Here is a 113,537-nt window from a genome sequence, read left to right on the forward strand (position 1 = left end):
TATACACCGGAATCAGCACCGACAGGCCTTCGGTCATGGCAGGGGGAAGGGGAGATGAGCAGGAGCGTGGCGGCGAATGGGCGCGGGCCGGTCGATTACTGCGGCGGGCGGGCCGAATCCAGCAGTTCGCCGTCTTTGCAGGTCAGCACGCGGTGCGGATATTTTTCGAGCAGCTGGAAGTTGTGCGTAGCCATCAGAATGGCCGTGCCGGCATTATTAATCTCGGCAAACAGGCGCATGATGCTGTCCGATACGTCCGGGTCGAGGTTGCCGGTGGGCTCGTCGGCCAGCAACAGCACGGGCTCGTTCAGCATGGCGCGGGCAATGACCACGCGCTGCTGCTCGCCGCCCGAGAGGCGGTGCGGCATGCGGTTGGCCGCGGCGTTGAGGCCCACCTGGGTCAGCACGTCGCTCACGCGCTGCTGCTTTTTGGCCTTGCCCTTCCAGCCCGTGGCGTTGAGCACGAACAAGAGATTTTCGGCCACCGTGCGGTCCGACAGCAGCTGAAAGTCCTGAAACACAATGCCCAGCCGGCGGCGCAAATACGGCACCTTGCTGGCCGGCAGCTTCGCCAACGGAAAGCCCGCCACCGTGCCCATGCCGCTCTGCAGGGGCAGGTCGGCGTACAGCGTTTTCAGCAGCGACGACTTGCCCGAGCCGGTGCGACCCACCAAATAGGCAAAGGAGCCTTTTTCCAGCGCGAACGTCACGCCCTGCAGCACGGCCTGCTGCTCCTGCATGATGGTGGCGTCGTGCAGCTCAATCACGTTTTCAATCATACAGCTACAAGCTCAACGGCTGCAATTTGCCAAATTCGAGGCCCGAAATCACGGCGGCCAGCTCATTTTCTTTGCCTTCCAGGCCGTAGCGGTGCAGGTCCTTCAGCGGCCGGTCGGCCCGGAAATAGGCGATGAGCACAAACGCCTCATCCCGCAGCTGGATGTAGTCCGGAATTTTGGCCTTGCCCTTTACTTTGATGATGTACATGGTGGTGATGTGTTAATTGATTGATGTGCTGATGTGCTGCGTTTCATTGCCAGCAAAGGCAAGCGCATCAGCACATCAAAAAATCAGCACATTAAGAATTGACCTTCTTGTGGTCGGCCAGGAACGTGGCCAGGCCCTTGTCCGTCAGCGGGTGGTTGAGCAGGCCGGTGATGACGTTGAGCGGGCAGGTCACCACGTCGGCGCCAATCTCGGCGCACTGGATGAGGTGCGGCACGTGGCGCACGGAGGCGGCCAGCACTTCGGTGGGGTAGCCGTAGTTGCTGAAAATCTGCACAATCTGCTCGATGAGCTGCAGGCCGTCGTGGCCGATGTCGTCGAGGCGGCCCACGAAGGGCGACACGTACGTGGCGCCGGCTTTGGCTGCCAGCAGGGCCTGCCCGGCCGTAAAAATCAGGGTGCAGTTGGTCTTGATGCCCTTGTCGGCGAAATACTTAATGGCTTTGATGCCTTCCTTAATCATGGGCACCTTCACCACGATGTTGGGGTGCAAGTCGGCCAGCGCCTCGCCTTCGCGAATGATGCCGTCGAAATCGGTGGCAATGACCTCGGCCGACACGTCGCCGTCCACCAGCTCGCAGATTTGGCGGTAGTGCGCCATCAAGTTGTCGAGGCCGCGGATGCCTTCCTTGGCCATCAGCGAGGGGTTGGTGGTCACGCCGTCCAGCACGCCCAGCTCCACGGCTTCGCGGATGTCGTCGAGGTTGGCGGTGTCGATGAAGAATTTCATGATAAGGTCTTAGGAAACTGGGGCTTGGGGTGGCGGTCGAGGGAGGATTCCTGGCCAAAAGCCACGTTCCCACTGCCGCGAATCCCTCCGGCCCTGAAAAAAGAATCGGCCCCAAAGCTACTCATTGGCCCGCCAAATTGCGGAACAGAGCAGCGCCGGGGCCGACTGGAAAAGGCAAAAAAAAGCAAGCCAAAATCGCACCGCTACAACCACCTACCCTTGCTACCTTCCGGTCCTGGGGGAGTTCAGCAGGAGCTGGTCGTTCTGACTTGCCGCTGCAAAGATACGCAGCCAAGCGGTAAAATCGCAACTTTTCTCGCACAAAAGGGCCTTTCGCCGCCTGCGGCACTGGCAGTGAGGCGCCTGCGGTGCCGTGCCCCGGCGGCAGGCCTGCTTCTTTTTCCAGATTTCGTTGCCGGGCTGCCGGGCCCTAACCCTACCTTTGCGGCATGGAACGACTTATCATTCTGGATTTCGGCTCGCAGTACACGCAATTGATAGCCCGGCGCATTCGCGAATTGCACGTGTTCTGCGAAATTCACCCCTACACCCACGCCCCGAACCTCGTCATCAGCGACGATATTCGGGGCGTTATTCTTTCCGGCTCGCCCTGTTCGGTGCGGGAGGAAGGCGCCCCCAACCCCGACCTGAGCCACCTTCTCGGCCACGTGCCGGTGCTGGGTGTGTGCTACGGCGCGCAGCTGCTGGCCCAGCAGGGCGGGGGCGAGGTGCTGCCGGCCACCATTCGCGAGTACGGCCGCGCCCGGCTGGCCGAATTGAACGACGCCTCGCCGCTGCTCACCGGCATGCACGCCGGCTCGCAGGTGTGGATGTCGCACGGCGACACCATCAAGACCTTGCCGGCTGGCTACGACATCATTGCCAGCACGCCGGAAGTGGCCGTGGCCGCTTTCAAAATCGAAGGGCAGGACACCTACGGCATCCAGTTTCACCCCGAGGTGACGCACTCCACCGAAGGCAAGCAGCTGCTGGCCAACTTTGTGGTGAACATCTGCCAGTGCAGCCAAAGCTGGACCCCCGACCACTTCGTGGACTCGGCCGTGGCGGCCCTGCAACACACCATCGGCCCCGACGACCAGGTGATTCTGGGCCTCTCGGGCGGCGTGGACAGCAGCGTGGCGGCCCTGCTGCTGCACCGCGCCATCGGCCCGCGCCTGCACGGCATTTTCGTGGATAATGGCCTGCTGCGCAAAGACGAGTTCGAAACCGTGCTGAAGGCCTACGAAGGCCTGGGCCTGAACGTGACCGGCGTGAACGCCGCGCCCGAGTTCTACGCCGCCCTGGCCGGCATCAGCGACCCGGAAGGCAAGCGCAAGGCCATTGGCCGCACCTTTATTGAGGTGTTCGACCGCGAGGCGCACAAGGTGCAGGGCGCGGCGTGGCTGGCCCAGGGCACCATTTACCCCGACGTCATTGAGTCCGTGTCGGTGAAGGGCCCGGCCGTGACCATCAAAAGCCACCACAACGTGGGCGGCCTGCCCGAGAAGATGCACCTCAAAGTGGTGGAGCCGCTGCGCATGCTCTTCAAAGACGAGGTGCGCGAAGTGGGCGCCGCCCTGGGCCTGCCCGGCGAAATCCTGAACCGCCACCCCTTCCCCGGCCCCGGCCTGGGCATCCGCATTCTCGGCGACATCACGCCCGAAAAAGTGGACCTGCTGCAACGCGCCGACGCCGTGTTCATCAACCTGCTCAAGGAGCACGACCTGTACCAGCACGTGTGGCAGGCCGGCGCCATGCTGCTGCCCGTGCAAAGCGTGGGCGTGATGGGCGACGAGCGCACCTACGAGCGGGTGGTGGCCCTGCGCGCCGTGACCAGCGTGGACGGCATGACCGCCGACTGGGCCCACCTGCCCTACGATTTCCTGGCCGAGGTAAGCAACAAAATCATCAACCAGGTGCGCGGCATCAACCGCGTGGTGTACGACATTTCGAGCAAGCCGCCGGCGACGATTGAGTGGGAGTAACCCAATAGGTAAACCAGAAAAACCGAACGTCATGCTGCGCTTGTCGAAGCATCTCTACACCGAGAGTAAAATCAATTACTTCGGCGGTGTAGTAGATGCTTCGACAAGCGCAGCATGACGTTCTTCCTTATCATTAATAACGACAACCATGCGCTGGCACTGCCTCCAACACATGCCCGACGAAGGCCCCGGCCATGCGGCCAACTGGCTGGCTGCACACGGCCACACGCTCACGTGCACGAAGCTGTTTGAGCCCAACCCGGTATTTCCGGCGCTGCCTGATTTCGACGGCCTGCTGCTCCTAGGCGGCGCCATGAGCGTGCACGACGAAGACCGGCTGCCGTGGATGCTCGAGGAGAAAGCTTTCATCCGCGCAGCGCTGCAGGTTGGCAAAATCACGCTGGCCATTTGCCTGGGGGCGCAGCTGGTGGCCGAGGCGCTGGGGGCGGAGGTAAAACCCAACCACGCGCCAGAAATCGGCTTCTGGACGGTGCGGTTTTCGGCAAAGTCTTTGGCGCATCCGCTGCTGCAGGGGTGGCCGGAAAAGGCTGCGGTGCTGCATTGGCACCTCGATACATTCACGGTGCCGCCGGGCGCTATGCGGGTGGGCATGTCGGCGGGGTGCGCCACGCAGGGCTTCGTGTGGGGCGATGGCGTCATCGGCCTGCAGTTTCATCCCGAAATGACGGTGGCCATGGTGGAGCAGCTCATGGCCTTTGAGGGGCACGAGCAGGCCGAGGAGCAGGAGTTCGTGCAGACGGCGGAGCAGATTCGCGCCAAGCTCAAATCGGTCTGGAAGGGGCGCAAGCTACTGGAGTCGCTGCTCGCCAACTTGGTCGCCCTGCACGAAGGAGAAACGGTTGCCTCCGGCAGCTAGCTGATTTTAACGTGTTCGAAAGTAAAGGTCCATTGCGTGCCCGCCTGCCCATGGCCGGTGAGCAGCTGAAAGCGAATGGCGTGGGCCGCGCCTTTCGGCGTGATGGTGTGGGTGTCGATGTCAAGCTCGGTGAGGGCGCTGGCGGACAAGTCGAGCGGCCCCAGATTGAGCTCGCCGACGCCCTGAAACGCCAGCGTCAGCGTATCATAGCTGCGGGTGTCTTCGTTGTAAATGCCGAGTTGGAGGGTGAGGGCGCTGCGTTTGAAATCGACCGTCAGGGCATCAACGCCCATGTCGTGCAGCGAGGTTTGCTTTAGGTTTTCGAGGTCCGTCATAAGGCCAGCTTTCGGCAATTGCGTGCTTTAGAATCCCTTCGGCAGGTCAATTCCTTTGATGGTTTTGTATAAGCTCAGGGCGTTCTGGTCGGTCATGCCGGCCACAAAATCGGTGAGCAGCAGGATTTTCTCGTAGGCCGACACGTGGGCCTGGTGGCCTTCGGCGCGGAACTGCTCGGGCAGCAGCAGGAGCAGCTTGCGGCTGCGGTGGCCCTGGCTGGCATCAAAAACCGCGCAGAGGAACGCATCAAGCAAGCCGCCGAGCACCTCAAAGCCGGCGGCTTCGATTTCCAGCACCGGCCGGCTGCGGTAGAGTTGGTTGATGCTCAGGCGCTGCACTTCCTGCAAATCGACCCAGCAGCTCAGCTCCTTGATGAGCGACTGGTCGTACTCGCCGCGCAGGATGGCGGGGGCGTGCTCGGCAAAAAGCGCGGCCAGCTCCGCCACCAGCTTGCCAATGAGGCGGGCGCGGACGTAGCCCAGCTCCTCGCGCCAGTCGTGCCACTGCACGCTGCCCACGCGGCCGGCGGGGTCGTTGAGCATGCGTTTGAGTAGCGGCAAACCGGTTTCCGGGGCGATGAGGCCCAGCTTGAGGCCGTCCTCAAAGTCGATGATGCGGTAGCAGAGGTCGTCGGCGGCCTCGACCAGAAAGGCCAGCGGGTGGCGGTGGTAGAAGCCGTTGGCGGCGTCTTTGGGCAACAGGCCCAGCTCCGCGGCCACGTGCCGGAAGCGGGCGCTTTCGGTCTGGAAGTGGCCGTATTTCTTCTCGGAGGCGCCGCCCACGCGGGCATCGTCGGGCACGAGGCTGGGGCGCGGGTACTTGGTGAAGGCGCCCAGCGTGGCGTAGGTGAGGCCCAGCCCGGCGGTGCCGCTGCTGTGCGCCGCGTAGGTGTGCGTGAGGATGCGGAAGCCGGCCGCGTTGCCCTCAAAGTGCTGCAAATCGGCTACTTCTGCCGCCGTCAAATTGGCCAGGTATGGCGCGGCGGCCGCGCTCAGGAAGTAGCTGCTGATGGCGTCTTCGCCGGAGTGGCCGAAGGGCGGGTTGCCGATGTCGTGGGCCAGGCAGGCGGCGGCCACGATGTCGCCGCAGTCTTGGTCGAGGTTGGGCAGCTGGCGGGCCAGCTCGGCGTCGGCCTCCATGAGGTGGCGGGCGGCGAGGCGGCCCAGCGAGCGGCCCACCACGGCGGTTTCGAGCGAGTGGGTGAGGCGGGTGTGCACGAAGTCGGTTTCGGGCAGGGGCATCACCTGGGTTTTGCGCTGCAGCCGCCGAAAGGCCGAGCTGAACACCACCCGGTCGTAATCTTGCACGAAGGCGCCGCGAACGGGGGCGGCGCTGGCGGGCGGTAGCTGTTGGTCGGGGAAGCGGCGCTGCGAGAGCAGGCGCGGCCAGGACATCGGGGTTTCGGCGGGCATGGGGCAAAAGTAGCGGCCGCGTCGGGCGGGACACGGGTACGGTCGACTCGATTCAGTGGGAAGCGTTGGAAAGCATCGGCGAAGGCCGCGGCGGTTGCTGGGCTAAATTGCTGCGGTTATAAAACGCAGGTCACTCAATCAAGCCACTATGAACACCGCCCAACTTCTGGAAGACAGCTTGTTAATTATCTGGAACGACCGAAATGCCGACCGGCGCTTGGCCGCCATGCAAGGCGTTTACGCTGCCGATATTGCTTTTTTCGAACGGGACGGGACAGCGGCCATCACCGGGCATCGGGCGATAAATGAGCTTATTACCACGCTGCAGGCCGAATGGCCCGTCGAATTTCAGTTTGCATTGACCAAGCCCGCGCAGGCCAATCATCCGGTGCAGCTCGTCTCGTGGCGGCTGGGTGCCGCGGGGGCGCCACCGGTTGCAACCGGCTCGGATGTGGCGGTGGTCGAAAATGGCTTGATTAAGTCCTTGTACCTGTTTCTGGATGCTGCCGCCGACGCGTAAGCGCCCACATACTAGCGCGTCAAATTCTCGTCCAGCAAGCGGAAGGGGCTCAGCTTGTTCAGGTTCAGCACGAAGCGAATACCGTCGGTGAATTCCTGGCGGCTGCCGGGCAGGCCGCTGGCGAACTGCGAGCCGGCCACGGGCACGTACACCTCGAAGATGTTCCGGACAAACGGCAGCGTCACGCCGGCATCGTAGAACAGGCGCTGCGCCGTGGCACGGCCGCCCACAAACTGCTTTTCGCTAGTGGCGCCGAGGTCGGCAAACACGGCCAGGGGCAGCGCGGGCACGTCGACTTGCACGTTCAGGGAACTGAGCCACTTCTGGCTGGCCACGGGCACGAAGGCTTTGAAGGCGCCGTCGCGGTTGTCGGTCTGGTGCAGTTGGGCGGTGAGGGCGTGCGAAATCTGCTGGCGGTCGAGGAAGGCGGTTTGGCGGCGGTAGTCGGGGCTGCTGCTCAGGCCCAGCACAAAGTCGGTCTGGGCCGCGCTTTGCAGGAAACGGCCGCCGAACAGGCGCACCTGCACGCGCTTCTTGGGGGTGTAGAAACGCTGGTAGGCGGCCTCGGCCCGTAGCAGAACGGCACCTTTGTCGTTGCTTTCGGTGGCGCTGGCCAGCAGGTGGTTGAGTTCCACGTTGGCCGACCACGCCTGCAGGGCGTCTTCGTGGCGCACGCTGTAGGCGCCCGTCACGATGCTGCTGGTGCGGCTCAGGTCCTGGTCGGTGACGGAAGTGAAGGCCACCTGCACCTGCTGCTGGGGCACGTAGCCCACCCGGTGCGGCAAGATGAACGTGAAGCTGGGCTCGGTCTTGAAATAGCGCTCGAAGCGCTGCACGGTGAGGGCCGTGATGAACTGGCGCGAGCCGCGCTGGGGCAGGGCGTTGAGCTGGATGCGCCCAATGCCGTTCAACTCGTTGCGGTTGAAGCTGTACATGGGCATGAGCAGGTACTGCAGCTTCTTGGGCGCCAAGGGGTTGTTGTAGAACGCGGCCCCCAGCATGAGCTTGTCGGAAGTGTTGGCGCCGAGCACGGGCAGCCAGTTTACGGTGGCCTTGTCCCAACGCTCCACGCTGAAAAGCGGACGCAAGCGCAGCGGCTCGGAGCGGTCGAGGGGGCCGCTTTCAATCTTGAGGCGGTCGTTGCGGCGGTTGAGCTGCGGGGTGAGGTAGCCGGCGTCTACCACCACGGCGGCCACGTTTTCGCGCTTGAAGTTGAGCTGGCTCGTCACTTCTTCGTCGGCGTTGGGGTCGGTGTTGCCGAAGGGCGGCGTCCAGAGGGTTTCGAGCACGTTATTCTGGGCGTCGACCGTGGAGACGGGCACGGCCCACGGCACCGAAGAATCGGTGCGCACCAGCACCTTCACCACGTCGTTGAACACGGCCAGCGCGCTGATGTCGGCATCGTAGGGCTGCGCCGTGCCCAGAAAATCCCGGAAAAACCAGCCCAGCTTCTGCCCCGTGCTTTCCTCGAACACGGCCTGCATGTCTTCCGGATAGGGATGCTTGAACTGCCAGCGCGAATAGTAGAGCTGCATGGCGGCGTCGAATTTCTCCTGCCCCAGGTAGCCCGCCAGGTACTTCATCGACACGGCCGTTTTCTCGTACACCGTGGCCGCGTAGTTCACCTGCGTGTAGTCGGCCGAGGTGGGGCCGTGCACCGGCTGCGCCAGCCCGCGCGTGGCCAGCGCCTGGTAGGGCAGCAGGCTCAGGGCCGGGCCGGGCAGGTTTTCCAGCCCGAAGGTGTTGGCCACGGGCTTGGCCTTTTGCAGGGCGGCCAGCATGCCGGCCTGCGGGTTGGTGAGCGCCTCCACCCGGTACTGGTAGTAGGAGTTCATGCCCTCGTCCATCCACGGAAAGTCGCGCTCATTCGAGCCCAGAATGCCGTAGAACCAGTTGTGGCCCACCTCGTGCACAATGGCCTCGGGCTCGGTCACGGTCACCATGGGGTATTCCATGCCGCTGCCGGCCGAGAGGGCGCCGTCCACGGCCGTGGCGCTGGCGTAGGGGTAGTCGCCCACCCACTTCGAGTAGTTCCGCACGGCATCATTTACGTCCTGCAGGCCCTTTATCCACTTCACTGCCTGGCGGTTGGTGAACAGCACCCATGTCGAAACCACGCGCCCCGAAGGCAGCTGCACCGAGTCGCGCAGCACGTTGAAGCGCTTGTCGGCAAACCAGGCGAAATCGTGCACCCGGTCTTGCTTGTAGCGCAGGGTTTTGGTGGTGGGCGCCGAGGCCGGGAAGGCCACGTCCTTGCCGAAGTCATCGGCCGTTTTCTTCTGGGCCGAGGCGGCGGCCAAGGCAGCCATGCGGGCCTGCTCGTCGGGGTTTTGGAGCACGCCGGTGGCCCCCACCGTGTAGTTGCTGGGCAGGGTGATGCTTACGTCGAAGGAGCCGTATTCGGAGTAGAACTCGCCCTGGCTGAGGTAGGGGATGGGGTGCCAGCCGCGCCGGTCCAGCACCGCCGGCTTGGGGTACCACTGCGAAATCTGGTAGCTCTGCCCCACGTGCCCGAGGCGCGAAAACGACCCCGGCAGCTTCACCCGAAACGGCGTGGCAATGGTGGCCGACGCGCCCGGCGCCAGCGCCTGCGGCAGCACCAGCTTGGCAATGTCGGGGTTCTGGGGGTCGAATTCGAGCTTGGCCGCCTGCCCGTTCACCACGAAGCCGAGGCTGTCGATGAAGCCCCGGTCCTGGGCTTTGGCGAACAAAAACTTGCGGCTGCCGTGGCGCTGCTGCTCCTGGCCAAACGCCGTGTGGTTGTCGCGGTAGGCGTTGGGCCACAGATGGAACCAGATAAAGCTCAGCGCCTGGGGCGAGTTGTTGAGGTAGGTCAGCTCTTCGCGGCCGCGCAGGTAGTGGGCGCGGTCGTCGAGCTTCACGTCGATGGAATAAGTGACTTCCTGCTGGAAGTAAGGCACTGCGGCGGCTTTGGCCGGGGCGGCGGGCTTGGGTTTGGGGCGGCGCTGGGCCAGGGCCAGGCCCGGCAAGAGGGCCAACAGGCCGAAGAGGAAACGTTTTCTCATGCGAAACAGGAAGAGCCGGGAGTAGAGCCGCGCCCCGGGGCGAAGCTACGGCGCGCCGAAGAACAGCACGGCGAAAGGCGCCGCCGTAAGCGCCGGTTGTCCCCGGGAAATGGCATCGGTAAGCGGCAAACTTCCGTTCAACGGGGCTCACCAGCCTTTTGCTTCATGCCCAGCGAAAACTCCCTGCAACGCTTTCTCGACGCCCAGCAGGCATCTTACCCGACGGCCCTGGCCGAAATCAACAGCGGCCGCAAGCGCACGCATTGGATGTGGTACATCTTTCCGCAGATTCAGGGCCTGGGCCTGAGCGAAACCGCCCGGTTCTACGCGCTGCGCGACCGGGCCGAAGCCGCGGCGTTTTTGCAGCATCCGGTGTTGGGCGCGCGCCTGCTGGAAATCAGCCAGGCGCTGCTTGACTTGTCGTCGAACGACCCTTACCGCATCCTCGGCAGCCCCGATGACATGAAGCTCAAATCCTCGATGACGCTGTTTGCAAGCCTGCAAGTCCACCCGGTTTTTCAGCGGGTGCTCGACAAGTTTTACGCCGGCGAGCCAGACAATAAAACGTTGCGTATCATTGGCTGGTAACTTACTGACAGCCTGATGGAGCAAAAGGATAAAAACTTGATAATTGATGGGGGAGCCGTGTGGTTTGGACTCGTAATTGGCTGGATTACGGCTGTGACCTTTTATTCCACGCATAGCCATACCAGCAAAGAGCTAGCTGCCATCGTGGCCGTCATTACAGGGGCCGCCATCTCTAAACTTTTTTCGAAAACCGACACACAATTCTCGATGTATTGTGTAGGGCTTGCGCTAGGCTTTATTATCCAAGTCGTGCTTATCGCGTGCTACGGTAAAATTTGGCCCGTACTGGCAACACAACAGTAGCGCGGCTTCTTGCTACGCTTCCTCCTCGTGTGCCCGGCCCAGCAGCCGCACCGTGCCGTAGCCCACCAGCAAAAACAAGCCGAAAACCAGCGTCACACCCCAGGTGCCGGGAAAGGAGAAGGGGTGCAGAATGCGGTTCACAATGTCGTAAAACAGCGTGAGCGGGTTCGTGAGCACGTCCCAGGAGTTGAAGCGCAGGTAGCGGCCCAGGTAGATGCCAAAGCTGCTGAGCAGCAGCGCCAGCGTGGCAAACACCCAGCCCGTCCAGAAGCCCAGCCGCGCCTGCACCAGCCGCTGCATGTCCGACAGCGAAGCGTAGGCCAGCATCAGCCCGTTCCAGGCGCAGCTCAGGATGAGGGCCAGGTCGTACCAGAGCGGCACGCCGGGGCGGGCATCGAGGTGGAAAAGGTCGGTGAGGATGTAAGGGGCGTTGGGGAAAAACAGCAGCCAGGCCGCGCCCACCGGCACCAGCATGCGGGTGCGCAGCGGCGCCTGCGCAATGCCCAGCAAGGTGCTCAGGGCAAAAGGAATGACGGCCAGAAACAGGTTCCAGACCAGAAACAAAAACGTGAGGTGCCCCGTCAGCAGCACCCGTCCCATTATCAGCAACATGCTGAGCGTGAGCGAAGCGCCCAGCACGAACATCAGCGTGAGGCGGGCGCGGGAAACGGGGAGGCTGGAGAGGGACAGTGCTTGCATAAGACTAATATACGGCGGGGCCAATCGGCAGGTCTGCCAGCGGCGGCAGGCACAACTCCAAACCGACCGGGCGTATTGCCCGGCCGGGCGGTTTTCTGTGCGGCCTGCTTCCGCTGCTGCCCAAGGTCGCGTTTAGTCGCCACCGGCTGCATACCGCACCTGGGCCTGCGTCTGGGCGTATTTGGCTTGCAGCTCGGCCAGCTTCTGGCGGGCGGCCAGCAGGCTCGCCTCGCGGGAGTTGATGAAGAACACGGTGCTTTCGCCGCTCTCGAAGCGGATGAGCTCGCCGTCGCGCAAGCGTTGGTAGTTCACGGTGGCCTGCTGCTGCAGGCGCAGCTGCTCCAGCAGCGCCTGCCAGTCGTTGGCGGCAGTTTGCAAAGCGTTGGTTACCTGGCGCTGGTCGTTGCTGAGCTGGTAGCCGGCATCGCGCAGCTTGAGCTGCACCAGCTGGCGCTTAGCCCGCTCGGCCCGCAGCAAAATGGGTTGCGAGAAGCTGATGCCCAGCTTGTAGTTGTTGGTGGAATACGCGCCCGTGAACGGGCTGGGGGTGTTTTCCAGGGCAAAGGGCTGGCCGGGCAGCAGCAGGTTGTAGTCCACGCTGAGCTTGGGCAGCAGCTTGTTGAGCGCGAGGCGGTTTTCCAGGCCCAATTGCACCTGCTTGGCGCGGGTTTTGGCCAGGTCGGGGTGGCGCTGCAGGGCCTGCTCGGTGAGCTGGGCCAGCGAATCGGGCAGGAGCGGACGCCAGGCCGGCGCGGCCGGCAGGGGCTGCGGCTGCGCCGTGGGCGGCAGCTCGCGCGGGCGCCCCTCGGCGTCCCAGAGGTAGCTGGACGCCACCAAAGCGGCGTTTTGCCACTGCACGCGGGCGGCCACGCGCTGGGCCTGCCGGTTTTGCAGCTCCGTGAGGGCTTCCACCGAGTCGATGGCGGCCAGGTCGCCGGCCAGCACGCGCTGGCGCGTGGCGGCAAAGCGCGTGCCGGCCACCCGCTCGTTGGCCGAGAGCAGACGCAGGCGTTGCGTGGCCAGGGCCCATTCCCAGTAGTCCTTGCTGGCGCTCAGGCGCAGCTTGTTCAGCACCGCCCGGCGCTCGGCCTCGGCCAGGCCGACGAGGGCCTGGGCCACGCGCACGGCCGTGCGCCGCTCGTCGATGAGCAGGCCCTGGCTCAGGGGCACGCTCAGGCCCACGTAGCTCAGGCCGCTGCTGGCAGTGTACTCCTGCGGGTTCACGTAGGGGCCCACGCCCCGGTCCCAGCCGGCTTTCACGTCCACGCCAAACCAGGTGGGAATGCGCAAGGCCGTTTCCCAGTCGTGGTAATAGTCTTTGCCTTTCAGCTCTTTGCCGTAGTACTTGCCCGTGAGCGCGGGGTCGAAGGCGCCGCGGGCCTGGCGAATTTCCTGCTGGGCGCGCTCCGGGTTCAGGTTGGCCTGCCGGGCCATCGGGTGAAACTGGTCGAGCAGCGCCAGAAACTCGGCGTGGCTGATGACCACGGAATCGGCCGGGGGCGTGGGTTGGGCCTGAGATGCCCAAGGCAGCAGCAGGAGCAGAGCGGCCAGCAGGCGCCAGCCACGCACCGCCCGCAAGCCCTTATTCCTCGTTTCCATAATCTGCACTTTTGGCCTTCTTCCCATCCTTGCTGTCTTTGCCGCCCGCGTAGGCCGGCTCGGCGCCCACGTAGTTGGGCGGGAAGCCGTTGATTTGGCGCCACAGCTCATACCACACCGGCACATCGTCGAGCAGGGCCCAGCCGTACACGCCCGAGCCCACGCGCAGCGGGGCGGGCCAGGGCTCCGTGCCGGGCTCGTGCGTCACCAGAATGCGGTACTGGCCATTGGAGTCAATGTTGTCAATCACTTGCACAATGCCGCCGAAGGTGCCGAAGCTGCTGCCCGGCCAGCCCGTGAACACCAGCGCCGGCCAGCCGTCGAACTGCAGGCGCACCCGCCGGCCCACCCGCAGCAGCGGAATGTCCATGGGCTTCACGTAGAGCTCGGCGGCCAGGCGCGGGTTGGCGGGCATCAGCGTCACCAGGTCTTCGCCTTCTTTCACAATCTCGCCCTGGCCCTCCTTCAGGGCCCGCACCACGTAGCCGGTTTGGGGCGCCGTGATGAAGTAATAGCCCGCCCGGATGCTCAGGTTGGCCAGCTCGTTGCGCATCTTGGCAATCTGGCCCTCGGTGTCGAACTGGTAGCCCGTGGCCGAGCGCCGGTCGCTCTCGCTCTTGGCAATTTTGTCGGCGTACTCGGCGTCCAGCGACTGCAGCTCGATGCGCGCGCTCACCGAGTCCTGGCGCGAGGCCCCCAGCTTGTTTTGCACGGCCTGCAGCTTGGCAGTGCTTTCCTGAAATTTCAGGCGACGCTGTTCCAGCTCGGTCAGGCTCTTCAGGCCTTGCTTGTAGAGCAGCTCCTGGCGCTCCAGCTGGCGCTGGGCAATGGCAAAATCGGCGCGGGCCGCCACCAGCTCGGCGCGGTCGGAGCGCACTTTCAGGTCGGCCTGGCGCACCTTGTTGCGGGCCTTGGCCAGGCTGGCTTGCAGGGCCAGACGCAGAGCGTCCTGCTGGTTGCCCAAGGCAGCGGTTTTGGCCGTGTTTTCGCGCAGGCCGGCGATTTTGGCTTCCAACTGCTCGCGGGTGCGGGCCAGCAGCTCGGGGTCGAAATACTTGTCTTTGATTTCGACGATTTCGGCCAGCGTGTCGCCTTTTTGCACCAGCTGGCCTTCCTGCACGCGCCAGGTTTTGATGCGGCCCCCGATGGTGCTGGGCACGGTTTGGGGGCGGTCCTGCGGGCGCAGCGTGGTCAGCTTGCCGGTGGAGCGGATGTTCTGCGTCCAGGGCAGAAACCCGCACAGCAGCACCAGCAACCCCAGGCCGCCGGCCCACCGGGCCAGCGTGCGGCCGGCCCGGGGCGTGCGCGCCCGCCGAAACGCCGTGAAGCGCCCCGCGTCGGGGTGGGTTTCGGAAGTGGGATGTTCAGCGAATGGCATGATTCAGAAAAATGGGAAGGCGGAAACGCCTGTCAGTTGTGGAAGGAGGTTTTTTTAGAAGTTAAAAGGGGGGAGGCAAAATTCAAAAGCCGGAATAGGTGTATGTTGGGCTTAAGCGTTTACCCCTCAGCTTTTAGCTGAAACCTACGCGCTTAGCAGGGCGCGCATCTCGGGGGTTTGGCGCACCTCTTCCAGGGTGCCTTCGGCCACCAGGCGGCCTTCGTCCAGCACGGCCACGCGGGGCATGAGGGCCAGCAGCTCGGGCTGGGTGGTGCCCAGTATCACGGTCCAGGGCAGGCCGGGCGCCAGCAGGCGGCGCAGCACCCGCACCCGCTCGGCCAGCGAGGCGGCCGGCAGCAGGTGGTCGAGCAGGAGCAGGCGCGGGCGCCCCACCAGCGCGCGGGCCAGCAGCAGCTTCTGGGTGATGCCGGCCCCCAGCGGATGGCCCGGGCCCACCGGGGTTTGCAGGCCGCCGGGGCGGGCGTAGAGGTTGTCGCGCAGGCCCACCAGCTCCACGGCCCAGGCGGCGTCGGCGGCCGTGAGGTGGGGCTGGTTGAGGGTGATGTTTTCAAGCACCGTGCCCGAAAACAGGTGCTGGTGCGAGAGGTTGTCGCCCACGGCCGCGGCCAGCGCCTCGGGGCCGAGGTCGGCCAGGGGCAGGCCCGCGTACACTATCTGGCCGGAATACCCGTCGAGCAGGCCCGCCAGCAGCCGCAGCAAGGTGGTTTTGCCGGCGCCGTCGGCCCCGGCCAGGGCCAGGTGATTGTCTGGCCCCAGGGTCAGCGACACGTCGTCGAGGGTGGTGTGGGTGGCGTTGGGGTAGCTGTAGGAAAGGCCGCGCAGCTCCACCGCCAGGCCCGCGCCGGCCGCGCCCGCGGGCAGCAGCGCCGTGCCCGCCGGGGGCGTCACGGGTTCGAGGTCGAGCACGTGGCCGATTTTGTCGAGCGAGGTGAGGGCGTCGTACACCACGTCGAGCTTGAGCACCAGCTTTTCTACCGCCCCAATGGTGAGGATGATGACGATTTCGGCGGCCACGAACTGGCCGATGTTAATCTGCTTTTCAATCAGCAGCCAGCACCCAATGCCCAGCAGCGACGCGGTGACCAGCGTTTTGAACACTACAAACCCCCACGACTGCGTGAGCAGCACCCGGAAGTGCGCCGCGCGGGCCCCGAGGTAGCCGTTCAGCAGGTCGTCGGTGCGGCCCAGGGCCAGGCCCTGGCGGGGCGGCAGCCGGAAGCTGCTCACGGTGCGGGCCACGTCTTCGAGCCAGGCCACCACGCGGTATTTGTACTGGCTTTCGGCAATGCTGGTGCTCAGGCCTTTGGGGCCGGTGAGGGCTATCAGGCCGTACAGCACCAGCACCAGCGTGAGGCCAAAGGCGATGAAGATGGGGTGGTAGAACGAGAGCAGCAGCAGGCCAAACAATATCTGGAGGGCGGCGGCCGAGAACTCAATCAGCAGCGTGGCCAGGCCTTTCTGCAGCGTGGGCACGTCGAGCAGGCGGTTCATGAGCTCGGGCAGGTACTCGCCTTCCAGGGCCTCGGCGCGCACCTTGGGCAGGCGCACGGCAAAGTCGAGGGCCACGCGCGCCATCAGGCGCTGCTGCATGTACTCCACCAGCGTCACTTGCATGATTTGCAGGCCGCCCACCAGCAGCGTGCCCAGCACAATGAGCCCGATGAGCACCACCAGCGAGGTGCTCACGGCCCCGCTGCTCACGAAGCCAATCACCGATTGCACCCCCAGCGGCAGGCTCAGGCTGATGACCCCGGCCAGCGCCGCGTACACGTAGAGGTAGACAATGTCGGTGCGCTCGGCCGCGAAGAGGCGGAACAGGCGCTGCATTGGGGTGAGGGAATGAGAAGAAGCCATAGCAGTGCGTTAATATCGAATAAGTTAAGCCAGCGCCGCAAAGGCCAGCTGGGTCAGAAAAGCCGGCACCTGGTCGGCGCCGTCGCTAAGCGAGGGCAGGTGCTGGGCAAAAAAGTGCTGCTTGCGCGCCGATTCCAGCAGCGTGCTCACCAGGGCGTGCGGGTGGGCGTAGCGCGCGTTCACGGCCTGCACCAGGGCCACCAGCTCGGCCACCAGCTGCTTGTATTCCTGAAACAGCCCGGCCCGGTTGTCGGCGTCCACTTCCTTGGTGAGATAGGCCTTGCTGGCCTCGGCCACCACCACGCGGTAGAGGGCGGCCTCGTCGAAATCGGGCGTGGCGGGGTCGTCCACGCTGGCTTCGCACACGGCCGCCAGTGCTAGGCGCAGGCGCTGCTGCGGGTCGGTCACGTTGTGCAGGGCCACCCGCACCCGGAAGCGCAGCCAGGCCCAGTGCCAGCTCACGAGGTAGGTGAGCAGGCGATGCTTGTTTTCGAAGTAGCGGTAGAGCGAGGCCTCGGTCGAGCCCATGGCCGCGGCCAGCTTCTTAAAAGTGAAGGCCTCAAAGCCGATGTCGTCGAGCAGGCGCACGCTCTCAGCCAGCAGGCGGCGGCCCAAATCGGTGGCCTGCGGGTCGCGCAGGTACAGGTGCTGGTTGAGGTCGGGGCGAAGGGTGGGAAGCATTGGAAACAGCGTTTGTACTGCAAAATTCCGGCGCCCGGACAGCCGATGAAAGCAATACTATCATTTTTAATAGCGATTTAATCCTAGTTTAAGAGGGGTTTAATCTCGGCGGTAGCCAGCGGGGCGGGAGCGGGGCGGGGCACCGCCGCGCCGGGGTATTTATGGCTAATTTTGCCCGGCTTTCCGTAGTAGCGGAAGTCTGTTTTTTGCTTCCATGACCCCATTCCCTTCGCTGCGACCTCCGCTTCGGTGGCTGGTGGCTGGCGTGCTGCTCGCCCAGCCCGCCCTGGCCCAAACGCCCGCCAAGCCCAAGCCCCGGCCCGCTGCCCCGCCCGCCGCGGCCGACCCCGCCGCGCGCTACCGCAGCGGCAAGGCCCAGCTCGACCAGGGCAACTACGCCGCGGCCGTGGCCCTGCTGGAGCCGCTGGCCCAGCCCGGCGCCCGCTTCGCCCGCGCCGCCGACGCGGCGTACCTCGGCGCCGTGGCCTACGCCCGCCTCAAGCAGTGGCCCGAAACCGAGCAGCTGCTCAACCTGCTGCGCACCGAGTACCCCGCGTACCCCAACCTGCCCGACGCGCTGCTGCTGCAGGGCCAGGCCTCCTTCGAGCAGGAAGACTACGACACCGCCCTCAAAACCCTGGCCCAGCTGCCGGCCGATAAGTTTGTGCCCGAGCGCGAGGCCATGAAGGCCACTTATCTGCCCCGCATCAAGGAGCGCAGCACCTGGCAGCGCAACCTGCGCCGCTACCCCGACGATGCCGCCCTGGCCCGCGCCTACGCCGACAACCTCGTCGTCGGCGGCACCTTCACCGAGGCCGACCGCCCGCAGCTCGACGCCTTGATAGCGCGCTTCAACCTCGACCGCACCCGCTACACGCCGCGCCCCCGCGCCGTGGTGGCCAAAAAAGCCAGCTACAACGTAGCCGTGCTGCTGCCCTTCGAGCTGAGCGACCCCAGCTGGCAAACCGTCCGGAAAAACCAATTCGTGACCGACCTCTACGCCGGGCTGCGCCTGGCCCAGGACAGCCTGCAGCGGGCCGGGCACCCCATCCAGCTCTTCGCCTACGACACCGGCGCCGACACCCTCACGCTCAAGCAGGTGCTGGCCCTGCCCGAGCTGGCCGGCATGGACTTGCTCATCGGGCCGGTGTATAAGTCGGGCGCCAAGCTGCTGGGCCGCTATGCCCGCGAGCACCAGATTGTGTGCGTCAACCCGCTGTCGCAGGACGCGGATTTGGTGCTGAACAACCCCTGGCACTACCTGTTTGCGCCCAGCACGGCCACGCAGGGCCGGGTGGCGGCCCAGTTTGCGCTCAATGCCTTTGGCGCCGGGCGCCCCGGGGTGGTGCTGCACGAAGACAGCAAGGACGACGCCGCCTTCGCCAACGCCTACAAAGCCGCCTACGAAACCGACGGCGGCAAAATTGGTACGCTGCGCCGCTTCAACCCCGACGTGGACGAAAGCCTCAATGCCGCCTTTACCGGCCTCGACCTGGCCAACGCCAGCCACCTGGTGGTGTTTTCCGACAACCGCCGCGTGGGGCCCGCCGCGTTCAAGCAGTGGCAGCAGCTGCCCGCCGCCACGCGCCCGGCCCTGCTGTGCCCCGGCTCGTGGCTCGATAACGCCCGCCTCGACGTGTCGCAGCTGGCCGCCCCCGGTGTGTACATGCTGCAGCCTAAGTACTACGACGAGCAAGGGCCGGGCTTCCGGCGGTTTCGGCAGCTGTACCTGCAGCGCCAGCGCCTGCCGCCGTCGCTCTTCGCTAGCCAGGGCTTTGAGCTGATGCTGTACTTCGGCACGGCGCTGTTCCAGTACGGTCCCGCTTTCCAGACCAATCTCGCCAATGCCGGGGCCACGCCCGGGGCCATTTTTGAAGGCCAGAACTACACCGGCGGCGCCCACGACAACCAAACCGTGCCCATCGTCAAGCTCAGCAACCTGGAGCTGCAAGTGCTGCGGTAGAACCTTGAAATCGGCGTAATGTGAGAACGGTCATGCTGAGCGCAGTCGAAGCATCTCTGCCTCACAAGTAATGATTACTGCTGCACGCGAGGTGCTTCGGCTGCGCTCAGCATGACCGTAATTTTTAAACCTAAGACCTAATAATGCTCAACCTTACCACTTCCGCTGCCCTTTTCGAACGTGCCAAAACCCTTATTCCCGGTGGGGTCAATTCGCCGGTGCGCGCTTTCCGCTCGGTGGGGGGCTCGCCGGTGTTCATGCAAAGCGCCCACGGTGCCTGGCTGACGGACGTGGACGGCAACCGCTACGTGGATTTCATCAACTCCTGGGGCCCCATGATTTTGGGCCACGCCCCGCAGGTGGTGCTCGATGCCGTGGCCAAGGCGCTGCCGCACTCGCTCAGCTTCGGCGCGCCCACCCACCGCGAGGTAGACATGGCCGAACTGATTCGGCAGATGGTGCCCAGCATCGAGAAAGTGCGCCTCGTGAATTCCGGCACCGAGGCCTGCATGTCGGCCATTCGGGCGGCGCGCGGCTACACGGGCCGCGCCAAAATCATCAAGTTTGAAGGCTGCTACCACGGCCACGGCGACGCCTTTCTCATTGCGGCCGGTAGCGGCGCCCTCACCGCCGGCGAGCCCGACTCGGCCGGCGTGACCCGCGGCGTGGCCCAGGACACCCTCACCGCGCCCTACAACGACCTGCCCGCCGTGGAAGCCCTCATCGCCGCCAACCCCGGCGAGGTGGCCGCGCTCATTCTGGAGCCCGTGGTGGGCAACATGGGCCTCGTGGCCCCGGCCGAAGGCTTCCTGCAAGCCCTGCGTGCCCTGTGCACCGAGCACGGCATTGTGCTCATTTTCGATGAGGTGATGACCGGGTTCCGCCTCGCACAAGGTGGCGCGCAGGAGCTCTACGGCATCACGCCCGACATGACCACGCTGGGCAAAATCATCGGCGGCGGCCTGCCCGTGGGCGCCTACGGTGGCCGCGAAGACATCATGAACTGCGTAGCGCCCGCCGGCAAGGTGTACCAGGCCGGCACGCTTTCCGGCAACCCCATGGCTACGGCCGCGGGCATGGCCCAGCTTCGCTACCTGCACGAGCACCGCGAACTGTACACCGCCCTCGACGCCAGCAGCGCCCGCCTTGCCGATGGCACCCGCCAGATTGCCGCCGAACTGGGCCTGAACTACACCGTGAACCGCGTGGGCTCGATGTTCAGCCTGTTTTTCACTTCCGAGCCCGTCACCAACCTCGACGACGCCAAAAAGTGCGACACAGCTGCGTTCGGCCGCTATTTCCACGCCATGCTGGAGCGCGGCATCTACCTGGCGCCGTCGCAGTTCGAGGCCCTCTTCGTGTCCACGGCCATCACCGACGAACTGGTGGAAATGTACCTGAAGGCCTGCCGCGAGTCGTTGGTGGAAGCACACGGCTTGTAGGCCGGCGTTGGTTTTCGCGCAAAATAGGTGCCGGCCGGCCGACGTTGATGTGGCTGCCCGGCACCTATTTTCGCTTCGATTACCCGTGCGCTGAATTAATCAGCGACCTTTGCTCCATGGTAAAACAGCTTTTTCTAGCCCTGCTGCTACTTCTCGGGCCGCTGGCCCACGCCGAAACGCCGGCCCAGGCCAACAAGCGGCTTTTCGATAAAACCATCGACGAGCTAAACTTCCGGACCATGGAAACGGTGTACGACAAGTCGTTCACCCGCGGCAAGTTTCCGCTCACGCTGCGCACCGCCGCCGCCCGCCGTCAGTTCGACGGGTTTGGGACCAATACGGCGCTCAAGCAGCTGTTTATGAACTACAACGGGGTGGCTGAGCGGTACAAAAACCGTTTCGGCAACGGCCCCATGACGCTGGCCGAGTTTGAGAAACAGCTCAAGTCGGTGCTGCTGGACAAGAACTTTGAGTTCTTCATTCACAACCTGCCGCGCGACGAGCGGGTGGCCCTCATCCGGGCCGAGCAGCGCCTCATTCAGCAGGCCAGCGCCCAATTCAACGCCTCGGGCTCGGAAGAAACCGCCGCCGTGCCCCCCGCCGATACCGACGCTCAGCCCGAAGCGCCGGTGGCGGCCCCCCTCACCACCCATGACGCCGATGGCCAGGAGGCCGCCCCCGTTTCCTCCGACGAAGCCCCGCTCAGCAGCGTACCCGTTGGCGCGTCCGAAGCACCTGGCGCCGCCCCGCGCCACGATTGGGTCGACTATTTCACGCTGCTGCTCAGCCTCGGCAGCTTCCTGACCCTGCTGTACCTCACCACCAGCGTGCTGCCGGGCATGAGCCGCCGCATCAACAACCTAGCGGCCGACCCCGAGCCGGAGCCCGAGCCCCGCAGCTTCGTGAGCCGCCTGCGCCCCACCCAGTCGACGGGCCTGCGCGAAGACAGCTACGAAGACGATGACGACTTCGAGCCCACCGAGCCGGCCCGCCACCACGACGACGACTAGCGCCGTCCGGCCCCATTTTCTGCACCCCGTTTCTCAACCCCATGATTTTAACTGACCAGCAAATCCTCGCGGAAATCGAAAAAGGCACCATCGTCATCGAACCCTACGACCGCAGCTGCCTGGGCACCAATTCCTACGACGTGCACCTGGGCCCGTACCTGGCCACTTACCGCGACGAGGTGCTGGACGCGCGCAAGCACAACGAAATCGACACGTTTGAAATCCCGGAAGAAGGCTACGTATTGCAGCCTGGCAAGCTCTACCTAGGCGTGACGCAGGAATACACCGAAACCCACGCCACCGTGCCCTTCCTCGAAGGCAAGAGCAGCGTGGGACGCCTCGGCATCGACATTCACGCCACCGCCGGCAAGGGCGACGTGGGTTTCTGCAACTACTGGACCCTGGAAATCAGCGTGTCGATGCCGGTGCGCGTGTACCGCCACATGCCCATTGGCCAGCTGATTTATTTCACGGTGCAAGGCGACGTCAACAACTATTACAACCGCAAGCAGAACGCCAAATACAACGAGCGAACCGACAAACCGGTGGAGTCGATGATGTGGAAAAATAACTGGTAGCATATTCGGCGCGCGCTATGTGCGCCGGCCGATTCCGAACCGTTCGGGCTTTTCCTGCGTTTAAATGAGCAACTGAGCCGCCTTTCCTCTGGCCCGGTCCTTGCGTAAGTGTGTACCAAAACCCCACGACGATGACGACGAAATCAGCATTTGCTTCCCTGCTGCTGGCGCTGATGGCCGGCACCGCTTCTGCCCAGCAAGCCTCCCGCGCTACCACCGTGGAGCCCCAGGATAAAACCCAATCTTCGCCGCGCCTCAACCCGGTGCAGGTGCGGGCTGACCGCCTGAGCAACCAGATGGTGCGCGACCTGCGCCTCAACAACTACCAGGCCGCCAAGCTGCGCGCCGTCAATGCCGATAAAATCGCCAAAATGGCGGCCATCGAGCGTAAAAACGCCGGCAACCCCAGCCTCATCGATGCCGAGTGCAACGGCGTGTGCAAGGAGCGCGACAAGGAGTTGCAGGCTTTCCTCAGCAACGACCAATATAGCAGCTATTTCGGCTCGCGTGCCACGTACTACAAGTACGACAAGGACTACGCCGCCCAATCGGCCAGCATCCTCCTCACCAACTCGGTGCAGAACCCAGCCCCGGCCCGTGCTAACGACGCTACCATTGCGCCCGCCAGCACCAAGCCCGCCAACCGGCCGGCTGGCAACCTGGGCCGCAACGCCCGGTAGAAGGTACCCTATTTGACATACAAAAGCCCCGCCGGAATATTCCGACGGGGCTTTTTGGTGTCTGGGCGGGCCTGAAAGCTCTGGCTATTGGCCTTGTTCCTGCTTGTCGAGGTACTCCGACAGCTCTTTGCAAAGGGCACGCATCTTAGCAGCCATTTCCTTGTCGTCGGTAGCCGTCACGATATTCTCGGCCATGGAGCCGATGTTGTCGACCACGAAGCGCTTCATCTCGTCCACGGGCATGTCCTTGGTCCAGAGGTCGATTTTCATGGTGCCCACCTGCTCCCGGTCCCACAGCGCAATGTTGATGGCTTTGGCAAAGTGAATGTCCGGGCCCGCGTCGGTGGCCGACCAGCTGATGGCCTCGGGTACTTTATTGTCATCCAGCGCAATGCTGAAGCGGATTTCTGATTTTTTCATGTTTGGTAAAAATGTGTCATCCTGAGCGGAGCGAAGGACCTTACCCTTGCCGAACGATTGGCGTTCTGACTTGAGTAGGTCCTTCGCTGCGCTCAGGATGACAGTTTTAAGGGCAAGATTTAAACGTAGTTGTTCAGCATCACCGGCATTACCAGCATCAGGATGCTCTCGTTGTCGTCGGGGGTGGTGGGCATGAGCAGGCCGGCGCGGTTGGGTGTGCTCAGTTCCAGGGTGATTTCCTCCGAGTCGATGTTCGAGAGCATTTCGAGCAGGAAGCGGGCGTTGAAGCCGATTTCCATGTCCTCGCCGTCGTACTGGCAGGTGAGGGTTTCCTTGGCTTCGTTGCTGAAATCCAGGTCCTCGGCCGATACCACTAGCTCGGAGCCGGCCAGGCGCAGGCGCACCTGGTGGGTGGTTTTGTTGGAGTAGATGCTGATGCGGCGCACCGAATTCAGCAGCTCCTGGCGGTTGATGACCAGCTTGTTGGGGTTGCTCACCGGAATCACGTTCTCGTAGTCCGGGTACCGCTCGTCAATCAGGCGGCACACGAGGCGCATCTGGTTGAACGAGAAGAAGGCGTTGCTCTGGTTGAACTCCATCTTCACCGGCGTGGCCTCCGAGGGCAGCGTGCCTTTCAGCAGGTTGAAGGCTTTGCGCGGGATGATGAGGTTGGCGGTTTGGCCGGCGCCCACGTCCTGGCGGCGGTAGCGCAGCAGGCGGTGCCCGTCGGTGGCCACGAAGGTCACCTGCGAATCGGCCAGCTGCACCAGAATGCCGGTCATGGCCGGGCGCAGCTCGTCGGTGCTCACCGCAAAAATGGTTTTGTTGATGGCCCGGGCCAGCGACGAGGAGGGCATCTCAATCGGGGCCGAGCCCTTCACCACCGGCACGCGGGGGAAGTCGGCGGCGTTCTCGCCGGCCAGCTTGTAGCGGCCGTTGGCCGAGCTGATTTCGATGGTGTAAGTTTCCTCGTCCAGCGTGAAGGTCACGGGCTGGTCGGGCAGGTTCTTGAGGGTGTCGAGCAGGATGCGGGCGGGGGCGGCAATGCGGCCGGTGTCGCGGGCCTCCACGGGCAGCTCGGTTATCATGCTCGTCTCCAGGTCGGAGGCGGTGATGGTGAGCTTACCGGCCTCAATCTCAAAGAGAAAGTTCTCCAGAATGGGCACCACGGGGTTGTTCGTAACCACGCCGTTGATGCTTTGCAGCTGCTTGAGCAGCGCGGAGGAAGAGACGATGAATTTCATGGTGCGAGGCTAAGGCTAGGAGTAAGGGAGGGCAAAGATAGGGGGCGGGGTTGGGCTTTGGAAGGGCGGCTGGGATTTGCTGCCGGGATGCTTTGCACTGACGCTTAATAATAAGATGAGTTTACCCAATGCTCTTGTTTTACCTTAACTGTAGATGAAGAAACAAAGCCATCAGCGTTGGCTTTTTGCCCTTCTGAACTATAGCCCCAAGTTGTGGAAATTAGATAATTACCAGCAGACCTTAATACTCTAATCGTTTTCGTATTGCGGCCTTTTAAGATAGAATCACCTTTGGCTAGGTATTTACTGCAACCAGTAGGTACTTCCAGAGTTAAACGCTTGTTATTTAATGAAATAACTGGGAAGCTTTTGTCGTAATAGTAGATGCTGTCTATTGTGCCGGAAAATTCGGTTTGCCTATACGACAGGTGTTGAGTGTTTCTTCGAAATACAAAAAAGCCCAAGCATATAAACGACAATACAAGCAGAAAAGGAAAAGCCAAGCCGAGCAACACTGGTCTGTCTTTCATGGCGAACAATGTTCTTGCTCCTCAAATGCTATACTTTCTCTAGCATTTGAGCGAATTACTATGCACAAATAATCAAGCGCCGAACCCCGCATAACGCCGCTTGCGTCGCCACGCCCGCACGGCCCCAAACACACCCAGCAGCGCCAGCGGTGCCCCAATGTTGAGCAGTTGCCAGCGGCGGCGCTGCTCGGCCAGCTTCACCTTGTCCAAGGGGCGGAGGGTGATTTGCTTGCCGCGCACGGCGATGAGGCCGGTTTCGTCAAGCAGGTAGTCGGTGGCGTTGAGGACCAGCTCGCGGTTGGCGAATTCGGTGTTGGCGAGGCGGTCGAAGCCCAAGCGGTAGGGGTTGCCGGTTTTGGGGTCGATGTCGGAGCGGATAAAGTCGCCATCGGACACGACCAGAATTTTACTGGGCTTGGCGTTGGCCGGCTTTTCGGGCTGGAATTGCAGGGTGCCGGGCCGTGCACGGTTGGCAAAGAGCGAGGTGAACTGGCCTTCGAGCAAATACGCCACCGGCTGGAAACCCTTCTGGTAGAGCTTGGGGTTGGGCTCCAGGCGGGCGTCGTTGAAATTGATGGGCACCGGAGCGGGCAGCACGCGGGTGTAGCGCGAGGTGGTCATCAGGGCGGTTTTGCGGATGCCGGTGGCCTTCACCGTGTCCAGGTTGCCGACGAACTTCAGGTACACCGCGTCGAGGTTGCGGGTGATGGGGTGGGGGCTGAACTTGTTGATGAGCGGGTAAAGCTGCCAGGGCATGGGCTCGATTTTGGGCTTGTTGCCGTCCATGCCGGTCACGAGCGGAATCTGGCCGCTGTTCAGGTCGAGGAGCAGGTTCTGGTTCAGACGTAGGCCGTACTTGAAGAACAGGTCGTCGAGGTTGAGATTGTAGGGCGTGGCCAGGGCCACGCCGTTGCGGCTCACGCTATCGAGGTCCACCCGCAGCGCATCGACGAAAAACAGTGCCCGGCCGCCGTTGGTGATGAACTGGTCGAGCTTGAACTTTTCGTCCTCGGTGTAGGGCGTTTTGGGTTGGGCCACTACCACAGCATCGAGCGCGCTGAGGTCCTTCACCTTGCTCAGCGTCACGCGAAACACGTCGTACTGCTGCTGCCAGGTGCCAAGGATGTCGCCGGCCTGTGCGTTGGTGAGCTCGCCGTGGCCTTCCACCACGCCGATGCGCTTGCGCAGGGCCGGCACCAGCGTGCGGATGGTACTGGCCAACTCATATTCCAGCCCTTCAATGCTTTGGTTGAGGCGCACGTCGGCGGGAGCGGCCTGGTTGCCGCGCAGCAATAGCACGTTACGGTCTTTGCCGCCCACGCTCACCACCGCCCAGGGAAAGATGATTTTCTCGACGCGCTTGCCGTTTTCGGTGGCGCCGAGGTTGGTGGGTTTCAGGCCCTTTTTGAAGAGGGTGGTGTAAAAGGCATTACGCGCCGCCTCGGTGCCGCCCGCGCTGGGGTCGATGAAAATGTAGTTCAGATTGGCCCCGCCGTATACCTGAAACTCGTTCAGCGTTTCGCGCACGCCCTGCTCCAGGCGGCGGAATGCCGGCGGAAAATCGCCGGTGAGGTAGACCGTGATGGTGACCGGCTGCTTCAGGTCGCGCAGCAGCTTTTTGGTCGCGTCGGACATGGTGTAGCGCTTTTCCTCGGTCAAATCGACGCGGAAAAAGAAGCGCTGCGCGATGAAGTTAAACAGCAGCAGACCGCCCAGTACGGCGGCAAACGCCAACAGGTCGCGCTGTTTGCGCGAAGCAGGAACGGGGGCCGTGGCCGGCGAATTAGTCAACGTATTTTCCATTACCAATTGCGGCTCCGTAACACCAGCCGCGTGGCCTGCAACGCCACCGCAACCACACTGAAGAAATACACCACGTCGCGCGAGTCAATCAGGCCCTTGCTCAGGTCGCGGTAGTGGGCCGCAATGCCCAACTGGCCGATGTAATAAGCCGGGCTGCCCTCCAGCACCGAGGCCAGCGAGTCGAAGCCTGAGTAAATCAGAAAGCACCCCACCACCGCCACCAGAAACGCAATAATCTGGTCGCGGGTAAGGGCCGAAGCCAGGATGCCGATGGCCGCAAACACCGCCGCCAGCAGCGCCAGGCCCAGATACGAGCCCACCGTGGCGGCCGAGTCGATGTTGCCCTCGGGGCTGCCCAGCTTGTACACCGAGAAGTAGTAGAGCAGCGTCGGAATCAGGGCCAGCAACGCCAGTAGCAAACAGGCCAGGTATTTGCCGCCGATAATCTGGCCATCGGTGAGCGGGCGCGTCAGGAGCAGTTCAATGGTGCCGGCCTTTTTCTCCTCGGCGAAGGTGCGCATGGTGATGGCCGGGATGAGAAACAGGAAAATCCACGGGGCCAGATTAAACAGCGTCTGCAGGTCGGCGTAGCCGTAGTCGAGCACGCTGCTATCGGGAAAAACCCAGACGAACAGGCCTGTTGCCACCAAGAAAACCCCCAGCACCACGTAGGCCACGGGGGAGTTCAGGAAGGCGTTGAATTCTTTTTGAAGGATGGTAAGCATATGGCGTGAAAGCCGAAAGTTAAAACGTCATGCTGAGCGGAGCGCAGCGAAGTCGAAGCATCTCGCGTGTGGTAGTAATTCAGTCGTTACAACGTCATGGATTAGTGATGGCAAGCGAGATGCTTCGACTTCGCTGCGCTCCGCTCAGCATGACGTTCAATTCATCATTTCGTCAATTCCCCAAACACCTCTTCCAGGCTCTGGTGCTCCTGCCGCAGCCCGAGCAGTGTCCAGCCTTCCTGGCCCGCCAGGCGCGACACGGCCGCGCGCACGTCGGTGCCCGGGGCGGTGCGCAACAGCACCACCCCGCCCGGCGCCGCTTCCACGTTGCGCACGCCCGGTAGTTGCGCCAGCTTGGCAGAATCCACGGCGCCTTCGAATTCGGCGCGCACCACCGTTTCGCCGGCGGCGCGGGCGGCCAGCTCGGCCACCGGGCTGTCAGCCACCAGCTTGCCGCGGCTGATGATGAGCACGCGCGAGCACAGGGCCGTGACTTCGGGCAGGATGTGGGTGCTGAAAATGACGGTTTTGTCTTCGCCCACCTCGCGAATGAGCTGGCGGATTTCCAGAATCTGGTTGGGGTCGAGGCCGGTGGTGGGCTCGTCGAGGATGAGCACATCGGGGTCGTGAATGAGGGCTTGGGCCAGGCCCACGCGCTGCCGGTAGCCTTTGCTGAGCGCCCCAATCTGCTTGTTCTGCTCGCGGCTCAACCCCACGCGGCGCACCAGCTCACCCACGCGGGTTCGCAGGTTTTTGCCGCTGAGGCCGTGCACCGAGCCGATGAATTCGAGGTACTCGTGCACGTACATGTCGAGGTACAGCGGGTTGTGCTCGGGCAGGTAGCCCACGTGACGTCGCACGGCCAGGCTGTCGGTCAGCACGTCGTGGCCGGCCACGCGCACGGTGCCGGCGGTGGGGGGGAGGTAGCCGGTGGCAATTTTCATGGTGGTGCTTTTGCCGGCGCCGTTTGGCCCGAGGAAGCCCACAATTTCGCCCTTGCCCGCCGTGAAGCTGATGTTGTCCACGGCGTTTTGGGCGCCGTAGGTTTTGGTCAGGTTTTCAATTTCTACCATGCTGGAACTGTTTGACGCAAGAACGTCATGCTCATCTGGTCTACGCGCAGCCGAAGCATCTCCACTGCGCAAGTAATTAGGTTTGAGGTAGAGATGCTTCGGCTGCGCGTACGCCAGCTGAGCATGACGCGCTATGTTACTTCACCTGCGCCGGCCGCAGCTGGATTTCCGATATCATCGTCGTGTCCGGTGCCTCGATGGCGTGCACAATGGCGTCGGCAATGGCTTCGGGCTGCATCTTGTAAGGACTGGGCTCGGCGCCGGGTTCGTTGCCGTTGAAGTTGGTTTCCACCGAACCCGGCATCACGCACGTCACGCGGATGCCGGCCGGACGCACCTCTTTAAACAGGGCGTCCGAAAAGCCGCGCACCGCAAACTTGGTGGCGCAATAGCCGCTCATGCCGGCCGTGCCCGCCGTGGCGGCCAACGAAGCCACGTTGACAATGTGCCCTTGCTTCTGCCGCTTCATCTGCGGCAGCACGGCGCGGGTGCACAGAAACGTGCCCAGCACATTGGTGTCGAACATGGTTTTCCAGTCCTCGGTTTTGAAACCGTCGACTTCGCCCATGATGCCCAGGCCGGCGTTGTTTACCAGGATGTGGATGTCGGGCCCCTGTTCGCGCTGCGTGTTGGTGAAAGCTTCGGCCACGGAGTGCTCGTCCTGCACATCGCAGGCAAAAAACTGAAACCGGTCGTGCACCAGCCCGGTGGGGGCCGTGCGCGCCCAGCCGGCCACGGCGGCCCCGCGCGCCAGCAGGGCCTCCACGGTGGCGCGGCCTATTCCTTTGCTTGCGCCGGTAACGATGGCGACTTTGCCGGTGAGGTCCATTTATCTTTGGGAAAAGTAAGGATGCAAATGCGCTATACGAGTTTGCGGCCGCAAGTTAGCGGCCTGGGGTGGTTTGAAGGGATGCGTGCCGCCGTCCGCAGCGCGGTGGCCGTGGGGCTGGCCGTGGGGCTTAGCACCTGCAGCTCGGGGCCCGACTGCCTCAAGAGCACGGGCACCATCGTGACGCAGCAGCGGGCCGTGGATGCGGGCCTGACCACCGTCACGGTTTTCGACAACGTAGACTTGCGCCTCGTGCAGGACGCCAAAACCTACGCCGAAGTGCGCGCCGGTGAAAACCTGATTAGCGAAATCGTGCTCACGCGCAAAGGCAATTCCCTCGAAATCAACAACACCAGCACCTGCAACTGGACCCGCAGCTACGACTCGCCCCGCGAAGTCACGCTGCACCTGCCGCGCATCACCAACGTGTTTATGCGCGGCCAGGGCAACGGCAGCACCGTGGGCGAATTCGTGCAAGACACCGTTTTCTTCCACCTCATCGGGGCCGGCGACTACGACCTCACGGTGCGGGCCAAGCAGCTGTTCCTCGACCAGTACGAATTGGGCGACATCACCGTGCGCGGCACGACCGAATACATGAACTGCACGTTGGGGGGCGCGGGCCGGCTTTTTGCGCAGGGCATTACGCCGCAAAGCTGCGACGTGAAACTGACCCGCGACAGCGACGGCGATGCGCATGTGCGGGCGTCGCAACGCTTGGGCGGAATCGTGGCCGGCAACGGTACTCTGTACTATGGCGGGCCGCCTTCGTTCGTCGATATCCGAGTGACGGGCCGGGGCGGGCAGAAAGCCGAGTAAAGTTGGTGCGATGTAGGTACGCATAGCAGCATCTTGTCGTCAGCGCCGTTTGCAACAATTTTAATCGTTGTCGTTCAACGACGAGACGCAACTATGCGACTCTACAAATCGCCCAACTGCGGCCGAATCAGCAATTCCTCCACCACGGCGTGGGGCGAGAGCGAATAGGTGCCAAACACGGCCTCGGCCACGTCTTCGGCCTGCACGAACCGCTCGGCGGGTAGGTCCACGCCGGCCCAGCTGGCCGTGAGGGTGGGGCCGGGCAGCACGGCCGTGACGCGCACGCCGCTGGGCTTGAGCTCTTCGCGCAGGTTTTTGGTGAAGCCCAGCAGGGCGTGCTTGGCAATGCCGTAGGAGCCGCCGTTGGGGTAGGCCGTGATGCTGGCCGTGGAGCAGATGGTGAAAATGTGCCCCCGGCCCTGGGCAATGAAGCCCGGCAGTAGGGGCAGGGTCACGTCGTAGGCGCTGAGCAGGTTCACGGCCAGCATCTGGCGCAGCTGCGAGCCGTCGGCGGGCTCGTCCTGCAGGCGGCCGGGCACGAAGGCCCCGGCATTGTTCACCAGCACCTCCACGGGCAGACCCAGGCCCAGTACAAACGCGGCAAAGCGCGCGCAGTCGGCGGCGAGGCTGAGGTCGGCGGGAAAGGTGTGCAAGGTGGCGCCGGGAATAGCGGCGGTTAGCTCGGCGGTGAGGGCCGCTAAGTCGTCGGCCGAGCGCGCGCAGGTGGCCACCGGATACCCGGCCCGCAGAAAGCGCGACACGACGGCGCGGCCAATACCTTTGCTGCCGCCGGTCACGACAATTAATTTTTCGGTTGATTCCACTTTCTTCTCCTGATTTTACGTAAAGTCCCGCGGCGCTTCATACGTCTTGCTCCGCAACACCGGGCCCCAAACTTCGGTTTTAATTCTCACCCCACCTCATGCTAACAACTTTCGGCTCGTTCGTCCTCTTTCTGCGCGGCATGGTCACGCGCACCGAGCGGTTCCGCGTCCTCTGGAACCGCACCATCGACGAAGCCATCCTCATTGGGGTCGATTCCGTGGTCATCGTGTCCATCGTGTCGGCCTTCATCGGCGCCGTTACCTGCGTCCAGATTGCCTACAACCTTACCAACCCGCTCATCCCGCAGTCCACCATCGGCTACATGGTGCGCGAAATGACCATTCTGGAGCTCGCGCCCACCATCACCAGCATCGTGCTGGCCGGCAAGGTAGGCTCCAGCATCGCCGGCGGCCTGGGCACCATGCGCATCACCGAGCAGATTTCGGCCCTGGAGGTAATGGGCATCAATTCGACCTCGTACTTGGTGCTGCCGCGCATTCTGGCGGCCGTCCTTATGTTTCCGCTGCTGGTCATCATGGCCATGCTGCTGTCCATTCTGGGCGGCTACCTGGCCGGCACGCTCACCGGCGTGATGACGGCCCAGGATTACGTGGAAGGCATTCGCACCGATTTCATTCCCTACAACATCCTGTTTGCCCTCATCAAGGCCGTGGTGTTTGCCTTCCTGGTGTCGGGTATCTCGTCGTTCAAAGGCTACTACACCACCGGCGGCGCCCTCGAAGTGGGCGCGGCCAGCACCGGCGCCGTCACCAACTCCATCATCGCCATCCTGATTGCCGACTTCGCCCTAGCGGCCCTGCTGCTCTGATTGGTTGTCAGTTGCTGGTTGTCAGTTGTCAGCATTGGCAATGCGCAACCAGCACGAACTGCCAACTGACAACCAACAACTGACAACTATCATGATTGAAGTATCCAATATCGAAAAGTCCTTCAACGGCACGCCCGTGCTGAAAGGCATTTCGTGCGTGTTCGAATCGGGCAAGTGCAACCTGCTGCTCGGCGGCTCGGGCACCGGCAAAAGCGTGCTCCTGCAGTGCATCGTGGGCCTGATGAAGCCCGACATCGGCTCCATCACCTTCGACGGCACCGTGTACACCAACAGCAAGATTGACATCCGGCAGGAAATCCGGCGCAAAATCGGGATGCTGTTCCAGGGCTCGGCCCTGTTCGACTCCATGACCGTGGCCCAGAACGTGGAATTCCCGCTGCAGATGCTGACGCCCGAGATGAGCCCCGAAGAGCGCCGCGAGCGGGTCGAGTTCTGCCTCAAGCGCGTGGGCCTCGAAAACGCCGGCAACAAGATGCCCGCCGAGATTTCGGGCGGCATGAAAAAGCGCGTGGGCATTGCCCGCGCCATCGCGCCGCAGTGTACCTACCTGTTTTGCGACGAGCCCAACTCCGGCCTCGACCCCGCCACCAGCATCAAGATTGACGAGCTGATTCACGAAATCACGCACGAATACAACATCACCACCGTCATCGTGACCCACGACATGAACTCGGTGATTGAAATCGGCGAGCACATCATCTTCCTGCACCAGGGCAAAAAGCTCTGGGACGGCACCAAAGACGAAATCCTCAACGCCACCGTGCCCGAGCTCAAAGAGTTCATCTTCAGCAGCAGCCTGGTGCGCGCCGCCAAGCGCATCGACGAAGAAACGGAAGGCGGCATGGCTGCTTTCACCGAAGAAAGCGAAGCCGGCGGCGGCATCTAGCATTAAGCAAAACGCTACCCCGAAGCTGCGCTTCGGTCCGCAGGAGCAATACCCGCCGGGCCGAAGCGCAGCTTCGGGGTACACTTTTTATGCTCCTACGCCTGCAACAACTGCAGATGCCCCAGGTGGTGCCGCCCGTGCCAGGCGTAGAGCGCCAGCGTTTGGTCAAGCGTCGAAGTACGTTGGTTGCCGGGGTGGTAAAAAGTGCGCTGCCATTGCTCTTCGGTGAGGTGGTGCAGCAGCGTCACAAACCGCGAATGCAGCGCCTCCAGCAAGGTGAGCGACACGGTGATGGGCGTGGCCGCCACGTCTGGTAGCTCGGCCCAGGCTGCCTCCTCGTAAGGTTTAATGGTGGGATTGTCCTCGGTCAGCGCCAGCCGGAACCGCACGTAGGCGTTCAGGTGCGAGTCGGTCACGTGGTGTATCACCTGGCGGCCGTTCCAGCCGCCGGGGCGGTAGGGGCGCTCCAGGCCCACGCCGCCCACGGCCTTGGCGGCCGCCGTGAGCTGGGCCGGCAGGTCGGCAATTTGCTGAATGAGGGCCGTGTGCTCGGCAGCGGTCAGGGGGCCGTTGGGTAGCTGCGGCCGCCCAACGGGGTACTTCAGAGAGTCTTCGGATGCATTCATGTTGGCAAAGAAAGCAAAAGCGCCGCCTCTAGGTGAGGCGGCGCTTTTGCTTCTGATAAAATCGACGGCTTAAGACTTAGCCGTTGCGCTTGTTGAGTTCGTCGCGGATTTTGGCAGCCTTCTCGTAGTCTTCTTTTTCGAGGGCCTGGGCCAGCATTTTGGTCAGCTCGTCCAACGACACCTGGCCGCTGGGCTCGCGCGGCTCGGGCTGGGCCCGGCTGGGCCGCGGGGCGTCCGAATCGTCGTCCTCGTCGTCTTCGTCCTCGTCTTCCTCCACCTCGCTTTCGGCCTCGTCGAGGTCAGAAAGAATGATGCCGGCCTCGCTCAGCACGCTTTCCACGGTGTAGATGGGCACGCCAAAGCGCAAGCCGATGGCAATGGCGTCGGAGGGCCGGGCGTCGATGTCGAACGTGGTGGCGCCGTCGGAGCACACGATGCGCGAATAGAACACGCCTTCCTTCAAATCGGAAATCACCACTTCCAGAATCACCACGTGCACGTGCTCGGCAAAGGACTTGAACAAGTCGTGCGTGAGCGGGCGGTTGGGGCTGATTTTTTCGATTTGGATGGCAATGCTCTGGGCCTCGAACATGCCGATGATGATGGGCAGGCGGCGGTTGCCGCCCTTCTCGCCCAGAATCAGCGCGAAGGAGCCAGACTGCGACTGGCTGGACGACAGGCCCAGAATTTCAAGCTGGATTTTTTTCAAGGGAATGGGTACTGTGTGTCTTGGGTGGCTTGGGAAGGATGGGCAGGGCCCGGCCGCGGCCGGTGGGCAGGATGTACGTGCAAATAAAGAAAAGTCCCGGCATCTGCCGCCAAATCCTGCCCGGTAATACGGGATTACCGAAAAAAGATTGGGGGCTTAAGCCCCGGCATTCTTGCGAAAACCAGCTGCCTAAGCCCCCATTCCTTTGCAAACGAAATTAATTCAGCGCTTTAACGGCCGCCGTCAGTTTGGGCAATACGTCGAACACGTCGCCCACAATGCCGTAATCCGCCGCTTTGAAGAAGGGAGCTTCGGGGTCTTTGTTGATAACCACGATGACCTTGCTGCTGTTCACGCCGGCCAGGTGCTGGATGGCGCCCGAAATGCCGCAGGCAATGTAGAGGTTCGGCGACACGGTGATGCCCGTCTGGCCCACGTGCTCGTGGTGGGGGCGCCAGTCCACGTCGCTCACCGGCTTGGAGCAGGCCGTGGCCGCGCCCAGGGCCTTGGCCAGGTCCTCAATCAGGCCCCAGTTTTCGGGGCCTTTCATGCCGCGGCCGCCCGATACCACGCGCTCGGCCTCGGGCAGCAGCACGCCGCCGGCCTGGTCCTGCATGATGACCTGCTTGGGCGCATCGGCAAAGTCGGCGTCGCTCAGCTGGGCCGAGAAGCTGGTCACCTCGGCCGTTTTGCCGGCCTCGTGCTGGGCCTCGGTCGAGTTTTTCTTCACGGCAATGATTTTGCGGTCGCCGCTGAGCACCACGTCCGAAAACGCCTTGCCCGAAAACGCGCCGCGCTTCACCGTAAACTGGTCGCCGCTGATTTTGGGCAGCTCCACTACATTGGTGGCCAGGCTGGCCTTGAGGCGCACCGACAGGCGCGAACCCACGGCGGCGCCAATGTTGCTGTTGGCCAGCACAATGATTTTGGCCTGTTCCTGCTCAGCCGCCGTGGCGATGAGCTTGGTGTAGGCGTTGTTCACGAAGTCTTTCAGGCGCGGCTCGGCGTCGTAGAGCACTTTCGAGATGCCCTGCTCGCCCAGCTTGGCTAAGTTGGTCTCATTGGCTTCGCCCACGGCGATGGCCGTGGCGGTGGTGCCCAGCTGTGCGGCCACTTGCGCGCCATACGAGGCCACTTCCAGCGACGACTTCTTTACTTCGCCATCGGCGCATTCAACTACAACTAGTACAGACATGGTTTTATGTTTTTTGTCATCCTGAGCGCAGCGAAGGACCTTATCACGCTTGCGCCGTTGGGTTAGTTAAAGTAGACAAAGGCCGCCGTGATAAGATGCTTCCTTCGTCAGCATGACAGACGAATTAAATAACCTTTGCTTCGTTGCGGAGCAGCTTGATGAGCTCGCCGGCGTTTTCGGCGTCGATGAGCTTCACGCCCTGCTTCTTGGGCGGCAGCGCGTACTCGGCCACGGTGGTGCGGGCGGGCTCGCCCACGGCGGGCACCACTTTCAGGGGCTTGGTGCGGGCCGTCATGATGCCGCGCATGTTGGGAATGCGGGGCTCGCACATGGGCTGCTGGCACGAGGCCACGAAGGGCGTGTTGACGGTCACAATCTCCTTGCCGCCCTCAATTTCGCGCTCCAGCGTGGCGGTGTTGCCGCTCAGGTCCAGCTTCATGGCCGGGGCCACCGTGGGGATGCCCAGCATCTCGCCCACCATGCCGTGCACCTGGAAGCCGTTGTAGTCGATGCTTTCCTTGCCCATCAAAATCACGTCGTAGGCACCTTCCTTGGCGATGGCGGCAATCTGCTCGGCCACAAAGTAGGCGTCGGTGGGAGCAGCGTCGACGCGGATGGCGTCGTCGGCGCCAATGGCCAGGGCTTTGCGGATGTTGGGCTCGGTGTCGGCCTGGCCCACGTTCAGCACCGTGACGGTGCCGCTGCCGGCGGCTTCTTTCAGCTCAATGGCGCGGGTGAGGGCGTATTCGTCCCAGGGGTTAATCACGAACTGCACCCCGGCCTTGTTAAACTCCTTGTTATCGGGAGTGAAGGTGATTTTGGTGGTCGTGTCGGGCACGTTGGAAATGCAAACCAGAAACTTCATCTAAACGGGGCTTGAGTGGGCGAAAAAGCGAAAAAAAGGCTGCATGCATAACAACCTATGCGAGCTTACCGTTTCCGGAAGCCCATCTTTGTCAGGGCAAGTGCGGGGAAAAGCCGCAATTTCGCCCCAAAGGTAAACAAAACTTGCGCCCTATGAACACCCCGGCCACCCGTTTGCAGCAGCTGCTGGCTTTCTACGAAGACGACCCGACCGACGCCTTCACCATTTACGCCATCGCCACCGAATACCGGGCCCAGGAACCGGAGCGGGCCTGGGAGTTTTACGAAAAGCTGCTCACGGAGCATCCCGATTACGTGGGCACGTATTACCACGCCGGCAAGCTCCTGGAGCAGTTTGGTAAGAAAGACGAAGCCGAAAAGGTTTACCGCACCGGCTTAGCCACGGCCAAAAAAGCCGGCCAGCAGCACGCCGCCAGCGAATTGCTCCAAGCCCTGAACCAGTGCCTGGGCCTGGATTACGAAGATGATTAACGGCCTGCGCAGCACATCCGGAACGAGGCGCCAACCTGAGCCGCGCCAGTACCGTAAATTCTAATATCTGGATGTGGTAGTTTGTGCAATACCACCACGTTTTATTCCGGAATTGTATAGTAATTACGATACATAGCAGTAATAAATGTGCTTCTGCGTTCGGCGGGAAGTAAGTACGGTTTAGCGGGTAAAAAGTGCGGTTTATCGGCAAGCCCCTCGGTAGGGAAAATGTGATAAGCACCTTTGTTAACAGCTACGCTCAAAAATTTGCCCACAGGGAAATCACCTTCTTACTCTACCCGCATGAAGACGTTACCCACTACCGTAAAAGGTACTTTTTCCCCGGAATTGACCGGTCATCTGGCCGCCCGGCTGGGCGAAGGCGAAACCCGAATCCGAAAAGTGCTCGACGCCGCCGTGCCGCTGGTGCTGGGTGCAATTGTCCGGCGGGCACAGTCGGGCGCGGCCCTGCAGGTGCACACCCTGAGCCTGCAGGCCCTGCGCAAAGCTCCCGCCTGCGCCAACCCCGTGACCTGTGCCCTCGGCATGCTAGGCAGCGGCCCGGCAGCCGGCGGCGCCCTGCGGCAGGCGGAAGTGCTGCTGTTTGCGCTATTTGGTGCCGAAGCGACGCAGGTGGCCGGCCCGCTTGGTGCGTGTTCGGGAGTGCGGCCGGCTACAGCCGAGGCGTTGCTTAAACTCGTAGGAGCGGTGGCGGCAGCCACCCTCGGCCAGCATATTGCGGCGCAGCACGCCACGGCGGCCGAACTGGCCGTGGGCCTTGCAGGCCTCAAAGAACCCGTGGCGGAGTTGCTCGCTGCCACTCCTCCCGCCGTGCGTGCCATGCTGGAGCCCCTCGGCGACAAGCGCGCTCCTGGTTCAGGCCTGATGGGGGCAATGCAGCAGGAGGGAGGCTTGCGAAAACTGCACGTGCGGGTTGGTCAGTCGTTGCTGGCCTTGGTGGGCGCCGTGACGGGCGCCGCCTACTGCTGGAATGCCGTGTGCGGCGTGGCCGCGGCGACTTACTGGGCCGCCGATGCTTTGCCGGGGCTGAAGCCGGCTGTGCCGGTGGCGCTGCTACGGCTGGGCACGATGGGCATTTTCGCTTGGTAAATCGGGCCTTTCGCCGAGGCTGAGCGGCTGTTGACGGCCTAGCCGGAGGATTCATTTTATCCTCATGCGCCCCCCGTCACCTTTGTTGAGTAATCAACATTGGATATGTTTCGTGTAACCTTAGCGGCGCTTTTGGGTGCCTGGGCCCTGGCCGGGCCGGCGCCCGCCCTCGCCGCCCCCGCGGCCCCCGCCGATACCGTTCGCCTCACGCTGCCTGAAGCCGAGCAGCGGTTCTTCCAAAACAACCTGGCCGTGCTGGCCCAACAGTATAACGTGACGGTGGCCCAGGCCCAGGCTGTGCAGGCGCGCCTCATCGACAACCCGACCATTTACGTGGAGCAGGACGTGCTGCGCCGCCGCATCAGCCGGCCCACGGTGCCAGAGGGCACGGTGGGCAGCGAAGCCGTGGTGACGGTGCAGCAGCTGTTTTCGCTGGCCGGGCGCCGCAAGGCTGCCGGGCAAGCCGCTCGGCAGGGCGCGGTGGTGGAGCAGTACAACCTGCAGGACCTGCTGCGCAACCTGCGCTACCAGCTGCGCACCACCTACTACGACGTCTTCTTCAAGCAGCAGACGCTGAAGGCGTACGCCACGGAAATCAACTCGCTGACGCGCACCGTGGGCCTCTACCAAACGCAGTTCGAGAAAGGCAACATTGCGCTGAAAGAGGTGATTCGCCTGCGGGCCTTCCTCTTCACGCTGCAGAGCGAGCGCCAAAACCTGCTCAACGACGTGGCCACCGACCAAACCGACCTGCACGTGCTGCTGCACGACGCCACGGGGGCCCAGTACGTGCCCGTGGTGGACATCCGCCGCACCCGCGACCTGAGCCTGAACGGCTACTCGGAGCAGCAGCTGGTGGACACGGCCCTCGTGCGCCGCACCGACCTCAACGCCCGCCGGGCCACCCTGGAGCAGCAAAACCTGAACCTGCGCCTGCAGCAGAAGCTGGCCACGCCCGACCTGGCCGTGGGCTACACCTACGACAAGGCCGGTTCCTACATCAACAACTACCAAGCCCTCACGCTGGGCATTGCGGTGCCGCTCTTCAACCGCAACCAGGGCAACATCCAGGCGGCCAAGGCCCAGATTGCCGGCAGCAAGCTGCTCGTCGACCAGCAGCAGCTCATTGTGCAGAGCGAAGTGCACCAGGCCTACGAGCTGGCGGCCCGCAACGACGAGCTGTTTCAGAACACCGACCGCGACACGGCGCCGTTTACCCGCCTCATGGCCGGCATCGAGCAGAGCTACGCCAAGCGCATTCTGTCGGTGGTGGAATACATCGACTTCTTCGAGTCCTACAAAAACAACCTCGTGCAGCTCAATACTCTGCGGGCTAACCGTGTGCGGGCTTTCGAGCAGCTGAATTTCGCCGTGGGCAAGCCGGTGTTCCGCGCCGACCAATAACTGAATCCGAAAAGAACGTCGGGCTGAGCTGGCCGCAGCATCCCGCATAAAGTAGTAAATCAATCGATTGGATTAGTTGCGCGAGCCAGATGCTTCGGCCGGCTCAGCCCGACGTTCTACCCAAGCCATTACCACACCCCATGAACCGCACCTTTCTGGCCCTGCTGACCGCCGTAACCTTGGTTGGTTGCTCCAAAACCGAAGTCAAAGAAGAAAAGAAGGAGGGCTTCCGCCTGTCCGACACCATGATGCAGCAAATTGTGCTGGATACCGTGCGCCTGCGCCCGGTGCAGGACGAGCTGGTGCTGACCGGCGAAATTGCCACCGACGGCGACAAAACCGTGAAGGTGTACCCGCTGGTGGGCGGCGTGGTGGAGCAGCTGAAAGTGCAGCTCGGCGACAAGGTGACCAAGGGCCAGGTGTTGGCCGTCATCAAATCGGGCGAGATTGCCGACGTCCAGAACCAGACCACGGCCGCCAGCTCCGACCTGGATATTGCCCGCAAGAACCTGGCCGTGGCCGAGGATATGTTCAAGGCCGGCCTGAACTCGGAGCGCGACGTGGTGCTGGCCCGCGCCGAAGTGACCAAAGCCCGCGGCACCGTGGGCAAGAACGTGAAGCAGCTCAGCGTGTACGGCATCGGCAAGGATGGCATGTACGAGCTGCGGGCCCCAATTTCGGGCTTCATCACCGAGAAAAATGCCACCGACCACGAGCAGTTCAACAACGACAACGTGGGCAACCTGTTCACGGTGAGCAACCTCGACGATGTGTGGATTATGGCCAACGTGTTCGAGTCGGACATCTCGAAGGTGAAGGAAGGCTACTCGGCCGACGTGACCACGCTGAGCTACCCGGACAAGCATTTCCGGGGCAAGATTGACAAGGTGTTCAACGTGCTCGACCCCGACAGCAAGGTGATGAAGGTGCGCGTGCGCCTCGAAAACCCCGGCTACCTCCTCAAACCCGAGATGTACGCCCAGGTGCGCGTCGAGAACACGGAAGGGGCGAAGGCCCTGGCCGTGCCCGCCAAGTCGGTGGTGTTTGACAAGGACCGCAACTTCGTGATGGTGTACAAGGACCGCACCCACGTGGAAACCCGCCCCGTGACCATCAGCAAAACGGTGGGCGACTACAGCTATGTGAGCTCCGGCCTGAAGCCCGGCGACGTGGTGATTGCCAAAGACCAGCTGCTGGTGTACGACGAGCTGAACGACTGAATCGACAGGGCGGGAATTGACTCCGGGCAAGGGCTTTTGGGCCTTGCTCCGGGTCAATACTGCCGTTTAATTCTGCCTGAAACTCACCGTTTCTTCACTGTTAGAAACTGAAAATGAATAAGTTCATTCAAGGTATCATTGCCTTTTCGCTTAAAAACAAAGGCTTCATCTTCCTCATGACCCTGGTGGTGGTGGTGATGGGCGTGGTGAGCTACCGGAACACGCCCATCGAGGCGTTTCCGGACGTGACAAATACTGAAATCACCATCATCACGCAGTGGCCCGGCCGCTCGGCCGAGGAGATGGAGAAGTTCGTGACCGTGCCCATCGAAATTGCCCTGAACCCGGTGCAGAAAAAGGCCTCGGTGCGCAGCACCACGCTGTTTGGCCTGTCGGTGGTGAAGGTGATTTTTGACGACGGCGTGGACGACGCTTTCGCCCGTCCGCAGGTGAACAACCTGCTGCGCGAGGTGGATTTGCCTGACGGCATCACGCCCGACGTGCAGCCGCCATACGGCCCCACCGGCGAAATCTACCGCTACACGCTGGAGAGTAAAACCAAAACCGTGCGCGAGCTCAAGACCCTGCAGGACTGGGTAATTGAGCGTAACCTGAAAGCCGTGCCCGGCGTAGCCGACGTGAACAGCTTCGGCGGCGAGGTGAAGGACTACGAAATCAGCGTCAACCCCGGCAAGCTGCAGGATTTCGGCCTCACGCCACTCGACCTCTACAACGCTGTGCAGCGCTCCAACATCAACGTGGGCGGCGACGTGATAAACGAGGGCCAGCAGAACTACGTGGTGCGCGGCATCGGCCTGCTGAACAACATCTCGGACATCACCAACACGGTGATTAAGAACGTGAACGGGGTGCCGATTCTGGTGCGCGATGTGGCGAAAGTGACCGAAAGCGCCCTACCGCGCCTGGGCCAGGTCGGCCGTGGGTTTGAGGACGACAAGCTGGAAGGCATCGTGGTGATGCGCAAGGGCGAAAACCCGTCGGAAGTCATTGCCCGCCTGCACGATAAGGTGGCCGAGCTGAACTCGAAAATACTGCCGCCCGACGTGAAGATGAAAACCTTCTACGACCGGCAGCAACTCATCGATTTCTCCACGGAAACGGTGATTCACAACCTGATGGAAGGCATCGTGCTGGTCACGCTCATCGTGTTCCTGTTCATGGCCGACTGGCGCACCACGGTAATTGTGTCGGTGATTATCCCGCTGGCGCTGCTGTTTGCCTTCATCTGCCTGCGGTTGCGCGGCATGAGCGCCAACCTGCTGAGCATGGGTGCCATTGACTTCGGCATCATCATCGACGGGGCCGTGGTGATGGTGGAAGGGCTGTTCGTGGCCCTCGACCACAAGGCCCACCAAGTGGGCATGGAGCGGTTTAACAAGCTCTCCAAGCTGGGGCTGATTAAGAAGTCGGGCCGCGACATGGGCAAGTCCATCTTCTTCGCCAAAGCCATTATTATCACCGCGTTGCTGCCCATTTTCTCCTTCGAAAAAGTGGAAGGTAAGGTGTTCAGCCCGCTGGCATGGACGCTGGGCTTCGCCCTGTTGGGGGCCCTGATTTTCACCCTCACGTTGGTGCCGGTGCTGGTGAGCATCCTGCTGAAAAAGAACGTGAAGGAGAAGGACAACTTTTTCGTGCGCGGCGTGAACAACGGGGCCAACCGATTATTTCGCTTCACTTACGCCCGCAAAACGGCCACGCTCATCATCGCCTTCGTGGTGACGGCGCTGGGGCTGTACTCGTTCTCGTTCCTGGGCTCGGAGTTCCTGCCCGAATTGAACGAGGGCTCGATTTACGTGCGCGCCCAGCTGCCGCTCAGCATCAGCCTGGAGTCGAGCAACGAGCTGTGTAACCAGATGCGGCGCGACTTCCTGAGCTTCCCCGAAGTGAGCGACGTGGTGAGCCAGACCGGCCGCCCCAACGACGGCACCGACCCCACGGGCTTCTACAACAACGAGTTTCTGGTGCAGCTCAAGCACACGCCAGAGGTGGAAAAGAAGATGAAATCCAAAGCCTACCGCGAAGACCTGGTAGAGCGCATGAAGGCCAAGCTCGACAAGTTTACCGGCGTAGACTTCAACTTCTCGCAGCCCATCACCGACAACGTGGAGGAAGCCGCCTCGGGCGTGAAAGGCTCGATTGCCGTGAAGATTTACGGCACCGACCTGGCCACGCTGGAGGCCAAGGCCCGCGAGGTGTACGAGGTACTAAAAACCGTGAAAGGCATTGACGACCTCGGCGTGCTGCGCAACATCGGCCAGCCCGAATTCCACGTCGACCTCGACGAGCGCCGCATGGCCAGCTACGGCGTGAATAAGTCGGACGCCAACTCGGTGCTGGAAATGGCCGTGGGCGGCAAGGAAGCCACGCAACTCTACGAAGGCGAGCGTAAATTCCCCATCCGCGTGCGCTACGAGCCCCAGTTCCGCCAGACGCCGGCCGAAATAGCGGCCCTGATGGTGCCCACGCAATCGGGCAAAACCATTCCGCTCTCCGAAATTGCCAACATCGGCTCCGTGACGGGTCCGAGCCTGATTTACCGCGACGACAACCGCCGCTTTGCCGCCGTTAAGTTTTCGATTCGCGGCCGTGACATGGGTTCGACCATCAAGGAAGCGCAGGAAAAAGTGAACCGCCACGTGAAGCTGCCCGCCGGCTACGAGCAGAAATGGACCGGCGACTTCGAGAACCAGCGCCGCGCCCAGCAGCGCCTCACGCAGGTAGTGCCCATTTCGCTTGGCCTCATCTTCTTCATCCTGTTTGTCCTGTTCAGCAACCTGAAAGATGCCGGGCTGGTGCTGCTGAACGTGCCGTTTGCCATCATCGGCGGCATCGCAGCGCTGCTACTCACGCACACCAACTTCTCGATTTCGGCCGGCATCGGCTTTATCGCGCTGTTCGGCATCTGCATTCAGAACGGCGTGATTCTCATCTCCGTCTTCAAGCAGAACCTGGTGAAAAAGCACACGCTCGACCACAGCATCAACGAAGGCGTGATTTCGCGGGTGCGCCCGGTGGTGATGACGGCCCTCATGGCAACCATCGGCCTGATGCCGGCCGCCATCTCGACCGGCATCGGGTCGGAAACCTCGAAGCCGCTGGCCATCGTGGTAATTGGCGGCCTTATTACGGGTACCATTCTCACGCTCTTCGTGTTTCCGCTGGTGTTTGAGCGGTTTTACCGGAGCGAGCACACCAAGTACGTGCCGCTGCCCGGTGAGAAAGGCTACGTGGAGCCAGTGGCGGTGCACTAACTGCAGCGTGGACTCTGCGAGTCTGCGCCCGTTCGAACGACACCCGCCAGGCGCGGACTCGCAGAGTCCACGCTACACAAAAAAGCCCGCTGCCTCATCAGGCAGCGGGCTTTTTTGTGCTTGGCTCTTCATTCAACCCTCATTGTTTTCTCATCAACTTTTCACCAGATTCTCATTTTCCGGCCGGCAGGTAATCAAACAGACTGCCCGGGCCGCCCGCTGCTCTGTTGCTTCCCACCCCGCCCTGGCATGAATAAGTTTATTTCCGGCATCGTTGCCTTCTCGCTGAAGAACCGCTTTTTCGTCTTTTTCATGACGGCCCTGCTGGTGGCCGGGGGCACCTATAGCTACGTGCACACGCCCATCGAGGCGTTTCCCGACGTCACCAATACCCAGATGATTATCGTGAGCCTCTGGCCCGGCCGCTCGGCCGAGGAGGTGGAGCGGTTCGTGAGCACGCCTATCGAAGTGGCCATGAATTCGGTGCAGATGAAAAGCAACATGCGCTCTATCAGCATGTTTGGCCTGTCGGTGCTCAAGATAAACTTCGAGGACAACGTGGAGGATTTCTTCGCCCGGCAGCAGGTGAACAACCTGCTGAGCGGCGTGAACCTACCGGCCGGGTGCGACTCCCACGTGCAGCCGCCCTACGGCCCGACGGGCGAGATTTTCCGCTACACGGTGCAGAGCCGCGCCGGCCGCAGCACCAACGAGCTGCTGGCCATTCAGGACTGGACGGTGGAGCGGCAGCTGAAATCGGTGCCCGGCGTGGCCGACATTGCGGCCTTCGGCGGCACGCGTAAGGTGTACGAAATCAGCGTGAACCCTGCGATGCTGGCCAAGTACGACATGACGCCGCTGGAGGTGTACGACGCCGTGCAGAAGTCGAACATGAACGTGGGCGGCGACGTGATTGAGAAGAACTCGCAGAGCTACGTGGTGCGCGGCATCGGCCTGCTCACCAAGCCGGAGGACATCGGCAACATCATCGTCAAGGATATCAACAACGTGCCCGTGCTGGTGCGCAACGTGGCCAACGTGACCGAAAGCCACGCCCCCCGCGTGGGCCAGGCCGGGCTGGATGACCAGTCGGACGTGGTGGAGGGCATCGTTATCATGCGCAAGGGCGAAAACCCCGCCGAGGTGCTGGGCCGCGTGAAAGCCAAAATCGCGGAGCTCAACGAAAAGGTGCTGCCCAACGACGTGTACCTCAAAACGTTCTACGACCGCGACGTGCTGATGGACCACTGCACGCACACCGTCATTCACAACCTAATTGAGGGCATTGTACTGGTCACGCTCATCGTGCTGCTGTTCATGGCCGACTGGCGCACCACGCTCACGGTGGGCGTGGTGGTGCCGCTGGCGCTGCTGTTTGCCTTCGTGTGTTTGCGGCTGAAGGGCATGAGCGCTAATCTATTGAGCATGGGCGCCATCGACTTCGGCATCATCATCGACGGCGCGGTGGTGATGGTGGAAGGCATCTTCGTGGTGCTCGACCACAAGGCGGAAAAAGTGGGGATGGAGAAGTTCAACAAGCTGGCCAAGCTGGGGCTGATTCGGAAAACTGGGGGCGAGCTGGGCAAGGCCATTTTCTTCTCTAAGCTGATTATTCTGACCTGCCTGCTGCCCATTTTCGCCTTCGAGAAAGTGGAGGGCAAGATGTTCAGCCCGCTGGCCTACACGCTGGGCTTTGCCTTGGTGGGCGCGCTTATTCTGACGCTCACGCTGGTGCCGGTGCTGTGTTCGCTGCTGCTGAACAAGAACGTGAAGGAACGCCACAACCCCATCGTGACCTTCTTCGATACCATTGTGACCAAGGCGTTTGGCTTCACCTATCGGCACAAGCTGCTCAGCTTCGGGGTGACCATGGCCATTGTGGTGGCCGGGCTGTACTCGTTCAAATTCCTGGGCTCGGAGTTTCTGCCGGAGCTGAACGAGGGCGCGCTGTGGGTAGAAACCAAGCTGCCGATGTCGTCGTCGCTCACCGAAACCAACAAAATGGCGGCCAACTACCGCCGCATCCTGCGCTCGTTTCCGGAAGTGGTATCAGTGCTGAGCCAGACCGGCCGCTCCAACGACGGCACCGACCCCTCGGGCATCTACTACGTGCAGGCGCAGGTCAACCTCAAGCCCAAGGAGGAGTGGAAGCGCAACATCACCAAGGAGCAGCTGATTGACGAGATGGACAAGAAGCTGAAGGAGTACCCCGGCATTATTTTCAACTACTCGCAGCCCATCATCGACAACGTGGAAGAGGCCGTGGCCGGCATCAACGCCGCGCTGGCCGTGAAGATTTTCGGCAATGACCTGAAGGAGCTCGACGGCAAGGCCAACGAGGTGATGAAGGTGCTGGCCGGCGTGCGCGGCGTGAAGGACCTGGGCATCCTGCGCAACCTGGGCCAGCCCGAAATGAGCGTGCGCCTCGACCAAACCCGCATGGCCGCCTACGGCGCGCAAACCGCCGACGCCCAAACCGTAGTGGAAATGGCCGTGGGCGGCAAGGCCGCCACCCAGATTTACGAAGGCGAGCGCAAGTTCGACGTGACGGTGCGCTACCCCAAGCAGGACCGCGACACCGAAGCCAAAATCGGCGAGCTGCGCGTGCCCACCATCCGCGGCGGCAAGGTGGCCCTGAAGGAAATTGCCGACATCGGCACGGCCAACGGCCCGGCCTTCGTGTACCACGACAACGGCCAGCGCTTCATCGCCGTGAAGTTTTCCATCCGCGACCGCGACATGGGTTCCACCATTGCCGAGGCCCAGAAGAAAATGGACCAGACCATCAAACTTGGCAAGGGCTACCGCATCGAGTGGGCCGGCGAGTTTGAGAACCAGGTGCGCGCCACCAAGCGCCTGAGCCAGGTGGTGCCGGTGTCGCTGGTCATCATTTTCATCCTGCTGTTCATCACCTTCGGCAATGGCAAGGATGCCGCGCTGGTGCTGGCCAACGTGCCGTTTGCGCTCATTGGGGGCATCGCGGCGCTGCACATCACAGGTGTCAACTTCTCGATTTCGGCCGGCATCGGCTTCATCGCCCTGCTCGGAATATGTATTCAGAACGGCATCGTGCTCATCACCGTGTTTAAGGAAAATCTGCGCAAGAAGCTGAGCCTGGCCGAGAGCCTGCGCCTGGGCGTGGCCTCGCGCGTGCGCCCCGTGGTGATGACGGCCCTCATGGCCATGATTGGCCTGTTCCCGGCGGCCCTCAGCACCGGCATCGGCTCCGAAACGCAGAAGCCGCTGGCCATCGTCGTCATCGGCGGGCTGGTGACGGCCACGGTGCTCACGCTGCTCATTTTTCCGCTCATTTTCGCCTTTTTCTATCGCGAGATGAACCAGAACGGCCCGGCCCCGAAACGCCGGAAGCGGCAGCCGGAGCTGGTTGGGGCGTAGCGGCAGAACATTGTAGAGACGCAATATTTTGCGTCTCGTCGTTGCTGATGTCGTTATGGCTGCGCATCTCAGCGCGGTCTTGGTCGTTCAACGATAAGACGCAAGATGTTGCGTCTCTACTCCCTTCAACGGCGGCGCAGTTTGCGCAGCAGGGCCACGGCTTCGGGGGCGGTGCCCGTCAGGAGCACGCCCGCGCCGTAGAGCACCGTGAGCACGCTGCCGCGCATCAGCATGGTGAGCCACAGGTTGGGTAAGGTGGGCAGGGCCCAGGTGGCCAGCCCGGCCACGGCCGCCACCAGTAGCAGGCGCGGAATGTGGCCATCGAAGGGCTGCAGCCGGTAGAAATGCCACACAAACCACGTGCGCACGGTGTTGATGCTCACCAGCGCCACGCAGTACGCCAAGGCTGCGCCTACCAGTTCGTAGCGCGGGATGAGCAGCCAGTTCAGGCCCACCACGGCCGAGGCCAGGAGCACGTTGAACAGCAAATCGAAGCGGTAGCGGGGCGAGGTGACGACGATGGTGCCATTGACGCCCGTGATGCCGTCGAACAGCCGCCCAACCAGCAACAGCACCACGGCCCCTGCGCCGGCAGCGTATTCGGGCCGGTGAATGAGGCTGAAAATAAAGTCGAGGTTCAGCCCAATGCCGAGGGCCAGGTAACAGCCCACCAGGGTGTTGACACGCGTAACGCGCTGATAGAAAGCCCCCATTTTGCCCAGGTCTTGCTCCTTCCAATACTCGGCGATGAGCGAGAAGGCCGTTTTGTTGAGGGCCCGGAAGGGGAGCGTGAGGGCCGTGCTCACGTTGGTGGCCACCAAATAAATGCCGGCGGCTGCCAGGCTCACCTTGGCGCCCACCATGATGTTGTCGATGTTGAGCAGCACCGTGCCCGAGATGTTGCTCAGCAGCGCGAAGCCGCCGAACCCCAGCATTTCGCCCAGCGGCTTCACGCGCAAGGCCGCCCGGGTGGGCCGCAAATGCAGCTCGCCAATGGCCGCCGCATAGGCCACCAGCAGCACCGCCACCACCGCGTAGGCACTCGCGTAGGCCACCACAAAGCCCGCAAAGCTCAGGTAATGCGCGCTGTAGGCCAGGGCCGACCCCACGATGAGCAGGCGCAGCAGAATTTCCTGGCAGAACGACGCAAAGGAGGTGTGAAACAGCGACTTCAAGTACGCATCGAGCAGCCCACCCAGCATGATGGCGCCCGCCAGCCCCACGGCCACCCCGTAGTGCTGGCCCAGCAGGGCGGCATCGGCCGGCCCGTACCAGCGCAGCACCAGGGGCTGGCCGAGGCTCATGACCACCGTCATGGCCGCAAAGCCCAGCAGTGGCAGCCCCAGCAGCAGCGGCAGAAACCCGGCGTGGTTGCGCCCCTGGTTGCGGAAATACGGGAAATAGCGCAAGCCGGCGCTGGCAAAGCCAAACGCGCTGAGCTGGGCCCCGATGGTGGCAAACGACACCAGCAAACTCGTCAGGCCAATCTGGCCCGGCGTGAGCAGCCGCGGCAGCACGAAAATGGTGTTGGCGAAGCCAATGCCCATGCCGACGTAGGAAATCAGGGTGTTGCGGATGCCCTGGCGCAGAACGATGCCCAAAAGTGCGGGAATAAGGGAATGAGAAGGGTCGGTTTACGCTACAAAAGTGCACCCGTGGCCAGTTCTTTGCCCGTCACGAATGCTGCCCCGAGGCGCCGCAACTCCTGCATGAGGGCCGCAAACTCGCGCGGGCCGTTGAGCCGGTTGGCGGGGTCGAAGTTCTCGTTATGCCACAGCACCGACACCACCCCGCCAAACCGGGCCACCTGTTCGAGCATGGGCCGCAGCGCGGGCACCAATTCCTCGGGCGGCAACTGCAGGTAATTGGGGTGGTGCAGGGTGGCATCCATCACGTTCAGGGGGATTTCCAGAAAGCAGTGGGCCTCGCCGGTGGCGAAGTCGAACGGATAAAACGGGTGGCAGTAGGAGTGGCGAAAGCCAAAATGCTCGGCAAAGCCCAGCGTGGAGTCGAAATCAAAGCCCGCTTCCTCCACCAGCCGGGGCGTGCGGCGGGGCTCCCAGCGCAGGTAGTGAAAGCGCAGGCCGTGGGCCGGCAGCTTCAGCCGCTGCCATTCCCGCAGCAGCTGGTTGCCGTCTTTGGCCGTGCCAATGCTGCCGTGCAGGCCAATTTCGTGGCCCTGCTTCGCAAGCCGGAGCAGGCGCCGCCGCAGCGAAGTGCTCAGGGCGTAATCGGCGTTGGGCGTGCCATCGGCGCCCTTACAGTGCTCGGGCAGCAGGAAAAAAGTGGACTTTGCGCCGTACCCCGCGGTGGCCGCCGCCACGGCTTCCAAGTTGTCCCAAGCGTCGGGCCGGGCCAAGTGCTGCGCCAGCTGCCGGGCAAAAGACCAGAGCCGGCCCTGCGTGAGCGCGGCTTTGGCCGGCGCTTTCCAGGCACTGCGCAGGTTGTCGATATCGTGGGAAATGAAGGCGGCAAACGGCGCGGTCCCGGCCCAGCGGCGCGGCTGCAAGCGCTGGCCGCTGACGTGCTTCACGGCTGTTTTCAGCACGTCGAAGTAGTAGTTGACCACGGGCACGCCCACGAAACCGTATTGTTTCTGCACGCTGGCCGCGTAGGGGAAACGGCCGTGCCGGTCCCGCTCGTCCGAGAAATATTCCTGCCAGCCGCTCAGCAAGTAGAACGCGCCGGAGATGACATCGGCCCGAATGTGCGCCGTGCCTGGGCCCAGCGCGAGCAGGTCGGCGGGCGGGGCGGCGTCGAAGAAGAAGGGCACCGGCTGGCCCATCCATTCGCGCCAGTGCGGTGCGGTCGGGTAGGGCTGGCCTTCGGCGAAGAAGGTGCCGGCGCCATCGGCCACGGTGATGGCGGCCCCTGAACCGGCGTACCCAATCAAAACCGGCGCCGCTTCGGGAAAAGCCTGCCAAAAATGCCGCAGCACGTACGCTAGCCGCACCTCGGCCGTGATGGGCACGGCGGGCGCAGGCAAAGGCAGGGCAGAGGAGTGGGCCGGCATGGCCGCGAAGATAGGCCGCCGGCTCACGCCCTTAGCGCAACACTTCCACCCAGCCTTTGTAGACGTAGCCCGTGGCGGGCCGCCGCAACAGCACGAAATACAACCCCGGGGCTGCCTCGGCGCCCCAGTCGTTGCGGTAGTTCGCGGTTTGGAAAACGGCGCGGCCCCAGCGGTTGTACACGTCCAGCGCCCAGCCATCACCCTTCAGCCCCTTGATGGCGAAGAAGTCGTTTTTCTTATCGGCATCGGCCGTCACGACGTTGGGCACTTTCAGGCAGTTGTTCACGGCCACGGTGCGGCTGGCGCTCTGCTCGCCGCAGGCCGTGATGACGCGCAAGGTGTAGCGCCCCGACGTCTGCACAAGTAGCTGCCGATTGGCCGAACCGTCTGACCACTGGTAGCGGTACGACGCGCCCACGGGCCCCTGCAGCAGCACCTGGTCGCCCTCGCATAGCGTCGTGTCGGCGCCGAGCGTGAAAGCCGCCGGAACCCCCGCCGAATTAAGCCGCACCGTGCGCCGAGCCACAACCGTGCAGCCCGAGCCATAAGTTGCCGTCACGGTATAGATGCCCGGTTGCGTGATGGAAGCCGTCGCCGTGGTCGCGCCGGTCGACCACAAATAGGCGGTGGCTCCGCTGGCCGCTGCCGTGAGCGAAGTGCCCGTTCCGGGACACACCGCGGAATCGCCGCTGATGGCCAGGCTCGGCACTTGAAAAGCGCGCACCGTGCGGCGCAACACCCGCGAACAGCCCGTAGCAAAGCTGACGGTGGCCGTATAAACGCCGGGTGCCACGTTGGAAAGCGTGGGAGTAGTGGCTCCTGTGTTCCAGAGCACCGTAAAAGTAGCGGGCGAGGTTAGCGTTAGCTGCGTGCGGGCGCTGGCACATATGGTTGAGTCCCCGGTGATGTCGGCAGAAGTAATGACTCCCGGGCTCAGAATGTATTCGTTCCTGTAAACCGCATTGGGAAACAGGAGCGAGGTGCTGGACGTCGGCGGTTGGGCCACCGCATTCCAGCCCAGGTCGTTGCTGGAACGGCTGTAAGCGTTACGACAGTTTGGGCCGAGCTGAGGCCGTATGCGCAGAGCATAAGTGGTGGCAGTAGCCGGGGCCCCCACTGCGAAAACCCCAACATACGAAGGCGTAGCCACGCCCGGTGGCGCAATAGACGGCGCGCTGTTCACGGCATACACCTGAACGCCACGCGACTGGGCAGACACGCCGCTCACGATGGCCGAGTCGCCCGAGGCGGTGCCCAGTGCCACCCGACTGCCAGCCGGCCAGGCACTGGCGTAAAGGTTGGAACTCGCGTCGCCCAGCGGCGCTCCCGATAAGTGCCAATTCGTCGCCGCAATATTGACCAGGTTGCCAGTGGTTGGCACTGAGCCGTTGTCGAGGGCCGTTGAGCCGGAGGCTTGGTCCAGGCGATAATACGCGGCCAGGCTCGTGGGCGCTGCGGCAAACTTGCGGCACATGTTGTCGCGGATTTCGGCCTGCGTGCGGGCGGTGCGCCATACTCGTACCTCATCGATGTCGCCGTTAAAAAACTGGCCGCTCTGCACATCGTAGCACCCTATAACCATGGGCGTTGTGGTGGTGAGGTCCGATTGGGAAGCCGGGTAAACGCCGGTGTTTTCCAAGATGCCGTCCACGTAAATCTGCCAGGTGCTGAAGTTGCACACCCCCGCCAAGTGGTGCCATTTTCCGTCGTCAATTCGAGCCGCTGACGGGCCGGAACTCATGTAGACGCCAATCCCGATGCGGCCATTGAAATAGGCATTGCCTCCCGATACCACGAGGTGGTAGCCTTTTTCTTCAAACACGGAGTTGAAGTATTTGCCCAATATCCACTGGTAAGCGTTGCTCGAAGTCTTTATCCAGGCCTCCACCGTCACCTGCTGCGTGATGCCCCGATTGCCTGGGCCGCAATTGATGTAGCTGTTGACGCCGTTAAACGTCAAGGCATTGCCAGAGCCGGGCAAAGTTTGCGCGCGGGCGCTAAAGCCGATGACAATCAATGTCATCAATAAAAACAGGCTTGACGCCTGTTGGCGTAGCCGTAAACCAGTTAGTAGTGCGGAGAAGTGTTTCATTAACAGGTAGAAATTAGCCAAGCTAAAGGTAAGCCCAGAGCAACAACAGGGAATTTTAGTGTAGCCAATCGGCCAGTAGCGCCAACGCCAGCGCCTGGCTGCGTCCTTCGTTCGCGGTGCCTAGCGTGGCGTTGTAGTAAGCCGCCCGGCGGTAGTGGCCGGCCGGCTTCTGCGCCCGGTACCGCAACAACAGGTCCCGCAGCTCGGGCAGGTCGCGGGCCTCATCCACAAGGCCATGCGCCGCGTAGCCGTAATAGTCGTTGATAAGCGGGTTGGCGCTGAAGCGGTAGTAAATGCTGACCAGATTCAACAGCGTGGCTTCCAGGTGCGTGGAGGTGTCGGCGGCTATCAGCGCGTCGTGGTTTTGGAGAAAGGCAAACACGTTTTCCTGCCGCGCATCCGACCATCGCAGGCCGGGTAGGGCACGGCGCAGGGGCCCGAAGTCGCGCGGGTCGCTGGGGTGGGGGCGCAGCGTGAAAGAGAGGTCCGGAAATTCCTGCAGCAGAAAGCGCAGCGCCTCCGTCAGGGCCGGAAGGGGGTCGTGCACGTTGCTGGCCACGCCCACGCGCCGCACCGCCGGCGCGGTGTTTTTCAGGCCCAGGAAGGCATCGGCCTTGGGCATGCCCACCAGCTCTACGCGGCCGTGCACGGGGCCGCACTGCCGGTACTTGTCCAGCGCGTCCTGGCCTTCGAGCAGGCTCAGGTCGAAGCCCAGCGGCGGAAAGCTCGTGCTCACGCTGGCGTGCTGCACGTAGGCCGTGGGCACGCCCTCGGCGCGGCAGGCCAGCAGCAGGGAGCGGGTGTCGTCGTTGTGGTCGTTGGAGAATATTACCGCCCGCGGCCGGTAGTGGCGCAGGGCCCGCCGGTACACTTCGTAGTAGCCGATGGCGTAAAAGATGAAATCGAAAAACCGCCACGCCCGCCGGCCTTCCGTGCGCAGCAGCCCCAGCAATGCCACCGGAAATTGCCAGTAGTACAGCAGCTTGCGCCGGAGCGACAGCCGGTTCACGGCCCCGTTGTAGCGGCCGATGTTCTTGGCCTGCCCGGCGAGCAGCACGGCGTCGGGCCGCGCTTGGCGGATGAAGTCCAGGGCGTCGTAATTGTTGGCGCTCACCACGTAGAGCCACACTTTGCCGCGCAGGTCTTCCGGGTTTTTTATCGGCTTAAAGACGTTGCCCACCAGCCGCAGGCCCGCGTAGCCCAGCACCCGGGCCAGCCGCTTGAGCGGGTTGGCGGGCGAAATGCTGGCCATGGCCGCCGCCGGCAGCGTGGCAAACACGGCCGAAAAGCGCAGCTGCAGAATGTCGCGCAGCCGCGGCAGCAGGGGCAGCGTGGGGCCCGGCATTACAGCGAGTCCCAGGTGAGCGGAGTGCCCGGCTGGAGGGCGTGCGTGGCTTTGCGGCCCAGCACGGTTTCCCAGTGGCGGGGCCAGAGGCCGTCGCCGGGGCGGATGATTTTCAGGTTGTCGGTGGTGAAGGCCTCGCCCGCGGCAATGGGCTTGGCCACGTAGATGCTGCGCTTGTAGAGGCGGCTTTTCTCCTCCCCGGTCTGAATGCACAGCTGCACGGTGCCCAGCGCCTGGTGGGCGCGCTCGGTCTCAACGACCAAGGCTTTCAACTCGTGCGGCTCCAACGAAAACGCCGAGTCGACGCCGCCCTCGGCGCGGCTCAGGGTGAAGTGCTTTTCGATGACGCAGGCGCCCAGGGCCACGGCCGCCACGCTGGCGCCCACGCCCATGGTGTGGTCGCTCAGGCCAATGGGGCAGCCAAAGGTTTCGGCCAGCACGGGGATGGTGCGCAGGTTGGTGTTGGCGGGCGAGGCGGGGTAGGTGCTGGTGCATTTCAGCAGCACCAGCTCGCGGCAGCCCGCCTCGCGCAGCACCCGCACCGCGTCGTCGATTTCGGCCAGCGTGGCGGCGCCCGTGCTCACGATGACGGGCTTGCCGGTGGCGGCCACCTTGCGCAGCAGCGGCCAGTGAGCGTTTTCGAAGGAGGCAATTTTGTAGGCCGGCACGTCCAGCGTTTCCAGAAAGTCCACCGCCGTCTCGTCAAACGGCGAGCTGAAAGCCAGCATGCCGTGCTGCCGGGCGCGGGCAAACAGCTCGGCGTGCCATTCCCAGGGCGTGTGGGCCTCCTCGTAGAGCTTGTACAGGTTTTTGCCTTCCCACAGCGACTGCCCTTCCTCGTCGATAGCGAAGCCGGTGTCCATGGTGATGGTGTCGGCGGTGTAGGTCTGCAGCTTGAGGGCGTCCACGCCGGCTTCGGCGGCGGCATCCACGAGGGCCAGGGCGCGCTCCAGGCTCTGGTTGTGGTTGCCCGACATTTCGGCGATGATGAAGGGCTTGTGGGCGGGGCCCACCGGCCGGCCGCCAATTGATATTTCGGTCATTTCAGGACAAGTCAAATCGAGCCGTAAAGGTAGCGGCCGAAGGGAGCAAGCGCGGCGCCTGGGAAGGGCAGGGCCAGAGGTCGGCCCGGGCCCCGGCGGGGCGCGTTGCGGGCCGGTGCGTACTTTCGCCCCGCTTACGGGCGCATGCACCGCCTCTCCGGGTATGAAAATTCTGCTGGTCGAAGATGAGCCCCAGGTGGCGTCCTTTATCAAAAAAGGGTTTGAGCACGAAGGCTACGAACTGACCGTGGGCTACGACGGCAGCACGGGCTGGTCGCTGTACCAGCAGCAGCCCTACGACCTGGTCATTCTCGACGTGAACCTGCCGCACCTCAACGGCGTGGAGCTGTGCCGGCTCATCCGGGCGGGGCGGCACCGCGTGCCGGTGCTCATGCTCACGGCCCTCGACAGCCTGGCCGACAAGGAAGCCGGCTTCGAGGCCGGGGCCGACGACTACCTCGCCAAGCCCTTCGCGTTCAGGGAGCTGCTGCTGCGCGCCCGGGCCCTCACCAAGCGCTACGCCGAAACCGGCGCCCCCCAGCTGCTGCGCCTGGCCGACCTGGAGCTGAACCTCGACTCGAAAATCGTGACCCGCGCCGGGCGCCGCATCGACCTCACCACCCGCGAGTATTCGTTGCTCGAGCACCTGCTGCTGAACCAGGGCCGCATCGTGTCGCGCGTCGACATTGCCGAGCGGGTGTGGGAAGTCGATTTTGACACCACGACCAACATCATCGACGTGTACATCGGCTACCTGCGCAAAAAGATTGACAAAGGCTTCGAGCCCAAGCTCATTCATACCGTGGTAGGCATGGGCTATGTGATGCGGGAGCAATAACCGGTTGAGCCCATGTTGATTCGGAACAAGCTGATGCTGCGCTTTACCCTGCTCGTGCTCGGCATTCAGCTCAGCTTTTCCACGTTCATCTACCTGTTTCACGCCAACGCCCGCACCCAGCGCTTTGCCCACCGCCTGGCCAACAGCGCCACGCTGGCGGGCCGCCTGCTGGTGCGCACCCACAAGCTCGAAAACGGCATGATGGGCTCGCTTCGCCGCGACGACCTGCTCATCCTTTCCCGCGAACAAATCAGCATCTACGGCCCCGACAACACGCTACGCTACAGCAGCGACGACCACATCGACCAGGCCACCAACCGCAAGCGCCTGCGCGGGCTGGGCCCCGGCCAGCAGCGCACCTACCCGGCCGAAGGCCACCGCGAAACCATCGGCTTGTCCTTTGCGCACCCGCCGCACGGCTACTACCGCATTTTTGTGTCGGCCGAAGACCGGGTGGGGTGGACGCAGCACCGGCAGCTGGGCTGGCTGCTGCTGCTCGGCAACCTCGGGGCCCTGGCGGTTACGGTGGTGGCCGGCTGGTTTTTTGCCGGCTCGGCCCTGCGACCCATTGCCCGCATCATCCGGCAGGCCCGGCGCATCTCGGCGGCCAGCCTGGGGCGGCGCCTGTCGGAGGGCAACGGCCGCGACGAGCTGGCCCAGCTGAGCCGCGTGATAAACACCATGCTGGCCGGGCTCGAGCAAGCTTTTGAGGTGCAGCGCAGCTTTCTTTCGCATGCTTCGCACGAGCTGCGCACCCCCATCACCACGCTAGCTGGCACGCTCGAAACCGCCCTGGAGTACGACCGCACCCTGCCCGAAGCCCAGCAGAGCCTGGCCCAGGCCCTGAGCGCCGCCCGCCACCTCAGCGCCCTCACCAACGGCCTGCTCAACCTGGCCCGGGCCGATGGCGCCCTGCCGGCCTTCGCCCCCGTGCGCCTCGACGAGTGCCTCAACCAAGCCCTGGACTTTGCCCGCGCCAAGTACCCCGGCCGGGAGTGGCGGCTGTCCATCGGCGAGTTTCCGGCCGAAACCGAGGGCGACCTGTTCACGCTGCTGGGCAACGCCGAGCTGCTGACCACCGCCGTGCTGAATCTGCTCGACAACGCCGGCAAATATTCCTCGGGGCCGGTGCGCACGGAGCTGGCCTACAGCGACGCGCACACCCTGCGCGTGCGCGTGCAGGACGCGGGCCCCGGCCTTTCGCCCGAGGAGCTGCAGAAAATTTACGAGCCCCTGTACCGCGCCACGGGCGCCATGGGCCGCCCCGGGTACGGCCTGGGCCTGCCTCTGACGCAGCGCGTGGTGCAGCGCCACGGCGGCCATCTCGACATCGCCTCGGCGCCGGGGCAGGGCACCACGGCCACCATGTGGCTGCCGGCCCTGCCGCTGTAGCGGAGCCGTGGTAACGGATGCGGGGCCCGGAGCCGCCCGCACAAAGCAGGGGAGGCCGCAGCTAGCCGGCGCATGAGCGAGGCTCTCATGTTTTCTCATACGCTTCTCATCTCATTCTAATGCGGGGTCGGGTCCTTTGTGGCACGTTTCACCTGGCTTCGGCTGCCCGACCCTGATGACCCGCTCAGATGCCCGCTCTCTTAATTTCCTGACGCTGCTGCTCGGCGGCGTGCTCGCCCTGTCGCTGGGGCTGAACGCGCTGCTGATGGCGGGCTGGATTGAGGCCTGGCCCGACGACGTCAGCGCCGAACTGGCCGCCACCACCGCCGACCTGCACCAAACGCAGCGGCAGCTCGCCAGCTGCCAGCAGCACCAGCAGCAGCAAGACAGCCTGCTCACCCTCACCCGCCACCTCGCCCCCGGCCCGGCCCTGGTCACCCAGTAGCCGCCATTCTTTCACCATGATTCCAAACCCCTTGCCTAAGTTGGCGCGCCGCGTCCCCATTGCTCCCAAAAGCCGGCTGCGCACCTGCCTGCTGGGCGGCGCCCTATTCACGGCCCTGGCCGCCGGCCTGAGCAGCTGCTCGGCCGACGGCAAAACGGCCGAGCAGTCCGCCGCGCCCGAGGTGCTGCCCGTGGTGGCCCTCAAAACCACTGAGCAGGAGCTGTTTCAGGACTACGTGGCCGATGTGCAGGCCGTGCGTAACGTGGAAGTGCGGGCCCAGGTAGCGGGCTTTCTGGAGGAGATTTTTGTGGACGAGGGGCGGCCCGTGAAGAAGGGCCAGCCGCTGTTCCGCCTCAACGCCAGCGCCCACCAGAACCGGCTGAGCCAGGCCCGGGCGGCGCTGGCCGGCGCGCAGGCCCAAGCCAGCGCCGCCCGGCTGGAACGCGAGCGGGTGCGCCTGCTGGTGCAGGAAAACATCATCGCCAAAACCGAATTGGCCCTGACCACTAGCAAGGTGAAGGACGCCGAAGCCCGCGTGGCCGAGGCCCGCGCCGGCGAGGCCGCCGCCCGCCTCAGCCTGGGCTACACGCTGGTGCGGGCGCCGTTTGATGGCATCATCGACCGGATTCCGCTCAAGCGGGGCAGCGTGGTGGAGGAAGGCACGCTCCTCACCACCGTATCGGATTTGCACGAGGTATACGCTTATTTCAACGTGGGCGAGGGCGAGTACCTGCAGTACGTGAAGGCCCGGGAGCGCCACCCCGACCGCCACTCCGACTCGGTGCGCCTCACGCTGGCCGACGGCTCGGCTTACCCGCTGGCGGGCCGCATCGAAACCACCGAGAGCGAGTTCAACCCCAACACGGGCTCGCTGGCCTTCCGGGCGCGGTTTGCGAACCCGCAGCGCATGCTCAAGCACGGCGCGTCGGGCCGCGTGCGGCTGACTACCACGCTGCCAGCGGCGCTGCTGCTGCCGCAGAAGTCGGTGTTCGAGATTCAGGACAAAAACTACGTGTACGTGGTGGACCAGCAGGGCGTGGTGCACATGCGCAACTTCCACCCCCAGGCCCGCACCGGCGATTTCTACGTGGTGAAGGACGGCCTGAAGCCCGGCGAGCGGGTGGTGTACGAAGGCGCCGCCAGCCTGAAGGACGGTCAGCGCATCAGCCCGCGCCCGGTGACGCTGGACTCGCTGCTGGCGGCGCGGTAGGGATGTAGCGCGGACTTTGTAGTCCGCGTCCCCGGCGGAAACCCGAACGATACCCTGACGGCGCGGGGACGCGGACTGCAAAGTCCGCGCTACAGCGCACCGGACTCTTACACATTCATTTAGCCGCGGACTGAAAGTCGGCGCTACTGCCTATGTTCAATATCTTCATTCGCCGGCCGATACTCTCGCTGGTTATTTCAGTGTTTCTGGTGCTGCTGGGCGGGCTGGCGCTGTTCACGCTGCCCATCACGCAGTTTCCGGACATTGTGCCGCCCTCGGTGACGGTGACGGCCAAGTATACCGGCGCCAACGCCGAAGTGTGCGCCAAAGCCGTGGCCACGCCGCTGGAACGCGCCATCAACGGGGTGCCGGGCATGACCTACATGAACTCGGTGAGCTCCAACAACGGCGTGACGCTCATCACCGTGTTTTTCAAGGTGGGCACCGACCCGGACCTAGCCGCCGTGGGCGTGCAAAACCGCGTGACGACCATTCTGGACGAGCTGCCGGAGGAAGTCATCAAGGCCGGCGTGACTACGGAAAAGGAGGTAAACTCCATGCTGCTCTACCTCAACGTGACGAGCGACGACAAGGCGGCGGGCGAGAAGTTCATCTACAACTTCGCCGATATCAACGTGTTGCAGGAGCTCAAGCGCATTGATGGCGTGGGCTTTGCCGAAATCATGGGCTCGCGCGAGTACTCGATGCGGGTGTGGCTCAAGCCCGACCGGATGGCGGCCTATGACGTGGGCACCGATGAAGTGGTGGCGGCCATTCGGGCGCAGAACGTGGAGGCGGCGCCGGGCAAATCGGGCGAAAGCTCGGGGGCCGAGAAGGCGCAGGCCATGCAGTACGTGCTGCGCTACACGGGCAAGTTTTTCGAGCCCGAGCAGTACCGCAACATCGTGGTGCGGGCCAACGCCGACGGCTCGGTGCTGCGCCTGCGCGAAGTGGCCGACGTGGAATTCGGCTCGCTCACTTACAGCATGGCCTCCAAAACCGACGGCCGGCCCTCGGCGGCCATCATGCTCAAGCAGCGGCCCGGCTCCAACGCGTCGGACGTTATTGCCAACGTGAAAAAGCGCATGGCGGAGCTACAGGAAACCAGTTTTCCGCCGGGTATGAAGTACAGCATCGCCTACGACGTGTCGCGCTTCCTCGATGCCTCCATTCACGAGGTGCTGCGGACGCTGGTGGAGGCATTTTTGCTAGTGTTCGTGATTGTGTACCTGTTTTTGCAGGACTGGCGCTCGACGTTGATTCCGGCGCTGGCGGTGCCGGTGGCGCTGGTGGGCACGCTGGCCTTCATGCAGATGCTGGGCTTTTCGATTAACCTGCTCACGCTGTTTGCCTTAGTGCTGGCCATTGGCATTGTGGTCGATAACGCCATTGTGGTGGTGGAGGCCGTGCACGCCAAGATGCAGGAAAAACACCTGCCCGCCCGCGCCGCCACCTTCGAGGCCATGGGCGAAATCAGCTCCTCGCTCATTGCCATCACGCTGGTGATGTCGGCCGTGTTCATCCCGGTTTCCTTCATGGACGGGCCGGTGGGCGTGTTCTACCGGCAGTTTTCGCTCACGCTGGCCATTGCCATTGTCATTTCCGGCATCAACGCCGTGACCCTAACGCCAGCCTTGTGCGCGCTCATGCTCAAGCACACGCCGCTGGCGGAGGGCGAACAACCCAAGGGCTTGATGGGCCGGTTTTTTGCCGGCTTTAACAAGCGTTATGTCGCATTGGCGGGGCGCTACCAGGGCCTGCTGCGGGCCGTGGCCGGCCGGCGCCTAGTGACGCTGCTGGTGCTGGCAGGCTTCTGCGCGGCTACCTGGGGCGTGAACCGGATTCTGCCCTCGGGCTTTATTCCGACCGAAGACCAAGGCATGGTGTACGTGAACGTGACCACGCCCGCCGGCGCCACCGTGGAGCGCACCGAGGCCGTGCTCGACGAGGTGCAACGCATTGCCAGCCAGCTCGGGCCGGTGGAGTCGGTGTCGACTTTGGCAGGCTATAGTCTGGTGAACGAAGTGGCCGGTTCGAGCTATGGCATGGGCATGATTAACCTCAAGGCCTGGGACCAGCGCGAGCAGTCAGTGGCGCAGTTCATTGCTGAATTGGAGGAAAAAACCAAGAATATTGCCGACGCCGACATTCAGTTTCTGCCGCCGCCCACGGTGCCGGGCTTCGGCAACAGCAGCGGCTTCGAGCTGCGCTTGTTGGACAAGTCGGGCACCGGCGACCTGCAGAAAACGGCGGCCGTGTCGCAGACTTTTCTCACCGCTTTGCGGAAAGACCCGGCCATCGGCGGGGCCTTCACCTCCTTCGACCCCAACTTTCCGCAGTACCTCATTCACGTCGACCAGGACATGGCGGCCAAAAAGGGCGTGACCGTGGACGCGGCCATGAGCACGCTGCAAACACTGATGGGCAGCTACTACGCCTCGAACTTCATCCGCTTCGGGCAGATGTACAAGGTGATGGTGCAGGCCGGCCCCGAGTACCGCACGCGGCCCGACGACCTGCTGGCCCTGCACGTGAAAAACACCCGCGGCGAGATGGTGCCCTTCTCCACCTTCATCAAGCTGGAGCGCGTGTTCGGCCCCGACCAGCTCACGCGCTACAACATGTACACCTCGGCCATGCTCAACGGCGACTCGGCTCCCGGCTTCTCGTCGGGCGACGCCATTACGGCCATCGAAAAGGTGGCCGCCAAAGAGCTGCCGCGCGGCTACGCCTACGAGTGGAGCGGCATGACGCGCGAGCAAATCCTGAGCGGCGACCAGGCCCTGTACGTGTTCGGCGTGGTGCTCATTTTCGTGTACCTGCTGCTGGCGGCGCAGTACGAAAGCCTGCTGCTGCCGCTGCCCGTGCTGCTGAGCCTGCCCACCGGCATCTTCGGCGCCTTTCTCAGCCTCAAGCTTTTGGGACTGGAAAACAATATCTACGCCCAGGTGGCGCTGGTGATGCTGGTGGGTTTGCTGGGCAAAAACGCCATCCTCATCATCGAGTTTGCCGAGCAGCGGCGCCGGGCCGGGGCCAGCGTACTTACCGCCGCCGTGGAGGGCGCCGTCTCCCGCCTGCGCCCCATCCTCATGACCTCCTTCGCCTTCATCGCCGGCCTGATTCCGCTGGTGGTGGCCAGCGGCGCCGGGGCCCTGGGCAACCGCTCCATCGGCACGGCGGCGGCGGGCGGTATGCTCATCGGCACGCTGTTCGGCATGGTGCTCATTCCCGGGCTGTACGTGCTGTTTGCCTCGTTTGAAAAGGTGAAGAATCTGGAAGAGAACGAGGTAGAGGAAGTGCGCGAGTTGGTGGCGCATTGACGCCTCACCCCCGGCCCCTCTCCCCGGGGAGAGGGGAGCCAGCCGAATTGTAGCGCGGACTATCAGTTCGCGAATTGATTGACACATCACGCGCGGACTTTCAGTTCGCGCCGCGCCGCCCGCGCCGCCGTAGCTCCCCCTCTCCTTGAGGAGAGGGGGCCGGGGGGTGAGGCGCCACGCCAGAACGACCATCCCATGCGCTTACTCCCCGCCCTCCTCTCCGTCCTGCTCCTCGCTGCTGGCTGCCGCGTGGCCGCGCCCGACGCCCCCACCTGTGCCCCGGCCGTGCCCACCGCCTTCACCCAGCCCCCGGCCGACACCGCCAGCGCCGGCCGCCAGCCCTGGCGGCAGTTCTTCCAGGACCCCGCCCTGACGGCCCTCATCGACACGGCCCTGCGCCAGAACCTAGACCTGCAGGTGGCCCTGCAGCGCGTCGAAACCGCCCGCGCCAACTACCTGGCCCGGCGCGGCGCCCTGCTGCCCACCGTGGCCGCCGCCGCCTCGGCCGGCGCCGACCGCTACGGCCGCTACACCCTCAACGGCGTGGGCAATTTCGACACCAACCTCTCGCCCAACATCGACGGGCAGCAGCGCATCCCGGGCCCGGTGACGCCGGAGTTCTTTGTGGGGCTGCGCAGCTCCTGGGAAATTGACATCTGGGGCAAGCTGAAGCAGCGCCGCCAGGCCGCCTTCCTGCGCGTGCTGGCCTCGGAGCAGGGCCGCCGCCTCGTCACGACCAACGTGGTGGCTGAAGTGGCCCGCCTCTACTACGAGCTGCTGACGGCCGACAACCAGCTGGCCGTGCTCGACCGCAACATCAGCCTGCAGCGCGAGGCCCTGAAGCTGATGCGCATCCAGAAGCAGGCCGGCCGCGCCACCGAACTAGCCGTGCAGCAGTTTGCCGCCCAGGTGGCCCGTACCGAGAGCCTGGGGCACGAAGCCCGCCAGCGCGTGACCGAAGCCGAAACCGGCCTCAACCAACTGATGGGGCGCTACCAGCAGCCCATCACGCGCGGCCGGCCGCTGCCCGGGCAGGTGCTGCCCGAGCGCCTGAGTGCCGGCGTGCCGGCCTCGGCCCTGCTGCGCCGGCCCGACGTGCGCCAGGCCGAGTTGGAACTGCAGGCTACCCGCGCCGACGTGGCCGCCGCCCGCGCCGCCTTCCTGCCCGCCCTCACCCTCACGCCCTACGTGGGCTTCAACTCCTACCGCACCGGCACGCTGTTCGACCCCACCTCGCTGGCCTACGGCGCGCTGGCCGGCCTCACCGGCCCGCTGCTCAACCGGGCCCAGTTCCGGGCCGATTTCCGCCTGGCCACGGCCGGCAGCTATGAGGCCTACTACCGCTACCAGCAGAGCCTGCAAACCGGCTTTCGGGAGGTGGTGAACGGCCTGCAGGGGCTGGAAAATTACCGCGCCGCCTCGGCCGCCCGCCAGCAGGAAGTGGAGCTGCTCACCAAAGCCGTGACGACCTCTAACAAGCTATTCGTGGCCGGCTACGCTACTTACCTGGAAGTCATTACCGCCCAGCGCAGCGTGCTGGAGGCCGAGCTAAGCCTGGCCGAATCGCGCCAGCGGCAGCTGCTGCAAAGCGTGAGCCTGTACCGGGCGCTGGGGGGCGGCTGGCAGTGAGCGGCTAGCCCACCAACTCGGCCACGAATTCCGCAGTCAGTTCGTCCAGGGTGTAAATGCGGCGGTCGGCTTCGTGCGCCGCATCGGCTTCGAGGTGGGCGTAGTTGCCCCGCAGGATGCGTACTGTTTTGAAGCCCAGCGGCTTAATGCCCACGAAGTCCTTACGCGGGTTGTCGCCCACGTAAATCACCTGGCCGGGCGGTACGCCTTCGCGCCGGCAAATCAATTCAAACACGTGCGGGGCGGGCTTGGCCCGGTGGCGGCCGTAGCGGTTGGTGAGGTAGGCGTGGCGCACGTGCCGGGCTACGGCCAAGGCGGCCACTTTGCGGGCCTGCACCTCCTTGTGCCCGTCGGTGACGAGGTAGAGCGGCCATGCCGCAAACCGGGCCAGGCAGCGCTCAGCGTCGGGATAGAGCGCGAGCTGGGGGCGGTGCTGGCGGTAGTGGCGCAGGCAGGCCGCCACCAGGGTTTTGGTCCAGCGCCCGTGCCGGCGCAGCACGTTGTCGAACACCTGGCCGCGGCCCTGCTCGGCCTCTTCGGCAATCATGCCCGCGGCCAGGGTTTCGGCCGGCTGGTGCAGCAGCGGACTCAGAAACTCCGCCACGGCCCGGAAGCCGCTGTGCACGTAGCTCAGCTCGGGGTAAAGGGTATCGTCGAGGTCGAAAACGAGGACGGGCATGGCGGCTATTCGGGCGTGGGGGCCGGCATCACCACATCGGCGGCGGCGCGCACCTGGCGCAGCGGACCAGCCGCCGGACGGAAGGGGTATTGGCTCAAATCAGCCCCGGCGGCTTCCTGCAAAAACCAGAAAAACGAGTCAACGCCCGCCGCAATGCCCAGCGTGGAAGCCCCGCCAAACCGGCAATTGCACTCGATGAGGTGCAGGCCGCCATCGTCGGTGAGCAGGGCTTGCAGCACCAGCGGCCCGTAGAGGCCCAGTTTCTCCACCAGGGGCGTGAGGCGGGCCACTAAAGCGGGGTCGGTGAGCGTGGTGCTCACCTGCGATTCGCCGTGCACGATGATGTCGCGGGTGCGCGGCACCAGGCCGTGCACGCGGCCGGCGCGGTCCACGTAGGCGTCCACGCTGATTTCGCGTCCCTGGATAAAAGGCTGAAAAACTGGCTCCTGCAGCGCCTGGGCGTGAGTCAGGGCCGTGGCTTCGGGCAGGTTCAGGCCCAGGCTGAGCGAGCCGGCGCCGTGGCGCTCTTTCACCACAAAGCCGGTACTGCCCGGGGCGGCCGGCAGCGCATCGAGGCCCAGCGCGGTGGGAATGACCGGCAGGCCGTGTTCCTGCCCAAATACGGCAAATTCAATCTTGTCCAGGCAGCGGCTCACGGCCTCGGGCGGGCTCACCAGCACCGCGATGCCGGCTTCGGCCAGCGCGGCGCGGTGCCGGCTCCAAAACGCCAGCTCGCCGTCGCGCGTGGGAATGACGTGCCCGATGCCGCGGGCCTGGCATTGGGCAATGATGTCGGCCAGGTTCTGGTCGGCGGTGGCGGGCATTTGCCAAAAGTCGTCGGTGAAATGCTGGGCCAAGCAGGCGGGGTTCATATCGCCGCCAATGACATTCATTTCTGGGTGCAGGCGCTGGGCGGCGGCTTGCACGGCCCGCACCAGCGGCACCTTGGCCGCCACGCTGCTGATGAGCACGTGGCCGGGTGCCTTGGCGGCGGCCGTGGCCTGCAGGCGGGCGCGCTCGAAGGCAATGATTTCGGGAATGGCCTGCTCCAGCGTCGTGGGCGGCAGCCAGTCTATCTGGCTGCGCCACAGGTTCATGTCTGCCTGCGAGGCCTCGAAGGGAATATCCGAGGCTACGTAGGTGGCGCGCAGGTCGGGGAAGTTCTGCTTCAGCACGGCCACCACGTCGGCCACGCGCCGGGCCCGGCCGGTACCGAGGTTGATGATGCCGCTCACCGTTTCGGCCGCCGCCAGGCGCAGCAGGCCCTCGGCGGTGTCGGCGGCGTAGAGGTAGTCGAAAAACGACTCGGCGCCGTACACCGTGATTTCCTCGCCGGCCAGCAGCATGCGTACCCAGCGCGAGGTGATATCGCGGCCATTGCGCCCGTAGCCGCGGTAGATGCGCGGAATGGCCGTGCTGAACTGCGCGCCCCGGTAGGTTTGCAAAAAGCGCAGCTCAATTTCGTGGGCCAGCTTGGCCATGCCGGTCAGGTTGCGCGGCAGGATGGGGTCGGTTTCGCGCAGGCTGCGGGGCTGCGCCGGCACCTCCGCAAAGTTGTACAGCTCAGGGTCGTAGATGAGGTAGCTGCTGGCAAACACCACGCGCCGCAACGAGGGCAGGTCCTTCTGCACCGTCATGAGGTGGTGGCTGAGGCGTACGTTGTGCTGGAAATTCTCTTCCCAGAAGCCGTAGGTTTCGGTGGAGCGCTCGAAGGTGGCCGCCAGGTGGATGAACACCTCGGGCGCAAACACGCCAATTTCCTGCTCGGTGAGGAAGTTGAGGTCGCCCTGCCGGTATTGAAAGCGGGCCGGAAAGTTGGCGGGCCGGGGTTTGAGGTCGCCCACCAGCACGTCGATGTCGGCGGGCAGCGCGGCCAGCAGGCGCACCATTTCCTGGCCGATGACGCCGGCGCCGCCGCTGATGAAAATTCGTTTAAAGGGCAGAACCAAAGGCTGTGGCATAGTCGGCGGCCAGCTGGCCGTGCATCAGTGAGTCGGCAAAAGTACCCGGCGCAAGCTGCACATGCTGCCGCAAACGCCCTTCGAGCCGGAAGCCCGCTTCTTCGAGAATGGCCACGTGCGCCGGGCGGATGTCGTAGGTCTCGGTAAACAAGCGGTTGAATTGCAGGCCCTCAAACGCCACCCGCCCCAGCAGGCGCAGGTGGGCCAGAAAATCCTGCCGGTACGTGGCCGCATCGGCCGCCCGGACGGGGTCGACCAAAAACGACACCTCCGCCCGCAAATCCGGCCAGGAAATGTGCACCAGGCCGCCGTAGGCAATCAACTGGCCGGCGTGCAACAGCGAAAACAGCAGCTGCCCCGGCCGTTCCTGCGCAAACAGCGGCAGCACCACGCGCTGGAAATAGGCTTCCTGCTGCTCGGCCGTGAGGGGCTCGGCCTGGCGCAGCACCGGCAGCTGGGCATTGCGCCAGGCGCGAATAGGCTCCCGGTCCTCGTAGCGAATGGGAATGAGCTGGTAGTCGTTCCAGCGGTAGTCGGCGGCAGGGAGGGGGCGGTAGGTCATGGTTGGTTGTCAGTTGCTCGTTGTTAGTTGTCGGGTCACAAATCAACCAGCTGACATGGCTCTGACAACTGACAACGAGCAACTGACAACTAAACCCTACACCACCAGATACGAAATCAGCGGGTTGAGCGGGCTGCGGCGCAGCGCGTAGTTGGCCACGCCGAACACCTCGTCAAACGCCAGCGTCTCGCCGGGGAACTCGGGGCAGTTCAGCTCGTCGAAGGCCACGATGGCACCCTTGGTGAGGCGGGGCCGGATGGCTTCGAGGCAGGCCTTGGTGGGGGCGTAGATGTCGAAGTCGAAATAGGCGAAGGCGATGACGGTTTCGGGGTGGTCGCGCAGGTAGCGGGGCACGGTTTCGGAAGCGTCGCCGGCCACCAGCTCAAACTTGCGCTTGTGCGGAATGGGGCTGTCGGCCTCGTGCAGGGCCAGAATCTGGGTGAGGTAGTCCTGGTACTCGGGCGTCACGCCGTAGTCGCCTTCCTTCACCAGCTTGCCGTCCTTCTCGTCCACCGACGGAAAGCCGCCGAAGGTGTCGAACCCAATGATTTTGCGGTTGTAGTTGAACGGCTCGTAGATGCCGCGCAGCGCGTGCATCAGGGCCAGATTCTGGCCCCAGCGCACGCCAAACTCCATGGCCACGCCGTGCACCGGAATGATTTGCTGGTAGAGCTCGGTGAAAAACAGCAGGCGCGAGAACGTCTGCCGGTTCAGGTACAGGCCCAGGTTGTTGAGCAGCTCGGTGTTGGGAATGGGCGACTCGCGCAGGCTTTGGGCGAAATTCTCGCGGCGTGTTTGCTCGGCTACGGGCGCGCCGCTGAGGACGCTGATGGGGGAGGACATGGGGAGTAGTTGTCAGTTGTTCGTTGTCAGTTGCTAGGGTTCGTTCGTCAACTCAAATCAAAAAGACCTGACAACTGACAACGAACAACTGACAACTAAACCGGCTGCAAAAATGCCACGATATTTCGGCCCAGCCCCACGCCGGCCATGGCTTCGTAGTAGGCCGCCACGGCCGGCAGCGGCGCCGTGCGCAGCAGCAGGTTGTCTTGTTCGAGCCGGGCGCGGTGGGCGCCCGGGCCGGCGGCGCGGTTCATCACGTAGTTCGTGGCGGAGTTGAGCAAGTTGAGGTCAATGGGCTGGTCGGCAAGGGTTTTGGCCACGCGCCAGCCCGTGGCCTGGGCCACGTTGCGCAGGCCGGTCTGGTTAAAGTAGGCCAGGTGGTCGGGCAGCACCACCCAGAAAGGGCGGTCGATGTGGCCCTGCTCCAACAGGTAGTTTTGCAGGGCCGAAAAATCGTTGGGCACCTCCACCACCAGCGTGCCGCTGGGCGCCACCAGCGCCCGGCATTGCCGCAGCAGCGCGGCCGGGTCGGGCACGTGCTCCAGCACATTGTCGAGCCACAGCACATCGAACGAGCGGCCGTCGGCAATCAGCTGAGCCAGCTGCTCCACAATATCACCGGTGCGCAGGTACGCCCGCAGCTCGGGCTGAAACCGCTCCACGCTGAAGCTGCTGTAATCCAGCCCCAGCACGTCCCAGCCCTGGCGGTGGAAGTGGGCCAGCGCCCAGCCCTCGCCGCAGCCAATGTCCAGAAAAGACTTGGGCGCGGCGGCTCCCGTTTCGGGCCGCAGTTGCTCCAGCACCCAGCGCCGCAGCCGCAACTTGCCCTCTATGTGCTCCAGCTCTTCGGGCGGGTAGCTGGGCTGGTAGGTGGTGAGGCCTTCCTGGTAGTAGCGCCGGGCGTAGTAGTCGCTCAGCTCCGTCGGGCTGGGCTTGTCGATGACTTCGTAGAAACCGTATTCGTTGAGGCGCAGGGTGTTAGGTAGAGTCATGGGAAAGCCGGGCGTTAGGGCTGAACCTGGGTGTTTTGGTCGTTGATGCGCGCCAGCCAGGGGAACCGTGCCAGCAGCGTGGACAGGCCGTCGGGCTCGGTGAGCGAAAAAGTGGCGGGCAGTTGCGAGTACAGCAGGTGCAGCAGGGCGTAGTCGCTGGGGTAGTCCACGGTCAGGCGTAGGGCGGCCACGGCCGCAGGCACCGCGCAGGGCAATTCCTCCAAGCGAAAAAGCTCGGGGTGGCGGCGCAGGTAAGGCGTCACGTGCTCGCGCTCTTCGGGGCGGGTGGCTTCGGCCGCGGCGCGGCGCAGGGCCGCGGCCGCAATGACTTCCACGTTGGTGCCCAGCGGCAGGCCGGTGGTCAGGGTATAGTCGGCGCCGGTGGCGAGGTGATGGGCCACGGCCGCCCGCACAAACGTTGGGTCAATGGCCGGGTTGTCGGCCGTAATGCGCACCACGGCCTCGGCTTCCCTGCCGTCCAGTGCCCCCACGAACCGGCCGAGTACGTCGGCTTCATCGCCCCGAAATACCTCGGCTTGTAGTGCCTGTGCGGCGGCGGCCAAGGCATCGTCGGCGGTCAGGGTGGAAGTAGCCACTACCACCGGCTGGCCGGGCGCCACAAGCTTAGCCCGGGCTACCACGTGGCCCAAGATGCTGGTGGGGCCCTCCAGCGGCAGGGGCAGCAGCACCTTGCCCGGCAGCCGTGTGGAACTCATGCGGGCCTGAATGATGACGACGATACGGGCAGAATGGGTCGGGGACATGGAGCGTTAGCGAATGGTCCAGCCGCCGTCGACCACTAGATTATGGCCCGTGACAAAATCGGAAGCAGATGCACTCAGGTACACAAAAGCCCCCGCCAAATCCTCGGGCCGGCCGATGCGGCCCAGCGGGTTGCGCCGTTCCAACTCGGCCACGAAACCAGCCTGCTCCTGCACCCGCGCGCTCGGAAAAGCGCCCGGCGATACGCAGTTTACCTGAATGTTTTCGGGCCCCAGATACGAAGAAAAGTACTTGGTGAGTTGAATAACAGCGGCTTTGGCCGCGCCGTAGTGGGGCGGGTTCAGAAACTGCGGGTGCGCGTCGTAGGCGGCAAAGTCGGGCGCTACCATGCCGTACATGGAGGCCACGTTGATGATTTTGCCGCCGCCGTTTTCGCGCAGGTAGGGCAGCACCTCGCGCAGGCAGCGGTAGGCGCTGCCCGCCGAGCCGTCGAGGCCGTGGGCGAACTGCTCGTCGGTCAGGGCATCGGGCTGCTGGCCGGCGCTGTACACGGCGTTGTTGATGAGCACGTGCGGCGCGCCGTGCTGTTCGCGGATGGCACGGAACGCGGCTTGTACCGAGGGCGTGGACGCCACGTCGCAGACTTGAAAGTGCACGCGGCCGTCAGGGATTTCGGCGGCGAATTGCTCCGCAAAGCTGGCCTCATGGCGGGCCAGCACCACCACGCGGGCCCCATGCGCCAGCAGGCCCAGCACCATGGCCCGGCCCAGGTGGCCGTAGCCACCCGTCACGAGAATAAGTCGGTCTGTCAGGTCAAACAGCTTGGAATAATCGGCTAGGAGCGGGGCGGCCATGCGTAGGGCAGGATAAATTCGTCGGTGGTTTCGGCCAGCGCCAGCAGTTCGGGGCGCAGCTGCTCGGCGAGCCGCGAAAATGCGCCGGCCGCTACATTTTCCTGCAAATTAGCCGCCGAATCCACGCCCACCACCAAGCGCGCCACCCCCGGCGCGAAAGCCGCAAACTGCAGCAGCAAGGCCGGAAGCGACACGTTTGCATCCTGGGCCAAGCGGCGCAGCCGGGTCAGCTTGGGGGCCAGCGGCGCAAAGAAGGGAGGCAGGGCAGACGGGTCGCGCAACAGCAAGCCTTGCAAAAAAGCTGACCGCACGTGCACCTCCACCCCGCGCCGCGCCAGTTCCGGCAGCAGAGGTCCAAAGCGCTGGTCTAACACGTTGAAAGGCACCTGCACTAAGTCGGCATCGAGCCCAGTTTCCAGCAGCCACGCCGCCTCCTGCGGGTGGTAAAGCGACAGCCCGATGCGCTGCACCAGCCCCGCGTGGCGGGCTTCCTGCAACGCCTCCCAACCCACTGCCTGCTCCCGAAAAGCATTGAAGCTGTGAAACATGACCCCATAGACGGCAGGCTGCCGCAGCCGCGCCAGTGACTCCTGCAGCTGGTGCTGCACCTGGGCGGCCGAACCGGCGGCCAGCTTGGTCACAACTTGAAACGGCGCGGCGGCCGGGCTATGCTCGCTCAGCCAGTGGCCCAGCCGGACTTCGCTGTCGCCGTAGGCCGCGGCGGTGTCGAGCAGCGTGATGCCCGCGGTTTGGGCGGTGCGCAATACGGCGTGCACGGCCGCGTCGTAGGGGCGTCCGGCGGTGTTGTTGATGCCGTAGTCGAGCCCGAACTGGACCGTGCCCAGCGCGAGCCGGCTCAGAAAATCAGCGGAAGTCGCGGGGCTGCTAACCGGCATTATCAGCAGTCACAAACTCGGTGATGCACGCCACCACGTAGGCTTGTTCCTCGTCGGTGAGCGTGGGAAAAAGCGGGATGCTGAGGCAGTGGGCGTAGTATTCTTCCACCAGCGGGAAGTTGCCGGCCCGCCAGCCCAGGCCTTCGTAGTAGGGCATGCGGTGCACCGGAATGTAGTGCACCTGGGCAAAAATCTGCCGCGTTTTCAGGAAGTCGTACAGCCCTTTGCGGTTGGCAATTTCGATGACATAGAGGTGGTAGGCGTGGCCGGGGCGGCCGGGGGCCAGCACCGTCACGCCGGGCACCTGGGCAAAGGCGGCATCGTACTGCGCGGCCAGCTGGCGGCGGCGGGCCAGGCCTTCGTCGGCGCGGGCGAGCTGGCTCAGGCCCAGGGCGCAGTTGAAGTCGGGCAGGCGGTAGTTGTAGCCCAGCTCTTGCATTTCCATGTACCAGCCGCCGTCGGGCTCGCGCCGCAGGTCGGCCGGGTCGCGGGTAATGCCGTGGGTGCGCAGGCGCAGCAGGTGGTGGAACAGCTGCTCGGAATTGGTGGTAATCATGCCGCCCTCGCCGGTGGCAATGTGCTTCACGGGGTGGAAGCTGAAGATGGCCAAATCGGCAAACTGGCCATTGCCGCAGCGCTGCTCCCGACCCTGCGAATCGATGAAAAAGCCGCCCGGCGCGTGGCAGGAGTCCTCAATTATCCAGAGCCCAAACTCGTCGGCCAGCTGGCGGGCCTCCTCCAGGTTCACTGCCAGGCCGGCAAAATCCACCGGAATCAGGCCCGTGAAATGGCCTTTGGGGTGCGCTTTCAGTAAGGCGCGCACCTTGGCTAAGTCAATCAGCCCGGTTTCCGGGTCGATGTCGGCAAAGTGCACCTCGCCGCCGCAGTAGCGCACGCAGTTGGCCGAAGCCGCGAAGGTAAGCGGCGTGGTGATGACGCGCTGGCCGGGCTGCACGTGCAGGGCCAGGGCGCAGAGGTGCAGGGCGGCCGTGCCGTTGGCCACGGCCACGGCGTACGTTGCGCCCACGTAGGCGGCAAACTGCTTCTCAAACTCGGCCACGGTCGGGCCCTGGGTGAGGTAGTCGGCGTGCAGGGCGGCCGTTACCGCGGCCACGTCGGCCTCCGTGATGTGCTGGCGGCCGTAGGGCAGGGGGCGGGAGGGATAGAAGGACGATTCAGCCATGGAACCTGCTAAAATATTCAGACCCCAAATTCGGCGTCCACGTGCAGGCGAATTTCCTCGCGAATCTGCTCCGCGTCCAGCCATTCCTCGTTGTTGGCCGAGTCGTAGTAGAAGCCCAGCGGCACGCGGCGGCCGTTGAAATTCTGGATGAACTTCTCCACGTCCCAGGTCGGCATCGAGGGCAGGATGACGTAGTAGCGGTCCAGCTCCACGGTGCTCAGGGCGTCGGTTTCCGTAATCATGGCCTCGTGTAGCTTCTCGCCGGGGCGGATGCCCACGATTTTCTGCTCGCACTCCGGCCCGATGGCGCGGGCCACTTCCGTGATTTTGTAGCTCGGGATTTTGGGCACGAAAATCTCGCCGCCCCAGGCGTGCTCCAGCGCATAGAGCACCAGGTCCACGCCTTCTTCGAGCGAGATGTTGAAGCGCGTCATGTCGGGGTGGGTGATGGGCAGCACGCCCGTGTGGCGCTGTTGCAAAAAGAACGGCACCACCGAGCCGCGCGAGCCGATAACGTTGCCGTAGCGCACCACCGAGAAGCGCAGGTCGCGCGAGCCCTTCATGTTGTTGGCGGCCACAAACAGCTTGTCGGAACACAGCTTGGTGGCGCCGTAGAGGTTGATGGGCGCGGCGGCCTTGTCGGTGCTCAGGGCCACCACGTCCTTCACGCCGGAGTCGAGGGCGGCGTTGATGACATTTTCGGCGCCAAAAATGTTGGTTTTGATGCACTCCATCGGGTTGTACTCGGCGGCGGGCACCTGCTTGAGGGCGGCGGCGTGAATCACGATGTCGATGCCTTCGCAGGCGCGGTGCAGGCGCTGGGGGTCGCGCACGTCGCCGATGAAGTAGCGGATGGCCGGGTACTGGGCCGGGCTGAACTCCTGGCTCATTTCGTACTGCTTCAGCTCATCGCGCGAAAACACCACGAGGCGCTTCACCTGCGGGAATTTTTCGAAAACGGTACGCACGAACTGCTTGCCGAACGAGCCGGTGCCCCCCGTGACGAGGATGGATTTGTGGTTGAGGTCGAGAGCCATGAAAAAGAGTAAGCCGAAACAGGAGGACAAAAGTAGTTCAATTGGTGTTGCTAGAGAGATTGTACCCCGAAGCTGTGCTTCGGTTCGCGTCGGGAGTCGTTCAACGCGAGCCGAAGCGCAGCTTCGGGGTACACTGCCTCGCAAAACTGCCCGCCGCTCCCGACCTTCGCGCCGCAGAGCTTCTGCCGCGGCCCCGATGTTATTCAACTCCCTCCACTTTCTGGTCTTTTTCCCGCTGGTAGTCGGGCTGTATTTCGGCTTGCCGCCGCGGTGGCGGGGGGGGCTGCTGCTGCTGGCCAGCTATTATTTCTACATGAGCTGGCGGGCCGTGTATGCCCTGCTGCTGCTGGCCACCACGCTCGTGGACTACTACAGCGGCTACCGCATGAGCCAGCTGCCCACCAAGCAGGCGCGGCGGCCCTACCTCTACCTCAGCCTGGTGAGTAACCTGGGCACGCTGTTCGTTTTCAAGTACTTCAATTTCTTCCGCGACTCGGTGCTGCAGCTGGCCGAAGCCTTTCACCTGCCGCACGGCAGCGGGCCGGCGCTGGGGCTGCTGCTGCCGGTGGGCGTGTCGTTCTACACGTTTCAGTCGGTGGGCTACATCATTGATGTCTACCAAGGCCGGCTCGGGGCAGAACGGAATTTCGGGCGCTTCGCCTTATTCGTGGCGTTTTTTCCGCAGCTGGTGGCCGGGCCCATCGAGCGGGGCGGACACATGCTGCCGCAATTTCGGCGGGTGCACACCTTTGACTATGCCCGCGTGGTGAGCGGGCTGCGGCTCATGGCCTGGGGCCTGTTCAAAAAAGTGGTGGTGGCCGACCGCCTGGCCCTGCTGGTGAACCCCGTGTTCAACAACCCGCGCCAGCACCCCGAGGGCCCGCTGTTGCTGCTGGCCACGCTGGCCTTTACGTTCCAGATTTACGGCGACTTTTCGGGCTACACCGACATGGCCCGAGGCGCGGCGCGCGTGCTGGGGTTCGACTTCAACCTCAACTTCCGCCAGCCCTACCTGTCGGCTTCGGTGCCCGAATTCTGGCGGCGCTGGCACATTTCGCTGTCGAGCTGGTTTCGCGATTACGTGTACATTCCTCTGGGCGGCAGCCGGGTGCGGCCCGCCCGTGCCTATGCCAACCTGCTGGCTGTCTTCCTCATCAGCGGCCTGTGGCACGGCGCCAACTGGACCTTTCTGGTATGGGGTGGCCTGCATGGGTTCTACCTCGTGCTCAGCACCTGGGCGCGCCCGCTCAAGGAAAAGCTGGCGCACCTCACCGGCCTGGCCGGCCGCCCGCGGCTGCGGCGGGCCTGGGGTGTGCTGGTCACCTTCGGGTTGGTGGCCTACGCCTGGATTTTCTTTCGGGCCAACACTTTTGGCGATGCCGTTTTCATCAGCCGGCACCTGCTGAGCGGGTGGGACCAGCTGGGCGGGCGCGGCACGGCCACGCTGCTGCTCGAGTTCTCGCAGCACTACCGGCCCGAACTGGCCGTGGCGGCCGTCAGCGTATTGCTGATGCTGGGGCTGGAATACCTTGGGCGGGCGCGTAGCCTGCAGGCCTGGGTTTCGGCCCAAACGGCGGCCGTGCGTTGGTCGGGCTACGTGGGGCTGGCCTTGCTGATTCTGTATTTGGGCGTGTTCAACAGCACCTCGTTCATCTATTTCCAGTTTTGAAAACGCCTCAGACTTCCGCGGTTTTGAAGCTGCTGGGGCGGCTGGCGCTGCTGGCGGGCGCGGTGTTGCTGGGGGCCATGGCCCTTGGGCCGGTGGTGCTGCGCGGGCGGGTCGATGCCTTTTACGGGCGCTTCACCGGCCCACCGGCGGGCTCTCTTGTATTGGGCACCTCGCGGGCGGCGCAGGGCATCCGGCCGGCGGTGCTGGCCGGGCAGCTGGGCAGTCGCTTCGAAGGGCCGCTGCTCAATTATGCTTTCACGCTCACGCACTCGCCTTACGGGCCGGCCTACTTGCGCAGCATCCAGCGCAAGCTGCGGCCCGGGGTGAAGAACGGCCTCTTCATTGTGGCCGTCGACCCGTGGTCGCTGTCGCTCACCGGGCCCGAGGGCGTTTATCCCGAAGACAATTCCTTCATCGGCCAGCTCCACCAGGTCAGCCAAAACCCCAACCTGGCCTACCTCACCACCTACCAAACCAAGCCGCTCTACCGCCTGCTGCTCGACTACGCCACCGCCACCGAGCGCCTGCACCCCGACGGCTGGCTAGAAGTGAACATCGGCACCGACAGTGCCCAGGTGCGCGCCCGCACCGCCCGCAAGCTGCAGGACTACCGCCTGCTGGCTGCCAGCCAGCACCTGTCGTCGGGCCGCCTGCAGGCCTTGGGGCAGACCATTCGGTTGCTGCAGCAGCACGGCCGGGTGGTGCTCGTGCGCCTGCCCGTGGGCGCAGCGTTGCTGGCGCTGGAGCAGAAATACCAGCCCGGTTTCGACCAGCAAATGCGCCAGCTGGCGGCGCAAGCAGCGGCACCTTACCTCGATTACAGCAACGCCCCCTACGCCACCACCGACGGCAACCACTTGCAGCGCAACGCCAGCGGGCCGTTCAGTCAGCAGCTAGCCAGTGATTTACAAAAGGTATTACCTCGCTAACGGCTAGGGCGCAGGTTCCGCTACTTCGTACACGTATATGCGCCAGTAAGCGCGGGCATCGGCAAAGTCGGCCACGGGGCGCAGGCCGCTACGCGCCGGACTGGCCAGCCGGGCCGCGCTGAAAATGAAGCGACCTCCCATTTTGCGGAACGCCGCGGCATCCAGCGCCCAGTCCTGCACGGTGCGGACAGGCTTGGCCGGCACGAGGAAGTCACGGCCCAGCTCGTGCGAAAAAAAATAACAGCGGTTGCCCCAGGCATCGAAGTAGGTGGCCAGGGCCGGGTCTTTGGCCAGCTCGCCGGCGATGAGGGGGCGGAACTGGTGTTTGTAGCTGAGGGGGTAGCTGTTCTGGTTGCTGTCGAGGGTATAGAAGTCGTTGAGCTGCGCCACGGCCGGCGCGAAGCCGAGGCAGCCCACGCGGTAGCCGCTGGGGGCCATGCTGGTGCGTTGGGTCAGGTAGGTGTTGATTTTTTCAAACAACGGAGCAGCCACGTACTGTGCGTAAGTGGGCTGGGCCTTTTTCGGACACCCGGCCAGTTCGCGCAGGTTGTTGGTCCATTCGGCATTCATCAGCAGGCCAATGAAAAGCTGCGTGGCCACCAGCAGCGCCGCCACCGTGTGGCGCCGGCCCGGCAGCAGCCGCAGGCTCAGGGCCAGCACGCCGAAGCTGGCCAGCGGCAGCAGAAAGCCCAGCCGGGTCAGGTTGAAGGCGTGCAGCAGCGGCAGGCGGTGCTGCACCACCGCCACGGCCTGCAGCACAAACCCACAAAAAAGGGCCACCGCCACCATGCCCGCCACCCAGGGCGCCAAGCGCCGCGCCGCCACCCGCCAGCCACCCCGGCCCCAGGCCAGGGCCGCCAGCACGGCCAGCACCAGCGCCCCCCGAAAAAACTGGCTCGAATGGTACTGGCCCAGCAGCAAGAAGTTGGCCGCCGAGCGCAGGCCGGGCCCCAGGCCAAACGCCACCGTCCGCAGCAAATCGTGCTCGACGCGGTGCGACACGAATTGCTGCGTCACCAGCAGGGAATAGAACAGCGGCCACTCCACCACCACGTACATCAGCGCCAGTAGGGCCGCGGCGGCTCCCACCCGCAGCGCGGCTGCCCGCCGCCCGTAAAACGCGTCATACAAAGCCAATCCCGCCGCCGCGCCGGCCAGGAAGGGACCCACAAATACAAAAAAGGACCACACCGGAAAGGCCGCCACCAGCAGCCAGGGCCACCAGCCCCCGCGGCCCGCCCGCAGGCGCAGCACCGCCAGCAGCAGGGCGGGTTGGCCCAGCACGGTTAGTCCATACATGGAATAAATGGGCAGCGTGGCCCAGGCCACCGCCAGCCCCGCCGCCAGCCACCGCCGCCTCGGGCCCGGCAGCCAGCGCCGTCGCAGCAGCGCCCACATGCCCAGCAGCCCCAACAGCCGCACCAGCGCCTGATTGACCAGATACGCCGCCCACGGCGGAAACATCCCAAACAGCCACACCGTCGGGTTCAGCCCCGAGCGCAGGGCGTTGCGCGGCAGCCCGTTCATGATGCTGGGCATCACCGCCGTGGGCCGGTAGTCGAACACCACCCGAAACTTATTCAGCAGGTAGGGGCTGCCGATTTCGGTGTCCAGGTTGTCGTGGATGGTGATAAAGCTGTGGCTGCCCAGCAGCAGAAACGGCAGCAGAAACAGCACCAGCCCCGCCAGCGCGAGGGGCAGCGGCTGTAAGAAAGTGCGCCTGCTTCTCATCGTCTTTTGGGCCGCATGGTTAGCTGGCGGCAATTTCGGCCAGGCGCGCCGTGAGGGCGCGGCGCGAGTAGCGGTGGTGGCTCACGGCCGGCAGGTCGAGGTTGGGGTTGTGGCGCCACTGGGCTACCAAAGCTTCCAGCGTTTCCAGCATCAGGGCCGAGTTGCGGTAGGGCAGGGCCTGGCCGGCGTCGCACTCCTGCAGCAGGTTGTCGGCGTCGGACCCGGCCGGGCCCACGCACAGAATAGGTTTGTTCGCCGCCAGGTACTCAAAAATCTTCCCCGGCAGGATACCAAAATTGCGCGGCACATCCGGAATGGCCATCAGCAGCACCGAGGCGCTGAGCAGGTATTCCACCGACTTATCGTGCGGCACAAACGGAATAAACTCGGTGGCTGCCAGCAGCCCCGCCTGTTCTATTTGCCCGCGCAGCTGCGCCGATACCTGCCCCACGAACCGCAGCCGCAGCGGCACGTCCGGGTGGCGCTTGGCGCAAGTCGCCACAGCTTCCAGCAGGCAATCGATATGATACAGCTCCGTGATGGTGCCGGTGTGGGTGATGCGCAGGCAGTCCGTGGGCGGCTGCGAAGACTTCTGAAAATCCGACTCGTCGTAGCCATTGGGCAGCACCTGAAACTTGGCCGACGGCAGCTCCGGCAGCTTGGCCATAAACAGGCGCTTGGTTTCGGGCGAGGTCACCAGCACGGTATCGGCCTGCGTTAGCACCTGCCGCTCGTAGCGCGCATCGAGCCAGGACGCCAATGGCGTGTGATGCAGGTCTTTGTAGTAGTAAATGTCCGTCCAGGGGTCGCGCAGGTCGGCCAGCCAGCGCAAGCCGTGGCGCTTTTTCAGCGCCAGGCCGATGAGCTGGGTGGAATGGGGCGGCGAGGACGTGAGCACGGCATCAAACTGCTCGCCCGCGGCCAGCAGCTTTTCCACCGCGGCCAGCGCGTGGCGGTTCCAGCCGCGGCGCGGGTCCGGAATGAACAGGTTGCCGCGCACGAAGCGCAGCGCCTTTTGCATCAGGCCAGGCTTGCCCTCGTTAGCAAAGCCGCCGTAAGGCACGGCGCGGCCCGTCAGCTTCTTGTAGCTCTCGAAGGGCTCCGACGTTTTAGTTCTGATGACGCGCACGTCGGCCGGCACTTCGGCCAGCAGGCTTTCGTCGCGCACGGGATAGGTGGCCTGGGCCGGGTCCACGGTTATCACGGTGGCTTCCACGCCAAACTGGCCCAGGTGCTTCACCCACTTGAGGCAGCGCTGCACGCCGGCCCCGCCCGAGGGCGGCCAATAATAGGTGATGACGAGCAGGCGCAGCGGACGGGTGGCGGGCACGGGAGCAGGGGAGAGCAAGCGGGGCGCGAAGGTACACGCTTTGCCGGTTTTCGGCCTTTTTTGGTTACTTTTGGGGTTCAATAACTGCCTGATTTCGCGCGGCTCGTCCGCGCCCGGTCGGCTTCTTCCGTACCTCCCGCTCAACTCAGCGATTCATGTTTGATAATCTCTCCAATAAGCTCGACCGGGCCATCAAAACCCTCAAAGGTCAGGGCAGCATCTCGGAAATCAACGTCGCGGCCACCATCAAGGAAATTCGCCGCGCCCTGGTCGATGCCGACGTTAACTACAAGGTTGCCAAAGAAGTAACTGACAAAATCAAGGACGCCGCCATGGGCCGCGACGTGCTCACGGCCGTGTCGCCGGGCCAGCTCATGGTGAAAATCGTCTACGATGAGCTCACCGAGCTCATGGGCGGCGAGAAAAAGGACATCGTCATCAAAGGCGACCCGGCCGTGATTCTGCTCTCGGGCCTGCAGGGCTCGGGCAAAACCACCTTCGCCGGCAAGCTGGCCAGCTACGTCAAGAAGCAGGGCCGCAACACGTTGCTGGTGGCCTGCGACGTGTACCGCCCGGCCGCTATCGACCAGCTCAAGGTGCTCGGCGAGCAAATCGGCGTGGAAGTGTACTCGGAAGTTGGGAACAAAAACCCCGTCGAAATCTCGCGCAACGCCATCGACTACGCCCGCAAAAACGGCAAGAAGGTGGTGATTATCGACACCGCCGGCCGCCTGGCCGTGGATGAGCAGATGATGCGCGAGATTGAGGCCGTGAAGTCGGCCATCAACCCCAGCGAAACGCTGTTCGTGGTGGACTCCATGACCGGCCAGGACGCCGTGAACACCGCCAAAACCTTCAACGACCGCCTAAATTTCGACGGCGTGGTGCTCACTAAGCTTGACGGCGACTCGCGCGGTGGCGCGGCCCTCTCCATTCGGGCCGTGGTCGAAAAGCCCATCAAGTTCATCTCGACGGGCGAGAAGATGGACGCGCTCGACCTGTTCTACCCCGACCGCATGGCCCAGCGCATCCTGGGCATGGGCGACGTGATTTCGCTGGTCGAACGTGCTCAGCAGCAGTTCGATGAGGACGAAGCCAAGCGCATTGAGAAGAAAATCCGTAAAAACCAGTTCGACTTCAACGACTTCCTCGGCCAGCTCGAGCAAATCAAGAAGATGGGCAACATTAAGGATTTGATGGGCATGATTCCGGGCATGAGCAAGGCGATGAAGGACGTGGAAATCGACGACGACGCCTTCAAGCCCGTCGAGGCCATCATCCGGAGCATGACCAAGCAGGAACGCGCCAACCCCGACCTGCTCAACGCCTCACGCAAGCGCCGCCTGGCCAAAGGCTCGGGCACGGAGCTGCAGCAGGTGAACGACCTGATGAAGCAGTTTGACCAGATGCGCCAGATGATGCGCAAAATGAACAAGCTCAGCCAGACCAAAGGCGGCCTGGCCCAAATGCAGAAAATGATGGGCGGCATGCGCGGCGGTGGCGGCGGCATGATGGGGCGCTAAGCCCGCCGGCCCACGGCCACAACACAGCAAAGCCCGGGCGAAAGACCGGGCTTTTTTGCGCCGCTGCTTGTTCCAAAAGCGGAATAGGAGGGCGCTAAAGGGCAATCGTGAAACGACTTGTGGAAAAATTAAGTCGACCCGGAATCTTTTGGTGCAATTCTTGTTAGTCTCATCGTGAAAGAATAGTTTTTTAAGGTGTTTTGGTATGGAAAAGGACGCCCCCTTGGGACGTCCTTTTTTTATTTACTTACTATCAAGCACTTGCGACGAATAAATATTAGCCCAACTGAATGTTGTCCACAAAAAAGGCCGTTTTGTGGACAAATATTGTCCACACGTGGACACCCGTTGACAGACGACAATTCGAGGTAGCAAATGTGATAATGGCGGGAAAACGGCCCAAGGCCACAAGCCTTACTCGGGTTTAGCTCCGAGGTGTGGAACCAATAGCTCCTTGGCTACCGATAGGCAGCCTAATACCAAGCAAGCGTTGGCCACGAAGTACAAGACTTGATAGACGTTCGGTTCTATGCGGAAACCGAAAACAATGAACTCCACCACTTCATAAGATTGCTCACGAATCTCAAATTCTTGGAAGCTCACTTCTCCCTCCGTTGTATCAACAGCTCGTGTTAGATAGAAGAAGAGGGGGAAAGCTAATAGCCACCATAAGCGAGGCCGGAAGATTTTGCGGAGCATTATTGATTCTTGATTTTGTTCTTAAAGGCGCCGAATTGATTCTGGGTCTCCATGCCCCTTCCAAACACAAATTCTGTGAAGAAGCTCTGGCCACTGACGTTTTCGTATTCAAGGCGCATGTTATTAGGAACCCACTTCTTCAGTGCAACTTCAGCTTCTTCTTGAGTGCCGTAAAAGGGCTTCCGAAGTTGGTGTCTGTAAATAAACTCTTCGTGGACTAGAAGCGGTTGATGGTACTCACGAGGAGGATTGATGCTGTGTACGCCTACTTCCTTGGGTGCCCTAATCATGATGAGGTAGGCGTTATGCTCCGAATTGTTGCGAACGGTCACCTCGTATTCTCGGTACAATGTGTAGTCACAAGGCGGATTATAGTACTTGGATTCGGCTTTGATATACTTCTCCTTGAACACGACCTTCATGTACAACTTGGGTTGGTTGTACCGCTTCATGAAGAGCTTCATAAGCGGGTCTACGATTCTTCCAAAGAAGCCCAAGAAGGCCGATGACGTCAACATGAGTAGAATGCTAAGGGGGTAATCCTAGCGGTAAACTTACAGTCACGCTGGTCATTATCGATTGACATGAGGATGTGGATAACTAAGGGAATTTGGGTTTGGGTATGGTTCTCGCCCGGGCTTACCTTAGCTAAACATTCAAGCTATTCCACATGGACCGCCCCCAAATTCTGACTGAACTCATGCCAGTTCGCATCATTAGCTATAAACTCACGGAAGGAGGGATGCGGCTTGTGGTGGAAGCTCCTAATGAGGACCTAGCTGACACGTTTGCTTCTCTGTTTACGCATAACGTTCGCTACAGTACAATTGGGAATGGCAAAGCTGAAACCTATTTCGAGTGGGACGATGTAGAAGTTTACTCCGATACTACATGGGGGTATCTGATTTTGCCAGACCCCAACATACAGCCTAAGGTTAGCCATTTTCTGGAAAGCGATTTACGATGGTTAGAAGAGCTAACCAGCTCGTTTATCAATCTAGGGGATTCGTGGTCGGCTACCCAGATGAAGCTCGCTCAACATGCCATTAACTACCGTGACCACATCATCTTTGAAATGGAACAACGGTGGCAAGAAGTCGAAGATGAGAAGTACCCCAAAGGCAAAATTGCCCGTTTAGCGGCAGAGGAAGCCCGGAAGGAGAGACTGGAGATAGCAAACCAAGAGCGCCTAGCCAAGATGACTCCGAAGGCAAGAGAGGCGGAAAAAGAGGCGGAAAACGACCTCCCCTTCTAAGTCAGATAATTCCCAGCGCCTTCCATCGTCAACATGTCCACTTTCATCAAACTCACCAACGGCACTACCGTCAATACCTCCATCATCGGGAGTGTCCAGAAATACGAACGGTTTACTGCGCGCATGTTATCCGCGTCCTTAAACCGTCAACGAGACCCTACTGTGGAAACGGAAAAGGCAAAGGGTATACCCTCTATCCAGATGTTGGAAATCCAAGGGAAGGAGACCATACTTGAGTTCGAAACCGACGAAGCTCGGGACGCTGAGCTGAGCCGAATGGAAGCCATTCTTCTAGGTAAGCCAGAGTCAGCATTCGAGAGCTTGAGCTTGAACAAGTCTATCGTCCAGTCGGTACATGCCGCTTGGGGGTATCAGTCGTTAAAGCTTTCCATCAAGCTTGGCACTGAGGAACCCCTTGTCATCGGCATTGCGGAAGACGACGAAGTGGAAATGGAGAAGGCCAAGGCGTTTCTGGCTCATTTCGGTCTTGAGTTGCCCGTAAGCTTTGGAGACTACATGAAGGGCAAGTACGATGAAAAGGGAATGCGCAAGGACAAGGAAGCCTTCTAGTCTACTTGGTGATGGTAATCCAGCACTCGTCCCCGGCGTCCAGTTGAGCCTTCAACATGTCGGTGGTCTTGCCCGTGCCAACTAACAAGCAGCCTTCCGAATCGGTGGCGTAATTGCTCGTGTGGATACGGCTACGCGCCATAACCTGAGTGACCAACCGACATGATACTGATTGAGCTGCTGCCACGCCAGCGCCAATGTTCGTCTTAGGGAAATGAGAGAAGGCTTCAAGCAGAAATTCACTAGAATTCTTCTATCTCAACCCGACGATGTTATAGGTAAAACATGATTGAACGAATAGCCCCCACCCCTTATGCTTCGTTTACCCCCCCTCGGGGCCAGCCCTCTCTAGGTATTGAATGTGAAAGGCTCGTATCCGCGCTAAAGCCGAAGTTCTAAAAAGCTTCTTTGAACTGTGAGGACGGCTCCTGTGATTTTTTTGACAAAAATCATGTAAAACTAAGCCGTTTATAAATCTGTGTTAAAGCGGATTTTTACAGTGAATAATGCTGCTTTACATACACGGCTTTCCTATACCATAACCGGGTATTACATAGCACCATAACTCCCTTTTAGCGTCGATAACGACCCACCTTTGAGTATAGATAAGGCATCATAATATGCGAAATTAGGGCTTTGCACAGGTATTCAGTCACTTGAGATGGATGCGGACATGAACTTTTGATTAAAATTTCTCCCCAACCTACCTAATTTTATAAAAGCTGAGCAACATGGTGAAAATTCTCAAGCTTCTTCAGCGTGTTTATCAACGGTGTATGGATAGGGTTGTATAAACACTTGAACTCCTTATCTATTCCCTTGTTCGTCGCCTTCTTCAGAACGAAGATGTGTATCACATCGCTGTTCTTCTCGGTTGCTTCTCTGTACGACTTGGTGTCCAACTGCTCTCTGCTCAGATAAGGGAACATCGGAGTATTGGCGTTGAATCCAATGGTCTCGTCAAGTTCAATGAAGATGATTTTGTTAAAAGGAGCGTCCCTGTGTTGGTCTCGCTTGCCTTTTATCTTCTTGGCTAACTTCTCATTTAGTGCTTCATGTTGCGTCATTCGAGTGCCACTAATCACGATACTACAGCCATTGTATAGCGTTTGTGATGGTTCGGTTTCAAACGACACCAACGGGTTATACAAGTCTAAGTCTCGCTCCTTCTCATGCGTATTGCCTAAGTAGTACGGCACAATTTCAATGTCGAACTTGTCGGAGACGAACTTCTTTGGATACATCACGGCTAACCCTTCCTTCTCTGTCTCGCTCAGGTAATTGAGGTATAATTCTTCGACCTTGTTACGAGCCTCGTTGACTGCTGTGTGTAAGTCGGTGTTCGTTTTGAATCCAACGTGTCCCCGAAAGGCTTGGTAATTCATTATCTGCTTCTTCTCCATCATTTTCATGATTTCCATGTTCAAGGAGATGACGCTTTTGTTCACCGGTTCATTGGGTCGGAAGCATTCAACGAGGTACTTCTTACCGTCGAATTCAAAGTAGTTATCTAATGGTTTTTCGTTACCGTTACGAGTGGTGTAGGTCATGTCGCTTACGGTTTCAATATTGGCTCCCCTAAGCATCATGTCAACGTAAACCTCGAAGAGCAGTTGACTTAACGACGCGTGATTTACTTCGACTTTACCGTTCTTCGACTTTAATGCTACACTTAGCTTTCTTGATTCCCAATAGGTAATCAACTTTGCCATTTCGTTTAAAAGGTAAATATCTTTTTCCTCGTTGCTGGTTAATAGTGCTATTAGATAATTGTCAGGGTTTCTATTCTTAGTGTACGTATAGTCTTTGGCATCAAAGAAAGCCCGTAATACGAGTTCCGTATTCAACGCGTCTTGGAAAACCTTTTCGGTAGCCCGACCAGTACGGAACTTCTTGGCACTAACCATCTGCTTCCATTCAAGCAATAGGTCATTAGTCGCAAGCCTTCTTACTTTCCGGTTAATCATCTTTCAGGTCTGTTAGCGTATTAGGCAAGCTCAGCAATGATTTTATCAAGTGCGGTTTGCCGAATTACCGTATCCAAGTTAGTTCGAGAGAAACGACGAACATCTTTACCGACGTTGATAGGGTGGATGTGCTTCAGTACCTCGAACTCTTCCGGCTCAATCTCGAAGATACCACGACTCGTCTTGTACTCCCATGCCAGTACGTCACGACCTATAGAGTGACTGTCTAAGTCACGTCACATATGTCGATGACGCTTACCGTAGCGTCTACAAACGGTATCCGGTTACGTACCTGCTTCAAGATGTCTGCTTGTGTCATCACTCGTTGTCAAACACAGTGCGATTGTGGTCTAAGATTTCGTACAATACTTTATTGGCAACAATGAAATTGTTACGTTGACCATTCAACGAAACAACTGCTTTCTCCCCATGAAACAGATTGTTTCGGTAACGGTAAAGGATTGCTAATACGGCGTAGTGTGGGTTGGTTTGATTCGTGCTATTAAGCAGAGCGTTTTCAATCTTTTCCAAGCTTGCCTGAACTCTTCTGTCCAACGTAGTTGCCGGATGCAGCAAATGAAAAGTCATGTTAAAATCATCAACAGAATGTTGACGTTCGGGAGAATAATCGGTAATGTACCTTCTCCTGAAGTAATCCAATGCAACAGCGGGATTGAAGACAAGTGGATTGTTCGGACTGGCGAGCAATTCTTCCATCTTTCGATTGTTACAATTGCGTTCATAAAATCGTCGTTCGTATAGATTCCACAACATGCAAAAGTTGCTGAGCGTAGCCGTTGTCGCTTCGCTGATATTCGAATCGCGTGCCCTGCTCCGTACAAGACGATTGATGTCGTTTAAGCTTATGTCGTGTAGAATATCCGGCATTGGTGAAGATGGAAAGAGATGAAATGCAAAGTTCGCAATTTTTATGAAAAATAATGACTGAAGTTGCGATTATTTTATTAATCAAACATGTCTATCGTCAATGTTTGAAAATGACCAAATATTCTATTACTAAAACCGGCAAGCTACATGTAACCTTGCCTATCACTCTCAGCAGCTACCGCCTTATGTATTGCTGTCATGAAACGATTGTACGCTAAGAAGTATGTCTTTAGCTCATTTGCTTTATCGTCATTCTTTGTAAAGCTGCACAACTGTACTGCAGCCCAAAAGCAGGCATCATTAGCAGCCTTCAATAGTTTTAGGTGTTGTGTGGCGTCCCTAAAATCTTTGCCCTCAATTATATCTTCCCGAACTCTAATTGCATTCATAGCAACTTTATCTCCATGTGCTATGTGTGAAGATTGTTTCCAAAAGAAGTGCAATACCTCAAACGACATCATCGGTTCAATGTCTTTGTTCTTGGTCAAGTTAAGTAATATATCATTGAATGACCAGTCATTTGACAACCTTTTGCGCTTGTCCTTGCCATTCCTTGCCTCCAATTCTAACCGTTCATCTTCACTGAGAATTAACAGCCTGAATTTCTCGACATCGTTCATGTTTCCACCATTTACAAGCTTTTCTGCTTCCAAAGAAGCTCTTAGCTGTTCGATTTCTCCTATATGAAGCCAATATTCATTTAGTTTCTTTTCAACGGCTTCCTCGTCGCTTTGAGTAGTTATTATTAAAAGCTTAGATAGTACTTCTAATAGAGAACGAAATATTATTTCAGCGTCCCAAAACTTCCCTATCTTAACCAGTATCGCTACCGTTGCACTTCTATCAAGAATAAACTTGACAAGAGGCAGTATTGCATCGATGTCAACGTTGGTTTCATCAACTAGCTTTTGTACCTCGTCAACGACGTAGTTGAAAGCAGTCTTGGACACTGTAACTGTGTCGGCTTTAATAGCTTCTAAATCAACGTTTGAATCCATTTGCTCGCTTTCCTAGTGAGAATATTGCCGTATAATATTACTGTCAAACGTGTACAGTAGAACAGCAGCTAGAGAGACAAGCTGTAATGGCTCGTTGCTTTTTGCGTTTAACCCCAAAACGAATCCCGTAGCTACACAGATGGTCGTGGTCGCTACCTTGCTACCCTGTCCCCATTGTTCCCCGCTACATGCCTGATTTATCCGCTATTTGGGACGCTGCAAAGTTCGCCGCTAACGGCTTGGCTTCCGTTGGCTTCGTCGGTTATGCAGTAAAAGAGGTTCGCAAAAAGTTCTTGAAGCCTGTGTTGGCAGCAAGATTGACAGTAACAAGCCGGGTGCTCATTCGGTACGGGAAAGACATCGAACGCACCGAAACACAAGAGATACACACACCAAATGGTCTAATGGAGATAGAGCAAACGTGTCTACTTGCTCTGACCAACAATACCGAACACATTGCTTTCAAGCTTAGGTTGGTAAAAGCCGATAACATAGAGTTTAGCCCCGAACTCGACTTTACGAAGCCTATCATGGCTCACCAAACCGTTGAAAGCAACGTTGTGATTTCGACAGTCATTCCGAGGCTCAGCCACGAACATCCAGACGAGTACCGTAGCAGGGAACGCTTTCCCTTCGATGAACTCAAATTTGAGTATCGGAATGCAAGCGGTAGGAAGTATCACTTGATATTCAGACCTAACGAGAAGGACGTAAGCGATCGCAACACTTGCGTAAAAGCGTAACCGATGGCTAACGGCGTTTCGATTCCGCTTTTGCTTTTGCCTCGGCTATCATCGCTTTTCGCATAGTGTGCTTAACAGACTTAACGAGCATACCAACCAACGGATTGATAACGCTGTCTTTCCATTCCTCTTCCGTAACGATGGCTACGTTGATAGGGTAGGCACCGGGATTGAAAGCACGAGCGAACTTCCTGCCTTCATTCCACTTGCTGTAGAAGATGATGGCAAACTCGTTCAAGACCATCAAAAACGTACCGTTACCGGCATCATACGGCTCAGCAACGAAGTTGCCGATTGATTCGCTTTGGTCTTTGGGTGTAACGATAGTGAATTGAAATTGAGGAAAGTCCGCAACGTGCTCGTCGTAGTACGCTATGGTCTCGTCGGCTGTGTCCTTTAAGAAAGTGTCCAGCGTATGACGTAACGTCTCTTCAAGTTCTGGACTCAGCTTGAAGTTCTTGTAGGCATTATCGGTTGAAATCGAAGCTCTCCAAATCTGAGAATAGATGAACAGCTTGAACAAGCCGGTGTGCAGCTTCTCACAAATGATGCAGTCCAGTTCTTCCGTAATGAGGTTATACCGCTTCTCAATCGGGAAAGCGTCGGCAAAACGAGGGTTACGGTAACGGTTGTAGAAGTGAGTTGATACATAGGTCTCTAACCTGCACAAGCGAATCCTCTCACAGTTAATGCACAAAATATGGTCTTCTTTGACCGTATCAAAGGCTGGTTCACCATACTCGACATTTGCCGAATTGATTTGACCGCCGCCTTGGTTTAGCTTCCTGTCACCAAAAATGGAGCGAGTGATGAATTTCGTGTAGATGTGCGAGTTCTCAGCGTCAGCCTTGCGTTTACGGCAAAGCAAGCAGTCATCATTCTTGGTACGGGCAGCGGACATGTGAAATGGGAGAGGGGTCTTCTACAAGTTACAACAGAAACGCCGTACTTGACGCTCCTGTTAGCTGTAGTATAGCTGTGCTTCTCGTACTCGTCGTTGTAGCAATCCAGCGCCCTTCTTACCATCTGCCTTCAAATAAATTATTTGCCATATGTTAAATCTAGCTTTTCCCGCACAAAGTCAGTCCAAGCAGTTTTGTCTATGTTGAGGTATGAAGCAATTTTCACATATGACCTTGATATTACTCCGACTTTCTCGTTAGTATTTTCAGACCAGTCACTAAACCAATTCTTGCTATCCTTGATACTTTTATCTAGCCAAGCTTCCACCGCTGGCCGCTCAATAAGATTGTCATATACTAATGTATTAGCAAATGATTTCTGTTCAAATTTATCTAGCCTATCACTCACAAATATGCTTAAGTAATAGTATTCCAGCTTTTCCTTAAAAGATTTGCTTAGCTTTTCCCAAAGAGGTCTGATAAGTCTAGTAAGTTCGTTTTCTCTATCGTAATTGCCCAGCCCTTCCTGCCATGCTTCTAGTATATTTGTTTTAAACAACTCTTTGGCTTCTTCACTAATTTGGTCGTAATGTGATGAAAATAAATTGACAAATTTTGGAGATGAATAAGCCTGAAGAGATTGTTTTGTCAGTTCTGTATAATAAACTTCTGCTAAAGAGTTTAGCTCTCTCTGACTAGGTATATGGTTGTTCAATACTATGTTGAAATTAGTAAGAAAACTAAAATTCACATTATCGAAAGCATACTTATAAGCCCTGCCGTATCTTTTTACAACATAGCTGAATGCATCATCTAATTCAGCGTCATTAGCACTTATAATGGCTTGATTCAAGTCTGAAGTCGTAGTAGTGCCGCTAACTATCAGTGATATGATAGGGTTAGTTGTAGGTGAAGCGATTTTCCCCGGTAAAACTTGATTGCCTGCCTGACTATTAATATAGTTTGTGACAGGGTAATGAAGAACGTGGTCATAAGATAGTAGCTTAAATGTGTGTGTTATGTAGTCACTTATTTTAAGTTGGTTGTTAAAAATGTCATCAACATCTTTTCCGTGTATAACAATCACAGATTGACGCCTTCCCTTATTGAGCGCGTTTATGAAATTTTCTGCAAGTTCTGCTCTTGATAGAAATATACCCAAAGTGCCATGAAACTTATTTTCAACTTTACCAATAAAGCTGAAAAGCTCGGAAGCTGCCAATCCCGATTCGACCCACTTTACTTCAAGTAAGAATACTCTTCCATTTACTTCAATAGCTCCATCTATTTGTTCAGAGCTATTGTCAGCTGTGTGATAGCTTCTTCTCAGCAAGACACCTTCATCCTGAAAAACATCATTAATCAACGTCTCAAATTCTCTTCCTCTGCTCTGAAAAGCATAAAGGGATGATTTTTTCGGCATCGAATCAAGCGCTTTAAATCGATTTGTGTTATTGATGTTCATTGTGGTGTGATTATTATTTTATAAACCTTGTGGTAAATCATTTGATTCATTTGCTGCCAAATACTACGCTATACAAAAGCTTTGTAAAAAGACCGCTGATATTGTTGCGATTCATGGTCTCTCCGTTGGTAAGCTTAAGGCATGCTGCCACGAGGTAGCGTATGAGACAGCAAATTAGTGCTTGATAACCTTACTGCAATACTCCGCTCAGGCAAATTTTTACGAATTTGACTTGCCGTATTTAGCAGGTATATTTATCGGTTGGCCCTTATATCAGTGAATCCATGAAATCCCAGCAACAGGAACGATATCAGCGAATGCTTGACTACGAACGAGAGCAAGCGGAAAAGGAGTTGGTAGAGAATGCTCACTTTATAACAGCTTTCCAAGAGCATTGCAAGAGCATTGGAATCACTTTGACCAATCAGCACTTCTCATACATCACACCTATTGGCATAGTCGCCACCTATCCCAATCTGGTTGCTGCGTTGAACGAAGAGTTGAAACCGGATAAGGATAGGCTATATGATTTCATGCAGTTAAAATCAGTCTATGGCAATACTCTCATGCCGGGTGTAATGTCCAGCGAAGGTGGCAAGTTCATGCTGCTAGCCCATCCTTATTTCAGAAGAGGGTTTCATGAAGGCAACAATTTTGCTCCTGACTTTCTCGAAAAGTTTTGGCGGTTGAAGTTGCCCAGCGTACAGTCTGCTCTCGCTTTGGACCCGAACCGGGTAAGGGTGAATATGAATGCAAGGGCGTACATGGAGAAAGACACTTGGATGGGTGCCGCGTTCAACAGTGATATAGCCTCTATCCCCGATGGTCTAGTTCAACTTCGGCCCTCGCCTGAGCTTGATGAATGGGATATCAAACTAGTCTTTGCCAACACCCATATGCTGGACGTTCGATGGAGTACCGATAAAAAAGGAGTGATTAAGACTTTTGAAGCCGAAGAGTTTAAAACCATTGATGTATCGATAAATATAGATGGTGTTGACTATTTCCCCGCTAGGTACATTCATGCCGAATTTGAGCTGAACAACGGTAATTTTCGCCATCTGGATGGTGCTATTCATTTGTACACCTACGAAGAATACACTGAGCGGATAGAAGCAGACCTTCGATATAATGCGAAAAACGATTGGCAAATCAAGGCTAAGCCAGTGAAGCTTTTCAGAATCGATGGCGTGTTCAACTTGGAAGTTTGGGCAGAGCTTATCAGTCATTTCTTCACAGGTGACCCACTGATTCACGAATACTTTGAAGGGAAGTATCCTGAACATCTACAAGACTGGCTAGATGCAAAGAAGCAGCAGAACCTTTGAAATGAAATCATATGCTCTTAAGGTATAGATTTAGCTTGAGCTAACCTAACTCTTTTTGAATCATGCTTCTTGCCTTAGGCTCGTCTTGCTTGCGGATAAACACCGCATTGTGAATCGTCATAACCTTCGTAATCTGGGCTTCCACCAATGCCTTTACTGGTGTAGTGTATATAAGTCCTGATTCAATACGCTGTGCTAGCAGGCAGTTACTAGCAGCAGTTATTAGCATGCCCAAGACACGGTGAATCTACTACCAGAATCGTGTTCGTAACACCTAAATCACTTCAATCAATTTTTGCAATATATTCTGTTCGTTAAGGGTGCAATAACCTAAAATACAGTAGTTAACCATTCTTCTGTAACGGTGGGTGGTATACCTACTTTGGCCATAAATGCCTCAAGAATTAGATGCTTTACGTGTTCTACGTGCTTTTCCATCACCACAATGCTGTCGTGAATCGAAGTGAACCAAATATTTTGGCCTGTTAGCTCGACGCCAATAGTTTTGAGCATAATGCCCGCTTCGGCCTGTTGCATGTGAACGGCGAGGTCCGAGTGACTATCTGCCTTGTATTCATTCACAAGGGAGTATACATTAGGGAAGTGCTTGCCAAACATCTTGCCTTCGGGCGTTCGCTTCGAATAATATGATGTGCAAAAAAAGATGGTCCCAAAGAAGAGCTTCTTAAAGTTGTCACGCTCTTCGGTTGGTACATCAAGCAATCCCATCATGTGTTCGTAGAAGTTGCCGCCTGCCGTCAATTCGATGTAGTAGCGGACGTCTTCGGGTAGTTCCTCACCGTCGTACTCTTCCATCAAAAGTAGACTGAACAAATAGGGTTGACTGTTGCGAATATCGCAATTCACCAGTGGGGTGGTCTTGGCTTTACGCAGATACAGAAATCCACGAAGGTCACGGCTTAGGTTGGAAATGTTGGTATACACTCTTGAATCAGCATCTGGCTGCTCTAAGAAGTACGATTCATCGTTGATGTTTTTAAGGCTGGCGAGGTCTGAGTTGTACTGACTGAGAAAGCTGCTTTCTAAAAGGTCGTATAATGTAAGACCTTGATTGTATGGGTTGTAAAACGACCTTCTTGCGTCTTTTACCGTAAGTGAGTGTTCGTAACAGGGTACACCTGCATCAATTCCTGAAAAATACTTCCAACGAGAAAGAAATGATTGGTAAATAGAAATCACTTCTTGGATGGGGCTAAGGCCGTTGCACTGCGCAACATGGGTAGCCTCATGGTCATCCAATAACTGTTCGAGTGTGACGTCCTTCTTGTTAGCAGCTTGAACCAACGGGGGAATGGCTATGGCTAGCTGTTTAGAATGAGTCGCAAGACGAGCCAGTGAGGCGTCCAACTTGCTGTCAATGAATGCCACGGCTTCCCGGTACCGGATACTAAGCTGCGTTAGGTTCTTCCAAGTGGGGTCTTTGGTCCGTTTGCGCTTGTACGCTGCAGACTGCAAGTTCAGCTTGCGGACCATCGTTTCCATTTTGAAGATGTCTATGGCCACGGCTTTGCTCACGTATTCCGGAGCGATGCGGTAACCGAATGATTTCACCCCTTCAATGTAATAGTAGTCACATTGAATCAGCCCCAGTTTCACCATTTCCTTCAAGATGGGGTTGGCATAGCGTCCACCTAGAAATTCTTCCAACGTGCGGAGGTGCAGTTGGGTATATCCATCCGTACCAATCTCGCGGTTTAATACGCGCCCTTGCAGAATTTTATGGAGGATGTAATGGTACTTGTCAATATGGTCATGTATATACCGATTGGGATGACCAACTGATGTTAATATGAGAGCAATGTCTATTTTCGACGGCACTAAAAATTGGAATAATTTCAAAAGGTAATTTGCTGATAGCTTAAATTATTGATAATACATTATGTGAGTGCCCCTCATTTGAAGCGAGATTAAAGCAGTTTGGAAAACCTGTCTTACGACTAGGGAATAATGTTTAAATTGAGATATCCCAGTTCCATTGCTTTCTCGTTATAGCCAATTGCTGCTTCTATTTCGGTCTTATAGCTATTCAAATGAGTTTGCTTGCCATTAATTGTAATTTGTGCAGTGAACATTTTGGAGCCCTTCCGTTGACACACGCCGATAAACCTTGAACTAGTGCCCAGCTGTTTGGAGATATTCCGGCTGTTTTGCTTGTTAGACACCCAGCGCAAATTGGTCAAATTGTTATTGGACCGATTCCTGTCTATGTGGTCTACTTTGGGATAGCGGTGAGGATTTGGGATGAATGCCTTAGCCAGCAGTTGATGAACCAAGACTTCCTTTCGTTTTCCGTCACAGCTAAGTGTTACTTGTCTGTAGCCATTCATATTCGACTGCTTCAATATTCTGCCGGTTTTGGTCCTAATGACTTCTCCATCAGACGTTATTGAGTAATGTTCATGGCCATCGATTACTTTAATTTGTTTTATTTGCATCATTTTATTGTAAGTTGATTTTAGCTTATCGTATTTAGAAATCGTGCGTCTCAGAAGTGGCACGCAGCAGTTAGGTCATTCATTAATAAATACGATAAATTGAGAAGTGAATACCTGCCTGAAGGCTTTTTTTCGAATCAAGAATTCCACCTGCATATGGAAGGCGGAATCATTGATTCGCCTAACATCGCTTTTGGGGGAGGCGGATATAAACGTCGCCTGTGTATTCTGCTGACTGGATGAAACACCGGCTTTTATACCATCTTTTTAGTTGTGCCTTCGTCAGTCTGCGGGTATCCTTTATCCTCTGCGGGTGAATCACTAGGATGATTTCGCATTCTGCCGAATCAGCTAAGCTGCACAGGTAGTCAAGAGCGGGCGACCCACAGCCCGGATTTATGGAAGCAATCAGTTTTAAAGCGACGCGGTTGTATGCGCTAGGATTGAGCTGTATCCACACATTTTCTGATAGTAGATAGTTGTTGGCGTACCAATGCTCAAGAGAATGAAACAGGCGTTTTGCAGGAGTCAGAATTTTCTCTTCATTTGGCAACTCAACTATGAGAGGACCATTGCTTTGATTTTGACCAGAATTCATGTAATGACGATTAGGGTTGGGTTAGGGTAAAGCTTCGCCAGCCAGCTATTCGAAGCGGTTTTTTTAAGCTCGTTGTTGGTGAGGCTGCGTTGCCTTGTGTTACAATGTTACGACAATTGCCGAGCTATGTCAAGAAAAATGTTGGCAATGTACAATTCCTCTCTAGGAATTGTTACAATGTGCCTTTGCGCTATCAGGAAGGCCGATTGCGTTAAATACTGATTTTGCTCTGTGTGCAGGCCGGTAGGCGAAACATGACACTAACGGAGTGGGGCAAGGGCTGCGGCTCGTGATACCTACGAGGCTACCAGATTCGGCCACTGCTTAAAGTTCATCGCTAAGGGTACCCTTAGGGAGATAGACTTCATAGGGTAGATGCCTATTTGAAGATTTTGTGGGCTTCTGCCATCGCCACGTCGCCACGGTGTTTATAGTGCTTCTGCACCATTAACGTATTCTTATGGCCCAGCCAAGCGGCCACCGTGGTTTCGCTCACGCTCCGCTCAAAGCAGTTATTCACGAAGGTTTTCCGTCCGACCTTGCCGGTAATGAATTCGCATTTCAACCGTGTGTCGGGAATGGCGTCGGAGCCGTTGAAATTCGTCACCGTGAAGTCATATTGCAAACTCGGTACCTTCTGGGCTATCTGTCTAATCGCTTGGTTGAAGTGGTTGTTCGGGATGGGAGCGAATTCGTAGTTGTTGCGCTCCAAGATTTCTTCGGCCCGTTTGCTCAGCGGGATGCTCACCAACCGCTTTACCTTTTCTTGGTTAACCCGAAGTTCCTTGTATTTGCGGCCTTTCCAGTCCTTCACTTCGAAGACGGCGGAACGCCTGAAGCAGCCGTCTACTTGCCGTAACCCCGTTTCACAGAAGAGAAGAAATTGTTCCCGTACTCGATTTTGCAGTTCGGCCTTTAAGGGAACTGTGGCGAAGTCATCCAGTTCGTCCTTGGTCAGGTACACCACGTTTTCGTTGGCCAGCTTCTCCACCTTTTCAAATTTCTTGAAAAAGGCCGTGGGCAATCCCAAGTCGTCGGCAAAGTATTCATACACGGCTTGGAATCGAACCAGATGCCCCAAGATGCTGCTGTTGCGGCGCTTTGTTCCGTCCTTGGTAGGAGTGGTGGCCAAATAAATTTGTAAGCCCGTCACTACACTCAAGTTGACATCTTGGATTTCCAAGTTGGGGTTATAACGCTTGATGATGTTCCGAAGGTAGGTGTAGCTTCCCTTGGTAGTTTCCTTCTTCATGCTCTTGGCCGTGCGAACAAATTCGTCAATTCGGTCCGTGAACAAGTCCTTTTTCACGCCCAATCCCTTGTGTGAGCGCAGCCAATTCAAGCGTTCGTTCATGCTGGCGATTTCCGTTTCAAGCCGCGCAATATTGTCGTCAAGGGTGTCGGGGTTGGGAATTTCGCCCAGATTCAATTGCCACTCCCATTCGATTTGCTTCGTAACACTACGCTTGGGAGCCACTAACGGTAGCTGTTCCTCAATCCTTGCCTTCGTGAGTTCGTGGCCCTTATATGTGACTTCCCGCGCTGCGTCTTCCAAGTCTAGCACGACCAACCCAATGGCTTCGTTTTTTTCTCGGTGCAAGATGTCCTTGGTGGAAACCTTGCCTTGCTCCATGTTGAAGTCTTTTTTCACCACGGCCACCTTCGTGGTACGGGTGATTTCTTCCCCATTGGCGCAGCGCATCATGACGTAAACCACGCCAGAACCGTCGCGTTTTGGGGACCGGACCTTGTAATAAATCTTGTACATTCTTGAGAAGGGCGGACCAGCTCAATAGTGAGCTTGTACACAAGGTATTACTTGTCCATGAATTTGTCCACAACATGTCCACAAATAGCATTTGAAAATTGATAACCTAATGATAATCAGTGTACTTAATTGCATAAGGTGTTTTGGTATGGAAAGGGACGGCGCACTGCGTCGTCCTTTTTTTATTGTGCTAGCCGCCGGTCACGCAAAAGCCCGGCCCCACAGAGCGGAACCGGGCTTGGTTAAGGGTGTAGAGACGCAATATGTTGCGTCTCGTCGTTGAACGCAATTGCTCAGATGAATCCTGAACGGCGCGGACGACGAGACGCAACATATTGCGTCTCTACTACGGGAAATGCTACGCTTTCACGTCGTAGCGGTCTAGCATCATCACCTTGTGCCAGGCCTTCACGAAGGCTTTCACGAAGCGCGGGTGGCCGTCCTGGCCGGCGTACACTTCAGCCACGGCGCGGAGCTGGCTGTTCGAGCCGAACACGAGGTCGGCGCGGGTGGCGGCGTAGCTCTTCTGGCCAGCGGTGCGGGGTTCGAGAGTGAAAGTCATACCCGCTGGGTCGGCCTTTTTCCACTCAAAATCCGGACTGGTGAGCACCGTAAAAAAGTCGTTGGTGAGCACGCCTACGCGGTCGGTGAAGATGCCGTAGGGGGAGTTGTCGTGGTTGGCATTCAGGGCACGCAGGCCGCCGGTGAGGGCCACCCACTCGGGCGCGGTCAGCGACAGCAGTTGCGCTTTGTCGAGGAACATCTGCTCCGGGGCCACGCCCTGGGCAATGTCCTTGAAACCTTTGTCGAGGTAGTTGCGGAAGCCGTCGGCCACGGGCTTGAGCCAGTTGAACATCTCGATGTCAGTGAGTTCCTGCGTGGTATCGCGGCGGCCGGGGGTGAAGGGTACGTCGGTGGGCACGCCCGCGTCGGCGGCGGCTTTTTCGAGGGCGGCGCAGCCGCCCAGCACAATCAGGTCGGCCAGCGACACCTTTTTGCCACCCGCGGCGGCGCCATTGAATTTTTCCTGCAGGGTGCGCAGGGCTGCTACCACGGGCACCGTGCGGCGGTTCACGGCCCAATCCTTTTGCGGGGCCAGCGCGAGGCGGCCGCCGTTGGCTCCCCCGCGCTTGTCGCTGTGGCGGTGCGTCACGGCCGCCGAGAAGGCGGTGAACACCAAATCAGACACCGACAGGCCCAGGCCCATGATGTCCTTTTTCAGCGCCGCCACGTCGGCCGCGTCGATGGGCATGTAGTCGGCCAGCGGGATGGGGTCCTGCCACAGCAGGTCGTTTTCGTTGCGCTTCTCGGGGCCGATGTAACGCTCGCGCGGGCCCATGTCGCGGTGCGTGAGCTTGTACCAGGCCTTGGAAAAGGCCTGGGTGAAGGCGTCGAAATCGCCCAGGAATTTCTCGCACACCTTCCGGTATTCGGGGTCTTCCTTCAGCGCGATATCGGTAGTCATCATCATCAGCGCGTTCATCTGGCCGAGGATGTGGGCGTCGGGCGTTTTGGGCGCGTTTTTGTCCACGGGCGTCCATTGCAGGGCACCGGCCGGGCTTTTGGTCTGCTCCCACTCAAACTTGAAGAGGTTGGTGAGGTAGTCGTTATCCCACTGCGTGGGGTTGGGCGTCCAGCTGCCTTCGATGCCATTAGTCATCGTGTTTTCGGCGTTGCCGTTGCCGCGCGGGTTGTGCCAGCCCAGGCCCATCTGCTCCATCGGGGCGATTTCGGGCGGCATCCCGATTTCCTTCGAGGGCACCATGCCGTGGCTCTTGCCGAAGGCGTGGCCGCCGGCAATGAGAGCCACGGTTTCCTCGTTGTTCATGGCCATGCGCGTGAAGGTGGTCCGGATGTCGCGGGCCGAGCCCAGCGGGTCGCCGTTGGCGTAGGGGCCTTCCGGGTTCACGTAAATCAGGGCCTGGTGCGAGGCGGCCAGCGGGTTTTCGAGGTCGTAATCGGCGTCGCCGTTCTGGCCGCGCCAGCGCTTGTCGCGGTTCACCATCTTGTCGGGCGCCTCGGCCGTGCGCAGGTCGTGAATCACCTCGGGGCCCCAATAAGTAGAATTATCGGCCTCCCAGGCATCCTGGCGGCCGCCGGCGAAGCCGTAGGTAGGAAAGCCCATGATTTCCAGAGCGCAGTTGCCGGTCAGCACGATGAGGTCGGCCCAGGAGAGGGCGCTGCCGTATTTCTGCTTGATGGGCCAGATGAGGCGGCGCGACTTGTCGGTGTTGCCATTGTCCCACCAGCTGTCGATGGGGGCGAAGCGCTGCAGGGCCTCGCCGGCGCCGCCGCGGCCGTCGGCAATGCGGTAGGTGCCGGCCGAGTGCCAGGCCATGCGAATCATCTGCGGGCCATAGTTGCCGTAATCCGACGGCCACCAGTCCACCGACGTGGTCAGGAAGCTTTTGATTTCCTGCTTCAGCGCCTCCAAATCAATCTTGTTGAAGGCGGCAGCGTAGTCGAAATCCTCGCCCAGCGGGTTGGCCTGCGGGCCGTTCTGGTGCAATAGCTCCACTTTCAGGCGGTTGGGGTACCAGTCGGCGAGGGTGGGCGGGGTGCCTTCCACGCCGCCAATGCGGTCGCCGCCGAAGGGGCACTTGCCCTGCATGTTGAAGGACGCGGTGTTGGTTTTGTCGTGTTCGATGTGGAGCATGGGTATGGGAAGTTGTTGGATGTTGGGCTGGTCGGCCGTAGAAAAGGTACGGGCCTGATTATGATGAAAGCATGTAGGCGCGCAAAACCTGAAGGCGGCTTACCGTTGTGCTTACGCGCATTCGCCAACGGAGGTGCTTACTCTGCCGGGAAAAAACGTGCCCGGCCAACGGCGTTCGTACCCGGGCGGTGTAAGGGTAGGCGGGCACGACCGTCAGACAGAATAGGCCGCCAGGGGCAGTACTTTGCGGTTGCATCCCATCCCCATTTATCCGAACGAACTACATGAAACAGCTTGTTGAAAAGCACCCGCTGGCCATTCGCTGGTTTCACTGGGTCAACTTTCCGGTCCTGAGCCTGATGATTTGGAGCGGGATGTGGATATACTGGGCCAACGACGTGTACCGCATTGGCTGGGGCAACACCACGCTGCTCAAGTTCTTCCCGCAGTCGTTCTACGAGGCGTTCAACATTCCCTTTCAGCTCGCCAAAGGCATGAGCTGGCACTTCGTGCTGATGTGGGTGTTCTTCCTCAACGGGCTGCTCTACGTGGGCTACACCATTTTCTCGGGTGAGTGGCGCTACCTGCTGCCCACCCGCCACTCCTTTAAGGAAGCCATTCAGGTGGTGCTGCACGACCTGGGCCTGTCGAAAAAGCCGCTGCCGATGCGCAAGTTCAACGGCGCCCAGCAGATTGCCTACACCAGCGTCATTCTGATGGGCGTGGGCTCGGTGCTCTCCGGGCTGGCCATTTACAAGCCGGTGCAGTTTGCCTGGCTCACGCAGCTGCTGGGCGGCTATGAGTTTGCCCGCATCATCCATTTCGCGCTCACCATCGGCTACGTGCTGTTTTTCATCGTGCACATTGCCCAGGTGGTGCGCGCCGGCTGGAATAACTTCCGGGCCATGGTGGCCGGCTTTGAGGTGGTGGAAGTTGATTCCGCTACGCACGAAGTCACGGCCGGCCCCACGGCCCTGCCGGCCGCCGGTGCTTCCCTCTCCACCAACAATCTAGCTGACCGCAGCAGCCATGTCTGAAGAATCACCCGTTCCGGCTCCGGCTGAGAACTCCCAGGCGCCCTTGCGCCCCGAAGCCGAGGTGCTGGCCGAGGCCCGGCGCCGTTCGCGCCGGTCGTTTATTGGACTGGGGCTGGCCGGCTTGGCCGGCCTGGGCGGCTGGAAATGGCTCATTTCGCAGCCCGAAGACGATGGCATTCCGCGCCCGCTCCGCCAGGTGCTCGACGCCAACGGCCGCCTCAGCCACGCCTACTACAAGCAAACGCGGCTGGCACCGGAGTTTGCCCGCAGCCGTGCCCGCACTCCCCGCAAAAACGGCACCTACGGCCTCAAAACCGAGCTGGACCCCGCCACCTGGCGCATGCGTGTGCAGGGCTACGGCACCGATACGGTGCAGGAGTTCACCCTCGCTGACGTGCAGGCGTTGCCCAAAGTGGACATGGTGACCGAGCTGAAATGCATCGAAGGCTGGAGCGTGGTGGTACACTGGGCCGGCGCCCGCCTGTCCGATTTTTTGGCCAAATACCCGCTGGCCACACGGAGTGGCTACCCCTTCGACCCGCGCAACCCGCCCGCCGACCTGGCGCCCTACGCCGGCCTCGCCACGCCCGACGGCAACTACTACGTGGGCCTCGACATGGACACCGTGCTGCACCCCCAAACGTTGCTGTGCTATGAGATGAACGGCAAGCCCCTCACGCCCGAACACGGCGCCCCGCTTCGCCTCGTCACCCCCCTCAAGTATGGCATCAAGCACCTCAAGCGCATCGGCACCATGACTTTTGCCGTTGCCCGCCCCAAAGACCTGTGGGCCGAGATGGGCTACGACTGGGACTCGGGGCATTAGGCGGAAAAGCGGATGGAAGGGGCTTTTCGTCCTTGGCTGTCGTTCACCCGTTTGCCGCCTTCTCAGTGCACCACCCGCAGCTCGTAGCGCGCGGGGGAGGTGCCGGGTACGTGCCACGCGCCCACGCGGCTGGGCCCGTAGCCCAGGTTTACCTTCAGCCACTCGTCGCGGGTGGGCAGCATGCCGATGATTTCCTGTTCAAGGCGGGCCAGGTCCTGCCGCAGCTGTTGCAGGCTGTGGGCGGGCTCGGCCGGGTTTTGAGGCGGCACGCTGCCCTGCGGGGCGGCCATGGCGCGCTGAATGGCTTTCTCGGTTTCCAGGTAAGCATCTACTTTTTCCTCCAGGGGAACGAGGGCCGGGTCAAGATAGTCGAGGTTGGAAGCCATAAAAGGGAGCTTGAAAGAACTGTTTCGGGAGCAAAACGGGCAGTTTGGCCAAAAAGATACAGCGAAGGCCGGCCGCCCTCAGTTGGTGGGGGCTGTTGCGCTGGCGGCTGGCCGGTTGCGCTGGCATTTTTCGCCGCAGTATTTCACGTCGTCCCAGGTGGCGCGCCACTTTTTGCGGTACTCGAACGGCCGCCCGCAGGTGACGCAGATTTTGGTGGGCAACTGCCCTTTACGAAGTTTGGCGGGTAGCATCGAATGCGAAAATAGGACTCTGCGCGAAGCAAACCCCCGGCGGGCCCGCGAAGTTTTGGGTACTTTTCGGCCCCGAAGCCGTAAAGGGCCGGCAGCCGTTGCCGCGCCGTCGGCTCCACGGCGCCCCTGCCTTATGACCACAACCACTGCTCCCGACATTCTGGGCCAGGCCCTGCTCGACTATCACCACGGCCAAGCCGGTGCCACCGTCACGGTGCACTGCAACGTGGCCGACGACGAGCCGCTGCCCGCCGCCTACTTCTTCCGCACCGTGCTGCAGATGCCAGAGCTGGAGCGCCAGGCCCTCGACGAAAGCCGCGGGCGCGTGCTCGACCTCGGGGCCGGCGCGGGCTGCCACTCGCTGGAGCTGCAAAACCGCGGCTTCGAAGTGAAGGCCGTGGACGTGTCGGCCGGTGCCGTGCAGGTGATGGCCGAGCGCGGCGTGCTCAGCGTGGCCCGGCACGACCTGTTTGCCCCGCTGCCGCCCACCGAGCGGCCTTACGACACCATTTTGCTGCTCATGAACGGCCTGGGCCTGACCGGCACCCTCGACGGCCTCGATAGGTTTCTGGCCCATGCGCGCACGCTGCTGGCGCCCGGCGGCCAGATTCTGGCCACCTCGTCCGACGTGCGCTACCTCTACGAAGACGAGGACGGCGCCCTGCTCATCAACCTCAACGGCCCGTACTACGGCGAGGTGCAGTACACGCTCAGCTACCAAGACCAAACCGGCGAGCCTTTCCCCTGGCTGTTCATCGACGCGGCCCTGCTCAACGACGCCGCCGAGGCGGCCGGCTACACCGCCGACTTTATCGGCGAGGATGATAATGACCAATACCTGGTACGCCTCATGCCCGTGGGCAATGCGGAGAACCGGGCACAATAACCCGTAAGCAACCCAATGACCAACGCCGTCACCTACCGCACCCGCTGGGCCGACATGGACCCCAACGGCCACATGCGCCACTCCGCCTACGCCGATTTTGCCGCCGACCAGCGCGTGGCCCTGCTGGCCCAATGGGGCTACGACGTAAAGCGCTTCGCCGAGCTACGCCTCGGGCCCATTCTGTTTCGGGAAGAAACCAAATACCTGAAGGAAGTGAACATCGGCGAGGAAATCCGCGTCGACGGCCACCTAGCTTCGGCCGCGCCCGACGGCTCGCGCTGGAGCATCGTGCACACCATTTACAAAGCCGATGGCCGCGTGGCCGCCACCGTCACCGTCGAAGGCGCCTGGCTCGACCTCGACCGCCGCAAGCTCACCGTGCCGCCCGCCGAGCTGGCCGCGGCCTTCAGCGCCATGCCGGTCTACGAAGCGCCGGCGCGCTAGCCGCCGCCTACGCGGCCGTGGGCGCCGCCGAAGCAGGCCGCAGGGCTTTGGTGATGCGCCCCATTTGCTGCTGGTGGTGCAGCAGGTGGTCGAGCAGAAATTCCATCACCTGCCCAATGGTGATGCGCCCCGAACGCGGGTGCGGAAAAATGGCCCGGTTCATCAGCCGGCCCGGAAATTCATTGAGCAGCTGTTCAAACTGGCGGCGCGTGCCCGCCCAGGTCTGTCGCAGCTCCGCCAGTGTGGGCAAGTTGCCGGCATTGGTGAGAGTGGCCACGCCGCGCGGAGCCTTGTACTTGAAGCCGGGCAGGCGCAGCAGCAGGCGCACCACGCGGGCCCGCAGCCGCGTGAGCAGGCCCACCTTGGGCAGCGCTTCCTCGGCGTGTACCTTTTTCTGCACGTACTGCAGAATGTTGCTTTCGATGAACAGCAGGTGGTGCACCACCTGCGTGGCCGACCATTGCCCCGGCCCCGGTGCCCGTTCCGCATCCGTCCCCAATGCCTCGGCCGAGGCCAGCAGCCGCTCAGTGGCGCGCTCCAGTTGTTCAAATTTGAGGTGAAGCCGGTGGTTCATGCCTAGTGCTGTTAGTGTGTATTTGAACGAAGTAATTCAAATACGGAAGAAATGTACGCCACCTCCACTGTAATGTTGGCGCACCGTCTTGATAGAAATGGCGAATTGGTGAGGTGGTGGCTGCGGATAAAGAACGGCCGGTATTTGGCGTATTATCTACATAATAAAAAAGGCCTCGCTGGTATTACCTGCGAGGCCTTTTGACATTAGTTTGATGCCCAGAAGGGCCGATGATTACGCCTTGGCGTAGGTCACTTCCTTCACGGCCTTCACCACGCGGGCCACGTTGGGCAGCGAGGCTTCGATAAGGGTGGGCGCGTAGGGCAGGGGCACGTCGGCGCAGGTGATGCGGATGACCGGGGCATCGAGGTAGTCGAAGGCGCGGCGCTGCACGATGTAGGCCAGTTCGCCCGAGATGCTGGCCAGCGGCCAGGCTTCTTCGATGACCACCATGCGGTTGGTTTTCTTCACCGAGTTCACGAGGGTATCGTAGTCGATGGGGCGCACCGAGCGCAGGTCAATTACTTCGGCTTCGATGCCTTCCTTGAGGAGTTCATCGGCGGCGGCGTAAGCCACTTTCATCATTTTGCCGAAGCTCACCAGGGTCACATGCTTGCCCTGGCGCACCACGTTGGCCTTGCCGATTTCGAGCAGGTACTCTTCCTCGGGCACTTCGCCCTTGTCGCCGTACATCAGCTCCGACTCCATGAAGATGACCGGGTCGGGGTCGCGGATGGCCGACTTCAGCAGGCCCTTGGCGTCGTAGGGGTTCGAGGGCACCACCACTTTCAGGCCGGGGGTGTTGGCGTACCAGTTTTCGAAGTTCTGCGAGTGCTGGCTGCTGAGCATGCCGGCGTTGCCGGTGGGGCCGCGGAAGACGATGGGGCAGGAATACTGCCCGCCCGACATCGAATACAGCTTGGCGGCCGAGTTGATGACCTGGTCGATGGCCACCAGCGAGAAGTTGAAGGTCATGAATTCGATGACCGGAATCAAACCGTTGGCGGCGGCGCCCACGCCAATGCCGGCGAAGCCCAGCTCGGCAATCGGGGTGTCAATCACCCGCTCGGGCCCGAATTCGTCGAGCATGCCTTGGCTCACTTTGTAGGCGCCGTTGTATTCGGCCACCTCTTCGCCCATCAGGAACACCCGCGGGTCGCGGCGCATTTCCTCGGACAGGGCCTCGCGCAAGGCCTCACGAAATTGAATTTGACGCATGATTTTCTTTAGATAAACAGCGGTTTTGGGCCGTCAGGCAAAGCTACAACGGTAGGGGGCGTTGGGCCAAGCTTATCGCAACGCCTCCCGAAATACCTTGCCCTGGGCGTAGTCCTGAAATTCGAGGTCTTCTACGGCGCGCTGGGCGTAGCTGCGGTCGAGGGCCACGGCTTGCTTCAGCAGTTGGCCCATTTCGGCTTCGTTCTTTTGGCGGGCGGCCACCACGGCCATGCCGTAGACGGGCGCCGCTGCCGTGGGCCGCAGCGTTTGGGCCAGGCGGTACTGCTCCAGTGCCAAGTCGTAGCCCTCGCGCCCCACCAGAATCAGGCCTTTGTTGAGGGCGTTCTGGTAGGAGGGGCCGGCGTATTGCAGGCTACGCAGGGCTTCGTCGGGCTGGCCCACTTCGATTTCGAGCGCGGCGCGGTCGGAGAAAATCTTGCGCAGCAGCGGGCGCGGGCCGCCCAGCTTGATGGCGTAGTCGTAGTTCTGCAGGGCTTCGAGGCGGTCGCCGGCGCGGTGGTAGGCGGTGGCGGCGTGGTAGAAGAACTCGGCCGTGGGGTTGCGGTGGGCGGCCAGCGTGAAGTTGACGGCGGCGCGGTGGTAATAGGCTTTCTGGGTTTTGGGCGTCGGCTCTTTCTCGCCGCGCTGCAGCAGCACCACGCCCAGGTTGTGAAAGGCCTCCCAGCTGTTGGGGTTGTTGGCGGCGGCCACCTCGTAAATGCGCTGCTTTTCGGCCAGCAGGGGCGTGAGCGTGGCCGAGTAACGCAACTCTTCGGGCGTGAGGGCCTCGGCTTCCACCTGCTTCTCCACAATTTTCTTCGACAGCAAATACACTTCCGAGTCGTAGCGCTTGGGGGCGGTATACGTCACGGCCACGGTGCCGAAGCGCAGCACCGGGTAGATGTATTCTTCGATGTAGTCGAAATACGAAAGCTTGTGCAGCGCCTTTTCCTTTTGCTCGAACGTGCCGCGCGTGTCGTTGATGATGGACACCACCGAATCCATCTGCTCGGGCTTGAGCGCCGAGGAAGTGACCTTGCTCAGGAAGGTATCCCACTTGCGCACGTAGGCCAGGGTGTCGAAGCGAATGTTCTCGTTCTTATTGAGATACGAAAAGGTTTTGACGCGCTGCTTGTAATAGTACAGCAGCATGCGCACGCGCTTGCTGGCCAGGGCCCGGTTGTGCGCGTCGGTCGAGTCGGGCGAGTGGCCCGCAATGATGAGCACCTGCTTGGTGCGCTGGTTGGCGTCGATGAGGTCTTCGAGGGCCTGCACGTTGGTGCCCAGGTAGCCGCGGATGAACCACTTGTCTTCGTCGAAATAGAAGGGCAGCACGCGGGTGCCGCTCATGGTGTTGTTGCCGCGTTCGGGCAGCAGCGTCAGCACGGTGTCTTCGCGCGTCACCAGGCGGGCCGGGTCGGCGATGCCGCGAGCCACCAGCAGGTCGTCGTTGGCGCGCAGCACTTTGCCGTGCTTCTTCAGCTCGCGCACCTGGCCGTGGGCCAGCAGCTCGCCGGGGTTGCGGCCGGGCGTGTTCGGAATACTGAATTTCTGGGTGGCCACCAGCTGGCCTTTGTGCTCGTCATCGTACACGAAATTGCCGACGGTGAAGGCCAGGCGGCCGAGGGTGTCTTCGCGCAGGCCGTGCTCGTAGCGGTAGCGCAACAGCACTTCGTACGCGACGCCCTTGTGCAGGTGGTTGGCTGGCACCCGGGCGGTTACCTCAAAGGGAACGGCCTCGCCCGAGGCCAGGAGCGGAGCGGGGCGGGCCACCACGGTGCGGCCGGTTTCGGCCTGTTTCAGCACCCGCGGCAGGGCGCAGGCCGAGAACAACAGGGGGGCTGCCAGCAGCCATTGGGCCACGGGCCGCAAAAAATACCTCATCGAAATGTGCAACGTCGGGAAACGAAAACCTGCCCTTCAAACGTAAACGACCCAAAATTAGTCGGGTCGGGGCCGGCGAATTTACGCGGATGAGCTTGCCCTCGCCCCCGTAAGGCCTTATCTTAGCCCAGACAATCTGTATTTCGTTAGCCGCTACCGCCCATGAAACGCTTCACCGACTACCTCGAAACACAGTCTTTTGGTTTGTGCTCGGCCCTGGCCCAAAAGTGGGGCTTCAGCACGCGCAGCGTCCGGCTGTCGTTCGTGTACGCGTCGTTTTTCACGTTTGGCTCGCCCATCGTGCTGTACTTCGCCGGGGCATTCTGGATGAACGTGCGCCGGGCCATGCGTCAGCAGCGCAGCACCGTGTGGGACCTGTAGCTACCGGTTTCGACTGCAACTACACTTTTAACCGCTGACTAGCGTCCGCGCTATTCCTTCTCGGCGTCATATTCTTTGGCCTCGCGGTTCAGCTCCTGCTGTTTGGCCTGCTTGTGGCGCCGTTTTTCGCCGTTTTCAGGCTTGCGCTTTTTGACTTTCTTGGTTTTGTCGCGGTGCTTGACGTGCTTGCTTGAATGCTCTTTCTTCTTAGTGAGCGAGCGGTTGGCGTGGCCAATGCGGTGGAACCCCTGCGCCGCCACTGGGCCCAGCGAAATCAAGAACAGTAGCACCGAGGCCAGCGTCAGTAGAAGCGCTTTTTTCATCGAAATCAGAAAAGAAAAGGGACCGTGGCTGAGCGGCAAGGGCCAAATATAGGGCCAGCCGGGGTGTGCGGCCTAGCGCAGTCCCAACTCACTAAACTTGTGCTTGCCCTGGGCAAAGTAGGCCCACACCACGCTGCCGTTGTACACGCCCTGGCGCTGGGCCACGCGCAGGTGCGGCCGGGCTTCGCGCCGCTTCCGGCGCCAGTAGCCCAGCTTGCCATAAAAGCTGAAGTGCGCGCGCAGCACCGCCCACAAGTTGCCCAACTCGCCGCTTACCAGAAACTTCACCCCGGCCACGCCGTCGAGCACCAGCCGCTGCCACATGGCCCAGAGCAACTCGCCCGGCGCGGCATTTTTATATAGCAGCGCCAGGCCGTTGCGGAAGTTGAGGTAGGTTTTGCGGGGGTTGGTTTTGGGTAGGGTGCCGCCGCCCACGTGGTGCACGGCGCTGCCGCCGTGGTACCACACTTCGTGCCCGGCGTTTTGCAGGCGCCAGCAGAAGTCGATTTCCTCCATGTGCGCAAAAAACGCGGGTTCGAGGCCTCCCAGGGCTTGCCAGGCGCTGCGGCGCACCAGCAGGCAGGCGCCGCTGGCCCAGGCCACGGGGCGCGAGTCGTCGTACTGGCCCTGGTCCTTTTCGAGGGTGTCGAAGAGCCGGCCGCGGCAGAAGGGGTAGGCCAGCCGGTCGAGGTAGCCGCCGCCGCCGCCCGCGTATTCAAAATAGGTGGGGTCGGCGTGGGCCAGGATTTTGGGCTGCACGGCGGCAATGCGCGGGCTGGCTTCGAGCAGCGCGCGCAGGGGGCGCAGCCAGCCCAGGGTCACTTCCACGTCGGAATTCAGGAGCACGAAAAAGTCGCTGTCCACCTGGGCCAGCGCTTGGTTGTAGCCTTCGCAGAAGCCGAAGTTGCGTTCCAGCAGCAGCAGCTCCACCAGCGGAAAATCGCGCGAGAGCATTTCCACCGAGTCGTCGGTCGAGGCGTTGTCGGCCACGATGACGCGGGCGCCGTCGGCGTGGGTGAGCACGCCGGGCAAAAAGCGGCGCAGAAAACCGGCGCCGTTCCAGTTCAGGATGACAATGGCCACGTCGGCGCAGGCGCCAACGTTTGACACCGCGGCACTAGGCGCCAAAACCGCTCAAATCGAGGCCGGGCACGTTGGGCATCAGGCCGCTGGTTTTGCGTTGAAGCTCCTGGCGGGCCAGCTCGGCGGCTTCGTCTAGGGCTTTGTTCACGGCCGCCACCACCAGGTCGGCCAGCATGTCGCGGTCCTGCGGAGTCAGCAGCGTTTCGTCGATTTCGAGCTTAATGACCTTGCGGTGGCCGCTGGCGGTGGCGCGCACGAGGCCGCCGCCGGCTTCACCCGTGGCGGTGATGTGTTGTATTTCCTGCTGGGCCTGCTGCATTTTGTCCTGCAGCTCTTTCACTTTGCCCATCATGCCGGTGAGGTCGAATGCCATGGTATCAGTTTTCGGTTTTCAAGTAGCGTAAACAAGCGAAGCCTACAAAAGTGAGCCGCTTGCTGGTGCAAAGACGCCGGAACCCGCCCCAGGGTTCGCCGCGGGGCTTATTTTAAAATCGTGACCGAGCCCGAAGCCGTGAAGGGCGTGCCGTCCTCGTTGTTTTGCTGGAAGCGCCACACGTAGCCGCCCAGCACCGGCGCGTGCCCCTTGATGCGGCCGTCCCACACGTCGGCGCGCTGCGAGCCCCGGAATACTTCCTGCCCGTTGCGGTCCACCACCACGAAAGTGTAGTCCTTCAAATACTTGCCTTTCACTTCGAGCACGTCGTTCAGCCCATCGCCGTTGGGGGTGAAGGCCGTGGGGATGGTGAGGAACAGCCGCCGCGTCACGGTGGCAATGTTGGAGTAGCTGACCGTGCCCGCCGGCAGCCCCGCCCCGCTGATGCGGAGGCGGTAGCGTAGCACCTGTTGCGTGGTATTAGGCGACAGGTCGGTGTAGCTGTTGCCGCTCACGGCAATGTTGTCTAGCACCTGGTTGTCGGAGCTGAGGCGTTCGAGCACGTAGCTGGCCGCCGCGCCGGGAGTAGGGCCGGTGAAGGCCGACCAAGACAGGCTGGCCGTGGTGCCGTCGGCATCGGCCGGGCTGGCGCTCAGCAGGCTGGGGCAGGTGGCCGCGCTTTCGGAGGAGGTGTTGCCGCACACGTCCGTGACGCGCACCGAATAGCAGGGCGGGTTTTTGCGCAGGTCTTCCAGCGCGGTGGAGTCGCGGCGGGGGCGCAGGGTGGTGGCACTGCCAAAATCGGCGGGGCCACCGCCCGCCGCGCGACGATAGAACAGCGTGCTGCTGGCGGGCAGGGTGCCGCCCGCCAGCACCGGCCGCAGCTCCACCACGTTGCGCACGTTGAAGCTGGGCACCAGCAGCGGCTGCTGGGGCGGCAGGTTCGAGGTGGTGAGAATGGTGACGGCGTTGGAAACCGATTTCGTGCCGTTGGGATAGGTGGCCGTCACGGTGTAGGAGTAGCTGGTGCCGCATTGCACGTCGCTGTCCTCCAGGCCGCCCGAGATGGGGGCAATGCCCGTCGCGAGCACCTTGCCGTCGCGGCTCACAGTGTAGACCGCGCCCGAGCCACCAGCGTCGCTGAACAGCAGCTGGTTGCGGTTTTGCGTGGAATTGCCCGTGAGGTTGAGCGTGCATATCAAGTCGGAGGCCGCGGTGCTGAGCTGGCAGGCGTCGGTGCGCAACAGGCGGTAGCAGCCGGGCGCGGCGCTGGGCACGGCAAAAGACGTGCTGCCGGCGGGCACCGTGGCCACCGTGGCAAAGCCGCCGGGCGCGCTGGCATCGGCCCGCTGCAGGGTGTAGAAGTAGCCGGCCGGCAGCTGGCCAATGGCCAGCGTGGCCGTGCCGCCGGGCAGGGCACCCTGCAGCGTGAGCGTGGTGAAGAGCGGCGTTTGGGGCGGCAGCAGCGTGGCCACGGGCTGCGTGGCCTGCTGGCTTTCGCAGATGTTGGGCGCGGTGTAGTGGCCCACCACCGTGACCGAAGTAGCCCCACTGGCGAGTGGCACCACCGCGCTGCGCTGGCCGGGGTTGAGATTGAGCGGGGCACCCGAGCCGGATTGCACCGAGTAGTAGTCGTACACTAGGTCGGTGATGGTAATCAACGCGTTGCCGCTGGGGCAGGGCGCCACCGTAAAGGTTGGGGCGGTGTTGTCGTAGACGCGGAAGGTGCGGGTGTAATAGGTAACGCCTCCATTGCTGCCTGTGCGGTCATTGGCTAGTTCTGAAACCGTAACCATACCCACTTCGGCCCGCGTGGGGGTGTACACGTAAGGCAACTGGTTCGGCGGCTGGCAACCCGGAAACGTGGTATTGAGCCCGGGTAGCACGCCGTAATACAGCAATGTGCTGGGCACACTGCGACTGGCGCACAGTTCAAACCGTACTGGTTTTCCTACGCAAAAGGCGTCCACCGGCTGGTTGGTAGCGTTATCGATGGCCACGAACGTGCAGGGTGGCGTTACAGTGGGCGTAAAGCAAACGTTGCCGGGCTGGGCGCGCACCGCCACAAGGGCTCCCAGCCACAGGCTCAACAGAAAAAAGGAACGGTATACCAACTTCATCATCAGCGTCTGGTACGCGTAAGCATAGCGGTAGGGCGGCGCGCAAAATTCAGGCCGTGAACGGCGGACACGCGCCGCGGGCAGTCACAATACGAAAAAAGCCCCCGGCTTATTGCCAGTCAAACTTACGGACGAAGGCGGCGGCTTTGTGTAAGTCGGGGTAGAGCACCCGGTCCTGGCCCACAAACTTCACTTCCTGCTGAAAGGCGGCCACCACCCGCTCCAGCTCCTGCGAGGTGCGGCCGGGGCGCCGGAACGCCAGGGCCTGCACCGCCGTCATCAGCTCGATGCCCAGCACCTGCTCCACGTTGTCCAACACGCGGCGAGATTTGGTGGCGGCGTTGGCGCCCATGCTCACGTGGTCTTCCTGGCCGTTGCTGCTCACAATGCTGTCGACCGAAGCCGGGGTGCATAGCTGCTTGGTCTGGCTCACGATGCTGGCCGCGGTGTACTGCGGTATCATCAGGCCCGAGTTCAGGCCGGGTTCGGCCACCAGGTAGGTGGGCAGGCCGCGCTGGCCGGAAATGAGCTGGTAGGTGCGGCGCTCCGAAATGCTGCCCAGCTCGGCCACGGCAATGGCGAGGTGGTCGAGGGCCAGGGCCAGGGGCTGGCCGTGGAAGTTGCCGCCGCTCAGAATGAGGTCTTCGTCGGGGAAGATGTTGGGGTTGTCGGTCACCGAGTTGCACTCGGTTTCCACCACCTGGGCCACGTAGGCCAACGCGTCGCGCGAGGCGCCGTGCACCTGCGGCTGGCAGCGGAAGGAGTAGGGGTCCTGCACGGCGTGGCGCGGCTGGGTTTGCAGCTCCGAGCCGGCCAGCAGCTCCGAAAGGCGCCGGGCCACCAGCACCTGCCCGGCGTGCGGCCGGATGCGGTGCAGGTTGGCATTAAACGGGTCGGTGCAACCTCCAAAAGCCTCGGTCGAGAGCGCGCCAATGACGTCGGCCGCGTCGGCCAGGCGCTGGGCGCGCAGTACGCCGTCCACGGCGTAGGCTAGCATAAACTGGGTGCCATTCAGCAGGGCCAGGCCTTCCTTGGCCTGCAACGCCAGCGGCTCCCAGCTGAAGAGGCTCATGGCATCGGCGGCGCTCAGGCGGTAGCCCTGGTAGTTCACTTCGCCCAGGCCCAGCAGCGGCAGGCAGAGGTGGGCCAGCGGGGCCAAATCGCCGCTGGCACCCAGGCTGCCCTGCTCGTATACCACCGGCAGCAGCTCGCGGTTGTACATGGCCACGAGGCGCTCAGCGGTGGCGGTTTGCACGCCGCTGTGGCCGTAGCTCAGGCTCTGGGCCTTGAGGAAAAGCATGAGGCGCACGAGGGGCTGGGGCACCTCGGCGCCGGTGCCGCAGGCGTGCGACATCATCAGGTTGACCTGCAGCTGGGCGCGCTGCTCGGGCGCGATGCTCACATTATACAAGGAGCCAAAGCCGGTGTTGATGCCGTAAATCGGCTTGTCCTCGTGCGTCAGGCGCCGGTGCAGGTATGCGTGGCAGGTGGCAATTTGGGCTTTGGCGTCGTCGCCAAGTTGCACGGGCCGGCCATCGGCCAGCAGGGTGGCCAGCGCGGCCAGGGTGAGGGGCTGCGCGGGCGAAATGGTGTGGGTGGGCATTCGGGGGTGGTGGGTGAGGGGGCGGTTGGGGGTGGCTGCAAAACTAGAAGTATTTCCGCAGCCTGCCGGCTAGGGGCCCAGCGGGGGCGAGAGGATGTGAGCGGGCTTAACCATTGATTATGGTGGAATAATTTAATATATTATTAAAATAATTTTACATTCTATCCTTCCGCTATGAGACATACATCCTTCCTCCCGGCCCTGGGGCAGCTTCCATGTTGGGGAACACTGCTGCTTTTGCTGCTGGCTGGCCCGGCCCGCGCTCAGTTTCCCACCACCGCCACTGCCACGCTGTTTTTGTGCAACGCGCCCGGTAATCAGTTTGGCGTACAGGCCGTGGCCGACGGTGCGGGCGGTTCCTTCGTGCTCTGGATTGATAAGCGCAACGGCAACAACTCGGGGCCCGGCACCGGCATCTACGCCCAGCACCTGGACGCGGCCGGCTTGCCGCAGCTGGCCACCAACGGCCAACTCCTGTTTCAGAGCCGGGGCCGCGACATCGTGGGGATGAAATCCGTGGCCTGGCGAGGCGGACTGCTCGTGGCCTGGGTGCAGGGGGCGTTTGGCGCGGGCGGCGACACGGTGCGCTGCCAGTACTACAATGCCCTTGGCGTACCGCAGTGGGCGGCCCCGGCGCTGGTAGCCGCCGCTGCCCCGCCGGCAATTGCGGCGGAATCAGAAAACGCGCTCAATATCATGCCCAACGACTCAGGGGCTATCATCACCCACGCGCTGCGGCTGAACGGGGGCAGTGCCCGCTTTGCTTTCAACCGGGTGAGCGCCACGGGGCAGCGGCGCTGGCCCCTCAACTACCAGCAGGTCAACGTCAACCCGTTGGGAGGCGTGCCGGCCGACTTCTATCACACCATCGGCGACGGCGGCAATGGGTTTTACCTGGTAGCCGGCGCGGGGGGCACTGGCTCGGCCATTTTTGCCCAGCATTACACGCTGCAAGGGATACCTTGGGGAGCGTTCACGACCATTTCAGCGGGCGGCGCTTTGGTTAGCCACTCGGGCTTGCGCCTGGCCCGCGACCCCGCCAACAACCTCTACGTGGCCTGGAGCAACAGCGGTGGCGATGTGCTGGTGGCCAAAATCCTCCCCGGCGGGGCGTGGGGCTGGGCCGGGCCGGGCTACATCACCGCGAGCCCGAGCCGATTTGCGCAGGAGCTAGCCGATGCCTTGTGGTACGATAACGCCCTGTGGCTGATATGGAACGATGCGCGGGGAGGAGCAAGCACTGGCTTGCCCAACCTGCAGACGGTGACAAAGATGGACGCCGCCGGAACGATGCCCTGGGGGACGAGGGAGATTAACCAGCAAGCGGACTATTCCATCAGCCCCAAACTGGCCGGCTCGGACAACGGAGCCGTGATGGCATTCTATGCCAGCGGCACTCTCCGGGGGTTCGGCGCCCAAAAGCTTCTTACCAACGGCGCAATGGTTTTTTCCAGCGATGGAGTCGTCCTGCACACCACGGGCATGGACTGGCCCAGCACCTTCGACTACGTGCCTGTTTCGCAGCCCAACGGCTCAGTGCAGGTTTTTTGGGCTACTTCGGCCTTAAGCCCAACCGGACAGGACATCTGCGCCGTCCGCGTGCAAAATTCCGGCACCCTGCTCCGCGCAGCGCGCG

The 113,537-nt window shown here is 61.0% G+C and carries 100 protein-coding genes and 1 other RNA gene (2 of these 101 only partly in view); 37 read left to right on the plus strand and 64 right to left on the minus strand.

The window, feature by feature from the left end; translation table 11 throughout:
• The 5 genes from IC234_RS01245 to ffs all read right to left on the minus strand — a co-directional run.
• Positions 1-37: the 5' end (the start) of a glycosyltransferase family 2 protein gene (locus IC234_RS01245; protein WP_190922017.1), read on the minus strand. Its footprint begins 857 nt before the window's first position; only the first 37 of its 894 coding nucleotides appear in the window; it begins with the start codon at positions 35-37; its stop codon lies beyond the left edge, outside the window.
• A gap of 58 nt (positions 38-95) precedes the next feature.
• Complete coding sequence (locus tag IC234_RS01250) at positions 96-779, minus strand: cell division ATP-binding protein FtsE (RefSeq protein WP_190922018.1); 684 nt, start codon at positions 777-779, stop codon at positions 96-98.
• Between the two features lie 4 nt (positions 780-783).
• Positions 784-987, minus strand: a complete 204-nt coding sequence (locus IC234_RS01255; protein WP_190922019.1) for a fructose-6-phosphate aldolase — start codon at positions 985-987, stop codon at positions 784-786.
• A 91-nt stretch (positions 988-1,078) separates the two neighbouring features.
• The gene (gene fsa / locus IC234_RS01260; protein ID WP_190922020.1) at positions 1,079-1,735 is read right to left on the minus strand and encodes a fructose-6-phosphate aldolase; all 657 of its coding nucleotides are present in this window, start codon (positions 1,733-1,735) and stop codon (positions 1,079-1,081) included.
• A 178-nt stretch (positions 1,736-1,913) separates the two neighbouring features.
• An RNA gene (gene ffs, locus IC234_RS01265) (signal recognition particle sRNA small type) lies at positions 1,914-2,011 on the minus strand.
• 173 nt (positions 2,012-2,184) lie between these two features.
• On the opposite strand from ffs, the gene guaA reads away from it, so the two are divergent.
• Positions 2,185-3,720 carry a glutamine-hydrolyzing GMP synthase gene (gene guaA / locus IC234_RS01270; RefSeq protein ID WP_190922021.1) on the plus strand — a complete coding sequence of 512 codons (1,536 nt, stop codon included), beginning with the start codon at positions 2,185-2,187 and terminating at the stop codon, positions 3,718-3,720.
• A gap of 148 nt (positions 3,721-3,868) precedes the next feature.
• Positions 3,869-4,597: a type 1 glutamine amidotransferase gene (locus tag IC234_RS01275; RefSeq protein ID WP_190922022.1), complete on the plus strand. Its 729-nt coding sequence runs from the start codon at positions 3,869-3,871 to the stop codon at positions 4,595-4,597.
• On the opposite strand, the gene IC234_RS01280 is transcribed toward IC234_RS01275, so the two are convergent.
• On the minus strand, positions 4,594-4,932 hold the full coding sequence (locus tag IC234_RS01280; protein WP_190922023.1) for a hypothetical protein: 339 nt from the start codon (positions 4,930-4,932) through the stop codon (positions 4,594-4,596). The two genes, IC234_RS01275 and IC234_RS01280, sit on opposite strands and share 4 nt — an antisense overlap.
• A gap of 27 nt (positions 4,933-4,959) precedes the next feature.
• On the minus strand, positions 4,960-6,345 hold the full coding sequence (dgt, locus tag IC234_RS01285) for a dGTP triphosphohydrolase (protein WP_190922024.1): 1,386 nt from the start codon (positions 6,343-6,345) through the stop codon (positions 4,960-4,962).
• Positions 6,346-6,493: 148 nt separating this feature from the next.
• Here dgt and IC234_RS01290 point away from each other — a divergent pair, with 148 nt between their 5' ends.
• Positions 6,494-6,865 carry a hypothetical protein gene (locus tag IC234_RS01290; protein WP_190922025.1) on the plus strand — a complete coding sequence of 124 codons (372 nt, stop codon included), beginning with the start codon at positions 6,494-6,496 and terminating at the stop codon, positions 6,863-6,865.
• 11 nt (positions 6,866-6,876) lie between these two features.
• Here IC234_RS01290 and IC234_RS01295 read toward each other — a convergent pair whose 3' ends face one another.
• Positions 6,877-9,891 (minus strand): M1 family metallopeptidase, encoded by a 3,015-nt coding sequence (locus IC234_RS01295; RefSeq protein ID WP_190922026.1) that lies wholly within the window; start codon positions 9,889-9,891, stop codon positions 6,877-6,879.
• A 165-nt stretch (positions 9,892-10,056) separates the two neighbouring features.
• Here IC234_RS01295 and IC234_RS01300 point away from each other — a divergent pair, with 165 nt between their 5' ends.
• Positions 10,057-10,479 (plus strand): DUF1810 domain-containing protein, encoded by a 423-nt coding sequence (locus IC234_RS01300; protein ID WP_190922027.1) that lies wholly within the window; start codon positions 10,057-10,059, stop codon positions 10,477-10,479.
• A 315-nt stretch (positions 10,480-10,794) separates the two neighbouring features.
• Here the strand turns inward: IC234_RS01300 and IC234_RS01305 are convergent, their stop codons facing one another.
• The 5 genes from IC234_RS01305 to IC234_RS01325 form a co-directional block, all read right to left on the minus strand.
• Positions 10,795-11,481: a DUF1361 domain-containing protein gene (locus IC234_RS01305; protein ID WP_190922028.1), complete on the minus strand. Its 687-nt coding sequence runs from the start codon at positions 11,479-11,481 to the stop codon at positions 10,795-10,797.
• A gap of 132 nt (positions 11,482-11,613) precedes the next feature.
• The gene (locus IC234_RS01310; protein WP_190922029.1) at positions 11,614-13,080 is read right to left on the minus strand and encodes a TolC family protein; all 1,467 of its coding nucleotides are present in this window, start codon (positions 13,078-13,080) and stop codon (positions 11,614-11,616) included.
• A complete protein-coding gene (locus IC234_RS01315; RefSeq protein WP_190922030.1) occupies positions 13,064-14,458 on the minus strand; it encodes an HlyD family secretion protein in 1,395 nt (464 codons plus the stop codon). Before IC234_RS01315 ends, IC234_RS01310 begins: the two co-directional genes overlap by 17 nt.
• 144 nt (positions 14,459-14,602) lie before the next feature.
• Positions 14,603-16,306, minus strand: coding sequence for a peptidase domain-containing ABC transporter (locus IC234_RS01320; protein WP_190922031.1), 1,704 nt, complete (start codon positions 16,304-16,306; stop codon positions 14,603-14,605).
• A gap of 51 nt (positions 16,307-16,357) precedes the next feature.
• Complete coding sequence (locus tag IC234_RS01325; RefSeq protein WP_190922032.1) at positions 16,358-17,014, minus strand: TetR/AcrR family transcriptional regulator; 657 nt, start codon at positions 17,012-17,014, stop codon at positions 16,358-16,360.
• A gap of 214 nt (positions 17,015-17,228) precedes the next feature.
• On the opposite strand from IC234_RS01325, the gene IC234_RS01330 reads away from it, so the two are divergent.
• From IC234_RS01330 to IC234_RS01350, 5 genes are all read left to right on the plus strand, one after another.
• Entirely contained in the window at positions 17,229-18,977 is a 1,749-nt protein-coding gene (locus tag IC234_RS01330; RefSeq protein ID WP_190922033.1) for an ABC transporter substrate-binding protein, read from the plus strand.
• 143 nt (positions 18,978-19,120) lie between these two features.
• Positions 19,121-20,419, plus strand: coding sequence for a glutamate-1-semialdehyde 2,1-aminomutase (gene hemL / locus IC234_RS01335; protein ID WP_190922034.1), 1,299 nt, complete (start codon positions 19,121-19,123; stop codon positions 20,417-20,419).
• A gap of 116 nt (positions 20,420-20,535) precedes the next feature.
• A complete protein-coding gene (locus IC234_RS01340; RefSeq protein ID WP_190922035.1) occupies positions 20,536-21,429 on the plus strand; it encodes a hypothetical protein in 894 nt (297 codons plus the stop codon).
• Positions 21,430-21,470: 41 nt separating this feature from the next.
• Positions 21,471-22,007 (plus strand): dCTP deaminase, encoded by a 537-nt coding sequence (dcd, locus tag IC234_RS01345; protein ID WP_190922036.1) that lies wholly within the window; start codon positions 21,471-21,473, stop codon positions 22,005-22,007.
• A gap of 131 nt (positions 22,008-22,138) precedes the next feature.
• Positions 22,139-22,687: a hypothetical protein gene (locus tag IC234_RS01350; RefSeq protein WP_190922037.1), complete on the plus strand. Its 549-nt coding sequence runs from the start codon at positions 22,139-22,141 to the stop codon at positions 22,685-22,687.
• An 84-nt stretch (positions 22,688-22,771) separates the two neighbouring features.
• On the opposite strand, the gene gldC is transcribed toward IC234_RS01350, so the two are convergent.
• The 7 genes from gldC to IC234_RS01385 form a co-directional block, all read right to left on the minus strand.
• Positions 22,772-23,107, minus strand: coding sequence for a gliding motility protein GldC (gene gldC / locus IC234_RS01355; protein WP_190922038.1), 336 nt, complete (start codon positions 23,105-23,107; stop codon positions 22,772-22,774).
• A 119-nt stretch (positions 23,108-23,226) separates the two neighbouring features.
• A complete protein-coding gene (gene dnaN, locus IC234_RS01360) occupies positions 23,227-24,351 on the minus strand; it encodes a DNA polymerase III subunit beta (protein WP_190922039.1) in 1,125 nt (374 codons plus the stop codon).
• Positions 24,352-24,455: 104 nt separating this feature from the next.
• Positions 24,456-24,881 carry a hypothetical protein gene (locus tag IC234_RS01365; protein WP_190922040.1) on the minus strand — a complete coding sequence of 142 codons (426 nt, stop codon included), beginning with the start codon at positions 24,879-24,881 and terminating at the stop codon, positions 24,456-24,458.
• A 72-nt stretch (positions 24,882-24,953) separates the two neighbouring features.
• Positions 24,954-26,684 carry a gliding motility-associated ABC transporter substrate-binding protein GldG gene (gene gldG / locus IC234_RS01370; RefSeq protein ID WP_190922041.1) on the minus strand — a complete coding sequence of 577 codons (1,731 nt, stop codon included), beginning with the start codon at positions 26,682-26,684 and terminating at the stop codon, positions 24,954-24,956.
• Positions 26,684-27,409 (minus strand): gliding motility-associated ABC transporter permease subunit GldF, encoded by a 726-nt coding sequence (gldF, locus tag IC234_RS01375; RefSeq protein WP_190922042.1) that lies wholly within the window; start codon positions 27,407-27,409, stop codon positions 26,684-26,686. The genes gldG and gldF overlap by 1 nt, the downstream gene beginning before the upstream one ends.
• A gap of 164 nt (positions 27,410-27,573) precedes the next feature.
• Positions 27,574-28,482, minus strand: a complete 909-nt coding sequence (gene gldA / locus IC234_RS01380; RefSeq protein WP_190922043.1) for a gliding motility-associated ABC transporter ATP-binding subunit GldA — start codon at positions 28,480-28,482, stop codon at positions 27,574-27,576.
• Between the two features lie 136 nt (positions 28,483-28,618).
• Positions 28,619-29,311, minus strand: a complete 693-nt coding sequence (locus IC234_RS01385) for an SDR family oxidoreductase (protein ID WP_190922044.1) — start codon at positions 29,309-29,311, stop codon at positions 28,619-28,621.
• Between the two features lie 81 nt (positions 29,312-29,392).
• Here IC234_RS01385 and IC234_RS01390 point away from each other — a divergent pair, with 81 nt between their 5' ends.
• Positions 29,393-30,130 (plus strand): GIN domain-containing protein, encoded by a 738-nt coding sequence (locus tag IC234_RS01390; RefSeq protein WP_190922045.1) that lies wholly within the window; start codon positions 29,393-29,395, stop codon positions 30,128-30,130.
• Positions 30,131-30,231: 101 nt separating this feature from the next.
• On the opposite strand, the gene IC234_RS01395 is transcribed toward IC234_RS01390, so the two are convergent.
• Positions 30,232-30,954 (minus strand): SDR family oxidoreductase, encoded by a 723-nt coding sequence (locus tag IC234_RS01395; RefSeq protein ID WP_190922046.1) that lies wholly within the window; start codon positions 30,952-30,954, stop codon positions 30,232-30,234.
• A 98-nt stretch (positions 30,955-31,052) separates the two neighbouring features.
• Between IC234_RS01395 and IC234_RS01400 the strand changes: the two genes are divergently transcribed.
• Both IC234_RS01400 and IC234_RS01405 read left to right on the plus strand, forming a co-directional pair.
• A complete protein-coding gene (locus IC234_RS01400; RefSeq protein WP_190922047.1) occupies positions 31,053-31,784 on the plus strand; it encodes an MlaE family ABC transporter permease in 732 nt (243 codons plus the stop codon).
• Positions 31,785-31,875: 91 nt separating this feature from the next.
• Positions 31,876-32,691, plus strand: coding sequence for an ABC transporter ATP-binding protein (locus tag IC234_RS01405; protein ID WP_190922048.1), 816 nt, complete (start codon positions 31,876-31,878; stop codon positions 32,689-32,691).
• Between the two features lie 95 nt (positions 32,692-32,786).
• Here IC234_RS01405 and IC234_RS01410 read toward each other — a convergent pair whose 3' ends face one another.
• From IC234_RS01410 to IC234_RS01425, 4 genes are all read right to left on the minus strand, one after another.
• On the minus strand, positions 32,787-33,317 hold the full coding sequence (locus IC234_RS01410; RefSeq protein WP_190922049.1) for a YfiT family bacillithiol transferase: 531 nt from the start codon (positions 33,315-33,317) through the stop codon (positions 32,787-32,789).
• Between the two features lie 76 nt (positions 33,318-33,393).
• Entirely contained in the window at positions 33,394-34,026 is a 633-nt protein-coding gene (locus IC234_RS01415; protein ID WP_190922050.1) for a bifunctional nuclease family protein, read from the minus strand.
• Positions 34,027-34,243: 217 nt separating this feature from the next.
• Positions 34,244-35,221: an electron transfer flavoprotein subunit alpha/FixB family protein gene (locus tag IC234_RS01420; protein ID WP_190922051.1), complete on the minus strand. Its 978-nt coding sequence runs from the start codon at positions 35,219-35,221 to the stop codon at positions 34,244-34,246.
• 124 nt (positions 35,222-35,345) lie between these two features.
• The gene (locus IC234_RS01425) at positions 35,346-36,086 is read right to left on the minus strand and encodes an electron transfer flavoprotein subunit beta/FixA family protein (RefSeq protein WP_190922052.1); all 741 of its coding nucleotides are present in this window, start codon (positions 36,084-36,086) and stop codon (positions 35,346-35,348) included.
• 152 nt (positions 36,087-36,238) lie between these two features.
• On the opposite strand from IC234_RS01425, the gene IC234_RS01430 reads away from it, so the two are divergent.
• From IC234_RS01430 to IC234_RS01455, 6 genes are all read left to right on the plus strand, one after another.
• Positions 36,239-36,577: a tetratricopeptide repeat protein gene (locus IC234_RS01430; RefSeq protein WP_190922053.1), complete on the plus strand. Its 339-nt coding sequence runs from the start codon at positions 36,239-36,241 to the stop codon at positions 36,575-36,577.
• Between the two features lie 303 nt (positions 36,578-36,880).
• Complete coding sequence (locus IC234_RS01435) at positions 36,881-37,687, plus strand: DUF937 domain-containing protein (protein WP_190922054.1); 807 nt, start codon at positions 36,881-36,883, stop codon at positions 37,685-37,687.
• A 105-nt stretch (positions 37,688-37,792) separates the two neighbouring features.
• On the plus strand, positions 37,793-39,091 hold the full coding sequence (locus IC234_RS01440) for a TolC family protein (protein ID WP_190922055.1): 1,299 nt from the start codon (positions 37,793-37,795) through the stop codon (positions 39,089-39,091).
• Between the two features lie 140 nt (positions 39,092-39,231).
• The gene (locus IC234_RS01445; RefSeq protein WP_190922056.1) at positions 39,232-40,311 is read left to right on the plus strand and encodes an efflux RND transporter periplasmic adaptor subunit; all 1,080 of its coding nucleotides are present in this window, start codon (positions 39,232-39,234) and stop codon (positions 40,309-40,311) included.
• A 113-nt stretch (positions 40,312-40,424) separates the two neighbouring features.
• Positions 40,425-43,583: an efflux RND transporter permease subunit gene (locus IC234_RS01450; RefSeq protein WP_190922057.1), complete on the plus strand. Its 3,159-nt coding sequence runs from the start codon at positions 40,425-40,427 to the stop codon at positions 43,581-43,583.
• Between the two features lie 249 nt (positions 43,584-43,832).
• Positions 43,833-46,979 carry an efflux RND transporter permease subunit gene (locus IC234_RS01455; protein WP_190922058.1) on the plus strand — a complete coding sequence of 1,049 codons (3,147 nt, stop codon included), beginning with the start codon at positions 43,833-43,835 and terminating at the stop codon, positions 46,977-46,979.
• Positions 46,980-47,104: 125 nt separating this feature from the next.
• Here IC234_RS01455 and IC234_RS01460 read toward each other — a convergent pair whose 3' ends face one another.
• The 5 genes from IC234_RS01460 to pseI form a co-directional block, all read right to left on the minus strand.
• Positions 47,105-48,580: a lipopolysaccharide biosynthesis protein gene (locus tag IC234_RS01460; RefSeq protein WP_190922059.1), complete on the minus strand. Its 1,476-nt coding sequence runs from the start codon at positions 48,578-48,580 to the stop codon at positions 47,105-47,107.
• A gap of 38 nt (positions 48,581-48,618) precedes the next feature.
• Positions 48,619-49,992, minus strand: coding sequence for a DUF7033 domain-containing protein (locus tag IC234_RS01465; protein WP_190922060.1), 1,374 nt, complete (start codon positions 49,990-49,992; stop codon positions 48,619-48,621).
• A 31-nt stretch (positions 49,993-50,023) separates the two neighbouring features.
• The gene (locus IC234_RS01470) at positions 50,024-52,015 is read right to left on the minus strand and encodes a LamG-like jellyroll fold domain-containing protein (RefSeq protein ID WP_190922061.1); all 1,992 of its coding nucleotides are present in this window, start codon (positions 52,013-52,015) and stop codon (positions 50,024-50,026) included.
• A gap of 124 nt (positions 52,016-52,139) precedes the next feature.
• Positions 52,140-53,429, minus strand: a complete 1,290-nt coding sequence (locus IC234_RS01475) for a glycosyltransferase family protein (protein WP_223827420.1) — start codon at positions 53,427-53,429, stop codon at positions 52,140-52,142.
• Entirely contained in the window at positions 53,429-54,472 is a 1,044-nt protein-coding gene (pseI, locus tag IC234_RS01480; protein WP_190922062.1) for a pseudaminic acid synthase, read from the minus strand. The genes IC234_RS01475 and pseI overlap by 1 nt, the downstream gene beginning before the upstream one ends.
• Positions 54,473-54,635: 163 nt before the next feature.
• Between pseI and IC234_RS01485 the strand changes: the two genes are divergently transcribed.
• The 6 genes from IC234_RS01485 (at position 54,636) to IC234_RS01510 (ending at position 63,306) form a co-directional block, all read left to right on the plus strand.
• Positions 54,636-55,310, plus strand: coding sequence for a response regulator transcription factor (locus tag IC234_RS01485; protein WP_190922063.1), 675 nt, complete (start codon positions 54,636-54,638; stop codon positions 55,308-55,310).
• A gap of 12 nt (positions 55,311-55,322) precedes the next feature.
• A complete protein-coding gene (locus tag IC234_RS01490) occupies positions 55,323-56,702 on the plus strand; it encodes a sensor histidine kinase (protein WP_190922064.1) in 1,380 nt (459 codons plus the stop codon).
• A gap of 175 nt (positions 56,703-56,877) precedes the next feature.
• Positions 56,878-57,147 (plus strand): hypothetical protein, encoded by a 270-nt coding sequence (locus IC234_RS01495; RefSeq protein ID WP_190922065.1) that lies wholly within the window; start codon positions 56,878-56,880, stop codon positions 57,145-57,147.
• 31 nt (positions 57,148-57,178) lie between these two features.
• The gene (locus IC234_RS01500; protein ID WP_223827421.1) at positions 57,179-58,357 is read left to right on the plus strand and encodes an efflux RND transporter periplasmic adaptor subunit; all 1,179 of its coding nucleotides are present in this window, start codon (positions 57,179-57,181) and stop codon (positions 58,355-58,357) included.
• Between the two features lie 152 nt (positions 58,358-58,509).
• A complete protein-coding gene (locus IC234_RS01505; protein WP_190922067.1) occupies positions 58,510-61,677 on the plus strand; it encodes an efflux RND transporter permease subunit in 3,168 nt (1,055 codons plus the stop codon).
• 195 nt (positions 61,678-61,872) lie between these two features.
• Positions 61,873-63,306, plus strand: a complete 1,434-nt coding sequence (locus IC234_RS01510) for an efflux transporter outer membrane subunit (protein ID WP_190922068.1) — start codon at positions 61,873-61,875, stop codon at positions 63,304-63,306.
• 4 nt (positions 63,307-63,310) lie between these two features.
• Here IC234_RS01510 and IC234_RS01515 read toward each other — a convergent pair whose 3' ends face one another.
• From IC234_RS01515 to pseB, 10 genes are all read right to left on the minus strand, one after another.
• Complete coding sequence (locus IC234_RS01515) at positions 63,311-63,985, minus strand: HAD family hydrolase (protein WP_190922069.1); 675 nt, start codon at positions 63,983-63,985, stop codon at positions 63,311-63,313.
• Positions 63,986-63,990: 5 nt separating this feature from the next.
• The gene (locus IC234_RS01520) at positions 63,991-65,934 is read right to left on the minus strand and encodes an NAD-dependent epimerase/dehydratase family protein (RefSeq protein ID WP_223827422.1); all 1,944 of its coding nucleotides are present in this window, start codon (positions 65,932-65,934) and stop codon (positions 63,991-63,993) included.
• Positions 65,918-66,508, minus strand: a complete 591-nt coding sequence (locus IC234_RS01525; protein ID WP_190922071.1) for a GNAT family N-acetyltransferase — start codon at positions 66,506-66,508, stop codon at positions 65,918-65,920. The genes IC234_RS01520 and IC234_RS01525 overlap by 17 nt, the downstream gene beginning before the upstream one ends.
• Before the next feature lie 96 nt (positions 66,509-66,604).
• On the minus strand, positions 66,605-67,351 hold the full coding sequence (locus tag IC234_RS01530) for a class I SAM-dependent methyltransferase (RefSeq protein ID WP_190922072.1): 747 nt from the start codon (positions 67,349-67,351) through the stop codon (positions 66,605-66,607).
• 95 nt (positions 67,352-67,446) lie between these two features.
• The gene (locus tag IC234_RS01535) at positions 67,447-68,343 is read right to left on the minus strand and encodes a class I SAM-dependent methyltransferase (RefSeq protein WP_190922073.1); all 897 of its coding nucleotides are present in this window, start codon (positions 68,341-68,343) and stop codon (positions 67,447-67,449) included.
• Between the two features lie 14 nt (positions 68,344-68,357).
• Positions 68,358-69,107 carry a cytidylyltransferase domain-containing protein gene (locus IC234_RS01540; protein WP_190922074.1) on the minus strand — a complete coding sequence of 250 codons (750 nt, stop codon included), beginning with the start codon at positions 69,105-69,107 and terminating at the stop codon, positions 68,358-68,360.
• A gap of 6 nt (positions 69,108-69,113) precedes the next feature.
• Positions 69,114-69,920, minus strand: coding sequence for an SDR family NAD(P)-dependent oxidoreductase (locus IC234_RS01545; RefSeq protein ID WP_190922075.1), 807 nt, complete (start codon positions 69,918-69,920; stop codon positions 69,114-69,116).
• A complete protein-coding gene (locus IC234_RS01550; protein WP_190922076.1) occupies positions 69,902-70,816 on the minus strand; it encodes an aldo/keto reductase in 915 nt (304 codons plus the stop codon). The genes IC234_RS01545 and IC234_RS01550 overlap by 19 nt, the downstream gene beginning before the upstream one ends.
• Positions 70,806-71,999 (minus strand): UDP-4-amino-4,6-dideoxy-N-acetyl-beta-L-altrosamine transaminase, encoded by a 1,194-nt coding sequence (pseC, locus tag IC234_RS01555; RefSeq protein WP_190922077.1) that lies wholly within the window; start codon positions 71,997-71,999, stop codon positions 70,806-70,808. Before pseC ends, IC234_RS01550 begins: the two co-directional genes overlap by 11 nt.
• A gap of 17 nt (positions 72,000-72,016) precedes the next feature.
• Positions 72,017-73,036 (minus strand): UDP-N-acetylglucosamine 4,6-dehydratase (inverting), encoded by a 1,020-nt coding sequence (gene pseB, locus IC234_RS01560; RefSeq protein WP_190922078.1) that lies wholly within the window; start codon positions 73,034-73,036, stop codon positions 72,017-72,019.
• Positions 73,037-73,232: 196 nt separating this feature from the next.
• Between pseB and IC234_RS01565 the strand changes: the two genes are divergently transcribed.
• A complete protein-coding gene (locus tag IC234_RS01565; protein WP_190922079.1) occupies positions 73,233-74,705 on the plus strand; it encodes an MBOAT family O-acyltransferase in 1,473 nt (490 codons plus the stop codon).
• Positions 74,702-75,634: a hypothetical protein gene (locus IC234_RS01570; protein WP_190922080.1), complete on the plus strand. Its 933-nt coding sequence runs from the start codon at positions 74,702-74,704 to the stop codon at positions 75,632-75,634. The genes IC234_RS01565 and IC234_RS01570 overlap by 4 nt, the downstream gene beginning before the upstream one ends.
• Positions 75,635-75,637: 3 nt before the next feature.
• Here the strand turns inward: IC234_RS01570 and IC234_RS01575 are convergent, their stop codons facing one another.
• Positions 75,638-77,365 carry a DUF6044 family protein gene (locus IC234_RS01575; RefSeq protein WP_190922081.1) on the minus strand — a complete coding sequence of 576 codons (1,728 nt, stop codon included), beginning with the start codon at positions 77,363-77,365 and terminating at the stop codon, positions 75,638-75,640.
• A 19-nt stretch (positions 77,366-77,384) separates the two neighbouring features.
• Entirely contained in the window at positions 77,385-78,695 is a 1,311-nt protein-coding gene (locus IC234_RS01580; protein WP_317173309.1) for a glycosyltransferase family 4 protein, read from the minus strand.
• 155 nt (positions 78,696-78,850) lie between these two features.
• Between IC234_RS01580 and ffh the strand changes: the two genes are divergently transcribed.
• Complete coding sequence (ffh, locus tag IC234_RS01585) at positions 78,851-80,218, plus strand: signal recognition particle protein (RefSeq protein ID WP_190922082.1); 1,368 nt, start codon at positions 78,851-78,853, stop codon at positions 80,216-80,218.
• 698 nt (positions 80,219-80,916) lie between these two features.
• Here ffh and IC234_RS01590 read toward each other — a convergent pair.
• Complete coding sequence (locus tag IC234_RS01590; RefSeq protein WP_190922083.1) at positions 80,917-81,435, minus strand: hypothetical protein; 519 nt, start codon at positions 81,433-81,435, stop codon at positions 80,917-80,919.
• Between the two features lie 152 nt (positions 81,436-81,587).
• Here IC234_RS01590 and IC234_RS01595 point away from each other — a divergent pair, with 152 nt between their 5' ends.
• Positions 81,588-82,172: a hypothetical protein gene (locus tag IC234_RS01595; RefSeq protein WP_190922084.1), complete on the plus strand. Its 585-nt coding sequence runs from the start codon at positions 81,588-81,590 to the stop codon at positions 82,170-82,172.
• Between the two features lie 33 nt (positions 82,173-82,205).
• Positions 82,206-82,742: a hypothetical protein gene (locus IC234_RS01600; protein ID WP_190922085.1), complete on the plus strand. Its 537-nt coding sequence runs from the start codon at positions 82,206-82,208 to the stop codon at positions 82,740-82,742.
• A 1-nt stretch (position 82,743) separates the two neighbouring features.
• On the opposite strand, the gene IC234_RS01605 is transcribed toward IC234_RS01600, so the two are convergent.
• From IC234_RS01605 to IC234_RS01620, 4 genes are all read right to left on the minus strand, one after another.
• A complete protein-coding gene (locus tag IC234_RS01605; protein WP_190922086.1) occupies positions 82,744-82,884 on the minus strand; it encodes a hypothetical protein in 141 nt (46 codons plus the stop codon).
• Between the two features lie 571 nt (positions 82,885-83,455).
• Positions 83,456-84,709 carry a hypothetical protein gene (locus tag IC234_RS01610; RefSeq protein WP_190922087.1) on the minus strand — a complete coding sequence of 418 codons (1,254 nt, stop codon included), beginning with the start codon at positions 84,707-84,709 and terminating at the stop codon, positions 83,456-83,458.
• 318 nt (positions 84,710-85,027) lie between these two features.
• A complete protein-coding gene (locus IC234_RS01615) occupies positions 85,028-85,597 on the minus strand; it encodes a hypothetical protein (protein WP_190922666.1) in 570 nt (189 codons plus the stop codon).
• 143 nt (positions 85,598-85,740) lie between these two features.
• On the minus strand, positions 85,741-86,595 hold the full coding sequence (locus IC234_RS01620; protein ID WP_190922088.1) for a DUF5677 domain-containing protein: 855 nt from the start codon (positions 86,593-86,595) through the stop codon (positions 85,741-85,743).
• A gap of 188 nt (positions 86,596-86,783) precedes the next feature.
• Here IC234_RS01620 and IC234_RS01625 point away from each other — a divergent pair, with 188 nt between their 5' ends.
• A complete protein-coding gene (locus tag IC234_RS01625; protein ID WP_190922089.1) occupies positions 86,784-87,338 on the plus strand; it encodes a hypothetical protein in 555 nt (184 codons plus the stop codon).
• A 7-nt stretch (positions 87,339-87,345) separates the two neighbouring features.
• Here the strand turns inward: IC234_RS01625 and IC234_RS01630 are convergent, their stop codons facing one another.
• Together IC234_RS01630 and IC234_RS01635 are read right to left on the minus strand one after the other, a co-directional pair.
• Complete coding sequence (locus IC234_RS01630; RefSeq protein ID WP_190922090.1) at positions 87,346-88,239, minus strand: hypothetical protein; 894 nt, start codon at positions 88,237-88,239, stop codon at positions 87,346-87,348.
• A 140-nt stretch (positions 88,240-88,379) separates the two neighbouring features.
• Positions 88,380-89,705, minus strand: coding sequence for a hypothetical protein (locus IC234_RS01635; RefSeq protein WP_190922091.1), 1,326 nt, complete (start codon positions 89,703-89,705; stop codon positions 88,380-88,382).
• A 284-nt stretch (positions 89,706-89,989) separates the two neighbouring features.
• On the opposite strand from IC234_RS01635, the gene IC234_RS01640 reads away from it, so the two are divergent.
• Entirely contained in the window at positions 89,990-91,033 is a 1,044-nt protein-coding gene (locus tag IC234_RS01640; protein WP_190922092.1) for a hypothetical protein, read from the plus strand.
• A 330-nt stretch (positions 91,034-91,363) separates the two neighbouring features.
• Here IC234_RS01640 and IC234_RS01645 read toward each other — a convergent pair whose 3' ends face one another.
• The 5 genes from IC234_RS01645 to katG form a co-directional block, all read right to left on the minus strand.
• A complete protein-coding gene (locus IC234_RS01645) occupies positions 91,364-92,893 on the minus strand; it encodes a hypothetical protein (RefSeq protein WP_190922093.1) in 1,530 nt (509 codons plus the stop codon).
• Between the two features lie 98 nt (positions 92,894-92,991).
• The gene (locus IC234_RS01650) at positions 92,992-93,492 is read right to left on the minus strand and encodes an HNH endonuclease signature motif containing protein (RefSeq protein WP_190922094.1); all 501 of its coding nucleotides are present in this window, start codon (positions 93,490-93,492) and stop codon (positions 92,992-92,994) included.
• A gap of 178 nt (positions 93,493-93,670) precedes the next feature.
• Entirely contained in the window at positions 93,671-94,087 is a 417-nt protein-coding gene (locus tag IC234_RS01655) for a hypothetical protein (protein WP_190922095.1), read from the minus strand.
• A gap of 379 nt (positions 94,088-94,466) precedes the next feature.
• Positions 94,467-95,855, minus strand: coding sequence for a phage integrase SAM-like domain-containing protein (locus IC234_RS01660; RefSeq protein ID WP_190922096.1), 1,389 nt, complete (start codon positions 95,853-95,855; stop codon positions 94,467-94,469).
• 358 nt (positions 95,856-96,213) lie between these two features.
• On the minus strand, positions 96,214-98,511 hold the full coding sequence (katG, locus tag IC234_RS01665) for a catalase/peroxidase HPI (RefSeq protein WP_190922097.1): 2,298 nt from the start codon (positions 98,509-98,511) through the stop codon (positions 96,214-96,216).
• Between the two features lie 284 nt (positions 98,512-98,795).
• On the opposite strand from katG, the gene IC234_RS01670 reads away from it, so the two are divergent.
• On the plus strand, positions 98,796-99,548 hold the full coding sequence (locus IC234_RS01670) for a cytochrome b/b6 domain-containing protein (protein ID WP_190922098.1): 753 nt from the start codon (positions 98,796-98,798) through the stop codon (positions 99,546-99,548).
• Positions 99,541-100,374: a molybdopterin-dependent oxidoreductase gene (locus IC234_RS01675; protein WP_190922099.1), complete on the plus strand. Its 834-nt coding sequence runs from the start codon at positions 99,541-99,543 to the stop codon at positions 100,372-100,374. The genes IC234_RS01670 and IC234_RS01675 overlap by 8 nt, the downstream gene beginning before the upstream one ends.
• A 62-nt stretch (positions 100,375-100,436) precedes the next feature.
• Here the strand turns inward: IC234_RS01675 and IC234_RS01680 are convergent, their stop codons facing one another.
• Together IC234_RS01680 and IC234_RS01685 are read right to left on the minus strand one after the other, a co-directional pair.
• A complete protein-coding gene (locus IC234_RS01680; RefSeq protein WP_190922100.1) occupies positions 100,437-100,760 on the minus strand; it encodes a hypothetical protein in 324 nt (107 codons plus the stop codon).
• A 78-nt stretch (positions 100,761-100,838) separates the two neighbouring features.
• Complete coding sequence (locus tag IC234_RS01685) at positions 100,839-101,012, minus strand: DUF2256 domain-containing protein (RefSeq protein ID WP_190922101.1); 174 nt, start codon at positions 101,010-101,012, stop codon at positions 100,839-100,841.
• Between the two features lie 133 nt (positions 101,013-101,145).
• Between IC234_RS01685 and IC234_RS01690 the strand changes: the two genes are divergently transcribed.
• Both IC234_RS01690 and IC234_RS01695 read left to right on the plus strand, forming a co-directional pair.
• Positions 101,146-101,898, plus strand: a complete 753-nt coding sequence (locus IC234_RS01690) for a class I SAM-dependent methyltransferase (protein WP_190922102.1) — start codon at positions 101,146-101,148, stop codon at positions 101,896-101,898.
• Between the two features lie 15 nt (positions 101,899-101,913).
• The gene (locus tag IC234_RS01695; protein WP_190922103.1) at positions 101,914-102,342 is read left to right on the plus strand and encodes an acyl-CoA thioesterase; all 429 of its coding nucleotides are present in this window, start codon (positions 101,914-101,916) and stop codon (positions 102,340-102,342) included.
• 7 nt (positions 102,343-102,349) lie between these two features.
• Here IC234_RS01695 and IC234_RS01700 read toward each other — a convergent pair whose 3' ends face one another.
• From IC234_RS01700 to IC234_RS01710, 3 genes are all read right to left on the minus strand, one after another.
• A complete protein-coding gene (locus IC234_RS01700) occupies positions 102,350-102,916 on the minus strand; it encodes a DinB family protein (RefSeq protein ID WP_190922104.1) in 567 nt (188 codons plus the stop codon).
• Positions 102,917-103,150: 234 nt separating this feature from the next.
• A complete protein-coding gene (locus IC234_RS01705) occupies positions 103,151-104,134 on the minus strand; it encodes a pyruvate dehydrogenase complex E1 component subunit beta (protein WP_190922105.1) in 984 nt (327 codons plus the stop codon).
• Between the two features lie 72 nt (positions 104,135-104,206).
• Positions 104,207-106,018 carry a tetratricopeptide repeat protein gene (locus tag IC234_RS01710; RefSeq protein WP_190922106.1) on the minus strand — a complete coding sequence of 604 codons (1,812 nt, stop codon included), beginning with the start codon at positions 106,016-106,018 and terminating at the stop codon, positions 104,207-104,209.
• 162 nt (positions 106,019-106,180) lie between these two features.
• Here IC234_RS01710 and IC234_RS01715 point away from each other — a divergent pair, with 162 nt between their 5' ends.
• Positions 106,181-106,399: a PspC domain-containing protein gene (locus IC234_RS01715; protein WP_046242767.1), complete on the plus strand. Its 219-nt coding sequence runs from the start codon at positions 106,181-106,183 to the stop codon at positions 106,397-106,399.
• Between the two features lie 50 nt (positions 106,400-106,449).
• Here IC234_RS01715 and IC234_RS01720 read toward each other — a convergent pair whose 3' ends face one another.
• From IC234_RS01720 to hutH, 5 genes are all read right to left on the minus strand, one after another.
• Entirely contained in the window at positions 106,450-106,722 is a 273-nt protein-coding gene (locus tag IC234_RS01720; protein ID WP_190922107.1) for a hypothetical protein, read from the minus strand.
• Positions 106,723-106,794: 72 nt separating this feature from the next.
• Positions 106,795-107,832: a glycosyltransferase family 2 protein gene (locus IC234_RS01725; protein ID WP_317173310.1), complete on the minus strand. Its 1,038-nt coding sequence runs from the start codon at positions 107,830-107,832 to the stop codon at positions 106,795-106,797.
• A 7-nt stretch (positions 107,833-107,839) separates the two neighbouring features.
• Positions 107,840-108,178, minus strand: coding sequence for a YbaB/EbfC family nucleoid-associated protein (locus tag IC234_RS01730; protein ID WP_190922108.1), 339 nt, complete (start codon positions 108,176-108,178; stop codon positions 107,840-107,842).
• A gap of 107 nt (positions 108,179-108,285) precedes the next feature.
• Positions 108,286-110,301: a T9SS type B sorting domain-containing protein gene (locus IC234_RS01735; protein WP_190922109.1), complete on the minus strand. Its 2,016-nt coding sequence runs from the start codon at positions 110,299-110,301 to the stop codon at positions 108,286-108,288.
• 106 nt (positions 110,302-110,407) lie between these two features.
• Complete coding sequence (gene hutH / locus IC234_RS01740; protein ID WP_190922110.1) at positions 110,408-111,901, minus strand: histidine ammonia-lyase; 1,494 nt, start codon at positions 111,899-111,901, stop codon at positions 110,408-110,410.
• A 174-nt stretch (positions 111,902-112,075) separates the two neighbouring features.
• On the opposite strand from hutH, the gene IC234_RS01745 reads away from it, so the two are divergent.
• Positions 112,076-113,537, plus strand: the 5' portion of a protein-coding gene (locus tag IC234_RS01745; protein ID WP_190922111.1) for a T9SS type A sorting domain-containing protein. The gene runs 236 nt beyond the window's last position; the window shows 1,462 of its 1,698 coding nt (coding positions 1-1,462); the start codon lies at positions 112,076-112,078; its stop codon lies off the right edge, out of view.

Source organism: Hymenobacter armeniacus, assembly GCF_014699055.1.
Taxonomy (GTDB): Bacteria; Bacteroidota; Bacteroidia; order Cytophagales; family Hymenobacteraceae; genus Hymenobacter; species Hymenobacter armeniacus.

Excerpts from the sequence above, each read along its gene's own strand:
- IC234_RS01250 (WP_190922018.1), bottom strand. The coding sequence starts at position 779 with ATGATTGAAAACGTGATTGAGCTGCACGACGCCACCATCATGCAGGAG.
- IC234_RS01255 (WP_190922019.1), bottom strand. The coding sequence starts at position 987 with ATGTACATCATCAAAGTAAAGGGCAAGGCCAAAATTCCGGACTACATC.
- fsa (WP_190922020.1), bottom strand. The coding sequence starts at position 1,735 with ATGAAATTCTTCATCGACACCGCCAACCTCGACGACATCCGCGAAGCC.
- guaA (WP_190922021.1), top strand. The coding sequence starts at position 2,185 with ATGGAACGACTTATCATTCTGGATTTCGGCTCGCAGTACACGCAATTG.
- IC234_RS01275 (WP_190922022.1), top strand. The coding sequence starts at position 3,869 with ATGCGCTGGCACTGCCTCCAACACATGCCCGACGAAGGCCCCGGCCAT.
- IC234_RS01280 (WP_190922023.1), bottom strand. The coding sequence starts at position 4,932 with ATGACGGACCTCGAAAACCTAAAGCAAACCTCGCTGCACGACATGGGC.
- dgt (WP_190922024.1), bottom strand. The coding sequence starts at position 6,345 with ATGCCCGCCGAAACCCCGATGTCCTGGCCGCGCCTGCTCTCGCAGCGC.
- IC234_RS01290 (WP_190922025.1), top strand. The coding sequence starts at position 6,494 with ATGAACACCGCCCAACTTCTGGAAGACAGCTTGTTAATTATCTGGAAC.
- IC234_RS01295 (WP_190922026.1), bottom strand. The coding sequence starts at position 9,891 with ATGAGAAAACGTTTCCTCTTCGGCCTGTTGGCCCTCTTGCCGGGCCTG.
- IC234_RS01300 (WP_190922027.1), top strand. The coding sequence starts at position 10,057 with ATGCCCAGCGAAAACTCCCTGCAACGCTTTCTCGACGCCCAGCAGGCA.
- IC234_RS01305 (WP_190922028.1), bottom strand. The coding sequence starts at position 11,481 with ATGCAAGCACTGTCCCTCTCCAGCCTCCCCGTTTCCCGCGCCCGCCTC.
- IC234_RS01310 (WP_190922029.1), bottom strand. The coding sequence starts at position 13,080 with ATGGAAACGAGGAATAAGGGCTTGCGGGCGGTGCGTGGCTGGCGCCTG.
- IC234_RS01315 (WP_190922030.1), bottom strand. The coding sequence starts at position 14,458 with ATGCCATTCGCTGAACATCCCACTTCCGAAACCCACCCCGACGCGGGG.
- IC234_RS01320 (WP_190922031.1), bottom strand. The coding sequence starts at position 16,306 with ATGCAGCGCCTGTTCCGCCTCTTCGCGGCCGAGCGCACCGACATTGTC.
- IC234_RS01325 (WP_190922032.1), bottom strand. The coding sequence starts at position 17,014 with ATGCTTCCCACCCTTCGCCCCGACCTCAACCAGCACCTGTACCTGCGC.
- IC234_RS01330 (WP_190922033.1), top strand. The coding sequence starts at position 17,229 with ATGACCCCATTCCCTTCGCTGCGACCTCCGCTTCGGTGGCTGGTGGCT.
- hemL (WP_190922034.1), top strand. The coding sequence starts at position 19,121 with ATGCTCAACCTTACCACTTCCGCTGCCCTTTTCGAACGTGCCAAAACC.
- IC234_RS01340 (WP_190922035.1), top strand. The coding sequence starts at position 20,536 with ATGGTAAAACAGCTTTTTCTAGCCCTGCTGCTACTTCTCGGGCCGCTG.
- dcd (WP_190922036.1), top strand. The coding sequence starts at position 21,471 with ATGATTTTAACTGACCAGCAAATCCTCGCGGAAATCGAAAAAGGCACC.
- IC234_RS01350 (WP_190922037.1), top strand. The coding sequence starts at position 22,139 with ATGACGACGAAATCAGCATTTGCTTCCCTGCTGCTGGCGCTGATGGCC.
- gldC (WP_190922038.1), bottom strand. The coding sequence starts at position 23,107 with ATGAAAAAATCAGAAATCCGCTTCAGCATTGCGCTGGATGACAATAAA.
- dnaN (WP_190922039.1), bottom strand. The coding sequence starts at position 24,351 with ATGAAATTCATCGTCTCTTCCTCCGCGCTGCTCAAGCAGCTGCAAAGC.
- IC234_RS01365 (WP_190922040.1), bottom strand. The coding sequence starts at position 24,881 with ATGAAAGACAGACCAGTGTTGCTCGGCTTGGCTTTTCCTTTTCTGCTT.
- gldG (WP_190922041.1), bottom strand. The coding sequence starts at position 26,684 with ATGGAAAATACGTTGACTAATTCGCCGGCCACGGCCCCCGTTCCTGCT.
- gldF (WP_190922042.1), bottom strand. The coding sequence starts at position 27,409 with ATGCTTACCATCCTTCAAAAAGAATTCAACGCCTTCCTGAACTCCCCC.
- gldA (WP_190922043.1), bottom strand. The coding sequence starts at position 28,482 with ATGGTAGAAATTGAAAACCTGACCAAAACCTACGGCGCCCAAAACGCC.
- IC234_RS01385 (WP_190922044.1), bottom strand. The coding sequence starts at position 29,311 with ATGGACCTCACCGGCAAAGTCGCCATCGTTACCGGCGCAAGCAAAGGA.
- IC234_RS01390 (WP_190922045.1), top strand. The coding sequence starts at position 29,393 with ATGCGTGCCGCCGTCCGCAGCGCGGTGGCCGTGGGGCTGGCCGTGGGG.
- IC234_RS01400 (WP_190922047.1), top strand. The coding sequence starts at position 31,053 with ATGCTAACAACTTTCGGCTCGTTCGTCCTCTTTCTGCGCGGCATGGTC.
- IC234_RS01405 (WP_190922048.1), top strand. The coding sequence starts at position 31,876 with ATGATTGAAGTATCCAATATCGAAAAGTCCTTCAACGGCACGCCCGTG.
- IC234_RS01410 (WP_190922049.1), bottom strand. The coding sequence starts at position 33,317 with ATGAATGCATCCGAAGACTCTCTGAAGTACCCCGTTGGGCGGCCGCAG.
- IC234_RS01420 (WP_190922051.1), bottom strand. The coding sequence starts at position 35,221 with ATGTCTGTACTAGTTGTAGTTGAATGCGCCGATGGCGAAGTAAAGAAG.
- IC234_RS01425 (WP_190922052.1), bottom strand. The coding sequence starts at position 36,086 with ATGAAGTTTCTGGTTTGCATTTCCAACGTGCCCGACACGACCACCAAA.
- IC234_RS01430 (WP_190922053.1), top strand. The coding sequence starts at position 36,239 with ATGAACACCCCGGCCACCCGTTTGCAGCAGCTGCTGGCTTTCTACGAA.
- IC234_RS01435 (WP_190922054.1), top strand. The coding sequence starts at position 36,881 with ATGAAGACGTTACCCACTACCGTAAAAGGTACTTTTTCCCCGGAATTG.
- IC234_RS01440 (WP_190922055.1), top strand. The coding sequence starts at position 37,793 with ATGTTTCGTGTAACCTTAGCGGCGCTTTTGGGTGCCTGGGCCCTGGCC.
- IC234_RS01445 (WP_190922056.1), top strand. The coding sequence starts at position 39,232 with ATGAACCGCACCTTTCTGGCCCTGCTGACCGCCGTAACCTTGGTTGGT.
- IC234_RS01450 (WP_190922057.1), top strand. The coding sequence starts at position 40,425 with ATGAATAAGTTCATTCAAGGTATCATTGCCTTTTCGCTTAAAAACAAA.
- IC234_RS01455 (WP_190922058.1), top strand. The coding sequence starts at position 43,833 with ATGAATAAGTTTATTTCCGGCATCGTTGCCTTCTCGCTGAAGAACCGC.
- IC234_RS01465 (WP_190922060.1), bottom strand. The coding sequence starts at position 49,992 with ATGCCGGCCCACTCCTCTGCCCTGCCTTTGCCTGCGCCCGCCGTGCCC.
- IC234_RS01470 (WP_190922061.1), bottom strand. The coding sequence starts at position 52,015 with ATGACATTGATTGTCATCGGCTTTAGCGCCCGCGCGCAAACTTTGCCC.
- IC234_RS01475 (WP_223827420.1), bottom strand. The coding sequence starts at position 53,429 with ATGCCGGGCCCCACGCTGCCCCTGCTGCCGCGGCTGCGCGACATTCTG.
- pseI (WP_190922062.1), bottom strand. The coding sequence starts at position 54,472 with ATGACCGAAATATCAATTGGCGGCCGGCCGGTGGGCCCCGCCCACAAG.
- IC234_RS01485 (WP_190922063.1), top strand. The coding sequence starts at position 54,636 with ATGAAAATTCTGCTGGTCGAAGATGAGCCCCAGGTGGCGTCCTTTATC.
- IC234_RS01490 (WP_190922064.1), top strand. The coding sequence starts at position 55,323 with ATGTTGATTCGGAACAAGCTGATGCTGCGCTTTACCCTGCTCGTGCTC.
- IC234_RS01495 (WP_190922065.1), top strand. The coding sequence starts at position 56,878 with ATGACCCGCTCAGATGCCCGCTCTCTTAATTTCCTGACGCTGCTGCTC.
- IC234_RS01505 (WP_190922067.1), top strand. The coding sequence starts at position 58,510 with ATGTTCAATATCTTCATTCGCCGGCCGATACTCTCGCTGGTTATTTCA.
- IC234_RS01510 (WP_190922068.1), top strand. The coding sequence starts at position 61,873 with ATGCGCTTACTCCCCGCCCTCCTCTCCGTCCTGCTCCTCGCTGCTGGC.
- IC234_RS01515 (WP_190922069.1), bottom strand. The coding sequence starts at position 63,985 with ATGCCCGTCCTCGTTTTCGACCTCGACGATACCCTTTACCCCGAGCTG.
- IC234_RS01525 (WP_190922071.1), bottom strand. The coding sequence starts at position 66,508 with ATGACCTACCGCCCCCTCCCTGCCGCCGACTACCGCTGGAACGACTAC.
- IC234_RS01530 (WP_190922072.1), bottom strand. The coding sequence starts at position 67,351 with ATGTCCTCCCCCATCAGCGTCCTCAGCGGCGCGCCCGTAGCCGAGCAA.
- IC234_RS01535 (WP_190922073.1), bottom strand. The coding sequence starts at position 68,343 with ATGACTCTACCTAACACCCTGCGCCTCAACGAATACGGTTTCTACGAA.
- IC234_RS01540 (WP_190922074.1), bottom strand. The coding sequence starts at position 69,107 with ATGTCCCCGACCCATTCTGCCCGTATCGTCGTCATCATTCAGGCCCGC.
- IC234_RS01545 (WP_190922075.1), bottom strand. The coding sequence starts at position 69,920 with ATGGCCGCCCCGCTCCTAGCCGATTATTCCAAGCTGTTTGACCTGACA.
- IC234_RS01550 (WP_190922076.1), bottom strand. The coding sequence starts at position 70,816 with ATGCCGGTTAGCAGCCCCGCGACTTCCGCTGATTTTCTGAGCCGGCTC.
- pseC (WP_190922077.1), bottom strand. The coding sequence starts at position 71,999 with ATGGCTGAATCGTCCTTCTATCCCTCCCGCCCCCTGCCCTACGGCCGC.
- pseB (WP_190922078.1), bottom strand. The coding sequence starts at position 73,036 with ATGGCTCTCGACCTCAACCACAAATCCATCCTCGTCACGGGGGGCACC.
- IC234_RS01565 (WP_190922079.1), top strand. The coding sequence starts at position 73,233 with ATGTTATTCAACTCCCTCCACTTTCTGGTCTTTTTCCCGCTGGTAGTC.
- IC234_RS01575 (WP_190922081.1), bottom strand. The coding sequence starts at position 77,365 with ATGAGAAGCAGGCGCACTTTCTTACAGCCGCTGCCCCTCGCGCTGGCG.
- ffh (WP_190922082.1), top strand. The coding sequence starts at position 78,851 with ATGTTTGATAATCTCTCCAATAAGCTCGACCGGGCCATCAAAACCCTC.
- IC234_RS01590 (WP_190922083.1), bottom strand. The coding sequence starts at position 81,435 with ATGTTGACGTCATCGGCCTTCTTGGGCTTCTTTGGAAGAATCGTAGAC.
- IC234_RS01595 (WP_190922084.1), top strand. The coding sequence starts at position 81,588 with ATGGACCGCCCCCAAATTCTGACTGAACTCATGCCAGTTCGCATCATT.
- IC234_RS01600 (WP_190922085.1), top strand. The coding sequence starts at position 82,206 with ATGTCCACTTTCATCAAACTCACCAACGGCACTACCGTCAATACCTCC.
- IC234_RS01605 (WP_190922086.1), bottom strand. The coding sequence starts at position 82,884 with ATGGCGCGTAGCCGTATCCACACGAGCAATTACGCCACCGATTCGGAA.
- IC234_RS01610 (WP_190922087.1), bottom strand. The coding sequence starts at position 84,709 with ATGATTAACCGGAAAGTAAGAAGGCTTGCGACTAATGACCTATTGCTT.
- IC234_RS01615 (WP_190922666.1), bottom strand. The coding sequence starts at position 85,597 with ATGCCGGATATTCTACACGACATAAGCTTAAACGACATCAATCGTCTT.
- IC234_RS01620 (WP_190922088.1), bottom strand. The coding sequence starts at position 86,595 with ATGGATTCAAACGTTGATTTAGAAGCTATTAAAGCCGACACAGTTACA.
- IC234_RS01625 (WP_190922089.1), top strand. The coding sequence starts at position 86,784 with ATGCCTGATTTATCCGCTATTTGGGACGCTGCAAAGTTCGCCGCTAAC.
- IC234_RS01630 (WP_190922090.1), bottom strand. The coding sequence starts at position 88,239 with ATGTCCGCTGCCCGTACCAAGAATGATGACTGCTTGCTTTGCCGTAAA.
- IC234_RS01635 (WP_190922091.1), bottom strand. The coding sequence starts at position 89,705 with ATGAACATCAATAACACAAATCGATTTAAAGCGCTTGATTCGATGCCG.
- IC234_RS01640 (WP_190922092.1), top strand. The coding sequence starts at position 89,990 with ATGAAATCCCAGCAACAGGAACGATATCAGCGAATGCTTGACTACGAA.
- IC234_RS01650 (WP_190922094.1), bottom strand. The coding sequence starts at position 93,492 with ATGATGCAAATAAAACAAATTAAAGTAATCGATGGCCATGAACATTAC.
- IC234_RS01655 (WP_190922095.1), bottom strand. The coding sequence starts at position 94,087 with ATGAATTCTGGTCAAAATCAAAGCAATGGTCCTCTCATAGTTGAGTTG.
- IC234_RS01660 (WP_190922096.1), bottom strand. The coding sequence starts at position 95,855 with ATGTACAAGATTTATTACAAGGTCCGGTCCCCAAAACGCGACGGTTCT.
- katG (WP_190922097.1), bottom strand. The coding sequence starts at position 98,511 with ATGCTCCACATCGAACACGACAAAACCAACACCGCGTCCTTCAACATG.
- IC234_RS01670 (WP_190922098.1), top strand. The coding sequence starts at position 98,796 with ATGAAACAGCTTGTTGAAAAGCACCCGCTGGCCATTCGCTGGTTTCAC.
- IC234_RS01675 (WP_190922099.1), top strand. The coding sequence starts at position 99,541 with ATGTCTGAAGAATCACCCGTTCCGGCTCCGGCTGAGAACTCCCAGGCG.
- IC234_RS01680 (WP_190922100.1), bottom strand. The coding sequence starts at position 100,760 with ATGGCTTCCAACCTCGACTATCTTGACCCGGCCCTCGTTCCCCTGGAG.
- IC234_RS01685 (WP_190922101.1), bottom strand. The coding sequence starts at position 101,012 with ATGCTACCCGCCAAACTTCGTAAAGGGCAGTTGCCCACCAAAATCTGC.
- IC234_RS01690 (WP_190922102.1), top strand. The coding sequence starts at position 101,146 with ATGACCACAACCACTGCTCCCGACATTCTGGGCCAGGCCCTGCTCGAC.
- IC234_RS01695 (WP_190922103.1), top strand. The coding sequence starts at position 101,914 with ATGACCAACGCCGTCACCTACCGCACCCGCTGGGCCGACATGGACCCC.
- IC234_RS01700 (WP_190922104.1), bottom strand. The coding sequence starts at position 102,916 with ATGAACCACCGGCTTCACCTCAAATTTGAACAACTGGAGCGCGCCACT.
- IC234_RS01705 (WP_190922105.1), bottom strand. The coding sequence starts at position 104,134 with ATGCGTCAAATTCAATTTCGTGAGGCCTTGCGCGAGGCCCTGTCCGAG.
- IC234_RS01710 (WP_190922106.1), bottom strand. The coding sequence starts at position 106,018 with ATGAGGTATTTTTTGCGGCCCGTGGCCCAATGGCTGCTGGCAGCCCCC.
- IC234_RS01715 (WP_046242767.1), top strand. The coding sequence starts at position 106,181 with ATGAAACGCTTCACCGACTACCTCGAAACACAGTCTTTTGGTTTGTGC.
- IC234_RS01720 (WP_190922107.1), bottom strand. The coding sequence starts at position 106,722 with ATGAAAAAAGCGCTTCTACTGACGCTGGCCTCGGTGCTACTGTTCTTG.
- IC234_RS01730 (WP_190922108.1), bottom strand. The coding sequence starts at position 108,178 with ATGGCATTCGACCTCACCGGCATGATGGGCAAAGTGAAAGAGCTGCAG.
- IC234_RS01735 (WP_190922109.1), bottom strand. The coding sequence starts at position 110,301 with ATGATGAAGTTGGTATACCGTTCCTTTTTTCTGTTGAGCCTGTGGCTG.
- hutH (WP_190922110.1), bottom strand. The coding sequence starts at position 111,901 with ATGCCCACCCACACCATTTCGCCCGCGCAGCCCCTCACCCTGGCCGCG.